The sequence below is a fragment of the Pseudidiomarina sp. PP-1MA genome, assembly GCF_041200125.1.
GTDB classification, from domain to species: domain Bacteria; phylum Pseudomonadota; class Gammaproteobacteria; order Enterobacterales; family Alteromonadaceae; genus Pseudidiomarina; species Pseudidiomarina fusca.
The window spans coordinates 574,838-690,180 of record NZ_CP165718.1 but is presented as its reverse complement, the minus strand read 5'-3'; the positions used below and the strand labels follow the sequence as shown (position 1 = coordinate 690,180).

The 115,343-nt window shown below is 48.9% G+C and carries 93 protein-coding genes, 1 tRNA gene and 2 pseudogenes (2 of these 96 running past the window's edge); 32 read left to right on the top strand and 64 right to left on the bottom strand.

Annotated features, from left to right (window positions below):
* Positions 1-459, bottom strand: the start of a protein-coding gene (gene aspS, locus AB8S08_RS03150; protein ID WP_369743556.1) for an aspartate--tRNA ligase. Its footprint begins 1,305 nt before the window's first position; 459 of the gene's 1,764 nt are visible here — the first part of the coding sequence; the start codon lies at positions 457-459; the stop codon falls past the left edge of the window.
* Between the two features lie 159 nt (positions 460-618).
* Between aspS and cmoA the strand changes: the two genes are divergently transcribed.
* The 7 genes from cmoA (at position 619) to AB8S08_RS03115 (ending at position 9,074) form a co-directional block, all read left to right on the top strand.
* Positions 619-1,350: a carboxy-S-adenosyl-L-methionine synthase CmoA gene (gene cmoA, locus AB8S08_RS03145; RefSeq protein WP_369743555.1), complete on the top strand. Its 732-nt coding sequence runs from the start codon at positions 619-621 to the stop codon at positions 1,348-1,350.
* Positions 1,351-1,383: 33 nt separating this feature from the next.
* Positions 1,384-2,355 (top strand): tRNA 5-methoxyuridine(34)/uridine 5-oxyacetic acid(34) synthase CmoB, encoded by a 972-nt coding sequence (cmoB, locus tag AB8S08_RS03140; RefSeq protein ID WP_369743553.1) that lies wholly within the window; start codon positions 1,384-1,386, stop codon positions 2,353-2,355.
* A gap of 24 nt (positions 2,356-2,379) precedes the next feature.
* Positions 2,380-3,264 (top strand): LysR family transcriptional regulator, encoded by an 885-nt coding sequence (locus AB8S08_RS03135; protein WP_369743551.1) that lies wholly within the window; start codon positions 2,380-2,382, stop codon positions 3,262-3,264.
* Between the two features lie 116 nt (positions 3,265-3,380).
* A complete protein-coding gene (locus AB8S08_RS03130) occupies positions 3,381-4,619 on the top strand; it encodes a hypothetical protein (protein WP_369743549.1) in 1,239 nt (412 codons plus the stop codon).
* Positions 4,616-5,707 (top strand): hypothetical protein, encoded by a 1,092-nt coding sequence (locus AB8S08_RS03125; RefSeq protein ID WP_369743548.1) that lies wholly within the window; start codon positions 4,616-4,618, stop codon positions 5,705-5,707. The genes AB8S08_RS03130 and AB8S08_RS03125 overlap by 4 nt, the downstream gene beginning before the upstream one ends.
* Positions 5,708-5,710: 3 nt before the next feature.
* Positions 5,711-8,773 carry an efflux RND transporter permease subunit gene (locus AB8S08_RS03120; protein ID WP_369743546.1) on the top strand — a complete coding sequence of 1,021 codons (3,063 nt, stop codon included), beginning with the start codon at positions 5,711-5,713 and terminating at the stop codon, positions 8,771-8,773.
* Positions 8,760-9,074 carry a DUF3240 family protein gene (locus AB8S08_RS03115; RefSeq protein WP_110074925.1) on the top strand — a complete coding sequence of 105 codons (315 nt, stop codon included), beginning with the start codon at positions 8,760-8,762 and terminating at the stop codon, positions 9,072-9,074. Before AB8S08_RS03120 ends, AB8S08_RS03115 begins: the two co-directional genes overlap by 14 nt.
* 40 nt (positions 9,075-9,114) lie before the next feature.
* Here AB8S08_RS03115 and galU read toward each other — a convergent pair whose 3' ends face one another.
* From galU to AB8S08_RS03035, 16 genes are all read right to left on the bottom strand, one after another.
* Positions 9,115-9,999: a UTP--glucose-1-phosphate uridylyltransferase GalU gene (gene galU / locus AB8S08_RS03110; protein ID WP_110074926.1), complete on the bottom strand. Its 885-nt coding sequence runs from the start codon at positions 9,997-9,999 to the stop codon at positions 9,115-9,117.
* 12 nt (positions 10,000-10,011) lie between these two features.
* Positions 10,012-11,511, bottom strand: coding sequence for a peptide MFS transporter (locus AB8S08_RS03105; RefSeq protein ID WP_369743544.1), 1,500 nt, complete (start codon positions 11,509-11,511; stop codon positions 10,012-10,014).
* Positions 11,512-11,619: 108 nt separating this feature from the next.
* Complete coding sequence (locus AB8S08_RS03100) at positions 11,620-12,348, bottom strand: VacJ family lipoprotein (RefSeq protein WP_369743542.1); 729 nt, start codon at positions 12,346-12,348, stop codon at positions 11,620-11,622.
* A 27-nt stretch (positions 12,349-12,375) separates the two neighbouring features.
* Positions 12,376-13,596, bottom strand: a complete 1,221-nt coding sequence (gene ccmI, locus AB8S08_RS03095) for a c-type cytochrome biogenesis protein CcmI (protein ID WP_369743540.1) — start codon at positions 13,594-13,596, stop codon at positions 12,376-12,378.
* Positions 13,593-14,120, bottom strand: a complete 528-nt coding sequence (locus AB8S08_RS03090) for a cytochrome c-type biogenesis protein (RefSeq protein WP_369743539.1) — start codon at positions 14,118-14,120, stop codon at positions 13,593-13,595. The genes ccmI and AB8S08_RS03090 overlap by 4 nt, the downstream gene beginning before the upstream one ends.
* Positions 14,117-14,722 (bottom strand): DsbE family thiol:disulfide interchange protein, encoded by a 606-nt coding sequence (locus tag AB8S08_RS03085; RefSeq protein ID WP_153825922.1) that lies wholly within the window; start codon positions 14,720-14,722, stop codon positions 14,117-14,119. The genes AB8S08_RS03090 and AB8S08_RS03085 overlap by 4 nt, the downstream gene beginning before the upstream one ends.
* Positions 14,715-16,691 carry a heme lyase CcmF/NrfE family subunit gene (locus AB8S08_RS03080; protein ID WP_369743537.1) on the bottom strand — a complete coding sequence of 659 codons (1,977 nt, stop codon included), beginning with the start codon at positions 16,689-16,691 and terminating at the stop codon, positions 14,715-14,717. The genes AB8S08_RS03085 and AB8S08_RS03080 overlap by 8 nt, the downstream gene beginning before the upstream one ends.
* A 2-nt stretch (positions 16,692-16,693) precedes the next feature.
* Positions 16,694-17,203 carry a cytochrome c maturation protein CcmE gene (gene ccmE, locus AB8S08_RS03075; RefSeq protein ID WP_110074932.1) on the bottom strand — a complete coding sequence of 170 codons (510 nt, stop codon included), beginning with the start codon at positions 17,201-17,203 and terminating at the stop codon, positions 16,694-16,696.
* The gene (gene ccmD / locus AB8S08_RS03070) at positions 17,200-17,409 is read right to left on the bottom strand and encodes a heme exporter protein CcmD (RefSeq protein ID WP_110074933.1); all 210 of its coding nucleotides are present in this window, start codon (positions 17,407-17,409) and stop codon (positions 17,200-17,202) included. Before ccmD ends, ccmE begins: the two co-directional genes overlap by 4 nt.
* A 1-nt stretch (position 17,410) precedes the next feature.
* Complete coding sequence (locus AB8S08_RS03065) at positions 17,411-18,160, bottom strand: heme ABC transporter permease (protein ID WP_110074934.1); 750 nt, start codon at positions 18,158-18,160, stop codon at positions 17,411-17,413.
* A 2-nt stretch (positions 18,161-18,162) separates the two neighbouring features.
* A complete protein-coding gene (gene ccmB, locus AB8S08_RS03060) occupies positions 18,163-18,807 on the bottom strand; it encodes a heme exporter protein CcmB (RefSeq protein ID WP_228759452.1) in 645 nt (214 codons plus the stop codon).
* A gap of 55 nt (positions 18,808-18,862) precedes the next feature.
* On the bottom strand, positions 18,863-19,513 hold the full coding sequence (gene ccmA, locus AB8S08_RS03055) for a cytochrome c biogenesis heme-transporting ATPase CcmA (protein WP_153825927.1): 651 nt from the start codon (positions 19,511-19,513) through the stop codon (positions 18,863-18,865).
* 68 nt (positions 19,514-19,581) lie between these two features.
* Positions 19,582-21,543, bottom strand: a complete 1,962-nt coding sequence (locus AB8S08_RS03050) for a prepilin-type N-terminal cleavage/methylation domain-containing protein (RefSeq protein ID WP_369743536.1) — start codon at positions 21,541-21,543, stop codon at positions 19,582-19,584.
* A complete protein-coding gene (locus tag AB8S08_RS03045) occupies positions 21,533-22,666 on the bottom strand; it encodes a pilus assembly PilX N-terminal domain-containing protein (RefSeq protein ID WP_369743534.1) in 1,134 nt (377 codons plus the stop codon). The genes AB8S08_RS03050 and AB8S08_RS03045 overlap by 11 nt, the downstream gene beginning before the upstream one ends.
* Positions 22,656-23,267 carry a prepilin-type N-terminal cleavage/methylation domain-containing protein gene (locus AB8S08_RS03040; RefSeq protein ID WP_369743533.1) on the bottom strand — a complete coding sequence of 204 codons (612 nt, stop codon included), beginning with the start codon at positions 23,265-23,267 and terminating at the stop codon, positions 22,656-22,658. The genes AB8S08_RS03045 and AB8S08_RS03040 overlap by 11 nt, the downstream gene beginning before the upstream one ends.
* Positions 23,261-23,788 carry a GspH/FimT family pseudopilin gene (locus AB8S08_RS03035; protein WP_369743531.1) on the bottom strand — a complete coding sequence of 176 codons (528 nt, stop codon included), beginning with the start codon at positions 23,786-23,788 and terminating at the stop codon, positions 23,261-23,263. The genes AB8S08_RS03040 and AB8S08_RS03035 overlap by 7 nt, the downstream gene beginning before the upstream one ends.
* A gap of 68 nt (positions 23,789-23,856) precedes the next feature.
* On the opposite strand from AB8S08_RS03035, the gene AB8S08_RS03030 reads away from it, so the two are divergent.
* Positions 23,857-24,240, top strand: coding sequence for a type IV pilin protein (locus AB8S08_RS03030; protein WP_369743529.1), 384 nt, complete (start codon positions 23,857-23,859; stop codon positions 24,238-24,240).
* Between the two features lie 471 nt (positions 24,241-24,711).
* Here the strand turns inward: AB8S08_RS03030 and AB8S08_RS03025 are convergent, their stop codons facing one another.
* The 5 genes from AB8S08_RS03025 to AB8S08_RS03005 are packed head-to-tail and all read right to left on the bottom strand — an operon-like array spanning position 24,712 to position 29,343.
* Positions 24,712-26,091: an ATP-binding protein gene (locus tag AB8S08_RS03025; RefSeq protein WP_369743527.1), complete on the bottom strand. Its 1,380-nt coding sequence runs from the start codon at positions 26,089-26,091 to the stop codon at positions 24,712-24,714.
* Positions 26,088-26,753, bottom strand: a complete 666-nt coding sequence (locus AB8S08_RS03020) for a response regulator (RefSeq protein ID WP_369743525.1) — start codon at positions 26,751-26,753, stop codon at positions 26,088-26,090. The genes AB8S08_RS03025 and AB8S08_RS03020 overlap by 4 nt, the downstream gene beginning before the upstream one ends.
* Complete coding sequence (locus AB8S08_RS03015; protein ID WP_369743524.1) at positions 26,728-28,317, bottom strand: phosphoethanolamine transferase; 1,590 nt, start codon at positions 28,315-28,317, stop codon at positions 26,728-26,730. Before AB8S08_RS03015 ends, AB8S08_RS03020 begins: the two co-directional genes overlap by 26 nt.
* Complete coding sequence (locus AB8S08_RS03010; RefSeq protein ID WP_369743522.1) at positions 28,298-28,993, bottom strand: phosphatase PAP2 family protein; 696 nt, start codon at positions 28,991-28,993, stop codon at positions 28,298-28,300. Before AB8S08_RS03010 ends, AB8S08_RS03015 begins: the two co-directional genes overlap by 20 nt.
* Positions 28,981-29,343, bottom strand: coding sequence for a diacylglycerol kinase (locus tag AB8S08_RS03005; RefSeq protein WP_369743520.1), 363 nt, complete (start codon positions 29,341-29,343; stop codon positions 28,981-28,983). Before AB8S08_RS03005 ends, AB8S08_RS03010 begins: the two co-directional genes overlap by 13 nt.
* 109 nt (positions 29,344-29,452) lie before the next feature.
* On the opposite strand from AB8S08_RS03005, the gene AB8S08_RS03000 reads away from it, so the two are divergent.
* The 5 genes from AB8S08_RS03000 to AB8S08_RS02980 all read left to right on the top strand — a co-directional run bounded on the left by AB8S08_RS03000 (position 29,453) and on the right by AB8S08_RS02980 (position 39,050).
* Entirely contained in the window at positions 29,453-31,447 is a 1,995-nt protein-coding gene (locus AB8S08_RS03000) for an LTA synthase family protein (RefSeq protein WP_369743518.1), read from the top strand.
* A gap of 506 nt (positions 31,448-31,953) precedes the next feature.
* On the top strand, positions 31,954-33,510 hold the full coding sequence (locus tag AB8S08_RS02995) for a type I restriction-modification system subunit M (RefSeq protein WP_110076094.1): 1,557 nt from the start codon (positions 31,954-31,956) through the stop codon (positions 33,508-33,510).
* Positions 33,507-34,709, top strand: coding sequence for a restriction endonuclease subunit S (locus tag AB8S08_RS02990; protein ID WP_369743516.1), 1,203 nt, complete (start codon positions 33,507-33,509; stop codon positions 34,707-34,709). Before AB8S08_RS02995 ends, AB8S08_RS02990 begins: the two co-directional genes overlap by 4 nt.
* A 164-nt stretch (positions 34,710-34,873) precedes the next feature.
* Positions 34,874-35,863, top strand: a complete 990-nt coding sequence (rhuM, locus tag AB8S08_RS02985) for a RhuM family protein (protein ID WP_110076092.1) — start codon at positions 34,874-34,876, stop codon at positions 35,861-35,863.
* Between the two features lie 88 nt (positions 35,864-35,951).
* Entirely contained in the window at positions 35,952-39,050 is a 3,099-nt protein-coding gene (locus AB8S08_RS02980) for a type I restriction endonuclease subunit R (protein ID WP_369743514.1), read from the top strand.
* A 95-nt stretch (positions 39,051-39,145) separates the two neighbouring features.
* Here the strand turns inward: AB8S08_RS02980 and ispH are convergent, their stop codons facing one another.
* The 8 genes from ispH to AB8S08_RS02940 all read right to left on the bottom strand — a co-directional run bounded on the left by ispH (position 39,146) and on the right by AB8S08_RS02940 (position 48,429).
* Complete coding sequence (gene ispH / locus AB8S08_RS02975) at positions 39,146-40,090, bottom strand: 4-hydroxy-3-methylbut-2-enyl diphosphate reductase (protein ID WP_110076090.1); 945 nt, start codon at positions 40,088-40,090, stop codon at positions 39,146-39,148.
* A gap of 24 nt (positions 40,091-40,114) precedes the next feature.
* Positions 40,115-40,555 carry an FKBP-type peptidyl-prolyl cis-trans isomerase gene (fkpB, locus tag AB8S08_RS02970; protein WP_153825940.1) on the bottom strand — a complete coding sequence of 147 codons (441 nt, stop codon included), beginning with the start codon at positions 40,553-40,555 and terminating at the stop codon, positions 40,115-40,117.
* Positions 40,555-41,064 carry a signal peptidase II gene (gene lspA / locus AB8S08_RS02965; RefSeq protein ID WP_110076100.1) on the bottom strand — a complete coding sequence of 170 codons (510 nt, stop codon included), beginning with the start codon at positions 41,062-41,064 and terminating at the stop codon, positions 40,555-40,557. Before lspA ends, fkpB begins: the two co-directional genes overlap by 1 nt.
* A 7-nt stretch (positions 41,065-41,071) precedes the next feature.
* Positions 41,072-43,924 carry an isoleucine--tRNA ligase gene (gene ileS / locus AB8S08_RS02960; RefSeq protein ID WP_369743512.1) on the bottom strand — a complete coding sequence of 951 codons (2,853 nt, stop codon included), beginning with the start codon at positions 43,922-43,924 and terminating at the stop codon, positions 41,072-41,074.
* A 251-nt stretch (positions 43,925-44,175) separates the two neighbouring features.
* The gene (gene ribF, locus AB8S08_RS02955) at positions 44,176-45,099 is read right to left on the bottom strand and encodes a bifunctional riboflavin kinase/FAD synthetase (RefSeq protein WP_313932529.1); all 924 of its coding nucleotides are present in this window, start codon (positions 45,097-45,099) and stop codon (positions 44,176-44,178) included.
* Positions 45,100-45,284: 185 nt separating this feature from the next.
* Positions 45,285-46,346, bottom strand: coding sequence for an alpha/beta fold hydrolase (locus tag AB8S08_RS02950; protein WP_369743510.1), 1,062 nt, complete (start codon positions 46,344-46,346; stop codon positions 45,285-45,287).
* A gap of 85 nt (positions 46,347-46,431) precedes the next feature.
* Complete coding sequence (gene murJ / locus AB8S08_RS02945) at positions 46,432-47,997, bottom strand: murein biosynthesis integral membrane protein MurJ (RefSeq protein WP_369743508.1); 1,566 nt, start codon at positions 47,995-47,997, stop codon at positions 46,432-46,434.
* 33 nt (positions 47,998-48,030) lie between these two features.
* Positions 48,031-48,429 carry a four helix bundle protein gene (locus tag AB8S08_RS02940; RefSeq protein ID WP_369743507.1) on the bottom strand — a complete coding sequence of 133 codons (399 nt, stop codon included), beginning with the start codon at positions 48,427-48,429 and terminating at the stop codon, positions 48,031-48,033.
* A 131-nt stretch (positions 48,430-48,560) separates the two neighbouring features.
* On the opposite strand from AB8S08_RS02940, the gene rpsT reads away from it, so the two are divergent.
* Both rpsT and AB8S08_RS02930 read left to right on the top strand, forming a co-directional pair.
* The gene (gene rpsT / locus AB8S08_RS02935) at positions 48,561-48,821 is read left to right on the top strand and encodes a 30S ribosomal protein S20 (protein WP_110076084.1); all 261 of its coding nucleotides are present in this window, start codon (positions 48,561-48,563) and stop codon (positions 48,819-48,821) included.
* Between the two features lie 74 nt (positions 48,822-48,895).
* Positions 48,896-48,972, top strand: a tRNA-Arg gene (locus AB8S08_RS02930).
* A 33-nt stretch (positions 48,973-49,005) separates the two neighbouring features.
* On the opposite strand, the gene AB8S08_RS02925 is transcribed toward AB8S08_RS02930, so the two are convergent.
* The 10 genes from AB8S08_RS02925 to AB8S08_RS02880 all read right to left on the bottom strand — a co-directional run bounded on the left by AB8S08_RS02925 (position 49,006) and on the right by AB8S08_RS02880 (position 66,098).
* Positions 49,006-50,190 (bottom strand): aspartyl/asparaginyl beta-hydroxylase domain-containing protein, encoded by a 1,185-nt coding sequence (locus AB8S08_RS02925; protein ID WP_369743505.1) that lies wholly within the window; start codon positions 50,188-50,190, stop codon positions 49,006-49,008.
* A gap of 21 nt (positions 50,191-50,211) precedes the next feature.
* The gene (locus AB8S08_RS02920; protein WP_153825948.1) at positions 50,212-50,967 is read right to left on the bottom strand and encodes an SAM-dependent methyltransferase; all 756 of its coding nucleotides are present in this window, start codon (positions 50,965-50,967) and stop codon (positions 50,212-50,214) included.
* A gap of 8 nt (positions 50,968-50,975) precedes the next feature.
* Complete coding sequence (locus tag AB8S08_RS02915; RefSeq protein WP_369743503.1) at positions 50,976-52,679, bottom strand: tetratricopeptide repeat protein; 1,704 nt, start codon at positions 52,677-52,679, stop codon at positions 50,976-50,978.
* 86 nt (positions 52,680-52,765) lie between these two features.
* Positions 52,766-55,507, bottom strand: a complete 2,742-nt coding sequence (locus AB8S08_RS02910) for a TonB-dependent receptor plug domain-containing protein (RefSeq protein ID WP_369743501.1) — start codon at positions 55,505-55,507, stop codon at positions 52,766-52,768.
* 377 nt (positions 55,508-55,884) lie between these two features.
* Positions 55,885-57,852, bottom strand: coding sequence for a prolyl oligopeptidase family serine peptidase (locus tag AB8S08_RS02905; protein ID WP_369743500.1), 1,968 nt, complete (start codon positions 57,850-57,852; stop codon positions 55,885-55,887).
* Positions 57,853-57,998: 146 nt separating this feature from the next.
* Positions 57,999-61,004 (bottom strand): TonB-dependent receptor plug domain-containing protein, encoded by a 3,006-nt coding sequence (locus tag AB8S08_RS02900; protein WP_369743498.1) that lies wholly within the window; start codon positions 61,002-61,004, stop codon positions 57,999-58,001.
* A 300-nt stretch (positions 61,005-61,304) separates the two neighbouring features.
* The gene (locus AB8S08_RS02895) at positions 61,305-61,946 is read right to left on the bottom strand and encodes an exonuclease domain-containing protein (RefSeq protein ID WP_369743496.1); all 642 of its coding nucleotides are present in this window, start codon (positions 61,944-61,946) and stop codon (positions 61,305-61,307) included.
* Positions 61,946-64,042 carry a DUF294 nucleotidyltransferase-like domain-containing protein gene (locus AB8S08_RS02890; protein WP_369743494.1) on the bottom strand — a complete coding sequence of 699 codons (2,097 nt, stop codon included), beginning with the start codon at positions 64,040-64,042 and terminating at the stop codon, positions 61,946-61,948. The genes AB8S08_RS02895 and AB8S08_RS02890 overlap by 1 nt, the downstream gene beginning before the upstream one ends.
* A 62-nt stretch (positions 64,043-64,104) precedes the next feature.
* A complete protein-coding gene (locus AB8S08_RS02885) occupies positions 64,105-65,820 on the bottom strand; it encodes a sodium:solute symporter family protein (RefSeq protein ID WP_110076074.1) in 1,716 nt (571 codons plus the stop codon).
* 11 nt (positions 65,821-65,831) lie between these two features.
* Positions 65,832-66,098 (bottom strand): DUF4212 domain-containing protein, encoded by a 267-nt coding sequence (locus tag AB8S08_RS02880; protein WP_110076073.1) that lies wholly within the window; start codon positions 66,096-66,098, stop codon positions 65,832-65,834.
* A 261-nt stretch (positions 66,099-66,359) separates the two neighbouring features.
* Here AB8S08_RS02880 and AB8S08_RS02875 point away from each other — a divergent pair, with 261 nt between their 5' ends.
* Positions 66,360-69,812, top strand: a complete 3,453-nt coding sequence (locus AB8S08_RS02875; protein WP_369744177.1) for a PAS-domain containing protein — start codon at positions 66,360-66,362, stop codon at positions 69,810-69,812.
* A gap of 34 nt (positions 69,813-69,846) precedes the next feature.
* Here the strand turns inward: AB8S08_RS02875 and AB8S08_RS02870 are convergent, their stop codons facing one another.
* The 5 genes from AB8S08_RS02870 to acs all read right to left on the bottom strand — a co-directional run bounded on the left by AB8S08_RS02870 (position 69,847) and on the right by acs (position 81,564).
* Positions 69,847-70,299 (bottom strand): hypothetical protein, encoded by a 453-nt coding sequence (locus AB8S08_RS02870; RefSeq protein ID WP_369743492.1) that lies wholly within the window; start codon positions 70,297-70,299, stop codon positions 69,847-69,849.
* A gap of 101 nt (positions 70,300-70,400) precedes the next feature.
* Positions 70,401-74,348: a S8 family serine peptidase gene (locus AB8S08_RS02865; protein ID WP_369743491.1), complete on the bottom strand. Its 3,948-nt coding sequence runs from the start codon at positions 74,346-74,348 to the stop codon at positions 70,401-70,403.
* Positions 74,349-74,587: 239 nt separating this feature from the next.
* Positions 74,588-78,520: a S8 family serine peptidase gene (locus AB8S08_RS02860; protein ID WP_369743489.1), complete on the bottom strand. Its 3,933-nt coding sequence runs from the start codon at positions 78,518-78,520 to the stop codon at positions 74,588-74,590.
* A 363-nt stretch (positions 78,521-78,883) separates the two neighbouring features.
* Positions 78,884-79,528, bottom strand: a complete 645-nt coding sequence (locus tag AB8S08_RS02855) for a response regulator transcription factor (protein ID WP_110076068.1) — start codon at positions 79,526-79,528, stop codon at positions 78,884-78,886.
* A gap of 92 nt (positions 79,529-79,620) precedes the next feature.
* Positions 79,621-81,564, bottom strand: a complete 1,944-nt coding sequence (gene acs, locus AB8S08_RS02850) for an acetate--CoA ligase (protein ID WP_369743487.1) — start codon at positions 81,562-81,564, stop codon at positions 79,621-79,623.
* A gap of 339 nt (positions 81,565-81,903) precedes the next feature.
* On the opposite strand from acs, the gene AB8S08_RS02845 reads away from it, so the two are divergent.
* Positions 81,904-83,082: a DcaP family trimeric outer membrane transporter gene (locus AB8S08_RS02845; protein WP_110076066.1), complete on the top strand. Its 1,179-nt coding sequence runs from the start codon at positions 81,904-81,906 to the stop codon at positions 83,080-83,082.
* Between the two features lie 78 nt (positions 83,083-83,160).
* On the opposite strand, the gene AB8S08_RS02840 is transcribed toward AB8S08_RS02845, so the two are convergent.
* From AB8S08_RS02840 to AB8S08_RS02800, 9 genes are read right to left on the bottom strand one after another with little or no spacing between them, the layout of a single operon-like run.
* Entirely contained in the window at positions 83,161-83,748 is a 588-nt protein-coding gene (locus AB8S08_RS02840) for a hypothetical protein (RefSeq protein WP_110076063.1), read from the bottom strand.
* A complete protein-coding gene (locus tag AB8S08_RS02835) occupies positions 83,745-84,956 on the bottom strand; it encodes a transglycosylase SLT domain-containing protein (protein WP_162014454.1) in 1,212 nt (403 codons plus the stop codon). The genes AB8S08_RS02840 and AB8S08_RS02835 overlap by 4 nt, the downstream gene beginning before the upstream one ends.
* Positions 84,910-85,638 carry a hypothetical protein gene (locus AB8S08_RS02830; RefSeq protein WP_369743484.1) on the bottom strand — a complete coding sequence of 243 codons (729 nt, stop codon included), beginning with the start codon at positions 85,636-85,638 and terminating at the stop codon, positions 84,910-84,912. Before AB8S08_RS02830 ends, AB8S08_RS02835 begins: the two co-directional genes overlap by 47 nt.
* Positions 85,638-86,909: a hypothetical protein gene (locus tag AB8S08_RS02825; RefSeq protein ID WP_369743482.1), complete on the bottom strand. Its 1,272-nt coding sequence runs from the start codon at positions 86,907-86,909 to the stop codon at positions 85,638-85,640. Before AB8S08_RS02825 ends, AB8S08_RS02830 begins: the two co-directional genes overlap by 1 nt.
* Before the next feature lie 24 nt (positions 86,910-86,933).
* Complete coding sequence (locus tag AB8S08_RS02820) at positions 86,934-88,373, bottom strand: hypothetical protein (protein WP_369743481.1); 1,440 nt, start codon at positions 88,371-88,373, stop codon at positions 86,934-86,936.
* Positions 88,370-89,494 (bottom strand): hypothetical protein, encoded by a 1,125-nt coding sequence (locus AB8S08_RS02815; RefSeq protein ID WP_369743479.1) that lies wholly within the window; start codon positions 89,492-89,494, stop codon positions 88,370-88,372. Before AB8S08_RS02815 ends, AB8S08_RS02820 begins: the two co-directional genes overlap by 4 nt.
* 15 nt (positions 89,495-89,509) lie before the next feature.
* A complete protein-coding gene (locus AB8S08_RS02810; RefSeq protein ID WP_369743478.1) occupies positions 89,510-90,529 on the bottom strand; it encodes a hypothetical protein in 1,020 nt (339 codons plus the stop codon).
* Positions 90,529-91,782 (bottom strand): hypothetical protein, encoded by a 1,254-nt coding sequence (locus AB8S08_RS02805; RefSeq protein WP_369743477.1) that lies wholly within the window; start codon positions 91,780-91,782, stop codon positions 90,529-90,531. The genes AB8S08_RS02810 and AB8S08_RS02805 overlap by 1 nt, the downstream gene beginning before the upstream one ends.
* Before the next feature lie 59 nt (positions 91,783-91,841).
* On the bottom strand, positions 91,842-92,534 hold the full coding sequence (locus tag AB8S08_RS02800) for a hypothetical protein (RefSeq protein ID WP_369743475.1): 693 nt from the start codon (positions 92,532-92,534) through the stop codon (positions 91,842-91,844).
* A gap of 301 nt (positions 92,535-92,835) precedes the next feature.
* Between AB8S08_RS02800 and AB8S08_RS02795 the strand changes: the two genes are divergently transcribed.
* From AB8S08_RS02795 to AB8S08_RS02785, 3 genes are all read left to right on the top strand, one after another.
* On the top strand, positions 92,836-93,552 hold the full coding sequence (locus AB8S08_RS02795; protein WP_369743474.1) for a hypothetical protein: 717 nt from the start codon (positions 92,836-92,838) through the stop codon (positions 93,550-93,552).
* 120 nt (positions 93,553-93,672) lie between these two features.
* Complete coding sequence (locus AB8S08_RS02790; protein ID WP_369743472.1) at positions 93,673-94,665, top strand: hypothetical protein; 993 nt, start codon at positions 93,673-93,675, stop codon at positions 94,663-94,665.
* A 38-nt stretch (positions 94,666-94,703) separates the two neighbouring features.
* Complete coding sequence (locus AB8S08_RS02785) at positions 94,704-95,885, top strand: hypothetical protein (RefSeq protein WP_369743470.1); 1,182 nt, start codon at positions 94,704-94,706, stop codon at positions 95,883-95,885.
* On the opposite strand, the gene AB8S08_RS02780 is transcribed toward AB8S08_RS02785, so the two are convergent.
* The 3 genes from AB8S08_RS02780 to AB8S08_RS02770 all read right to left on the bottom strand — a co-directional run bounded on the left by AB8S08_RS02780 (position 95,854) and on the right by AB8S08_RS02770 (position 99,767).
* Positions 95,854-96,486, bottom strand: a complete 633-nt coding sequence (locus AB8S08_RS02780; protein WP_369743468.1) for a hypothetical protein — start codon at positions 96,484-96,486, stop codon at positions 95,854-95,856. The two genes, AB8S08_RS02785 and AB8S08_RS02780, sit on opposite strands and share 32 nt — an antisense overlap.
* Before the next feature lie 26 nt (positions 96,487-96,512).
* Complete coding sequence (locus AB8S08_RS02775) at positions 96,513-99,233, bottom strand: putative bifunctional diguanylate cyclase/phosphodiesterase (RefSeq protein ID WP_369743467.1); 2,721 nt, start codon at positions 99,231-99,233, stop codon at positions 96,513-96,515.
* A 279-nt stretch (positions 99,234-99,512) separates the two neighbouring features.
* Positions 99,513-99,767: a hypothetical protein gene (locus tag AB8S08_RS02770; RefSeq protein ID WP_369743465.1), complete on the bottom strand. Its 255-nt coding sequence runs from the start codon at positions 99,765-99,767 to the stop codon at positions 99,513-99,515.
* Positions 99,768-100,242: 475 nt separating this feature from the next.
* Here AB8S08_RS02770 and AB8S08_RS02765 point away from each other — a divergent pair, with 475 nt between their 5' ends.
* From AB8S08_RS02765 to sugE, 4 genes are all read left to right on the top strand, one after another.
* Positions 100,243-101,742, top strand: coding sequence for an MBL fold metallo-hydrolase RNA specificity domain-containing protein (locus tag AB8S08_RS02765; protein ID WP_369743464.1), 1,500 nt, complete (start codon positions 100,243-100,245; stop codon positions 101,740-101,742).
* A 120-nt stretch (positions 101,743-101,862) separates the two neighbouring features.
* Positions 101,863-102,054, top strand: a complete 192-nt coding sequence (locus AB8S08_RS02760) for a hypothetical protein (protein WP_369743462.1) — start codon at positions 101,863-101,865, stop codon at positions 102,052-102,054.
* 2 nt (positions 102,055-102,056) lie between these two features.
* Entirely contained in the window at positions 102,057-103,400 is a 1,344-nt protein-coding gene (mgtE, locus tag AB8S08_RS02755) for a magnesium transporter (RefSeq protein WP_114450947.1), read from the top strand.
* A gap of 176 nt (positions 103,401-103,576) precedes the next feature.
* Entirely contained in the window at positions 103,577-103,894 is a 318-nt protein-coding gene (gene sugE, locus AB8S08_RS02750) for a quaternary ammonium compound efflux SMR transporter SugE (RefSeq protein WP_313933484.1), read from the top strand.
* Positions 103,895-103,986: 92 nt separating this feature from the next.
* Here the strand turns inward: sugE and AB8S08_RS02745 are convergent, their stop codons facing one another.
* From AB8S08_RS02745 to AB8S08_RS02725, 5 genes are all read right to left on the bottom strand, one after another.
* Complete coding sequence (locus AB8S08_RS02745; RefSeq protein ID WP_369743460.1) at positions 103,987-104,412, bottom strand: hypothetical protein; 426 nt, start codon at positions 104,410-104,412, stop codon at positions 103,987-103,989.
* Positions 104,413-104,442: 30 nt separating this feature from the next.
* Complete coding sequence (locus tag AB8S08_RS02740; protein ID WP_369743459.1) at positions 104,443-104,922, bottom strand: YbjN domain-containing protein; 480 nt, start codon at positions 104,920-104,922, stop codon at positions 104,443-104,445.
* A gap of 132 nt (positions 104,923-105,054) precedes the next feature.
* The gene (locus AB8S08_RS02735) at positions 105,055-105,567 is read right to left on the bottom strand and encodes a hypothetical protein (RefSeq protein WP_369743457.1); all 513 of its coding nucleotides are present in this window, start codon (positions 105,565-105,567) and stop codon (positions 105,055-105,057) included.
* Positions 105,568-105,648: 81 nt separating this feature from the next.
* On the bottom strand, positions 105,649-106,869 hold the full coding sequence (locus AB8S08_RS02730; RefSeq protein WP_369743456.1) for a pyridoxal phosphate-dependent aminotransferase: 1,221 nt from the start codon (positions 106,867-106,869) through the stop codon (positions 105,649-105,651).
* A gap of 105 nt (positions 106,870-106,974) precedes the next feature.
* Positions 106,975-108,870 carry a polysaccharide biosynthesis protein gene (locus tag AB8S08_RS02725; RefSeq protein WP_369743454.1) on the bottom strand — a complete coding sequence of 632 codons (1,896 nt, stop codon included), beginning with the start codon at positions 108,868-108,870 and terminating at the stop codon, positions 106,975-106,977.
* A 590-nt stretch (positions 108,871-109,460) separates the two neighbouring features.
* On the opposite strand from AB8S08_RS02725, the gene AB8S08_RS02720 reads away from it, so the two are divergent.
* The 7 genes and pseudogenes from AB8S08_RS02720 to AB8S08_RS02690 form a co-directional block, all read left to right on the top strand.
* Positions 109,461-109,817, top strand: a complete 357-nt coding sequence (locus tag AB8S08_RS02720) for a hypothetical protein (protein WP_369743453.1) — start codon at positions 109,461-109,463, stop codon at positions 109,815-109,817.
* 141 nt (positions 109,818-109,958) lie between these two features.
* On the top strand, positions 109,959-110,120 hold the full coding sequence (locus AB8S08_RS02715) for a hypothetical protein (protein ID WP_369743451.1): 162 nt from the start codon (positions 109,959-109,961) through the stop codon (positions 110,118-110,120).
* A gap of 206 nt (positions 110,121-110,326) precedes the next feature.
* Positions 110,327-110,683, top strand: coding sequence for a hypothetical protein (locus AB8S08_RS02710; RefSeq protein ID WP_369743449.1), 357 nt, complete (start codon positions 110,327-110,329; stop codon positions 110,681-110,683).
* A 141-nt stretch (positions 110,684-110,824) separates the two neighbouring features.
* Complete coding sequence (locus AB8S08_RS02705) at positions 110,825-110,986, top strand: hypothetical protein (protein WP_369743448.1); 162 nt, start codon at positions 110,825-110,827, stop codon at positions 110,984-110,986.
* A 91-nt stretch (positions 110,987-111,077) separates the two neighbouring features.
* On the top strand, positions 111,078-111,755 hold the full coding sequence (locus tag AB8S08_RS02700; RefSeq protein ID WP_369743447.1) for a hypothetical protein: 678 nt from the start codon (positions 111,078-111,080) through the stop codon (positions 111,753-111,755).
* Between the two features lie 66 nt (positions 111,756-111,821).
* Positions 111,822-111,932 (top strand): annotated as a pseudogene (locus tag AB8S08_RS02695) (transposase); the annotation flags it as partial.
* A 1-nt stretch (position 111,933) separates the two neighbouring features.
* Positions 111,934-112,560 (top strand): annotated as a pseudogene (locus AB8S08_RS02690) (IS3 family transposase); the annotation flags it as partial.
* Between the two features lie 122 nt (positions 112,561-112,682).
* Here the strand turns inward: AB8S08_RS02690 and AB8S08_RS02685 are convergent.
* Positions 112,683-113,891, bottom strand: a complete 1,209-nt coding sequence (locus tag AB8S08_RS02685; RefSeq protein WP_369743446.1) for a sugar-transfer associated ATP-grasp domain-containing protein — start codon at positions 113,889-113,891, stop codon at positions 112,683-112,685.
* 59 nt (positions 113,892-113,950) lie between these two features.
* Here AB8S08_RS02685 and AB8S08_RS02680 point away from each other — a divergent pair, with 59 nt between their 5' ends.
* Positions 113,951-114,949 (top strand): nucleotidyltransferase family protein, encoded by a 999-nt coding sequence (locus AB8S08_RS02680; RefSeq protein ID WP_369743445.1) that lies wholly within the window; start codon positions 113,951-113,953, stop codon positions 114,947-114,949.
* A gap of 8 nt (positions 114,950-114,957) precedes the next feature.
* Here the strand turns inward: AB8S08_RS02680 and AB8S08_RS02675 are convergent, their stop codons facing one another.
* Positions 114,958-115,343: the 3' portion of a lasso peptide biosynthesis B2 protein gene (locus AB8S08_RS02675; RefSeq protein ID WP_369743443.1), read on the bottom strand. The gene runs 88 nt beyond the window's last position; only the last 386 of its 474 coding nucleotides appear in the window; its start codon lies beyond the right edge, outside the window; the stop codon is at positions 114,958-114,960.

Genomic DNA, 115,343 nt, shown 5'->3' with positions numbered 1-115,343 from the left:
GTCTAAAAAGCGGCGCACCGCACTGGTCACTTTAGCCCGAAATTGTAAGTTGTGGCTCATGTTCGGACGGCGTAAGTCGAGATAACGATAGCGTAAGCGCTGCTCTTCGCTTACCTGCTGGTTAAAATCAATCGGCAGTGGCTCTGCTCGGCTGATGATTTCCAGTTCAGTAGCCATCACTTCTACCGCACCCGTGGCCATTGATTTATTGATTTGGCTGTCAGGACGCGCCCGCACCGTGCCGGTTAAACGAATACAAAACTCTTGCCGAAGCTTATTCGCAGTTTCAAACAGCGCTTGTTGATCTGGGTCAAACACCACTTGCACTAAGCCCGTGCGGTCACGCATATCGATAAAAATCAAACCGCCTAAATCACGGCGTTTATTGACCCATCCACAAAGGGTTACGGGTTGGTCTACTAAGCTTGTTTCTAGCTGTCCACAATAATGGCTACGCATGGGTTTGTCCCTACCACAAATTAAGAAATTACAAAGCTGCACATTATAACGGACTGGCGCTGATTGTCAGCAACTAGCCCGCCTTTGAGAAAAAATTTAGTTTAGCACCTGCATGCGCTAAAATAGCCGCCATGTTAAACGCCAGCCCGAGTTATCAGCATGAGCAAAAAAGACGCCATCTTTGCCGAACCTTTACCGCAAGTCAGTGATTTTGTCTTCGACCAAAACGTGGTTGAAGTGTTTCCAGACATGATTAACCGTTCGGTACCTGGCTATCAAAGTATTCTGCAAGGTATTGGCCAGTTAACCAAACGTTTCGCCCAAAGCCATAGTAACCTTTACGATTTGGGCTGTTCGTTAGGTGCGGCAACCTTAGCCATGCGCCAGCACGTAAGCCATTTAGAGCAGGTGCAGATCATTGGTATTGATAACTCCAGTGCTATGGTTGAACGCTGCCAGCTGCATTTACAAGGCTATCGTAGCACGGTTCCGGTCAGTATTCGCTGCGAAGATATTCTGCATAGTGAATTGTCCGATGCCTCGGTCGTCACCATGAACTTTACCCTACAGTTCGTGCCACCAGAGCAGCGCCAGCCTTTGTTACAGCGCATCTATGACAGTCTGAAACCGGGCGGAGCGCTGTTACTCAGTGAAAAATTTCGCAGCAATAGCCCCAGCATGAACGAGCTGTTGGTAGATATTCACCATGAATTTAAACGCGCCAACGGCTACAGTGAACTCGAAATAGCACAAAAACGTGCGGCCATCGAAAATGTGATGCGCATCGACACCTTAGAAACTCACCATCAGCGATTACAGCAGGTTGGCTTTAGCCAATCGCAAGTGTGGTTTCAGTGTTACAATTTTGCCGCACTGATTGCTGTTAAATAGTCGCCGCCGCTTAACCTACGCTCAAGGGATATCATGACTTTATTTACCAAGGATTTAATCGCTGTCGCCCAATCGCCGTTGGCACATTGGTTAACGAGCCTCCCCGCGCAACTTCAACAGTGGCAGCAACAGCAACAACATGGCGAGTTACCCAAATGGTTACGCTGTGTCGCACAATTGCCACAGCTTGAAGCTACAACTGTGGCTTTAGGCGCCACTGTGAGCGTCCTGAATGACAGCATCAGCGACGGCCAACAGCAACGCATCAAAGGGCTACTGATGCAACTTACCCCATGGCGCAAGGGCCCGTTCAATTTACATGGGGTGCAGATAGATACCGAATGGCGCTCAGATTTTAAATGGCAACGAGTGGCACCCCATATCGGTGATTTAAGCGGGCAACAGGTGCTTGATGTGGGTTGTGGCAGTGGTTATCACCTCTGGCGCATGCTTGAAAGCGGCGCCGAGCAAGTCTGGGGCATCGACCCCGGCCAGCTATTTATGGCGCAGTTTATGGCGGTGCGCAGCTTTATGCCGACTGACCTACAAGCACGCGCACACTGGTTCCCGCTGGGCATAGAAGATATGCCCGAACTAAAAGCCTTTGACACCGTCTTTAGCATGGGCGTGCTTTACCATCGGCGCTCGCCCATTGATTTTCTCACCCAGCTCAAAGCCCAGCTAAAGCCAGGTGGCCAGTTAGTGTTAGAAACGCTGGTAGTGACAGGTGATGAGCAGACCGTTTTAGTACCCGGCGAAACCTATGCCAAGATGCGCAACGTCTGGTTTATTCCTAGCACCAAGGCCTTGTTACATTGGCTTGAACGCTGTGGCTTTAAAAACGCCCGCGTGGTGGATGAAAACGTCACCAGCTTAGCTGAGCAACGTGCCACCGAATGGATGCCTGGTCAGTCGTTAGTGGATTTTTTAGATCCGCACGATACCAGCAAAACCATCGAGGGCTATCCAGCCCCCCTGCGAGCCGTTATTATTGCTAACACCTAGCCGAATCATCCCGTTGGAGATTGCATGAGTACGCCCTACCGCCCCAAAACCACAATTGAACAATGGCGTATTTTACAGGCCGTAGTGGACCATGGCGGCTACGCTCATGCCGCGCAAGTCTTGAATAAAAGCCAAAGCTCGCTCAATCATGCGGTGGCAAAACTGCAAGATACGCTCGAAGTTGAACTGCTCGAAGTGGTGGGCCGTAAGGCTCAGCTCACGCCCATCGGCGAGACCATGGTGCGCCGCTCACGCCAGCTCACCAGTTTAGTAACTGAACTTGAGCAGTTAGCGGTAAACCTTAAGCAGGGCTGGGAAACTAAAATCACTTTGGCCGTAGAAATGGTCTTTGACCGCCAGCTACTGGTGCCTGTGTTGCATGAGTTTCAACAACTCAGTCGGGGCACTCGCTTAGTCATTGAAGACACGGTATTAACCGGCTCCATTGAACATATTTTAGACCAAAGCGCAGATATCGTAATCACCCACCAACTCCCCAAAGGTCATGTGGGCGAGCCCATCAGCGGCTATCGCCTAGATTTGGTGGTCAGCAAAGAGCATCCGCTGGCCCAACAGCCAGGCCCCATTAGTGCCGATGAGTTGAGTCAACATTTACAAATCGTGATTCGTGATACGGCCAAAAAGCCGATAGAAGTAGAGGGCTGGCTTAAGTCTGAACAACGCTGGACAGTGAATCACTTTAACGAATCACTACAGCTGGTGCAAAATGGCTTAGGTTTTAGTTGGTTGCCACCTCACGTTACCCGTCATGCTGACAACCTGTGCTTCTTAACCCTAGCTGGTAGCAGCAAGCGCAGCGGCTCGATGTACCTTACCTTACCCAAAGGCGATACCACCGGCCCTTGTGCCCGCATGCTTTATCAATTGCTAATAAAAGAATTGATTTAGCGCAAATTATCGCAAGCTTGGCATAATTCCCACACAAAGCTTAAGCTTTCTTAAGACTTCCTTAAGCAAACCCTCATAGAGTGTTACTGCTAGTTGCAGTAATAAGGAGCTTTATCGTGTGGATCGACAAATTTGTTCAACAACATCTCAATTTACCTGCATGGGGTAAGCGCGATTTAGCCATCAGTCTATTGCTGCTAAACCTGCTTTTGCTCAGCACAACAGCACATGCTCAAACACCGGCTAACACTAGCTTAAGTAGCTTAACCGACGCCGCTGAAGCTAGGCTGCAAACGGATCTAGTGCAACGTCCCGAAACCTGGGTATCTAGTTGGCTGGCAGCGGCACCGACGGTAAGTATAGCGGCCCTGAAAAGCCAAGCCGACCAAGGAACCGATGAACTTGAACTGGCTCTGTCATTGCCTCTTACAAGTCCGAGTGGCCACCAACTGAACCAGCAATGGCAGTCGATAGCACAGCACTATCAGCAGCAGCTGCTAAAACTACGCCGCTGGTACGCCAGTGGCCAAGTACGCAACTTAGTTTGGACCATTGCTCAGCATCAACAACAGCAGCAGCTGTTACAGCAACAACTACAAACCTATCAGGGCTTAATGGCACCATTGCAACAGCAAGCTGAAACCACCGAGGTTGATACCTATTTTCGCTACGGATTGCAGCAGGCACAAACTCAATTAGCTATGTTGCAGTTAGAGCACCAACAACATCAGCAAGCCGCTGAGCAACAGCTTATGGAACTCACTGGCACCCGCCAAATTCCAACTAACTTAGCAGATGCCAACCCCACTAAACTCGACGCTGCAGCATGGCAACAGCATCCGCAGTTGGCATTACTACAATTGCACGAGCAACAACTCTACTTACAACAGCAACAAAATCTCAGCGGTAATACCCCATGGCAGGTCACCACCCGCTTCAAACGGATAGATACTGCCGGCATCTCAGAAAATCAAATTGGCTTACAGCTCGATATTCCGCTGTCGTTGGGGGTGCAACTGAGCCAAACCGAACAAAGCAATTATCAGATAAGTCAGCAACAATGGCTACAAGACTATCAGCAAAGTCGTCAGCAGATCATCCAGCAGTATCAGCAAGCACAAGCCCAGCTAAGCCTGTTAGAGGCGCAATATCAAATGCTCCAACCACATCAACAGTTGCGCCAGCAGGCCCAATCTGCGCTGCTTCTGTTGTTGCAGCGACAAGAGATCAATCCAGATATCGCACAACAGAGGTTGCAACAGTTATTTGCCGAGCAACGCCAAGTGCAGTTACTCAAACAACAAATCCAACAAGCCTATGCCCAACTTCAACAAGCAGCAGGAGTACCCTTATGAGCCTTATCAATCGATTCAATAATCAGGGTTATCAACACCAGCAAGCTGCTTGCCTAAAACTGTGCCGCGTTGCCGTGCTGCTTCTGGCTGTCACCACCACAACTCAGGTAGCGGCAGACCAAGTTGAGCTTAGCGAACTCGGACAGCTCTCTTTAAGTTATCACCAGGTGACGCCCCAATCTCACTATACCGGCGCCGCGCTTACCGCACGAGTTACTAACTTTGTGCAAAGTGGTTATCCCGTTGCCAATATGCTCGAAGTATCACAACAGCAATGGCTAGTGCAGCAAGGGCAACAGGTAACCCATAAACAACCGGTAGTGCAATTAAGTGGCGATGCCGTCGAACATTTTCTTACTGAATACAAAGCACAACAACAGCAGCTAGAGGTGGTAGCGCAGCGCTATCAGAGCAATCAACAGCTGTTTCAAAAGCAAGCCATCAGTGCCGCCCAGTGGCAGGAGATCAGCGCGGCTTACCACAGCACGCTGTTAGCATTTGAGCACCTCGACCATTTTTACCAGCATATTGTTCAAATCAATAAGGCAAACAACAGCATCACCTTAGCGGCTCCGCAAGCGGGACACATAGACATTGTCGCCAACCAAACGATACTATTTAGTGTCAGTGCTGCGGCAACATCAAGATTACGCGGACAACTGGCCACCTTTAGTAAGCAACCAACCAGTGTCAGCTGGCAGCAATGCGAACTAGCGATCGATTATGTCGAGCAAACCAGTCAGGGGTTTACCCAAACCTGGTGGAGCATTCCGCTCACCGATTTACCCGCTCACTGTCAAGCGCCGCTAGGCAGCCAGCTTAGCGTTACGCCGCATTATCAACAGACGGTGTTTAACGTACCCGCCAGTAGTATCATCCGGCATCAACAGCAAACCTATGTGTGGCAATTAGTGCAGCAAGCATTGGTGCTAGTACCGGTCGACATTATTGGTAAGCAAGCGATGAACACGGCCAACGGTGCAGCTTACTTACAGATCACCAGTACCCAACTAGCACCTAACAGCCAAGTGTTACAGCAATCCGTAGGCGCTGTTTACGGCCACTTTATTGGGCTAGGGGGAGAGTAATAGATGGCAGCCATTCTGCGTTTTGTGCTCACTCAAAGGGTGTTTATCTTAGCTCTTACCGCCCTCGTCTTGGCGCTAGCGGTGCAGGCTTGGCAGCGCCTGCCGATTGACGCCTTCCCAGATATTTCTCCAACCCAAGCCAAGCTCATTATTCGTGCGCCGGGCATGACCGCCGCAGAAATCGAAGCGCAAATCACGCAACCTATCGAAACCGAACTGCTAGGTATTCCTAATCAGGCGATTTTGCGCTCCACCACCAAGTATGGCATCACTTCTATCACCATTGATTTCGCAGAAGGTGTGGATATCTACTGGGCTCGGCAACAAGTAAGCGAGCGCCTCAGCGGCGTCTGGGGCAGCTTACCCGAAGGCATTGATGGTGGCTTAGCCCCAATGAGCACCCCACTTAGTGAAATCTTTATGCTGAGTTACAGCAATCCCAATTTAACCTTAGCCGAACGTCGGCACCTGCTAGATTGGCAAGTACGGCCGTTGTTGCGTACCGTGTCTGGGGTAGCCGAGGTCACCACTATGGGCGGCTTTGTTACAACGCTGCAATTCACCCCTGATCTAGGTCGTCTCCAGCAAGCAGGAATATCCCTAGCGCAACTGGTTGAGTGGCTGCAACAAAATCATCTAAATGGTAGCGTGGGACGCATCGATAACGGCTCCACCAGTCTCATCCTGCGTACCGAAGGCAAACTCGCTGACCAATATGACCTGGCGCAACTGAAACTCCCCACGGCAACGGGCGAAACTATCACCTTGGCGCAATTAGGCGAGATCAGCAATGGTTACCTGCCGCGCTTTGGTGGCGTAACCCATAACGGTGAAGAAACGGCGCAAGCCATGATCATTGCCTTAAAAGATACTAATACGAACGAGGTAGTTGCTGCTGTTAAAGCCCAACTGGCTCAACTTGAGCCAACCCTGCCGCCCGGTAGCGAACTTAATGTCTTCTACGACCGTGCGGATCTTATTAGTACTGCCGTGAGCACCATCATCGAAGCACTACTTGCTGCAGTGCTACTTGTTATTTTAATTCTCTTCATCTTTTTAGCCGATGTTCGCGCCGCTTTAGTGGTCGCCTTATCCATTCCACTGGCCGTAGCCATCACCTTTTTAGCTATGGACCAAGTAGGTCTTACGGCTAACCTCATGAGTCTTGGTGGCATTGTTATTGCCATCGGTATGCTGGTAGATGCTGCTGTGGTCGTTGTTGAAAACATCGTCACACAAAGTCAGAAACAGGCCTATTTACCGCGCGCTCATCGAATCTATCGGGCCACTCTGGCCGTGGCACAGCCGGTGATTTCAGGTACCGCTATAGTGATTATCGTGTTCGCACCACTTTTGTTTCTGAGTGGTCTAGAGGGCAAGCTGTTTTCCCCCGTCGCGCAAACTATTGTCTTTGCGATGCTAGCCTCCATGCTAGTGGCGTTAACAGTTATTCCAGTGTTGGCGGTTACCTTAATCAGCGCTAAGCCTAAACCTACCCCACGCCTAATCCAATGGCTTATAGCGCATTATCAACGCCTACTTGCACGAGTTATCCAACGGCCTGCTGCATGGCTTATCAGCGCCGTAGGACTACTGGCAGTGGCAGCAGTAGCTATCAGTTTTACGGGTAAAACCTTTATGCCAGTTATGGATGAAGGCGATCTCATTGTGCAGCTAGAAAAGCATCCCAGCATTAACTTAGCTGAATCTTTGGCCTTAGATGCACAATTAGAACAAAGACTACTCGCTGACATCCCAGAAATTAAGCAAATCGTTGCTCGCATTGGTTCAGATGAATTAGGTATGGATGCGATGGGACTCAACGAAACCGATATGTTTATTCAGTTACAGCCGCGTGACACCTGGCAAGTGAGTGACAAAGCTGCATTGATTGATGCCATTCGGAAGGTACTCCTAGACTACCCAGGAATAAACTTTAATTTCACTCAACCCATTCAAATGCGGGTCGCTGAAATGCTTACCGGTAGCTCTGGAGATGTAGCTATCAAGGTGTTTGGTGACGACATTAGCACTCTTAGTAGCACGGCCCAGAAGATCGCTGAGATAACTACTGGCGTGGCCGGGAGCGTCGATGTACAAACAACCTTGATTGACGGGGGCGAATACATCAACATTCGATTACGCCCTGATGTTGCGGCGCGCTACCATCTCACTACGGCAGAACTGTCACGTCTTATTCGATTGTTTGTTGATGGTCTGCACGTGGGTGACGTTATTCATGGCCGCATTAAAACACCGTTAGTCTTTGCCGCTAGTAACAGCAGCAAGCTGAGTTACTTACAGCAATTAAAAGACTTGCCTGTCAGCTTACCTGACGGCAACTGGGCGCCGTTAAGTGCCCTCGCAACCATAAGTAGTGACGAAGGCCCGAGCCTCATTGAGCGAGAAAACAGCAGTCGCTTTGCGGTCGTCACCACCAATGTTAGCGACCGTGACGTGGTTAGTTTTGTTGAAGAACTACAGCAACAACTCGCGCGTGAGTTACAGCTACCTAGTGGGTATTATCTTAACTTTGGCGGTGAATTTGAGAATCAAGCAAGAGCTACCAATAACCTGCTGACGATTGTCCCTGTCGTTCTTTTAGTTATTGGACTCATTCTATTCGCCACCTTCCGATCTTTGGCCGTAGCCGGACTGGTCTTCGCCAATATTCCCTTCGCTCTGATGGGCGGTGTGCTGGCATTATTTATCACCGGCGAATATTTGTCGGTGCCAGCTTCGGTGGGCTTTATTGCCTTATTAGGGGTAGCAGTACTCAACGGTGTGGTCATGCTGACTCACTTTCAAGCGATAGAACATCAACATGAACAGTTAGAACAACTGGTGATCGTTGGTGCCAGTGATCGTTTACGCGCCATCCTGATGACTGCGACCACAGCGATGCTGGGTCTTTTCCCATTAGCTTTGGCCACTGGCCCTGGCGCCGAAATTCAACGCCCGCTAGCGATTGTCGTGATTGGTGGCTTGGTTACCGCAACTTTCACCACCTTATTTATTCTTCCATTAATGTACAAGCTATTGCGAGGTCGTCATGCCCGAGTATGAACTACTGCACGTGATTTTTCCGGTTAAACTGCGCGCCCATGTAGTCGATGTATTGCTAGCTGATGAGCAACTCAGTGGCTTTTCACTCGCAGAAATTGATGGCCATAGCCGCCAGAATAGTCAACTAGATAGGTTAGAACAGGTGGTTGGATATCGCCGTATGTTACGACTAGAAGTGATGGTAACTGAGCCAGAAAAACAGCGCGTGCTAACCCTGCTCAAACAATTAAAGCCGGCTAGCGCTGAATCTTTGGGGGTACGCTTTTATACGCTACCAATTAGCAGCAGCGGTCATTTATAAGAAACAGCCACAGTAATCCTCGTTACTGTGGCTGCACCATTTACACGATAGTTTTCAGCCAAGCACGCATGTCGTCGCCTAACGCCGGATGACGCAAAGCATGTTCAACAAAGGCCTGGGCATAACCTAGCTTGTTACCACAATCATGGCTGCGGCCTTTCATGTAGTACGCATTTACCGGTTGTTGCTCGAGCAGCATGGCCATGGCATCGGTTAACTGAATTTCATTGCCAGCGCCCACTGGAGTTTTCTCTAACAGACTCCACAGTGCCGCCGGGAACACGTAACGCCCCACTACAGCTAAATCAGACGGTGCTTCATCCACCGGTGGCTTTTCTACCAATTGCTTAATCGCAACCTGCTCGCCCGGCGCTAATTCCGCCCCGTTTAAATCTGCGATACCGTACTGATTGGTGAGCTCGTGCGGCACTTTTTCTACCATCACTTGAGCTGCACCCGTGGCGTTAAAGTTACGCACCATCTCGGCTAAGTTATCGCGTTTTAAATCACAGCTTTGGGCATCTACCAAAACATCCGGCAGCACCACCGCAAACGGCTGGTCATCAATTAATGGACGCGCGCACAACACCGCATGACCAAGACCTTTGGCAACACCTTGGCGGACATGCATGATGGTGACTCCTGGCGGACAAATGGCTTGCACCTCCGCCAGTAGCTGTCGTTTAACCCGTTGCTCAAGCGTTGCTTCAAGTTCAAAGCTGGTATCAAAGTGGTTCTCAATCGAATTTTTGCTCGAATGGGTCACCAAGATAATATCCGTTAAGCCTGCCGCAGCACACTCTTCTACAATAAACTGAATCAACGGTCGATCTACCAAAGGCAACATTTCTTTCGGAATGGCTTTGGTAGCTGGCAGCATGCGTGTTCCTAGCCCTGCTACCGGGATAACGACTTTTTTCACCATGGTATTGCGTCCTTATTTTTTAGATTGTTCGCCTAAACCTTCATGTTCGGCAACTGCTTGTAACTCTTGTTCAACACCTTCGGCAAGGTCAGCCGGTTCGGCTTGAGTTTTTTCGGCACCATGCATCCAGTTCACTAGCATGCCAGAAATAGCCCATAAAATAACTGCGAACACCAACAAGCCTACGGCAACCCCACCAAACACCACCAACAGGCCAGAATATTGAGCTTCTAGGCCAATAGATTGCGCTAGGTTGATCGAGAAATCGTACTTATCGGCGTTTTCACTGAAGGCACCCACCATACCCGCTAAATAACTAGCAATAGCCGGCATCAAGAACCACACCCCCATCACCAAGCTAGCTAAGCGCAGTGGGGCTAATTTAGTCATTAACGACAAGCCTACCGGTGAAATACACAGCTCACCCAAGGTATGGAATAAGTAGGCTAGTACCAACCACATCATGTTGGCTTGACCGGTGACTTGAATTTCAAACAAACCAAGAATTAAGAAAATAAAACCAATCGAGGTTAGCACCAAACCAGCAAAGATTTTGATCGGTGCATCCGGGCTCTTATCTTTTTTATGCAACCATACCCACAACACTGAGAAGACAGGTGCAAAGATCAATATAAATAACGGGTTAAGTGATTGGAAATAGCCCGCAGGGATAATGCTGTCACCAAAACTACGGTCGGTGTAGCGGTCGGCGTAAATATTCATCAAACCGCCGGCTTGCTCAAACGCTAACCAGAACACAGTCACAAACACAAACAAGAACAAAATCACGCGCAAACGGTCATGCTCTACTTTGCTCAATGGCTTTTTCACACCACCAGAGGCTTCACGGTCACGTTTAGCACCTGGTATTTTACCGATGTCACCCAAGTAGCGCTGGAAGAAGAGACTTTGAGTGATCACCGCTAAGGTCATCCCTACGCCCGCGGCAAAATAACCCCAGCGCCAGCCGTAGTCCGGGCTTTCGCCCAAAGTAGAGGTCACTAATGGCGCTATGAAAGCACCTAAGTTAATCCCCATGTAGAAAATTGAGAAAGCACTATCCCTACGCGCATCTCCTTGGCTGTACAAATCGCCAACGATGGTAGAAATATTCGGCTTGAACAGACCGTTACCGGCAATCAAGATACCCAAACCTATATAAAACAAGTCGAGGCTGTGCGGTGTGGCGGCAAACAGCGTAAATTGTGCTGCGGCCATTAAAATACCACCAAGTAAAATCGAGTTACGTTGGCCTAAGTAGTTATCGGCCAACCAACCACCAATCAAGGGGGTGAAATAAACCAGCGCCGTATAAGTACCGTACAAAGATAAAGCTTCAGCATCGCTCATGCCAAAACCAGGGTTTGCGGCTTCAGTAGCTGCGACGAGAGTTAACACTAAAAGGGCACGCATGCCGTAGTAAGAAAAACGTTCCCACATTTCGGCAGTAAAAAGCACGTACAGTCCTTTGGGGTGACCCCAAAGTTCTGACTTTGAAGGCGCCTGGCTCATACAAATTCCTCGGTTAAATATAGTTATAGTTATACAGAACGTAACTGTGACGGGCTTTTATAACGCAGAAGCCTTGCATGTTGCAAGGCTTCTGGGCTGAATGGTTGCTTAAAATTGGTCGTAAAAGTCGTCGTCCAGCTCATCCGTTTCGGTTTGTGGCGGGTTACCATCATAAACTTTATGTTGCCAATTTTGAAAATACGCCTCTTTTACAAACCCGTAAGGGTCTAACGAGTTCTCCATCAGCGCTTGTTGTTCTTGCAGGCGTAACCGCGTATCTAGTGCCTTCACCAGTAATCGCGCGACGCTGGTAGGGCCATTTAAGTTATCAATCGGAAAATACATGCCATCCACCACGTCACCGCCGCGATCGATAGGCACGGTCGGACCTAAACCTGGCAACATTACATAAGGGCCTTCCGTAACACCCCAGCTCGCTAGCGTCTCGCCAAAGCTTTCTTCTTTTGCCTCAATCCCGAGTGGCGTGGCAACATCAAAAATACCTAACACACCCACAGTACTGTTAATCGAGAAGCGCCAAAAGGTACTACCGGCATCCATCACTTTGCCTTGCAGCAGATTATTCACAAACCACGAGACTTCACCAAGGTTATCGGCAACGTTGCGTAAACCGGTTCGTACCGGCTGCGGAATTTCACCATAAGCTTTAGCGGCTGGCCACAGAATAGCTTCATCTAGCTGCTCGTTAAAATCCCACATGTCGCGGTTAAAATCTTCAAAGGGATCGCGTGGGTCGGCCCACTCGTCTTCGGGCGTACTGGCACAGCCTGCTAAGGTTAATCCCGCCAATACAATCAGTAAATACTTCTTCACCATCACCTCAATGTTGTTGGTTTTAACGAGTTAGTCGTTCACTATCTTGCTAATTTCTAGCTGCACTGACGTAGCAGAACCAGCTTCTAATACCAGCGGCTCGGCATCTAAATCACCAGGTGCAGCTTCAATCTGCTCATCGCTTGATATACGTGCCATCACCTGCCAACGGTTCAATCCGCTCATCACAAATTCCGGCAACATGGCATTGGCATCCGATAGCTCAATCGTTATCGGAAAGTTCGCCACTGGCTGACGTACTGCAGCCGCCGGCATTCTACTACCATCAGGATCGATAATGTAGACGAACAAGGTGCCACCCGCTGGCACTTGATCTTGTAACTCCGGAGCCAAGCTTACCGTGACAGTCAAACTCGCATCAGCGGCCACTAAACGTTGCTCGACATCATCTAGCGCTTGTTGAATGGCGGCAAAACGCTCATCCGCGGGGGCTATTTGGTCTTGCAACAATTGCCACGCCGTTTGTGCCTGCTGCCAATCACCGCGTTGATAAGCGATCAGGCCTAATAATGACAAAGCCTCTTGCTGCGTGGGGTCCTGTTGCAGCACTTGCACCAACAATTGTGCTGCTTGGGCTAAATATTGTTCTTCGCCAAAGTTTACTAACAGCTGAGCGTAACCTAACTGCGCCTGCTGATTGCTCGGGTTAATTGCGAGAGCTTTTTCAAAAGCATCCACCGCTTGCTCCGCTTGCCCTAACTGGGTCATCACCCGCGCATAAATCTGCCATACCATACCATTATCATCGGGCGTTTGAGCTAAGCGCTGACGTAAACCTAGTGCAAAGATTTCAAGTTCTTCACGGGTAGTTTGCGCCGACTGATCCGACATCACCTTTCGGCCTAAATCAGGCAACGCTGCTAAGGCGTCATCCGCTTGGCGCTGCAACTGCCAGCTACCAAAGGTAAAATAGAGGATCACTGCAGCCACCATCACCACCACCGCCGGTACCCACACGGCGTTGCCCATCTGGCGATCAGCCACTTGTTCTAATTCGCTGTTTTCGGTAACAAAGCGCTTGTCTAACTCATCATTAGCACGCGCAAACGCTTCCACCGTGAGTAAGCCGTCGTCGCGCTCTGCCACTAACTCTAATTTGCGCTGTTGATAGAGCTCGCGATTGACATCTAAACGGGTGCGCTGCTGCTCGCGCTGGCGCCGCCCGGTTACCATTAAAAATAAACCGCCCGCCGTCACCACGGCCAAGATCATCGCTATATGAGCAATCATTCTGATTTATCCTGCTTCTCGGTTTGCAGACGCGCCAACTGGGCTAATTCTGCTTCACTTAATTGGGTTTCTTCAGAGCCTGAACGCACTCGCCACAAGACCACAGCTGCGCCTATTAACACCACTGCCAACGGCCCTAACCAAAGCACCAAGGTACTGGTGCGCACCGGCGGCCGATAGTAGGCAAAATCACCGTATCTTGCCACCATGTAATCTACCACCTGCTGCTTAGTGGCACCGTCTTTCACCATCAAATATGTGCGGTCGCGCAAATCTTTGGCCAGCGGAGCATCTGAGTCAGCAATGGTTTGGTTCTGACATTTAGGGCAGCGCAGCTCGTTAATTAGTTCTCTAAACAAACTTTCTTGCGCCGGGTCGTCAAATTTATATTGCTCTAAACTCACCTGCGCCTGAGCTTGACTACTAAGAGCTAACACGAGCACCAAGCTGAAGCTTACGAACAGGCTACTGAACAGCTGTCGCCAAGTGCTGTGCGGTGGAATGGATAATGTGCCTGTGGTCATGATTGCTCACCTCCTCGTTCGCCCGCTGCAGCTTTGGCCTGTTGCTGTAACTGCTGGAACATCGGTGCCAACAACTGACTCCAATTGCGAGCATTAACATCGCCAACGTGGCGATACACCACCTCGCCTTCATGATTAATCAAAAAGGTTTCTGGCGCGCCATACACGCCAAAATCAATGGCGACCATGCCCCGCTCATCAAACAGGTTAACTACATAAGGGTCGCCTAAGGTATTAAGCCAATTCACTGCTTTAGCACGCGAATCGTCTTTGTAGTTTAACCCCACAATAGGAATACCCTGCGCTGCTAGCTCATTCAAAAAAGCATGTTCAGCTCTACAAGTTGGACACCAAGTAGCCCACACGTTTAACAACAAAGGCTCGCCGGTTTTTAGGACTGCCTCGGTATGCTCCGTTGAGGTATCGTAAATATCCGGCAAGCTAAAGGCCGGCACAGGTTTGCCCACCAAAGCCGAACTCAACTCGGTGGGGTCTGAAAACAAGCCCCTTAACAAAAACACGGTCAGGGCTAAAAACGCTACCAGCGGTAACGCTAACACCAACCAGCGTAGCGACGACTTAGATGTTTGAGCTTCAGCCATGAGCAACTCCTTGAGCCGGCTGTTTACGGCTGGCCCGATAACGTTTATCACTCATCGCTAAAGCACCGCCTAAGGCCATTAAAATGGCCCCTAGCCAGATCCAACGCACCATAGGTTTCACATAAATCCGTACTGCCCAAGCATCGGGGCTAGCCTCATCACCTAGTGGCTCGCCTAAGGCCACGTACAAGTCACGCAAGAAACCAGCATCGAGGCCAACTTCGGTCATGCTCATTTGCTGCACGGTGTAGAAACGTTTTTCAGTCACCAGCTCACTCACCAGCTTACCATCGCGCAAAATACTGAACTCTGCATGGTCGGTAGTGTAGTTCGGGCCCTGTTGTTCGCTTAACAAATCAAAGCGGAACGTGTATCCAGCCACCTCCACCTGATCACCCGGCGCCAACCTCACATCGCGCTCAATCTCGTATTGGCTCACTGCGGCAATCCCCACAATAGTAATGGCGAAGCCTAAGTGGCCAAGCACCATGCCCCAGTGACTGCGACCTAACTTGGTAAGACTCGCTAAGCCTTGGCCACGTTGCTGCACCCGCTGACGTAATTCAGCCACCAGGGTCAACACAATCCATAAGCTTAACACCAAACCTAAGACCGTCATGGCCATCACTTGATCAGTGACAACCCACGGAATCACATAGCCCAACGCTAATGCCAATACTAAGGCCAAGCCCAAACTACCTAACAAGGGTTGCAGCTCTTGGCGGCGCCAGCGCATCAATGGCCCTAAGCCCATAAACACCACAAAAGGCACTATCAAATAAGTGAACATCTGATTAAAGAAGGGTTCACCGATTGAAATCGAGCCTAAACCGAGCTCTTTGTGCACCAGTGGCAGTAAGGTCCCGATCAACACCACAGCGGTAGCTGCTACTAACAAGATGTTGTTGCCTAGCAGCATCACTTCACGCGAGTTAACGTCGTATTTGGTGGTGCTATTTACAGCCCCAGCACGTAAGGCAAACAGCAGCAGCGAGCCGCCAATCACTATCGCCAGTAAGCCTAAAATAAAGAGACCTCGAGCAGGGTCGGTGGCAAAAGCATGCACCGATACGATCACCCCAGAACGCACCAAGAAGGTGCCGAGCAAGCTTAAACTAAAGGCGGAAATAGCGAGTAACACGGTCCAAGACTTAAAGGCACCGCGCTTTTCTGTCACTGCCAAACTATGAATCAAGGCAGTGCCGACCAACCAAGGCATAAAACTGGCATTCTCGACCGGATCCCAGAACCACCAGCCGCCCCAACCAAGCTCGTAATAAGCCCACCAGCTGCCGATAGCAATACCCAAGGTTAAAAAACTCCAAGCGGCGGTAGCCCAAGGGCGCGACCAACGCGCCCATGAGGCATCTAATTTACCACTGATAAGTGCCGCAATGGCAAAGGCAAACGCCACCGAGAAACCAACGTAGCCCATGTACAGCAAGGGTGGATGAATAATCATCCCAGGGTCTTGCAGCAGTGGATTTAAGTCGCGTCCATCAACGGGGATTAACGGAAGCGCACGCTCGAAGGGATTCGACACGCTCATCATGAACAGGTAAAAGCCAATACTTATCAGCCCCAGAATGGCTAACACGCGCGCCATCATGGTTAACGGCATGCGCCGCGAGAACATCGCCACCGCAGCTATCCAGCCCGCTTGCATCAGCATCCACAGTAAAAATGAGCCTTCGTGCGAACCCCACACCGCGGTAATACGATACATCAGGGGCAGCGCAGTATTGGAGTTATGCGCCACATAAGCGATAGTAAAATCGTTAACCACAAAACCCCAAGTTAACGCTGCATAGGCTACCGCAGTAAACAAAAACTGCCCGTAAGCTAGGGGTCGCGCCAACAACATAGCGCCGCTATGACCTTTCCACGCGCCCCATAGCGGGTAACCCGCCAACAGCACCGAAAATGCCAAAGCTAACGCTAATGCAACTTGACCTAATTCAGCAATCATTGTTAGTAACCCTCTGGCTTTTTAGATTCGGGCTTTTCACCTGTGTAGTCAGGTGCATTCGGGTTGACATGTTTAATGCCTTTCATAGCTTCAGCCAATTCTGGTGGCATGTATTCTTCGTCGTGCTTGGCCAGCACTTCCGTTGCTTTGAGCACGCTAGGTTCGATCAAGGTGCCCTGCGCCACAATGCCCTGTCCCTCGCGGAACAGATCAGGCAAAATACCTTGGTACAACACGGTCATTTCAGGCCCGGTATCGGTGACTCGAAAGCTCACTTCTAGGGTTTTAGGATCTCGACTAACCGAACCCTCAACCACCATACCGCCTACCCGAATCCGTTGTCCTACGCTAGGCTTGGTAAGGTCTTTGCCTTTGCCTTCTAGCACTTCTGTTGGGGTATAAAACAAATCAATATTTTTTGATAGCGCAAACAAAATCAAGCTAAGCGCCGCTGCCACCCCAATGATTAAAGCCAATACCCAGGCTAAGCGTTTCTTACGTCGTGGAATCATGTGGTACCTCGTTCTTGCTGTTTACGTCGGGCTAAGCGCTGCTGCCGTTGCTGTTGCTGCACCGCTTGTTGTTGCAATTGTTTACGGGTGCGTAAGCCATGCATCACTAAGATAGTGAGCGCTAATAAGGTCACCCCATAGGCCAGCCATACATAAAACCCATAGCCACCCATATCAATAAAGTCATACCAACTGTCAAATGCCATCTTACCGCTCCTGCTCAGCCACGCCGAGTTGGGCGTGAACCCAAGGCCGATGTATTTCTTGCTTCAAAATTTCGTTGCGTAACCGCTGACAGACTAACGCCCCGGTTAAGAGCGCAAAGCCCAAAATGCTAATCAGCAATGGGATCAGCATCTCGGGGGCCATCGACGGCTTTTCAAATTTAGTGATGGTGGCCCCTTGGTGCAGGCTGTTCCACCAGTACACCGAAAAATGAATGATCGGCACGTTCACCACTCCGACTAACGCCAGCACACTTGCCGCTTTAGCCCCAGTACGCGCATCGGTAAAGGCATAGTACAGTGCCAACACCCCGATGTACAAAAACAGTAGAATCAGTTGTGAGGTTAACCGCGCATCCCATTCCCACCAAGTTCCCCACATGGGCTTACCCCAAACGGCACCGGTAAAGAGCGCAATAAACGTCAGCACGGCACCGACCGGAGCTATGGCTGCAATGGCCCATTCCGCGGTGCGAATTTGCCACACCAAAGCAATCAAAGCGGTAATCGCCATCGCCGTGTAAGCGCCCATCGAGAACATCGCTGATGGCACATGAATAAAGATGATGCGATAGCTATCGCCCTGCTGGTAATCGCTAGGTGCGAACAGCATTCCCCACACCAAGCCAACCGTTAAGGTCACCAAGGCACTGCCAGCCAACCAAGGTAACCAAGCGCCTAGCAACCGGTAGGTTGCCTCACCTTTTGCATACGGGTGTAACCATTTCCACATTGTTAGTTCACACTCACTCGGATTGCTGCTGCCACCGCAAGCGGTGCCAAAGTCAGCGTTAAAACCATAAGCCCCGCCAAGAGTAACACTTGGCCAAGCGCGGACGTACCTACTAGAGTACTTTCAACGGCGGCCGCTGCAAATATCAACAAAGGGATAAACAACGGCAGCAGTAATAAGCTCAATAATGCCCCACCGCGGCCTAAACTAACCGTCAGCGCAGCCCCTATCGCAGTCATGGCACTCAACATAGGAGTACCTAATAAGAGGGTGAGCATCAGCACGCCCCACGCCTCAAACGGTAACTTTAATAATAACGCACACAGCGGCGCTAAGATCACCAGTGGCAAGCCACTTAACAACCAATGCACCAGAATTTTGCCCAACGCCAGCACCGCCAACGGCACTGGTAGTAGCGTCATTTGTTCTAACGAGCCATCTAAATAATCGTCGCGAAATAGGCGCTCAGAGCCAAGTAAAGCCGATAACAAAGCAGCGACCCAAATCACCCCGGTGGCAATGCGAGCTAAAATATCAGGCCCAGGCCCTACCGCCAACGGAAACAGCGTCACCACGATCACCACAAACAGCAATGGGTTAATCACATCGCTACGGCGGCGCAAGGTCACCGCTAAATCACGGCGCATGATCACGCGCAATAACGCAAAGGTTGATGCTTGATTGCTAGTACGCGAGTTGGTCTCAACTAAGCTCATCGACAAACTCCTCGTCTTGGGGCTCAATCCGCAATTTTTGCAAGCGCTCGCCCGACCAAGTTAACGGCTGATGCGAGGTTAACAATAACGCGCCACCACGCTCTAAGTGTTCAGCAAAACGCTGATGGAGCATATCAATCCCGCGAGTATCTAGGGCGGTGAAGGGTTCGTCAAGGATCCATAAAGTCGCAGGGCTATACCACAGCCGCGCTAACGCAATTCGGCGTTGCTGCCCAGCCGATAGCTGTTGCGCAGGAATATCTTCTAAGCCAAGCAAACCAACGGTTTCTAACAGCTGCCAAGGGTCTATAGCGCCAGCGCCATCTAATTGCGCTTGAAAATGCAAGTTCTCCAGCGCTGTCAGCTCAGCTTTTACCGCAGGTTTGTGGCCAATAAAAAGGGTTTGTCGTTGCCATAACTCGGGATCATCACGCTGCGGTTGGCCAAACAGTCGCACTTGGCCCTCTTGCGGACGCAATAACCCAGCAATGATTCTTAATAAGGTAGATTTGCCGGCCCCATTAGGGCCTTCAATATGCAGAATATGGCCTGCATTCAATTGCAGCGAAAGCTGCGCAAACAACGTGCGCCCGGCACGCACAGAAGTCAGCTGATCAGCTTGAATCACAACAGACATGTCGGCTAGTGGCCTATCTCGTCAATTAAAATTGGCTCGATAGTACCACAGGTTAGCCGTGGATTGGATCAGTTGTTGATACGAATATCTATATCTTGCTCTGGGTCATTAGCCTGAATATTCGATACCGAAATTACCGACGGAGTAAACACCATGCCCGGATTTGACGAGCCAAACTGAATGCTTAATGAGCTACCCTGCTGAATCCCGTTACAGGAATAAATCGGGGTGGCTGATTTGCCCACAAAACTAAAAGAACAGGTCACATTTAAATCAGACGCGCTAATAGTTAAGCCGTTATAATCGTTTTTCTTACAATCTTCCCAGCTGGCCGTATTACCAGTTACTTTGTTAAATAGACAATGGAACTCACCCGAGACAGCAAAATAAGTAGTCTCGCCGCTACGCTCTTCTACGGTAATGTTCATGGCACTACTGATATCACGGCCAATATCTCGCACATGAATCGGTGGTCGCCCGATAATTCCGGTATTACCGCCTTGGCTCAGCATTGTAACCTGAGTGGTGCCACCAGCCACCGTGGTTAAGCGCCCACGACTGTAGTTTCCGTAATAATTACGATCAGGATCGACGATGGTTTCTATCTCTTCATTGGTGACTGTGGCCACCCCCGTATTGGACGAATCCCAATCACCTAACAGCGTGTTGTTAACCTCATAAAAGGGCACTTTAGTGAGCCAATCATCTTCACCGTTCTTAATCGCACTAATGACCGCCTGCAGATGGCTATCACTCATTTTATCTAGATAAATAGCGCGCCCAATCAGCTGATAAGAACCATTCATCAGCGTCGCATCACGATCATTAGGAGCCGCCGGTAGCGCCTCGCCTAACACCAAGGCACGGATCACCGCGCGCACATAATTGGCATAGGTCTCGTTACTGGCTTCATCCACTAAGTACTCAGAGGTGGAGACAGTAACAGCTTGCATCTCCCAATCGGGATACACTTCATACCAACCGTCAATACGCCGCATCCGGCATACTTCCAAATAGTTTTCATTGAGGCTGGCTTGGGCTAATCCAGTGCCCAAAATAAAACTCGATGCTCTAAAATGTCGATGGTCACCACTCGGCAAGCGGGCCGCTGCGCTTTCTTCCCGATAGACGTTTCCACTGGCTACCATTTCTTCGTTGTCATGATGGTCGCGACAGCATTCAACACACAGCTCAGGTTGATTGCTATCCGCTGGTTCCCCCACCATTTTACGTACCAACTTGCCGCCATCGGGGTCTAGCGTTAATTGGTCATCTTTTAAGATCAACCGTTGGGGAGTGCGCCCCACATCATCCTGTATGCCCACAAACTTGCACAAACACTCCACCGTGGCAAAGTCTTCGACGCGTTGGGTTTGCGTGGCTTGGTCATAGGTCACCGTATCAAAGGTCACCATACGTCGACCATCTTTGGTCAGCACCGAAGGCGTCGGCCGGGTCGTTTCTTTCACTTGAAACAAGGTCGCATTGCTATCGTCGGTTAATTTGATGGCAATAACCTCAGGCGCTGCGCCTGGGTTATAAGTCACCTTGGGTTCGCTGCGGGGGGGAGGATTAGTGACCACCAAGCCGCCATCACGCATATTAAATTTACTTAACCAGCCTTCCACACTAGCAGTGTCAGCTTCACCGCCACGACTGGTCCAACTCACCTGTACCAAAGCCGCCTTGGCATCGGGTTCACTGGGTAAGGGGTTGGGTAAGCCGACATCGCCACTGGTTTTCCAGCCATTGTGATAATATTGCGGCGTTACCGTCCACACCACTTGATAATCTTTGCCATCGCGAGCCACAGTCGCACTGCCAGAAACAATATCGGCGTATTCATTAAAGCGAAGCAGTTCCAATCGATGCTGGGCGATTTCTAAGGCGGCACTGCGCTCAGCAGCACGCACCGAACCTTGGGTAAAGGTACGTTGCAAACTCACTAAACCGGTAACGCCTACGGCAATAATCACCAGCGCTACCAGCACCTCAACAAAGGTAAAGCCGCGTTGTTGTCTAGAAATCACGCCAACTTCCTCCTATGCGAAATAACCGTCGAAACTTATCGTTGGTGACAATATTGGTCAGTACTTCTTGGCTGTATCGTACTTCCAAACTCCCGTTAGAGAGCTTAGGGTCACGATTCGCCATCACCGCCCCTTCAATCCGTGCACCACCATTGAGTTTTAAGTCGTACGTATTTAAGTCATCCGGTCGCGTAAACGCAAACAACAAGCCATGAATGACCACATTGCCGTTAATCTGCACGTCGGCACTTTCAACCACTATTGCTACCGGGTTCTCCGGGCTGCCAATAGAGCCTCCAGGGGCACAAGAGCCTGTTACCCAAATAAACCCAGTGCTGGCTGTATTTAGACTGCTGCAATTAGGCACAATCTGGCTGGCTGATGCTTTAAGTGATTGCCACTGTGACGAGGGCACGCCAAACAAATACTCCAGCAAGTCATCAGGAAAATTCGGGTCGTTATCTAAAATATCGACACCGTGGTCACCCCGCTCACTAAAGGGGTTAGAATCACAGCGTCCTTCCTCGAACTCTTGTTGGCCACAGGTGCTGCCACTACCGTTGATATCCACATCACCTGAAGTCCAAATAGATAATGGCACCCCATCACCACCGCCGTTCGGGTTCGCCGCCACTTTAAAGTTACCAGAGACGTTCATCGAGCCACGAACTGCCACTGGCGTATCAGGTGCGGAACGAATGATCGGCAATACAGCTAGTTGTTGGCGCACTGTACGCTGCCCCCGCCCATCAGCCGAACGTGCGGAAATCACCACATCAACGATATCCACCACCCCACGTAGGGTATCGTCAAAACGTTGGCTGCTTATGGTCGCGGTATAACTGGCGCCACCTAGCGTACCACTCAGCGTTCGATCCAAGTTAGTCTTGTCATCATCTAGCTCACTGATAACTCGCTCTAACGCTGCATCGGCCACCATAGTGGCCTCTTGCGCGGCTAAATGATTACGCATAATACGCTGCTCTTGTACCTTAAAACGAGCCGTGTACAAGGTCACCAAAATCAAAATCGCCAACAGCATCACCGAGATCGTCAAGGTGGCATAGCCAGCCTGGTAGCCATATCGTAACTGCTGTGGTGGCAACACTGGCTTAGAACGCATTACGTAGCACCACCTCGGTTATAAACTCGCGATCCAGCGCGGCATCACAAGGCACACTCAACCGCGCTTCAATAAACACGACCTGTTCGGTAACTTCATCCAACATGCGCTCCGTCAGCACAAACTGCAGTTGTTCAACCCGCACCAAATCAGGACTGGTTAAACCTTCCCATCCGTTTTCATCACAACCGGCACCGCCTTGACGGCGCTGAATTTGATCGTTTCGTAACCGATAGCCGAATCGCTCAACGTTACCATCATGCACACCATCGGCATCCGCATCATAATCAAACAACAAGCAGGATGCTGCTACTTCATCAGGGTGAGCGCTCACTAGCACGGATTCATTGAAAGCCGTAATAGCATTTTCGGCATCTGTCACTAACAGGTGTGCATCGCTTCGATACCCAGCGCGACGCACATCACCTACCAACAAATCCATCACCGCGGTGGTTTCTTCATGCAACTGACTTAAGCGCAAACTGTTTGAATTGGTACCAAGCGTGGCCGAGAACACACTCGCCAAGCCAGCCATCAACACCAGCCCCAGACTAATAGTAATCATCAGTTCAATCAGCGACAGGCCGCGTTGTTTTAACATGCCGGATAACTCCCCACATCGCCCACCTGACAATAGCGAATACGCCCCAACGAGCTCACCACCAATTGCACTTGTTTTTCCATCGCCCCGGTACTGTCGCTCAACTGATAAATGACCGTGCCCGCATTGCCTTCAGCCAAGCCGCGCATGCCATCAAAGGCGGTAAATTCGCCAGCCGCAAAGGTACTACTGAGCAGTTCTACTTGATTATAGTCAGCACTGGAGATTTGCCGTAGTACACCGTCAATTGCACAATCTTCTTCCAGACAATCACAGTCCGCCGTGTCGGCTACCGCCGCACACCAGGCACCGTCTTCATCGTCCCACACCACAAAACGCTGCTGCCCAGTCGCCAACGCATCCGCTCGCGCGTACTGCAGCAAGGCATAGGTATCCTGTGCCGCTCCCTGCAACCGTAGCGACCGAGCTAAATCGAGCGTAGCCGGCACCCCCATTCCCAGCACTATGCTGAGAATGGCCACAGTCACCAACAGCTCTAATAAAGTAAAACCACGCTGCATTGCGTTTCGCCTAAAAGTGTAATACTAATGATGTATCTTACCTAGCATAGTATGGACGGTTGTAATAAATGCAAGTTAAAAAAAGGTTGGCAGGCATCACCCTCATCGAACTCATGATCGTCGTTGCTATTCTCGGCATTCTCGGTAGCATCGCCTACCCCAACTACGTCGACTATGTTAGAGCAAGTCGCCGCGCCGACGCCATCACTGAACTGCTGAAATTACAGCTCGCGCAAGAAGAATATCGCTTAAGAAATAGTAGCTACGCCAGCATAGCGGATCTCGGCGCCAACCCCAGCAGCGAGTTTTACAGCTTTAGTGCCAGCAACATCGGTGCCGAAACCTATACGCTTACGGCCACAGCCACAGGTGCCCAGGCGTTGGACACCGATTGTGCTGCTATGAGTATTGATCAGAATGATGCGAAAACGCCAGCCGATTGCTGGCGCTAGCGACGCAACAATAATTAAAGTATTGATTGAAGCTCATGCAAAGCATGGCGACAAAGCCGCCGGCTCAAGTAGATGTATGCTGAGTTGAGCCTTAAGTCACAGATGCAAGAAGACATCATAAAAAAGCTTTAGCTGCTGTGGCAGAACCGAAAACCTGGGCACGCAAGTTACCGATCCACTCAATGACATAACACCATGTGAGTCACGAAATCCCGCATAAATATGCTACGAAATAGCTGTGTTATAAATGGGGTATTTACAGCCCATTCCTCTTTTAACGACAACGAGCGCTACGAAGTAATGAGCGAGTATTTAAATATCGACTTCGAGGTTGATAACATTCTGAATCTGCCAGATGAACTTGATGAAGCGGGTGGTTTGGTCTGCTTTTTGCCAAGAGCGGACGTTAGAATCTCATGAGATTAGTCGTTAGGGGGACCAACAGTAAAATACGCTCAATTATCCAAAGTGTCACTTAGGTAACTCTATATGCACTTCAAGGCCTTTGGTGCATGCATTGTTGAATGAAATTTTTCCATGGTGTAGTTGCACTATCTTATGTGTAATTGACAGGCCTAAACCAGCTCCTGATACACCACTATGCTCTTGAAGTCGATAGAAACGCTCTCCCAAGCGCTCAAGTATTTCTTCAGGGACGCCCTTGCCTTCATCAGCAACCTTGATAATAACTCTATTAGCCGCCTCGGTCGCGACTATCTGTATTTTCGAATTTTTCGGCGAAAATTTCATCGCATTGGACAACAGGTTGGTTAAAGCGCTAACGATAAGAGTTTCGTCACAAACTATTCGAATAGAGGAAACATCAATGTGCCACTGGTGATTTTCCACTTTATTAATTGGTAAGCTATTTAGCGCCAAAGAGACCAACTTACTGATTTCAACTTCCTCAAACTTTTCAGTAAAGTTTAGGCTATCAAGCCGGTTCAACAACAATAGTTGATTAACGAGGCGTGACATTCGCTCCACGGAGTAAAAAATTGACTTGCCAGAGTGCTTGGCATCGTCAAGTGAATCAGCTGAAATGACATTTTCGGCGTGTACTTGGATTGCGCTTAACGGTGTGCGCAGTTCGTGAGAAGCATCAGCGACAAACCGCTTTTCGCGTTCCGAAAACATTTTAATTTGATGCAACAACCGATTTAGTGCTTGCCGGATCGGAACCAACTCATTGGGTAACTCAGACTCAACTGGCGACAGGTTATTTAACTCCCTAGCTCTTAGGTCGGCAGCAAAACGGTTTACGGGTTTTAGGACGATATAAACGATGAGCAGTATTATTAGGCTTATTGGGACCCACATTAATAGTAGTGGATAGAGTTGCTCTGAGGCTAAATAGCCACTCAGCTCACCTCGAACATCCTGACGCTGAAAAGTATGAACCCATATGCCTTTCGATTCCTCAAAGTAGCTAAAGATAAACCACGTGTCTTTGTCACTCATTAATGTGTGGTAACCGGCTTCTAACCCCTTAAGACTCAATGATTGAGGCTGGTTTGTTGAAGCCAGCAAATTACCGTCAACACTATGAATTTGGTAGCCAATCTTAGACTCATATTTATGACCGCTGGGACCTTTTTCTTCAGTGGAGCTACCCTCACCAACATCATCATATGCGGATATCGGAATTGTTTGAGTGACTGACAGTTTATTTTTGGGCGGCGCATAAAATGTCGCGAGTGACTTTGCGGTTTGAGCCAGTTGCGCATCAAAAACCTCATCCAGCTCATGCAGAATATCTCGGTAGCTAGCCCAAGCGGTGGCGGCGAGTACAGTAACAACGGCTAAGTTGATGCCAACAACCAATGAACGACGAAGTGACCACAGGCTCATGATGACCCTTCTTGTAAGCGATAACCTAAACCTCTTATTGTTGAGATAAGGCTACCATCGATTTTCTTGCGTAAATAGTGGATGTGCACTTCCAACGAATTACTCTCATGATCGCCTTCCCACCCATAGCACGCACTCGCTAATTGATCTTTACTCACTATTTTTCCTTTATGCAGCGCTAACTGTTTCAGTAGTAGCCACTCAAGTCGAGTTAAATTAATCGTTTTGTCACGAAAACGGCATTCCTGTGATGATAGGTCAATAGTCAGCTGCCCACAGGTTATAATATCGTTTAAGTGTTGGTTTGCTTTGCGAACCTGCACTCGAATACGCGCTTCTAATTCGCGTAATTCAAAAGGCTTAACCACATAGTCGTTGGCGCCTTCGTTTAATGCCAGTACTTTAGTATCAATATCATCCCACGCTGTAAGTACGAGAATCGGGATTTCTTGGCCTGATTTCCTTAACTTTTTAATCAGTGATACGGCATTTCCGTCGGGCAGTCCGAGATCAAATATTGCAAGGTCAAATTTATCTGTCCTAAGGGCGCTCTCAGCTTGAGACAAGTTTGCCGCTAGTTCAACTAAGTATCCCATTCGGCTCAGACCCTTGATTATTCCTTCCGCCAAATGCTTATCATCTTCTAGTAGTAGCAAACGCATGTGCGTACCGTCCATCAGGTTTAGTTAAGTCAAGGTGTTCGTTGTAAACAGAGGCTTCAACATTAAAGTAGCCCAGGATCGTGTGCGAGAAATTATCATGGCTGATAGTAGCGCCCGTTTCGTGTTTACTTACATTGAATGTGTCCGACGGCCATACTATCCAGGGTATGTGGCGCTGTTCTTCTGGAGCTATCCAGTTAGGCAAGCCATGCAGATAGATACCGTTATCACCGAGTGATTCACCATGGTCAGATACATACATCATACTGCTCTCCAATTCAGTGTGGCTTTTCAATAACTTTATGACCTGACTTACAAGTTGGTCGGTTACGAGCAAACTGTTGTCATATGCATTAGTAATTTCATCCACAGAACAATTCGACAGCTCTTGGCTTTTACATTCGGGTAAAAACCGTTTCATTTCGTTAGGCGACCGTTCGTAATAGGCAGGCCCGTGACTTCCCATTTGATGAAGCACAATAATTGAGTCTTGATGCAAATTGCTTAACCAAGATTTGAGTTGTTCGAGCATATCTATATCATAGCATTGCGATTCTTCACATCGGGATTCGCTCATTTTGACGGTTTTAATTCGGTTACAGACATCTTTGCAGCCAGAATTATTTTCTATCCATGTTGCATTAATACCAGCAGTTTCTAATACATCTAATACATTACTCGAGTTTCTAGCAACATCCGAGTAATTATCAGCGGTTAAAAAACTGAACATGCACGGCACTGAAATAGCAGTTGCCGTTCCACAAGACGTAGCTTTTTTATAGCTGAATATTGGCTCTGATGTCATGAGCGCATTCAGTGAAGGCGTTGTCGGCCGAGCATAGTTATTGATTGCAAAATGATCCGCACGCGCTGTCTCACCCAAAACGATTACCATGACTCTCGGTTTTTCAGACGTACTTACCTGAACGGCATCTTGCCCTAGTCTTATAAATTGAGTTGGGGTTTCTAGTTTTCGTTTCAAAGCCGAGACGGTTGATGATATGACGTTGAAAGGAGCAACTCTATACTTCACATCTCGATGGTTGCGAAATAAAGACGCGAAGTCGTCATAACTGGTGTAAGCGATACCGACCGCTAATATTGAAAAGCAAGTCGCCGCTGCAAGACCTTGTTTTATTTTTGTTGTTGCACTGGAGGTGGGGAGTTTTATATACGCCAGCAATAGCGATGGGATAACACCAAGTGTTATGAAGGTTTCAAAAAAACTTCCCGAGAGTTGTTCACGAGCCTCAGCCGTATCGGTCTCAATTGCATTAATTATCATATCTGCATCAATGATAATGCCATATTCCGACATGTAAAAAAGTGCAGGAGCAGCAAGAACAAACAACAATATTGCGAATGGCTTAAAAGCATTAACGCATCGACTGGTGGCGAGCGCAACAGTATAGAAAAAAGCAATGAACACCATCAGTTTGACTTGCATGAGCCCATGAACCCCGTATTCACTCAACGCACTCACAAGAGGACCCGAGTATGCTAGAGCAAGCCAAGCCGCAACGAGTATTAATAGAACTGGAAAATTAAGCGTCAGTCGCTGCATATTGATCACCTGTATGAAAGACAAATAAAGAAACACTCCAACAGATGAATGCTGTTGTTATGTCATCAATAAAGAAGTGCGCGCCCCGCAGCTGTTGAACAGCTCCAAGTAAAAAGCCGGAAGAAAGTGCGAGAATTAGCGAAGCTTTCGCAAGAAGAGGCCTGTTTTTACGCCAGAAAAAGTACAGAGCAATCCAGGCAAAGCCAATACTTGAATGTCCCGAAGGAAAGCACCGACCCGAGCCAAAATGAGTGTCGTTGAACGACCACAAACTGATATATGGTTTGACTCCTCCGTATAACTGCAAATCCCAAGGACAGTCCATACCAAGCATCGCCTTGAGGTAATTCACTAAACCAAAAGACAACAAAACCGATAAGAGTAACAATACATACCGGCGCCGCTTGCTGTCCCCTTTGCTTGATAAGAACTGAGCCACAGTTAAGGCTAGGACAAGCACTACAAATGCGAGATTAAGCTTCCGTATACCGTCATGAAGAATCGTTTCAGTGATAAAGTGGTGCCTTAAAGACCACTGTCCCCCTTCAAGCTGGTATAACGCATTGGCGATTAAAAACTTAAGCTCTAAAAATTCTACGACCAGTAATATAGCGACAAAAACTGCCAAAACACTTGTCCAACGCCTCCAAACCGTTATGGACTTTAAAGCGGCCATAACACAGCTACCCAAACGGCGATGAACTGACAGATAGCAATGAATACTGCAGCCGATGCGATGTCTTTTGCTCGACCACTGAGCTCGTGAAAGTCGGGACCAATGCGGTCGACAACCGCTTCAATGGCGGAATTTAGTAGCTCTGTAATAAGTAAACCAAGCAACGACATGAACATTAGCAACCGCTCTGAAAGCTCAAGCTCTGCTATCACTAAAACTGGCAGCAACACCAACAATAAAAGTACCTCTTGTCGAAAAGCTGCTTCAAAACACCACGCCGCTCTAAGCCCTTTCATGGAATATTGCGTTGCATCGATGATTCGGGCTATGCCAGTTTTTCCTGGTTTCATAGTCACCTCTTTAGAAATAAAAACTGCATAGTAAACAGTCAATATTAAGTTCAGCTTAAGGTTCGTTCTTTAGTATCGCGTTCATTATCAGAGCTAAGTTGGGCTACTTATGAGCAATGCACCTTTATTAATAAAAGAACTGAAGTCGTCGCTATTCCTATATCGGACGCTTATAGCGGGTTTTTCGCTGGGTCTAATTATCCTGGGTGTTAGCCGCTTACTATTATTTATATGGCAGTTTGAGCGCGTAACTGGGGCAGGAGAGTTCAGTTACTTGATGTTAATGGGCCTCAGAGCAGACGTCGTTCAAATGGGTTATCTGACGCTACCATTATTGCTATTCGCGCCATTATTTTTAAATCGCTGGGGTGTGAGGGCTTGGCAAACAGTTCAAAGCGCGTGGTTGATTATTGCTATCTCCTATATCACGTTTATGGAGGTCTCAACGCCTGCCTTTGTTATGCAATACGACTTGCGACCAAACCGTCTGTTTGTTGAGTATTTAGAGTACCCGAGGGAAGTGCTAAGTACCCTTTGGGGAGGGTTTAAAATCTGGTTACTTTTGACCGCGGTGGTGTTGAGTATTTGCCTGTACGGACTCGGTAAGCTTGCTAAGCGACTGAACCAGGCGCCTTATGGTCATAAACAATACGCTGGCAGGGCGCTTATTGTTTGGCCGCTTTTGATGGTGCTTGTTTTTGCCGGCATTCGTTCAACTTTAGCGCACCGCCCGGCGAACCCAGCATTTTTTGCGGTGACATCGGATGCTTTGGTAAATAGTTTAGTTATCAGTTCAGCCTATTCGCTTGAATACGCAATTTACAGCATGAGGCACGAGGAAAATGCCTCTCGTATATACGGTGATGCCAGTATAGAGGAAATTCTTAAAACAGTTAAAAACCAGCCACACCTAGCAGGCAAGGAATTTCCATCTGACGATTACCCCACAGTGCACTTTAATAAAGCTTCCCGGACCTTCGACAAGCCCAAAAATATCGTCGTTATTTTGGAGGAAAGCCTAGGCGCGACTTTTGTTGAAGATCTCGGTGGTATTAATGTCACGCCAAACCTAAAGCGACTTAGTAAGGAAGGGTGGTGGTTTCAGCAGCTTTACGCAACTGGCACTCGGTCAGTTCGCGGTATTGAGGCGGTTATTTCAAGCTTCTTACCCACACCGGGAAGAAGTACGGTGAAACTTTCACTGTCTCAGCAAAATTTTTATACCGCTGCTGATCTGTTGTCGCGTGAGGGATATTTCACTGAGTTTATTTATGGTGGTGAAACCCACTTTGACAACATGGGAAGTTTTTTCGCAAGTAATGGTTTCCAGTCTATTCTTGGACAGAGTGACATTGATAACCCCAAGTTTGTCGGTAGCTGGGGAGCGAGCGATGAAGACCTATTTAATACCGCTCATAAAAGGTTTGAGATGCTCACTAAAAAGGAAATTCCCTTCTTTAGCTTGGTATTTACCTCATCAAACCACGAACCATTTGAGTTTCCATACAATGAAGTCGAGCTTTATTCTGCGCCTAAGAACTCGGTAGAAAACGCTGTCAAATATGCTGACTTTGCGCTGGGAAAGTTTATCAACAAAGCAAAGGCGAGTGATTATTGGGAAGATACGATTTTTTTGATTGTTGCTGATCACGATACGCGCGTCTATGGAAACGAGTTAGTTCCGATCCAAAAGTTTCGTATTCCAGGACTCATTCTGGGTGGCTCTATTCAACCCAAAGAGATTGATGAAATTACCAGTCAGATTGACTTAATGCCTACGGTTATCTCGCTTGCAGGCATTTCAGCTTGGACCCCGGCGATAGGTCAGGATATTTCGAATGATAGCGTGCCACCGGCTAATCGTGCCATGATGCAATTTGGAAATAACTACGCATGGATGACACCCAAAGGAGTAGCGATTTTAACTCCTGGAGAGGATAAAACCGGTCGCTATGACTTCGATGAGCGAAAATTTGTGGCTGATCAAAATATCAATCAACAGTTGCGTAATGAGGCACTAGCTCATGCATTATTGCCTTCTTGGCTATATCAACACCGAGCATATTTTGTCCCAGAAAGTTTAACTGAGCGTCCGAACGAATAGATCCTCGCTAGAAATTCGTAATTGAGCCAATGCACGGCTACTATTGGGGCTGTAGTTGGTCCGCTGTTCGCTCAAACCAGCCCTAAACCGCTCAAATTCTAAACTACAATGAGTATTCCAATTCTGCAAACCAAAAAGAGGAAACGATGATGGCTGTTAAACATTCACCTCCAAGCGGCAACCTCATTCTTCATCAAGAGCAAAAAGGCGGAAAAACGGGTTGCGGCATAGATACGAAGGTAAACCCTTCGCATTATTGGTCGAATACGCACGCACGACAAGATCACCTGCGATAAAAACGGCTGTAAAAACTAGCGTTACTTGAAAAAATGGTGGTCCGCGCATGCGACTACCGCATACTCTCTCTCTACTCAAATACCCCATTCAAAGCTCCCAAATCGCCATCACCTTGTGATATTCTTTTGAGCACACAACGGCAAGCATTCCAAGCCAACCAAGCGACAAAAATTGACGCTTATTTAATGGACTAGAACAGGGAAAGAATGATGACAAGTACCCAACAGCGCGCCCTACTCCAACGCCAAATTTGGCAGATTGCCAACGACGTTCGTGGCTCAGTAGACGGCTGGGATTTTAAGCAGTATGTACTCGGTACCTTGTTCTATCGCTTTATCAGCGAAAACTTCGCCAGCTACATCGAAGCCGGTGACGAAAGCATTAACTATGCATCACTTGATGACTCAGTGATTACCGACGACATCAAAGACGATGCGATTAAAACCAAAGGCTATTTCATTTACCCAAGCCAGTTATTCGTGAACGTCGCCAAAACCGCGCACAACAACGAGAGCTTGAACACTGACCTTGCCCGCATCTTCGGTGAAATTGAAAGCTCAGCCAACGGCTATGCATCGGAAGATGACATTAAAGGCTTGTTCGCAGACTTCGACACCACCAGCAACCGCTTGGGTAATACCGTCAAAGACAAAAACCTACGTTTAGCGGCGGTGTTAAAGGGTGTAGCCGGGTTAGACTTTGGCAACTTCGAAGACAACCAAATCGACCTTTTCGGCGATGCCTACGAATTTCTTATTTCAAACTATGCAGCGAATGCCGGGAAATCAGGTGGCGAGTTCTTCACCCCGCAACATGTATCGAAGCTCATTGCGTTGCTGGCTATTCATGGGCAAACCAGTATCAATAAAATCTATGACCCGGCAGCGGGTTCGGGTTCTTTGCTGATGCAGGCGAGAAAGCACATCGACGTGCATCGTATTGAGGACGGTTACTTCGGGCAGGAAATTAACCACACTACTTACAACCTTGCGCGTATGAATATGTTCCTGCACAACATCAACTACGACAAGTTCAATATCCAGTTAGGGAATACGCTTACGAATCCACATTTTTTGGATGACAAGCCGTTTGATGCCATTGTTTCTAACCCGCCGTACTCGGTGAAATGGATAGGCAGCGATGACCCCACCTTGATTAACGACGAGCGTTTTGCCCCAGCGGGTGTACTAGCCCCCAAGTCAAAAGCTGACTTTGCCTTTGTGTTGCACGCACTCAGTTACCTTTCAAGCAAAGGCCGTGCAGCCATTGTTTGTTTCCCCGGTATCTTCTATCGCGGCGGTGCCGAGCAGAAAATCCGTAAGTACCTCGTGGATAACAACTACGTTGAAACCGTGATTTCGTTAGCGCCAAACTTGTTCTTTGGTACCACGATTGCCGTCAACATTTTGGTGCTCTCCAAGCATAAGCAAGACACCACCACGCAGTTTATTGACGCGAGTAACTTGTTCAAGAAAGAAACCAATAACAACGTACTGACCGATGAGCACATCGAACAGATTATGAAAGTGTTCGAGAGCAAAGAGGATGTTGAGCACTTTGCTAAGTCGGTACCATTCGAGAAGGTAGCAGAAAGTGACTACAACCTCTCCGTCAGCAGCTATGTTGAAGCCAAAGACAATCGAGAAGTTATCGACATTACTGAACTCAACGCCGAGCTGAAAACCACCGTTGCCAAAATTGACCAGTTGCGTGCAGATATTGATGCGATTGTGGCGGAAATTGAGGGGGCGGAGGCTGAGACATGAGCGATTTGAGCTACATGGAGAAGTTGCTTGATGGGGTTGATGTCGAGTGGATACCTTTCGGAGATATTGGAAAATTTATTCGTGGTAATGGATTGCAGAAAAAGGATTTTGTCGAACAGGGGTTTCCTGCGATACATTACGGCCAAATTTATACGAAATTCGGAATGTTCGCTGATGTTCCCTTTACTTTTGTGTCGGAGCAGTTAGCACAAAAGCTGAGAAAGGCTAGCAAAGGCGACCTTTTATTGGCAACAACATCCGAAAATGATGAGGATGTCGTGAAACCATTAGCATGGCTCGGTAGTGAGGCAGCTATATCGGGCGACATGATGCTGTTTAGGCATCGGCAAAATGTGAAGTATCTAGCCTACTTCATTCAAACGGCAAACTTTCAGAGTGAAAAACGAAAATATATAACCGGCGCAAAAGTGCGTCGTGTATCCAGCTATGACTTGGCGAAAATTCTCGTCCCCATCCCATGCCCTGAAAAACCGGAAAAATCGCTACAAATCCAAGCGGAAATCGTCCGAATTTTGGACGCATTTACCTCCCTTACCGCCGAGCTTACCGCCGAGCTTACCGCACGCAAAAAACAATACAACTACTACCGCGATAAATTGCTCAGTTTTGAAGACGGCGAGGTGGAGTGGAAGCCTTTGGGTGAGCTAGCAAAAAACCTTAACTCAAAAAGAAAGCCAATCACTAGCGGGCAGCGAGTTGCTGGAAAGATTCCATATTATGGCGCCTCGGGCATTGTCGACTATGTTCAGGACTATATTTTTGATGAAGATTTATTGTTGATTTCAGAGGACGGTGCAAACTTATTAGCCCGTAACACTCCTATTGCGTTCAGTATTAGTGGCAAAACGTGGGTAAATAATCATGCTCACGTACTTAAGTTTGAAACATATGCAGAGCGCAGATATGTTGAGTATTACCTAAACAGTATCGATTTGACTCCCTTTATTTCAGGAGCAGCTCAGCCGAAGCTTAACAAGAAGAACTTGGAAACCATTCCCGTTCCAAGCCCATCTCTAGCGGTAAAAGAGAAGATCGTAGCAACACTCGATAAGTTCGATGCTCTAACCAACTCAATCACCGAGGGCCTCCCGCGCGAAATCGAGCTGCGGCAAAAGCAGTACGAGTATTACCGTGATTTGCTGCTAAGTTTTCCCAAACCAGACGAGCAGGTGGCTTGATATGTGTATGTCGCAACGTAAAGTAACCCGATTACACGTTGTTTACCGAGCGGCTGAGACAACTGTGCCTGCAGAAAATAGGTCGTTAACCGCAACTCATAAGAATTTCTTAGCAGTTCAAGTCGTTAGTCGATTGAATGGCATTCAAGGAAAAGGAATTTCCGATGACCAATAGTATTGAAATTTACCAAGCCGATGATGGCAAACTAGAACTCAAGGTTGCGCTTGAGAACGAAACGGTTTGGCTTTCGCAGGCGCAAATGGCCGAGCTTTTTGGTACAAAACGTCCAGCGATTACCAAGCATTTAAGCAACATCTACAAAGCCGCCGAATTGGTCGAGGCAGACACATGTTCCATTTTGGAACATATGGCAGATCACGGGCAAACATACAAAACCAAGCTCTACAATCTCGATGCCATTATTTCCGTCGGTTATCGTGTGAACTCAGCGCGCGCAACGCAATTCCGCATCTGGGCTACTCGCACGTTGAAGCAGCATTTGATTGATGGCTACACGCTTAACCAGCGGCGACTACAAGAGCGAGGCGTTGAGTTTGAGCAAGCGATTGCTTTGCTATCTCGCACACTGGCGAATCGGCAACTGGTAAGTGATGAAGGCGAGGCTGTACTTGCTGTCATTAATGACTATGCGCGCAGTTGGAGCCTGTTACAGGGTTATGACGAACAAAGCCTAACCTCACTAACGAACAAGCAAAATAACATGCTGGCGCTGGAGCTAGAAGATGTACTTGCCGCGATTGCCGAACTTAAAAAAACGCTTATTAAAAAAGGTGAGGCGACCGAATTATTTGGTCAACTACGCGGTGGTGGCTTGGCGTCCGCGTTGGCAACCATCGAGCAAGGCTTCGCCGACGAACTGTTTTACCCGAATGTTGCCAGCCGCGCTGCGCACCTGCTCTACTTTGTGATTAAGAACCACCCGCTTGCCGACGGTAACAAGCGTACTGGATCATTTTTATTTTTGTGGTATTTGCGAGTAAACCAGCACTTATTGGCAAAACCTGTTGAACAACTCATTAACGACAATACGCTGGTTGCGCTGGCATTATTAGTTGCTGAAAGCTTACCCGACCAAAAAGAGCTGATGATTCGTTTGGTCGAGCACTTTGTATTGCTCAAATCGGATAGTTGAAGCAACTCTTTCCAAATTGGAAACAGTTCGATAACAATAAAAATAGCTGCGAAGTGAGAAAGCTGCTGCAGAAAAAGGAAACAAAGGAATGACCACCTACAAACCCATAGCCGAGTCAAAACACTTTATCGTTTTAGATAAGTACACCAAGCAATATGAAGTTGCTGAAAGCTACCAAAGCGAGAGTGATTTAGAGCGTGAGTTGATTCAAGATTTAGTGAATCAGGGCTATGAGTATGTGCCCGGCCTGAATAACCCAATGGCGATGCTTGCCAACGTGCGCGTGCAATTACAAACGTTGAATAGCGTTGAATTTTCAGACGGCGAGTGGACGCGTTTTGTTGAAACCTACCTTGATAGACCAAGCGACAGCATCACCGATAAAACCCGAAAAATTCATGACGATTACATTGAAGACTTCGTGTTTGATGATAGTCGTATTCAAAACATCTATCTGGTCGATAAAAAGAATATTGCGCGCAACAAAGTGCAGGTGATCAAGCAGTTTGAACAAACGGGTTCGCATGCGAATCGTTACGACGTCACCATTTTGGTGAACGGCCTGCCACTCGTGCAAATTGAACTGAAAAAACGCGGTGTGGCTATTCGTGAAGCCTTTAACCAAGTGCACCGCTACAGCAAAGAAAGCTTCAATGCCGAAAGCTCATTGTTTAAGTATTTGCAGTTGTTTGTTATTTCAAACGGCACCGATACGCGCTACTTTGCCAACACCGTCAAGCGTAACAAGAACACCTTTGATTTCACCATGAACTGGGCGAAATCCGACAACGGCTTGATTAAAGATCTCAAAGACTTTACTGCGACCTTCTTTCAAAAAGAGACCTTGCTCAAAGTATTACTGCACTTCTCAGTGTTTGATGTAAGCGACACCCTGCTGGTGATGCGGCCTTATCAAATTGCCGCCACAGAGCGCATCTTGTGGAAGATTAAGAGCGCGTTTCAGGCCAAGCAATGGAGTTCAACCGATGCTGGCGGCTATATCTGGCACACCACAGGCTCGGGGAAAACATTAACCAGCTTTAAAGCAGCACGCTTAGCGACCGAACTCGATTTTATCGACAAAGTATTCTTCGTGGTGGACCGTAAAGATCTCGATTACCAGACCATGAAGGAATATCAGCGCTTCTCACCGGATAGCGTGAATGGCTCGGATAGCACCGCAGGCCTTAAGCGTAATTTGAGCTTGGACGACAACAAAATCATTGTGACCACCATTCAAAAGCTGAATAACCTGATGAAAACCGAGCGTGATTTGCCGGTTTATCGTCAGCAGGTGGTGTTTATTTTTGACGAGTGTCACCGCAGTCAGTTTGGTGAAGCGCAGAAGAACTTACAGAAGAAATTTAAGCGCTATTATCAGTTTGGTTTTACCGGCACGCCGATATTTCCACAGAATGCATTAGGCGCTGAGACTACTAGATCAGTGTTTGGCCACGAATTGCACTCGTACACCATCACTGATGCCATTCGCAACGATAAAGTGCTTAAGTTCAAAGTGGACTACAACGACGTACGCCCGCAGTTCCGGCAAATTGAAACCGAGCAGGACGAGAAAAAACTCAGTGCAGCGGAAAATAAACAGGCATTACTACACCCGGAACGTATTCGGGAAATCACCCACTACATACTGACCCACTTTCGCCAAAAAACGCACCGCATGAAGGCGGGCGGGCGAGGTTTTAATGCCATGTTCGCGGTCAGCAGCGTTGATGCCGCAAAAGCCTACTACGAGGCGTTTAAACAACTGCAGCAAGATGTCGAGCGACCTTTGCGCGTCGCGGCCATTTTCTCGTTCGCCGCGAATGAGGAGCAAGATTCCATCGGTGAGATACCGGATGAAAGCTTTGAAGTCTCCGCTATGAATAGCAGCGGTAAGGAGTTTCTGAGCGCAGCGATTGCTGATTACAACGCCATGTTTCAATCCAACTATGGTGTGGACAGCAACGGCTTTCAAAATTATTACCGCGATCTCGCCAAGCGCGTGAAGAACCAAGAAATTGATTTGCTGATTGTGGTGGGTATGTTCCTCACCGGTTTTGATGCACCGACACTGAATACCTTGTTTGTGGATAAGAACCTGCGTTACCACGGACTTATTCAAGCCTATTCGCGCACCAATCGTATTTACGATGCTACGAAGACTTTCGGCAATATCGTGACCTTCCGTGATTTGGAGAAAGCGACCATTGATGCCATCACTTTATTTGGTGATAAGAATACCAAGAACGTGGTGCTCGAAAAGAGCTACACAGAGTACATGGAGGGCTTCACGGACCTCGTGACAGGGCAAGCGCGACGTGGTTTTATGGAGGTGGTTTCCGAGCTTGAACAGCGTTTTCCGAACCCCGATGAAATTGAGCTCGAGAAAGACAAGAAAGACTTCGCCAAGTTATTTGGTGAGTATTTGCGTGTTGAAAATATCCTGCAAAACTACGATGAATTTGCCAGCTTAAAAGCGTTGCAGACCATTGATACGAGCGATGCAGAAGCTGTTGAAGCGTTCAAGATTGAGCATCACTTAAGCGACGACGATATTGCGACGTTACAAACGATTCGCATACCGCCTGAACGCAAGGTGCAGGATTATCGCTCGACCTATAACGATATTCGCGACTGGATACGCCGCGAGAAATCAGCCGAGAACCAAGCACAGTCAACGATTGACTGGGACGATATCGAGTTTGAAATCGACTTGCTAAAATCGCAGGAAATTAACCTCGACTACATTCTTGAACTGATATTCGAGCAGAACAAGAAAAACAAAAGCAAAGGTGATTTGATTGAAGAAGTTCGCCGTTTGATTCGAGCTAGCCTTGGCAACCGCGCCAAAGAAAGCTTGGTGGTTAAGTTTATTAACCAAACTGAATTAGATGCGATACCAGACAAGTCGGAAATCATTGATGATTTCTATAGGTTCGCGCAAGCGGAACGTGATCGCGAAGCCGAAGAGCTTATTCGTTCAGAGAACCTTAACGAAGACGCCGCCAAGCGCTACATAGCAGCGTCATTACGCCGCGAATACGCCAGCGAGAACGGCACCGAGCTGAATTCAACACTTCCGAAACTAAGCCCGCTGAACCCCGAGTACCGTACCAAGAAGCAAACAGTATTCCAGAAGATTTCGGCGTTTGTTGATAAATTTAAGGGCGTTGGTGGGAAGCTTTAGGTTGGTTACAATGGTCTTCTTTAAAGCCCGATCCCATCTTTGCCATCTCCTTCCAAGGAGTTTGGGCCGCTAGCACAAGGCTAGCGGCAAAGCTGTTAGTTTACTTCAACCACACGTAATTCAGGAGGGATAGAAAAAGTAATGTTCTCTTCGCGGCCACTGCGTTCTTCAACCTGATTGCCGCCCCAAGCTTGTAGCTGTTTGATCACGTCACGCACCAACACCTCGGGGGCCGAAGCGCCAGCAGTCACGCCAACCGCCTGCACGCCATCCAACCAGCTCTTATCGATACAGCTGGCATCGTCAATCAAATGCGATACTGTGCCCATTTTCTCAGCCAACTCGCGCAGGCGATTTGAGTTGGAGCTATTGCGCGCGCCCACCACCAATAACAAATCAACTTCGGCAGCCAACTCACGCACTGCATCTTGCCGGTTCTGCGTGGCATAGCAAATATCATCTTTACGCGGCCCCTGAATATCCGGAAACTTGGCCCGCAACGCATCAATCACATCAGCGGTATCGTCTACCGATAAGGTGGTTTGACTCATGTAATGGAGTTGCTGCGGATTTTTCACCTCAAGGGTTGCCACATCAGCAACAGACTCAACCAAATAAATACCGCCTTTGGCGTTATTGTATTGGCCCATGGTGCCTTCTACTTCTGGGTGCCCAGCATGACCTATCAACACACACTCATGGCCTTTACGGCTCGCCCGCGTTACTTCCATATGCACTTTGGTGACCAATGGACAAGTGGCATCAAACACCTGCAAGCCGCGGTCCTTGGCTTCTTGGCGTACCGCCTGCGAGACCCCATGCGCAGAGAAAATCACAATGCTGTTGTCTGGCACTTCATGTAATTCATCCACAAACACTGCGCCACTAGCCCGCAACGAGTCCACCACGTATTTGTTGTGCACCACTTCGTGACGCACATAAATCGGCGGCTCAAAAATTTCCAACGCGCGCTCTACAATAGTAATGGCTCGATCTACCCCAGCACAAAACCCACGCGGATTCGCCAGCACAATATTCATTTTAAAACTCCAAGTGCGTTGTTCTTAAGGATTCACTTCAATAATCTCAACCGCAAAACGTACCTGCTGGCCCGCCAACGGATGATTAAAATCAATGGTCACAAACTGGTCATTGATACTACGCACAATACCAGGCAACTCTGTGCCGTCGGGTTGCGGGAAAGTAAAAATCATTCCTACTTCGGGTCGCTCAGCGCCAAACTTAGTGGTATCCACTTGATAATAGTTGTCGCGATTAGGTTCGCCAAAGGCATCTTTGGCCTCGAGCGTAAACTCACGCTCATCGCCTGCTTTGAGCCCAACCAAACAGGCTTCAAAATTTTCAGTTAACGAACCATCGCCCATCCGAAACTTAGCCGGTTTACCGGTCATCTTGGTGCTATCGGCTACTGAGTTATCACTCAACTTAATGGTAAAGTGCATAATCACTTCACGACCGTGTTCGATCGGGAGACGACTGATCATTATTTTGACTCCTGCCCCGCGGGCTCTTGACGCTGTTCAAAAAACGCTTCTAGCAACATCAATACAGCCCCAATAGTAATGGCCATGTCGGCAATGTTAAATGCTGGCCAATGCCACTCATTCACATAAACATCGATAAAATCGATAACATAGCCATAAATGATGCGATCAATCACATTGCCAATAGCGCCCGCTAAAATCAGCGTAAAGGCGAGGTTCTGCCGCCATAACCCGACCGGATTACGGCGCAACCACACCAATAACACCAAGCTCACGGCAATAGCCAAGCCGGTGAATAACCAGCGCTGCCAACCACCTTGATCACTCAAAAAACTGAAAGCTGCACCCATGTTGCGTACGTAGGTGAAATTTAAGTACGGCATTATCTCTATGCTTTCGTACAAATCAAACACCCGGATCACCCACTGCTTAGTAAATTGATCCAGCACAATAAGTAGCAAGGTTAACCACAAAAAGCGTAAGCCACTGGCACGCTTTTGCAAATCTATCGGCTTACTAGGCAAAATGACGCTCCTCACCTGCACCTTCAACGTTAGTTACGCAGCGCGAACAAAGGGTTGGATGCGCCGCAATGGTGCCCACTTCAGGGCGGTGGTGCCAACAACGGTCACACTTCTGTGCTGCTGCTTTCGCTACTTGCACCCACACCCCTGCTAAATCAGTAGCCGCTGCACCCGCTGGGGCAGAGGTCACGGTTTCGACAGTCACCGCAGAGGTAATAAAGGCAAATCGCAACTCATCACCTAAGCTCGCTAACTGGCTGGCAATATCTGCTACCGCATAAACCGTTACTTCAGCTTGCAACGAACCACCAATCACCTCGTCGCGACGCGCTTGCTCAAGGGTACGGTTCACTTCATCACGAACCGCCAACACGGTCTGCCACAATTCGTTATCTGCCGCAGTCACTGTGATAGATTCAGCAGCCCGATACCAACTCTCGGTAAAGACATAGTGCTGACGAGCCTCGCCATCGGCTAATTGACGCGGCAAGGCATCCCAAATTTCTTGGGCAGTAAAGCTACAAATCGGTGCTAACCAGCGTACCAGCATTTCGGCAATATGATACAAGGCCGTCTGACATGAACGACGCGCTACACTGTCGCGTTTTGCCGTGTACTGACGATCTTTAATCACGTCTAAGTAGAAACTACCAAGTTCAATCGAGCAGAAGTGCATCAGCTTTTGCACCACCACATGAAATTGATAATCGTCTAACGCGGCCAATAATTCATTTTGCAAACTAACAGCACGCGCCACAATCCATTTATCAATAGCAACCATCTCAGCAGCTGCGACCGCGTGTTGGCTTGGCTCAAACTCATTGATATTAGCCAACAAGAAACGCGCCGTATTACGAATGCGTCGATAGCTATCGGCTGCACGCTTCAAGATTTCATCAGATACCGTCATTTCACCGGAATAATCCGTTGCAGCTACCCACAAGCGCAGAATGTCACCACCTAGCTTATTCATGACCTCTTGCGGCGCTACCACGTTACCGATCGACTTGGACATTTTCCGTCCTTGTCCATCTACGGTAAAACCATGGGTCAGTACTTGCTTATAAGGCGCTTGTTGATACATAGCCACGCCCGTTAACAACGACGACTGGAACCAACCACGATGCTGGTCCGAACCCTCTAGATACAAATCAGCTGGCCACTGTAAGCCCGGTGTTTTTTGCAGCACAGCTTCGTGCGTTACGCCCGAGTCAAACCATACATCCAAGGTATCGGTTACTTTGCGATAATCCGCTGCCTCGTCACCGAGTAGCTCTGCTGCATCTAAATCAAACCAAGCCTGGATACCAGTTTGTTCTACTCGCTTAGCGACTTCTTCAATCAGTTCCAGTGTACGCGGATGCAACTCATCGTTGTCACGCCGCACAAACACTGCAATCGGGTTACCCCAAGTGCGTTGGCGCGAGATACACCAATCCGGACGACCTTCCACCATACTTTCAATACGGCTTTGGCCCCACTCTGGTACCCAACGTACTTGTTTAATTTGCTCTAACGCTGTGCTGCGCAGCCCTTGCTTATCCATGCTGATAAACCACTGTGGCGTAGCACGGAAAATGATCGGGGTTTTGTGCCGCCAGCAATGCGGATACGAGTGCTGATAGGCCTCATGGTGAACTAACTTGCCGGCTTCTTTTAACGCCTCAACGATGTTGTCGTTAGCTTTCATCACGTGCTGACCAGCAAACATCGGTGTGTCATCTTTATAGACGCCGTTGTCACCCACTGGGTTATACACCTCAATGCCGTAGCGCTGACCAACAATAAAGTCATCCACACCATGGCCTGGTGCCGTGTGTACACAACCCGTACCCGATTCAGTGGTGACATGCTCACCCAAAATTAAAGGCACCTGCACGTCCGCAAATAACGGATGTTGCACCAACATATTTTCTAACGCCTGGCCCTTGGCAAAGCCAAGTTTGTGGTAATGCTCAATACCCCAACGCGCCATCGCACTGGTCACCAAATCATCAGCCAACACCAAGCGCAGCGCCGGCCGCTCTGCCGTAGCCTCAACCTGCACCAAGCTATAATCCAAACTTGGATGCAGCGAAATGGCCCGGTTGGCCGGAATAGTCCAAGGCGTGGTCGTCCAAATCACCACCTGCACTTCGCCTTCACCGGCGTGGTCTTGCGGATGATCAAAGGCCGCTACCAACTGGGCTTGGTCAACCGCTGCAAAACCTACATCGATAGCTGGTGAACGCTTATCTTGATACTCTACTTCGGCCTCCGCCAAGGCTGAACCACAGTCAGTACACCAATGCACTGGCTTAAAGCCCTGCTGTAAATGACCATTAGCAATGATCTTACCCAACGCCCGAATGCTATCCGCTTCTTGTTGCGGGTTCATGGTTAGATAAGGATTATCCCAATCACCAAACACACCCAAACGTTTAAAATCTTCACGCTGACCATCTACTTGCGTTAACGCATAGTCGCGACAATGCTGCCGAAACTCAGCAACGGTCAATTTTTTACCCGGCTTGCCATACTTTTTCTCTACTTGCAGCTCAATCGGCAAGCCATGACAATCCCAGCCAGGAACATAAGGCGCATCAAAATCGCTAAGGGTTTTCGCCTTCACGATCATATCTTTCAAAATTTTATTAACCGCATGACCAATGTGAATGCTGCCGTTCGCATACGGAGGGCCATCGTGCAAAATAAACACCGGCTTACCCGCTTTAGCGGCACGAATCTTGCCGTACAAGTCGTCGGCATACCACTGCTCTAGCATCTGCGGCTCGCGCTGCGCCAAATTCCCGCGCATCGGAAACTCTGTTTCCGGCAGATTCAGCGTGTGTTTATAGTCGGTCATTATTTCTGTTCCTTTTTCTGGGGTGTTTTGTGCCCCATGACTTATTTCAATTTTTGGGTTTGAGAAGCGTTGTTCGTGCGTTCACTTCGTTCACTGTTCGTTATTCGTCCGTGCTTCGCACTGTTCGTGATTCGTTATTCGTCCGTGCTTCGCACTGTTCGAACAGCGAAGCGGACGAAGCACGAACAGCAACGCGGACGAACAGCGAAGCGGACGAACCACGAACAGAGCGCGGACGAATCACCGCCGAATCACGGCCGAAGCTCGCGCGCAGCGCGAGCATCACGCTCTATTTGTTGCTGCAACGCAGCAAAGTCAGCGAACTTTTGTTCAGCACGGATAAAATGCCGCGGCACCACCTGCAACTGTTGCCCGTACAAGTCGCCGGTAAAATCAAACAAGTGCACCTCAAGCTGTACCCGCTCGCCATTAAGCGTTGGTCTACGCCCAATATTAGCAACGCCAGCATGCATTTTGCCATCATTGGTTTGCACCTGCACGGCAAAAACACCTCGTAACGGAGAGTGTAAACGCTTCAGTTGCAGATTAGCAGTAGGAAAGCCTATCGTCCGGCCTTTTTTTTCACCATGCACCACCCGCCCAGCAAAAGCAAAGGGGCGACCTAACATGGCCTCGGCTGCAGCAAAGTCACCTTCTGCGAGGGCTTGACGAATGGCGGTGCTGCTCACTCGCTGTTGCTGCTGCCGATAACTTTGCGTATCGACCACTGCAAAACCAAATTCGGCGCCAGCCCGCTGTAACATCGCAAAATCACCTGTGCGCCCGTGGCCAAAGCGAAAATCATCACCCACCACTAAAAATTTCACACCGAGTTTTGCCACCAACACCTGCTCAATAAAATCAGCCGCCGGCAAATTAGCAAACTTACGATTAAACTCAATCACAATATGGCGATCAATCCCTTGGGCTCGCAACGCTTGATGTTTTTCGCGCAGATTGGTCAAGCGCGCCGGTGCTTTATCCGGCTGAAACAATTCTTGCGGTTGTGGCTCAAAGGTCATCACGGTGGCTGCAACACCGCGCTCTTGCGCCTGTTGCTTAACTTGCGCCAGCACCGCTTGATGGCCTAAGTGTACCCCATCAAAATTACCAATAGTGAGCACACACCCACGGTGGATAGAGCGAATATTATGTATTCCGCGAATTAACTGCATGAGAACGTAGTGAGCCTATCGTTACTGGTGATTCGGTAAATTATTAACGTAAATGATTAACGTAAATGATTAACAAAGTGGCGATTATAACAGGCTCACCAAAGGCTAACCAGACACTAAAGACTCATTAATACCAGCTCGAGTAGCTGATCGCTCAAGCACCTCATCAAGATGTTGCGGTGTAGTTAATGCTCATCGCCGTCGGCGTTGAGTAGCTTAGTTAGAGCTTTTTCGACAACCTGTGGGTGCTGTAGTGGCACCAGATGGTCACTATCAGACAACGGAATATACTGCCCGCCAGAAATCTTGGCCTGCTCAGCACTCCAAGCACTGCCTTCGCGCTGCCACTGTTGCAGGGCTGCCACCAGCTCGGCGTCATCCGCTGCAGCTGCAATCTCCTGCTGCTCGAAATCACTGTCTATAACACTCACAGGTATCTTAGTAATCATGGCTAGCGAGGCATAACTTTCTATGTCCGCACGGTAGGCCGCTATCTCACGCGCCCGCGTCTGTTGCTGCGGTACCAGCAAGCGCAACTGCATGATCTGTTCAAAGTAGCTCCAATCCATCACACTCGAATCTTGCGCTACGAGGTCGCGCACATGTTGATGCTCAGCCTCAAGTTTTTCCTGCGTTCTCGCGGTCCAATTGCCCGCCGCCAAATGCGGTAGCAACTTATCCAGATTCGCCTCATACCAGTCAGCCGGATAGCCCTGATACAAACTCAACGAATGGGGTAAAGGAATGTCAGGGTCAATGTACAGCATGGCTTGAATGGCAAATTGCTGCTGATAGGACTGATAAAACCAACGCGCACTGATACTGGCACTGGCAAACGCCACCACGGCCAACTCGGTTTCACCTAATTGCTGCAGCACCAAGGCCAAATCATCGGCAAAGCGGCGATAGGACACCTCCTCGCTATAGCTACTCAAGGCATTACCAAGCCGGTCAACGCTATACACTCGATACTGCTGCGCCAACAACGGCTGCAAGGCTGCGAACCACGCACTATCACTGTGATAGTTATGATTTGGTCCCGCTAACAAAACCACCGCTGGGCCACTGTTCTCCAGCCCCATCGCCCGTACATGAAACTGCCCTGCAGTAGTGCTGACTAACCGCGAGTGCTCCGGCAACTGCGGCTGCTCAGCGCTTGCCACAGCATCGTCAGCAGCGCTAGCCGATATGCTAACCGCCATACTAAATAGCAGGGGTAGCAGCATAAGAAGAGAATACATTTTCATGAAAACATCCTGTTACAGCAGCAAGGGTCAAACCACACCAGCTAAACCACTTAGCGCCGGCTCCAATTATCCTACGTGAATGATGCTACCGGCCCTTCGCTAACAGCTTATGCCCTTTAGCCACGCCTAACAGCAACAATACCAATACATAAGTGCCCGCACCAGCGCCAATTAATACCGCCAACTGCCACACCCTATCCATAAATTCTACCGTCAACCACCAATCTCGCTGCGGCGCCAAGTACAACACCACCGCCACCATCGCAGCCACGGCCAGCGCCACTTTCACGAAATACGTCAAAGTACCGGGATAACGCTTCAGCACCCCATCGCGCCACAGATTATAGCCCAACAAACCCGCATTCACTGCCGCCGACAACGACGTAGCAATGGCCAAACCCACATAACCAAACGGAATCGCAAACACCAAATTGAACACCATGTTAGTCACCATGGCGATGATCCCGTACTTAACCGGACGCTTGGTATCCTGGCGCGAATAAAATCCCGTCGCCAACACCTTCACCAACATAAAACTCAACAAACCAGAACCGTAGGCAAACAAACTGTACGACGCCAACCGCGCATCCTCAGGCGTAAACTCACCGCGCATAAACAGCACCATCAGCATCGGCTCGGCCAACACGATCAGCCCCGCCATTGCCGGCAAACCCAGCAACACCACCGTCCGAATACCCCAATCCAAGGTGCGACTAAACTCCGCCGCCGATTTATCCACATGCCGCGAACTCAACGCCGGCAAAATCACAGTCGCAATCGCAATCCCAAACAACCCCAGCGGAAACTCCAACAACCGGTCCGAGTAATACAGCCAGCTAATCGACCCACTCATCAAAAACGAAGCAATGAAAGTATCCAACAGCAAATTAATCTGGCTCACTGACACCCCAAACAACGCCGGTATCATCAAGGTCCGAATTTTAGTCACCCCAGGATCACGCCAGCCCCAGCGCGGCCGCACCAACAATCCCGCACGGCGCAAAAACGGCAGCTGAAACAAAAACTGCACCGCCCCACCAACAAACACACCCCACGCCAGCGCATATTCCGGCTGCTCTAACTGCGGCCCCAACCAGATCGCGAATACAATAATCGCAATATTCAAAAATACCGGCGTAAACGCTGCCACCGCAAACTTGCCAATGGTATTTAAAATAGCCCCAGCCAGCGCCGTAAAGGTAATAAACCACAAATACGGAAAGGTAATCCGCAACAAATCCGCCGCCAACACAAACTTATGCCCCTGCGGCCCATCGTAATACCAATCAATAAACCAACCCGTACCAAACAACGCCGCTACCACCGGCGACAGCACCACCCCCACCAAAGTAACCACTGTCACCAAGGTACCCAGCGTGCCCGCTACCCGCGCAATCAACAGCCGCTGCTCATCCAGCGTCTTGCCCTGCTTATATTCTGTTAACACCGGCACAAACGCCTGCGCAAACGCCCCCTCCGCAAACAATCGCCGCAAAAAGTTCGGAATCTTGTTGGCAAAAAAGAACACATCCGCCGCCGCACCCGCGCCCATCAAGTTCGCAATCACCACATCACGCGCCAACCCCAGCACCCGCGAAATAAGGGTCATGAAGCTAACGATTAAACCAGATTTAGCAAGGGATTTAGACAATGTAACCTCAACTTCGTTATTAGCTATTAGCTATTAGATATTAGGGATATCAGTCGCCGTTGACTGCTCCAGTTCTTGCTTTTTAGTTGACCTAATCAAGCCATTAAGCAGCTTATAAACAAAGCTTGTTTCTGCCTGCATCCGCCTATCTATAAAACCAAGCCTGAAGCTTATCTCTAACTGCGTTTCAAGTTCTGCGAGTGAACCTCTAGCAATAAAATAAAAGCGCAACTGTTCACGATACGAACCTCGACCTGCTCCTTCTGCAATATTACTTGATACAGACACGGCAGCGCGACGCATTTGACTTACCAAACCAAACCGCTCTGAATCAGGAAAAACTTCAGTTATCTTATAGATAAGAACAGCCAAGTCTATGGCTACCTCATATACTTTCAAATTTTTAAACACGACAGCCTCCTTTGCAATCATAAAGGTAGCCTATGTTTACGAATATCGAATAGCTAATAGCTAATATCGCACTTGACTTTAGGTCTAAAAACAGGCATATTCCCCGCCCTATTACACCAATGCATTTTGATAACGAATTTTAGGAGTTCACCTTGGCTAACATTAAGTCTGCTAAAAAGCGTGCGGTTCAAGCAGAAAAAAACCGTCGCCACAACGCGAGCCGTCGCTCTATGATGCGTACCCAATTGAAAAAAGTAATTGCTGCTATTGAAGCGGGCGACAAAGCGGCTGCTCAGCAGGCATTTACTGGCCTTCAACCGGTATTGGATCGTTATGCGACCAAAGGTTTGATCGGTAAGAACAAAGCTGCTCGTCATAAGAGCCGTTTAAGCGCGAAAATCAACGCACTGTAAGCATCTGCTTGCATGGTGTGTGATTAACTTCGTGTTACGAAAAAGCCGGCTTCTGCCGGTTTTTTTGTGGCTGCGTTCCCGTAGCTCAGCTGGATAGAGCAGCCCCCTCCTAAGGGGCAGGTCGCAGGTTCAAATCCTGCCGGGAACGCCAATTTTCGTATTACTTGGGTACCTAGAGCGCCATTTACGCCACCGCTTTAACGGCGCGGTTAAATTCTCCTAGCTTAACCATCACGTCTGTAAGTGCAGCTCGCTCAACCTCAGTCAGGTACGGGTTCCAGATATCTGCCAGCAACACAATTCGAGTGCGGTCGCTGCGATTCCATGCTTCATGCAAATAGGTATCATCAAACGCAAAGGCTTTGCCTTCGTCCCAATGTATCTCGGTGATATCCGGTAGATGCAACGCGCAGTCCGTGGGAATATCTAAGCCCAAATGCAATACCGAGCGCAGGTTGGTGACGCCCCGATGGGGCAAAATATGAGCGCCGGGGCGTAGAATAGAAAAACAAACTTCAGGCGAGTGCAGAGGGATGCGACACAAGGGTAAGCTATCTAGCACCGAGGCCGTGGTTGGGCATTGGGCTAAGTTTTCAGTAAAGGCTTTACCATGTCGATAAAAGAAGAACGCATCCCAGCTACCGCCTTCGGTTAACTGCTCTTCGCCACCTTGATACTGAAAACGCGGGAACTCAGCTTGGGTCTCTAATACCCGATGCAGATCAGCCTGAATGCCGGCAGCGGCAGCTTCGTACTCATCAATAAAAGGCATCGCCTCGCGCGGAAATTGCGGTGCTACGGGTAAATCCGGCACGTAAAAATAGCTGGGTAACTGGCGCTTGTCATGATGTTCAACTGCGATTTCACCCGTATGCATGCGCACGGCTTTAATCACTCGCGCCAGATCTTGCTGCTCGTAGTCTCGTTGTAGCTCTCTAATCCATTGCTGGCCTTGGGCGATTCGTTGCTGCGCACTTACTTTCAACGCATGCTGCACAAACGGCCGACACCAAGGCGCAGTAGATGCATCATTGAGCCAAAAGCCAAGGCTTTGCGCCGTATTAATGGCTTGGCTGTAATGCAAAAATGCAGCTTCAGGCTGTCCTAGCATTTCAGCAAAGCGCGCCACTAGCAAGCGCGTAGTAAAAGCATAAGGCTGTTGTTCTACTAAGCCCGTTAGTTGCTGCTGCTTGGCTTCGCTATCACAATACTGGCGAAGTGCTTGCCCCAGTTGTTCATGATAACCAACTTGCTTCGGCTCCGCTTGGATCAGTCGCTCTAGCAAGCCAATCGCTTGCAGTAAATCGCCTTGTTCGCTAGCTGTTACTAGTTGTTGTTGGAGTTCTGCTGTGGTTACTGCATCTGTCATGAGGGTACCTAATTCTTAAAGTTATTTCTGCCGGCGTGCGTAAGGTTTATCCCAGGCCTCAGAATGAATCCATTTAGCGCCCATGCCAAAACTAGGTTGGGTCGCAGCTAAACTGGTAAAATTAAAATCACGATGAAGGAACACAGACGTGGTCGAGCTGTGGCATTCGCCTGGCTTAAAGCCCGTAAAATCCACTTCGATTAAGCCTTGTTCGCGTAAAAACTTGGCCGTATTAGGGTGCCAATCAGCATTATCCAAAATGATCATGCCACCTTGGTTCAGCTTACCTATGGCGGCACTAGCACAGTCATAACGGTAACCAGCGCTGTCCACAATAATCACATCAAAGCCATGCTGGTACTGCTCAATGGTCCACGGAAAATCATCCCCATCAACATGCAGCAAGGTCACATTAGCAGCGAGTTCAGGCTTTAATTTTTGCACCCACTGGGCATTATTCTCGACGCTCATCACCTGCTGCGCCCGCTGCATCCAAAACTTAGTAGAGCCGCCGGCGCCAAACTCAAACACTCGCTTCTGACGATAATCAAACTGTTGCAAGTATTCAATAGCAGGGTAAGTAAACAAAGGTAACGGCTGCCCCTTGGCATCCTGTGCTGTACCTTCGTCTACTGCTTTCACAAAGCCGTATTCGGCCCGCACTATCTGTGTGATGGCCGCTAAAAACATCTCGCCTTTGGGCATTTCAACGGCTTGCGGATGGCGTTTTAATCTGCCGCCCTGCTCCTGTTCTTTACTAAAAGCACCCCAATACATGTTTATCGTTACTCCTCTGGCACCAAATCAAAAGCCACAGTCACGCGGTATTCATCGTCAGCAAAAGGCACGGTTCCATGCCACATCATCGACGGAAACAAGACCACTACGCCAGCTTGTGGTTTAACAATATAGTCAGGTTCATCCATGTAGGTCGGATCCAACTGCGCTTGGCCAAACTTGATCCAGCCATGGCCGTCATGGTTTACCGCCTTGGGAATCGACACATAGAAGCAGCCACTGATCCAGCCTTCGCTATGATAATGATTACGATGAAAGCCTGAACAATTCAGCCGCACACTCCAGGCGCCAGTGTACTTAAATCGCCCACTTTTGCGCTTTAGAAACGGATGCTCTGGGTCATCGGGTAGCTCGGCAATATACTGTGTTACCGCGGCTGAAATCTGTTGCTTCAGCGCTTGAATATCTTCATCTTGATTAAGAAATAACTGGCCGTCGGTTTGAGTACCACTGCGTAGCGACTGCTGCAACGGATGTTGTTTTTGCGTATGCAGGCGCTCCAGTTTAGCCAGCAAGCCTTGATTAAAATCAGACAACCCGCCGTCTGCGGCGGTAGTTAACGCAAACGGGCGCACGAAACGTGCGAAATCGTACAAACGCTGATAGCCCTGCCAATCGCCACTAGCTTTCAACGCCGTAGCACGCATCGCCCACCAGCCCTGATGCCCAGGTGCTAACGTCACCAACTTTTGCGACAGCTGCAAGCACTCTACATAGTTCTGCTGCCCGAGTTGAGTCACAAACATCTCGTACAATGCTTCTTGATGCTCCGGTTGCAAGCTTAAGGCTTGCTGCAAATAATCTTCTGCACGGGCCAGTTGCCCTTGCATACGCTTTAAATGGCCTTGCAATAACCATACCGACGCTGGCACCGAGTCTAATTGCAACAAGGGCTGTAAGGTCTGCTCCGCCTGCTCAAATTGCTCAGCTTTGATTAATCGATGAGTTAACCCAAGACGTAGATCATGCCAGTCGTTATGAGCAGCTAATTGCTCGTGATAGCTACCCAGCCAATCGCTATCTTGCTGCAACCAGCGCATGTCTGAAAAAGTTTCGTGCAGCGCCAACTGACGTGGTTGCAAAGCAAGTGCAGCCCGCATATCGGCATAGGCTAAGTCGACTTCATCTAAGGCAAAAAACGCAAGCGCGCGTTGGCGTAAAAATGCCACCGATTGAGCATGAAAGCTCTTTTGCAAGAGCTCCAGCGCTTGCTGCGCCCGCCCTTGTAAGCGGTAAGCTTCTGCTGCAGCTAAGCGCGCTTGCGTATGCTGCGGTTGCTGTTTAAGCACTGTCAAAAAGGCAGCCAAGGCATCATCTAACTGCTGCTGTGCCAAAGCGGTTAAACCAAGGTTATAGCGCGCCTCAAAAAAGTTGGGCTGAGCTTGTAAAGCCAACCTAAATTGCTGCTGAGCTTGCTCATATCGTTGCTGTTGACGTAATAAATTACCGTAGTTATTCAGAATTTCGTGATGCTTAGGAGCTATCTTTAAAGCCCGCGTAAAACTTTGTGCGGCCGCGGTTAACTGTCCTAACTTACGCAGAGTTAAGGCCTGCACGTGCCATACCAACGCCTGCTCAGGCAGCTGTTGACTAAGCTGCTGCAACAAAGGTAGCGCCGCTTGATACTGCTGCTGTTGATACAGTGTCAGTGCTTGCTGCAGCACTGCTTGCGGTTGCTGGGAACGCTTCACCTGCTCTCCTTAAGCTCTCGAAAAAAGGCCACCAATAAAAAAGCCAGCAAATTCATGCTGGCTTTTTTCATCGGAACTGTCAACGCTTAGAACTTCATACCTAAACGAACGTACCAGTACGCACCTGCTAAGTCATAAGAAGTAGCAATGGTGTTCATGTCTTGGTTGTTCGTGGTATATGGAGGCTGACGGTCAAACATGTTACGGATACCGCCACTGATAGTGGTGGTTTCGTTTAACATGTAGCTTGCCTGCAAATCGTGGTAAACCGCGCTACCTGCATAGGTGCTGGTGTAAGTAGGCTCGCCACTTAAGTCATCAGTACCTTGCATGTAACGAGCTGCCCAAGATACTGACACATTGTCCATATCGTAAGTAGCGGTGAAGTTTGCACGAACTTTAGAGAATGCAGCAATGCTTGATTCCCACTGGTCAGCCGCATAGTAGCCAGCATACTGAGTAGGCTCAGCACCAGGTGAAGAAACAAAGCTGTAGTCTTTCAGGTAAGTACCGTCTAAACGTAACTTCAACAAACCTGAAGCAAGGTCAGTCGACCAGTTTGCATCAAAGTCATAACCAGAAGTTTCAAAGGTAGACAAGTTAGCTAAGCTAGCTACGATACCAGAAACGGCACCAAGGATGTCACGATTTGGAGCATTTGGGCCGTAAGCTGGACGGTCCATTTCTGCGGCACCAAGGATCAGGTCACACAATGGGCTGCTGAAATCAACACTGGTATAACAGCCATTCACGATGGTGTTGGTGTCGATTGAACCTACGCCGTTATCAATTTTGATATCGAAGTAGTCAACGGCCAAACTGAAGTTCTCAATGAACTCAGGCGTGTAAACAAAACCTACGGTTAAGCTTTCTGATTCTTCCGGCTCAAGATTTGGGTTACCACCAACCAATGACGCAGACTGGTTAGATGCTAATTCGAAGTCTTGTGGTAAGCCTTCTGACGCACAGTTGTCACGTAACGCTTGGTTGGTTTTTGTACCCCAGTCATTACATGGCTCGTTGTACGCTAAGTTAGATTCTTGCTGTGGTGAGAACAACTCGCCAATACCTGGCGCGCGGAAACCATCAGCACGAGTCGCACGAACCAACAAACCTTCAAACGGCTTGTACTCTAAACCAAATTTGGTGTTCGTGGTTGAATCCAAGAAGCTGTAGTTTGAGCTACGTACTGCTGCAGACAAGCTTAAATCTTCAACCCCTGGCATATCTGCCAATAATGGCACGTCAAGCTCAAGGTAAGCTTCAGTTACATCGTACTGACCTTCGGTTTTCTCACCAGCTACTGAGTAGATTTCACCAATCAGTGCAGCACCGTCTGGTTGATACAAGTAGTCTTCCCAACGTTTCTCAACACCGGCTGCCCAAGCGATATCGCCTGCTGGCAAACCAATACCCATCAAGTCACCAGAGATGTTAGCCAAGAACTGTTTGGTTTGGCCACGTACTACCGGAGAGTTAGGTAAGAACGCATAATCCATCATCGCTTGAGTTAAGGTGCCTTGTGCAAACGGGTTCCACACACCTGGACAAGCTGCATCATCAGCACACAAGTCTGGATCAGTTAAGTTCAAGAAACGATTTGCGTTGGCACGACCGTAGTCAACACGGGTATCAACAAAGCGGGTGTAGTTATAAGACACATCCCACGTCCAACCATTGTCTAGGTAACCTTCAAAACCAGCAACCATACGATAGTCGTTCATGTCTTGCGTGAACGCACGGCCACCAGACTCTTCTAAACGACGGTTGATGTAAAGGTCTTCACCTACTGGGTTGTACGGGTTAGTTGCTGGAACGAATTGGCCCCAGAAAGTACCCTCTGCACCCATCAACTGGTCTGATTGACGGTTAGTGAAACCACCTTCGATAAAGGCAGTGGTGCTTGGTGTTAATTCATAAGTGGCAGCACCGTTGATGCTAAATACTTCCATTGGCGTAACCATGTAGCTTACTGCAGCGTAGTTAAAGCCATCGGTAGCATTGTTAAATGGACGCAGTGCACCTGTGGTTGGGTCAACTACGTAACCTTTGTAAGAATTAGATACGGTTGTCCAAGTACCCATCGCAGTAGTACCAGAACCACCACAGTAAACACCACCTTCGCCGTCATCGAACAATGGGCATTCAGAGAAGTCACGATCGCCCTGCCAGATTTCGTTACGGTTGGTGTATTCTAACGACAATACCACGTTACCACGGTCACTTGAGGTACCTACGGTAGCAGCGATACGGGTAGTTTCACCGTCGCCTTCGCCAGTCAGGTCGTATTGAGCTACAAACTCAGCACCTTCAAAGTCACGCTTGGTGATAAAGTTGATTACCCCGGCGATCGCATCAGAACCGTATGCAGTAGATGCACCGTCACGTAGCACTTCAACGCGCTCAACGTAAGCCATTGGGATAGAGTTCATGTCGCTGAAAGCAGTACGACGACCGTTAACCAACAACAAGGTACGGCCAGAACCTAAACCACGCAATGATACCGTGGCGCTACCGTTACTACCGTTGTTTACGTTCGAGCCTTGCGCAGCACCGTTCACTGATGGCAACGAGTGTACGAATTTTTCTAGCGTAGCGTAACCTGATGCTTCAAGGTCGGCAGCAGTAAATACTGAGATAGGGCTTGCGGTTTCAAGGTCGGTACGCTTGATGCGTGAACCTGTTACAGAAATGCGTTCTTGGGCTTCAGCACCGGCTTCGTCTTCAGACGTGTCTTGTGCTGCAGCTGTGCCTGATAATGCTAATGAAGCACCACCAAACATCAGGGCTAAGCGGATAGACTTAGCAACTTTGCTATTGGTATACATAATTATTCTCCCTGGACCACTTTTAAGTGATTTTTTTGCTATAGCTCAACACGCATAGCAGCGCGCGAACCAAGTCTGACCCAGATCAGAAAAAACCCCGTAAAATCGTTGTTTTTTTGATTAGGGTCAACTTGATACTAATGAAAATAATCGATGTGAGCAAGCGTTCTATCGCAAATAACTATAACAAAAGTGATCTTATTTTCACCGCACTGTGTCTTATCACCGATATAAACATGCAGTTTATCGCCATATTCGTGTTATTTCGGCTCTCACTTAAATAATTTTGCATTCATTTAACATGGTTAAGGTCTTGCTTTTGAGCAAAAAAAAGCCTCACTGCAAAACAGTGAGGCTTCTTCTTCATGACGCATCTTTTAGTCGCCAATGTGCTCTTCGAAGAAGGCAAGCATCTTCTGCCAGCGCTCAACGTTATTTTCTGGTTTGTAGAATCCGTGGCCTTCACCTTTCTTATACAACCACTCGTACGGATGCTCACGCTCTTTCAAGGCATCACGCAAGCGGAAGGCATGCTCTTCTGGCACCCGGATGTCGGCACCACCTTGAATAATGAACACTGGCGCTTTGAGCTTATCCACGTTATCAATCGGTGATTGCTCAGTACGGCCTTCGCTATCACTAGGTAGTACTTGATCTAAATAGTTACGGCCCGCTTGAGCTTCAGAAATATCGCCTTGTTCGTACATCAGGTTTAAGTCGTACACCCCAACAAAGCCAACAATACACTTATACAGATCTGGCTCACGAATACCACTTTGTACCGCCGCATAACCACCATAAGAGGCGCCATACACGCACACACGATCAGGGTCAGCTATTTTCTCTTTCACTAAGTGCATCACCCCATCGGTCATGTCGTTAATCATGGTGGTGCCCCAGTTTTTATAACCAAGTTCCATAAATTTCCGACCGAAACCACCTGAGCCACGGAAGTTAGGCTGCAATACCGCATAGCCATGTTCTGCTAACACTTTGGCATCAGAGTCCATACTGCCCATGCTGTCGCGAATACCATGCGGGCCGCCATGTGGTAATAAGATCAACGGCAAATCTTTGGCTTCTTTTCCGTTAGGCAAGGTTAGTAGAGCATGAATATCTAATCCGTCACGGCTTTTATAGACAATAGTTTGCGTCGTTGGAATCGTATGTCCATCCAACCAAGGTTTAGCCGCAGCAATCGGCGTCAGCGCACGCTTATCGCGGTCGAACAAATAAAACTTTGCAGGAGCATTCACTGACTCTACCCGCACAATCAATTTACGATTATCACGGGTTGACGAGTTAATGCCCACCGACTGACCTGGGAAAGTAGCGATCAAGCTTTGCACCAGGCGGGCGTAATCCTTATCTTCAACATCATCAAAAAAGAAAGTATCAATACCATTGTATTCAAAGGCAGCACCAATCACTTCGTTGGCACGACCATTCTTCACACTCATGATCGGCATCAAATCGGTATTTGGATGCTCAGCCATCACGGTTTCTTGTTTGGTGCTTAAATCCAACACACTCAACGAGCGAGTATCCGATTGGCTATCACTCAGACCTAACACTTGGTCGGTACCTGGCAACATCAGTAAGGGCATAAAACCGCCATCGGTTTCGTAATAACTGTCAACTTCGTACCAGTCTTTGTTGGCGCCGTCACGCCCTAGGATCACCGTCTTGTTTTTCTCGTTCGGGTCGATCCCTAACACCATCCGCGACACCCCATCGCTATCTAGTACTACCTGCACGTTAGTGCTCGCATAGGCACGCAGCGGGATGCGCCCTTCTGAACGCTTACGCCCAGAAGTAACCTTCATGGTATAAAGATCTAAATAGGGTTCTTTGGAGAAAAACGAGCGGGTGTAGATCATGATGGCTTCAGGATCTTCCGGTAAATAATCTACCACTTGTGCAAACTCGTAGTTGCCATCGCTTGAACGTGGGCCAGTTAGAATCACTTGGTTCGAGCCATCAGCATTCATGGCAAAGATTTCACCCGTAGGTACCGGTGCATCCAAAGAGCCAATCTCGCGCGCCATGGTCATGATTAGACGCTCGTTATTCGCCCACTGAAACGAAGATACTGATTCACGCCCATTGCCTTGGGTGATAGATAGAATCTTGCTCTCGTTAATATCTAAGACAGTTAGTAATACCGAGCCTTCTTCATTGCGCGATGTTGCTGCTAAATAGTCACCGCGGGGGGAGATTTTTACATCCAAGTATTGCGAATGCTTCGCATAGTTTTCTAGCAGCTCGGTTTTCACCTCAGCGCCATTCGTTAACATGGGTACAGCTAATGCTGCTAACCCCATCACCAATGAAGAATACTTCATATTTGCCTCGTGTTCTGTAGAGAGTGTCTGTCTTTATAATTGTTAATAATACTATCGTTAATTGTAAAACAAAGTAAATAAAAAAGCCCCACCTAAGTGGGGCTTTTATCATTCATCTTGCTTGTTCGTTTCAACGAACCTACCAATTAGAACTGGTAAGAGATGTTGAAGAACGCGCGACGACCTAAGTAGTCCATTTGCGATGCGAACAATGGAGTGTTACCTACCACTGCAGCTGCTGCTGGGCTCACTGAAGGCGGTTGCTTGTCGAACAAGTTACCGATACCGAAAGTTACGTCAATGTTGTCATTGAACGTAGTGTTCGCAGAGATTGAGTGCAACACATACGTTGGGATGTGTGCTACGAAGCGAACGTCTTCACCACGTAGAGTGGTAGAGTCGGTGCCGTAGTATGAATAGTCTTCAGTACGGTCATAGTAAGCCATGTTCCAGTTGAAGCTCCACTCATCACGAGTCAAGGTAGTGTTTAACGTACCGATAGACTTCGGATTACCGATCCAACCTAGTGAATCTTCTGGAGTATCAGTTACGAACTGCTGGAATGAACGCTCAACTTGGTGCGTATGGTCTAACTTCACGCGTAAGTCACCAAAATCAAATGAATCTTGATAAGTTACTACGAAGTCGAAACCACGAACCGTTTGTTGTGCAGTGTTCAAGTAACCACCACGAACTTCTTGAATTGACCAGTCGCCATCAGCAGTACCGTCTTTACGGTCGATCTGATTACAGAATGGCTCGTTAGCGAAGTCAGTAGAGGTGTAACACTGGTTCAATACTGCTGCACCTGAAACGCTTGAGATCTGGTTGCTGATTACTACGTCGTAGTAGTCAACAGACGCTGCGAAAGTACCTTCAGCGCTTTCGTAAACTAAACCAATACCTTCAGACACTGAAGTTTCAGCTTGTAGTACGCCTGCACCACCACCAGTTATGGTAGTAAATGACGAGCTACCAGTACCTACGGTGTCAGTATAACTTTCTGGGATACCTGCTGCCGCACAGTTCTCACGAACTAATGGGTTGGTTGCGTTTACGTAGTCCAAACATGGATCGTTGGTTTGCCCCAAGAAGCCTGTTTGACCTTCTAAGTACAATTCAAACAATGCTGGTGCACGGAATGAAGTACCACGTGAAGCACGTACACGGAAACCTTCACCGATAGACCAGTTAGCGCTTAGTTTATAAGTAGTGTCATCACCGTACGCATCAACGTCAGTCCAACGACCAGAAGCCGTTAAATCTAAGCTCTCAACGAATGGTAAGTCACGTAATACTGGTACTTGGAACTCAGCATAAACAGCTTTGGTAGTTGCTTTACCAGCAGTGATACCAGCGCTTGATAAGCCCCATGAGTTACCGTTACGAGTGTTCTCACCAGGTACGTCGTTGATTTCGTCACGCTGCCAGTAGATACCCGCTGCAGTTGACAAAGCACCTGCTGGTAAATCGAACAAGTCACCAGTGATGTAAGCATCAAGAGTGTCTTGCTTGTAGGTAGTCTTACCTTTGTCGTAACCAAATAGGAAGTCACGAGCTGCTTGGCTTGGGTTACCGTACATGTTTTGTGGATCGAACCAGTCGTAGTCGTGACAAGCTTTACCAGAAATTGGAGTTACTTCGCCGTTACAAGTTGCACCGGTGAACAACAATTCTTGTGACAACAACATAGAGTCACGCAAGATGATATCTTGTGCGTAAGTACCGCTGTTGTGTGAACGCTGATAAGAAACATCCCAGTTCCAGAAGCCGATAGCGCCTTCTAAACCTACTACTGCACGAGAGTAGTCGATGGTTGTTTTGTTACCGTAGTGATTAGTGTAATGCACTGGCATCACGAAACCATCACCGTCAAAGCCGTCAACAGCATTGATTGAGATGTAACCGTAGTCTGCAGTCCAGAACTGACGAGCACTTTCAGACTTGGTAGTACGACGGCTGTGCAATAATTCACCATAAGCTGAGATGGTGTCAGTTAGGTCGTAGTCACCTTGTAAGAATACTGAAGAAACGGTAGTTTCAGGAACCATCGTTTGTTGTAAACGGAACGGGTGACCGCCACCGTCCAACAAGCCGTCAGATTCAGCATCGTAACCAGCCCAGTACCAACCGTCTGGCGCAGCACGCAAGAACGGGTTAACGCCTTCAACACCGATGCTACGTGGATCAGCAGGGTTGTAGTATGGGTTAATGGTAGTCGGATCAGCTACATCGTAGCCACCGTAGTTGTACTGGAAGCGACCAGCACTAGTGTTTGCTGGCAAGCCAACACCTGAATAGGCGTGGAATAAACCAAAGCCTGATTCGTTACAGTGGTATTCACCAGTACGCGGATCGATTGGGTCAGCGCGCTCACCAGTTACGATGTTCGAGAACAAGTAACGAGTTGAACAGTCGAAGTAATCACGATCTGCACGAATCAAACCAGTGTTTACGTTGTGGTCAGCAACCACACGCCATGAACCACGGTCAAAAGAGTCACCGTAAGTAGCGTTTAAACGATAAGTTTCGCCGCCACCTTCAAAAGGAGCTAAGCCAGAGAAGTTAACTTCGCCGCCTTCACCTTTTTTGGTGATGATGTTGATTACACCAGCAACCGCGTCAGAACCATACAAAGATGATGCGCCATCTTTCAAGATTTCAACACGCTCGATGATGCTGATTGGTAATGCGTTCATATCAAACGCAGATACGGTACCACGAGTACCCGCAGGTCCTGCACGGCGGCCGTTCAATAGTACCAAGGTACGGCTAGCACCTAAACCACGCATTGAGATTGACTCAGCACCTGAACCACCGTTAGTTACATAACCAACAGAGTATGCAGAGATCAACTGGTCAGAACCAGAGGCAACCGTTGACGTACGCAACAATTCACCTAGGGTGTTCAAACCTTGATCGGTAGCAATTTCAGTAGTGATGATCTCAACCGGAGTTGGGCTATCCAAACCGTCAGTACGGATACGAGAACCGGTTACTTGAATTTTTTCGGCAGCTTTCGCTTGTTCGCCGTCTTCGCTTTCATTGCTTTGGTCTTGCGCCATAGCCGGTGCGCCAGCTAATAGTGCAGAACCAAACCCTGCCATCATGATGGCGCGGATAGAATTTGACAAAAATGACTGCTTAGCCATGTAAGTCTCCCTGATTTTTTTATTGTTGATTTGGCTGATACGGAACTTTTGTAAAAGTTATTAGTCGTAAGCCTTAATAGTGGCTTCCAGTGAGAGATGCATCTGCGCATGTCTCCTGAGTTCCGTTGCTAATACAACCACAGTTAGATGCTTTTTACAATAGTTTTGCAACAAGGTTTTTACCTGTTTTTTTGCACAGACTTGTAAACTTTTCGATAATTTGTTTTTAAGATAAATCTGAAATTCACAGCTGAGAGGTCTACTCGGTTGCGCTGAAGAGCGTCCAACGGCCCTACAAAATCAACTGCGCGGTAACCTAACTGCTTGAGCGCCAGCGTATTTATACAGCTGGGCCAGCATCAATTCACCACAAGCAATGGCGTCGCTGAGCGCATGATGGGCATCGTATTGCGGTAAGCCATAACGGCTGCGACAAGCACTCAAGGTTAAGCTACCTCGCTGAATATGATGTTGAGAATTCTTTAATCTTTGGCCCTCAAAGGTCAAGGTATCAAATCGTAGCAATGGTTTAAACCGCACTTGATGCGCTTTCCCCGCTTGTTTTAAAAAAGCCCAATCCAGTTGCACATGATGGCAGACCAAAACCGCGCCATCGAGCACCTGTTGTAGCTCGTGGAGCACCTCAGCCAAGGGCGTTACTTGTTGTAAGTCGCGGCTCACTAAACCATGTACCACCGGCGACTGATTCAGCTCGGTTTGTGCCGTTGCCACGGTGTAATAACGGGCACTTTGGTAATCAAGCAAAGGTGGCGTGAGCTCCACCCAAGCCACCGCAATAATGTTATCGTGGCGCGCATCTAAACCACTGGTTTCGAGATCTAGCGCCACATAGCGCTGCGCTGTCCACGGCTGAGCTAAAGCCTGCCGCCGCTGCCACCAAGCCGCGATACGGTTACGCCAACCTGAAGAATGAGCCGCCATCAACCAATCCGTCCAAACTTCAAGCCGACCCCTTGCTGGCACTCTTTAATAATTCGAAAGGCGGTCTTTAATTGGCGTCGCGTTAAGGTACTGAGCTCATCAGGGTCTAACGCGTTTTTAGGCTGGTCACTGCCCCACGTCTGCAATTGGTGCTGTAGCCGTAATTCAGTTAAAAATTGCCAAGCTTCGGCCAACGACTGGTTATCTTTATTATTGAGCAATTTACTACCTTTCAACGCCTCTAATCGGGCCAAGGTTTGCGGCACCATAATTCCCGCTTGCAAGGAATAAATGCGCACAATATCGTTAATCAAAGCGATGCCGTAGCGCTTGATATTGATCAGATCCGAGTCTTTACCACTCTCCGTACCACGAAACCTATTAAACAAGCCTAACGGTACCTGCACACTCACTTGTAAACGTGCCAAATTACCTAAGAAAAAGTCCTTTTGGGCCAGCCGTGCAACTTGCTCACGATAGCGTTGATATAGCCGTTTATTGCCGTAAACTAGCCGCGAATCGAAGAAGATTTGGCAATACATCAACGCCTTCGGCGTCGGGCTTTCCGTCCAGCTTTTAAAGCGCTCCAGCCAGCCATCCAAGGTGCGTCGACAATCCACATTCGAGGCCATAATATCGCCCGGACACAGCGGAATACCGCATTCATGCAAACCGCCACTCACGTATTCGCCCAACCCTTTAAACCAATCCAACTGATTGTCGTTAAGCCCGTTACCCAGCAATAAACCATTATCTTGATCCGAACTCAGCACCTGGTCTTCACGCCCTTGCGAGCCAAACGCTATCCAGCAATAGGGCCCCGGCGCAACCCCATGTTCTTGTTCATACAAACTGATTAATTTACGCGTCATACTATCGGTTAACGACGCCAGCAGCCGTCCCACCATGGTGGTGTCATGCACGCGCGCAGCAAACGTCTGCATGTAGGCCGGAATATGCGCCGCCTCCGCCACTAGCTGCGCTTTACTCGCCGCTTTGTTCAGCGCACTGATCAGCATGATAGGTTCACTGCGCTGCTGCCGCATCAAATCGGTATTGGTAATCATCCCAATCGGCTGGTCAGCGTCATTAAGTACCGGCAAATGGTGGATATTTTCTTGCGTCATAATCGCCAACGCATCCATCAGGGTCTGGCGCCCATACACAGTCGCTGGGGCTTGGGTCATCACCGCATTCACCTGTAAATCATAGGCCAATCCTTGCGCTACCACCCGATTGCGCAAATCACGGTCGGTCAAAATTCCGCACAACTTCACCGCCGCAGCTTCGCTATCTGCAGGGCTATTCACCGCAGTTGCGTTTACCACAGTGTCGTTTACCACAGTCCCCTTTACCACAGCCCCCTCTGCCGCCGCATTTTCTGCCACAGGTCCTTCTACTACCAATACCGAGGAGACTTTTTCGTCGCGCATGCGCTCGGCCGCTTCTTTAATGGTGGTATGGATAGATAACATCACCGGCGCTCGCACTATCACTTCGGCCACGGGCAATTGCAACGCATCATAACTGGCCACCGGCTCCTGCTTGGGCCCACTTGCAGCCAGCCCCAGCTCAGTCACACCAGCCGCGCCAGTATCTACCGCGCTCCCTTGACGGCTGCCGTTACTGTTAGCTGTACCTGTCAGGTTGCCGCGCCGCGTGACATCGCCTTCACGCCGCGCTGTTTCTGAGAGCAAGCGCTGCTCATGCGCCCGGATAAAATATTGCTCGAACGCCCGCACATGCTGGCGTAGCTGGTCAAACACTGCGGCGGTAATAATGTAAATAATGCCGTCTTCAATCACCTGCAGCTTGTTCACCACCGCCCGCCCACTTAGCAAGCTCGGAAAACCAAACAAATCATGGGACTCAAGTCGCTCAATCAAATGCCCATCTGGCGCCAGCAAATCAAAACCGCCTGAACGTACAATATAAAGCGCTGGGCTATGTTGTTTAAACAGCCCATCCACATTATGTTCGTTCACATAAGCAGCTTTAATTTGCCCCGCCACCCACTGGCGCTGGTCACCATTGAGTTCATCAAAAGGCGGACAATCCAGTAAAAATCGTTGTACTTCTAACAGCTCCGGTTGCATAAGAACCTCACTTTCCAATCAGAAAAAAGCCCGGCAGTGCCGGGCTTTGCAGTAGCTCATCATTAATGACTAGAGGCAGCGCCCGAGCCTTTCGGATACCGAATCGACTCAACCAAGTCTTGGGTATCCTGCGGCGCATCGCCGGTCAGCTTGTGCACCACGTACGACACAATAAAGTTCAGTATCATACCGATAGTACCAATGCCTTCTGGCGAAATGCCGAACAACCAGTTGTCTGCAGTATTGGCAGCCGGGTTTACAAACTTGAAGTAAATAATATACGCCAAGGTAAAGACCACACCCACTAACATACCAGCAATAGCACCTGTGCTGTTCATGCGCTTATAGAAAATACCTAAAATAATGGCCGGGAAGAAACTCGCTGCGGCTAAGCCGAACGCGAAGGCGACCACCTGCGCCACAAAGCCGGGCGGATTAATCCCGAACCAAGTAGACAGAGCAATAGCTACAGCGGCAGCAATCCGCGCCCACAGTAACTCTTGCTTATCGGTAATATTCGGCGTTAGCGTACGTTTCAACAAATCGTGCGACACCGACGTAGAGATAACCAACAACAAACCGGCTGAGGTTGATAACGCAGCCGCAACACCACCGGCTGCAACCAACGCCACTACCCAAGCTGGTAAATCAGCAATCTCAGGGTTTGCCAATACCATGATATCGCGGTCAACGGTCATTTCGTTGCGCTCATCACCAGCATAGAACATTTTGCCGTCGTTGTTTTTATCTTCCCACTTAATCAAACCGGTTTGTTCCCAGTTTTTCACCCAATCTGGAGCCGCATCATATTCCACGCCAGCCATATCCGGACCGTTAACGGTGTTGATCAAGTTCACTTTGGCAAAACCAGCAATCGATGGTGCAGTTAAATAAACAACAGAGATAAAGACCAATGCCCAGCCCGCTGAACGACGCGCATCACGTACTTTAGGTACGGTGAAGAAACGTACAATTACGTGTGGTAAACCAGCAGTACCTACCATCAAGGCACAGGTAATCGCAAACACGTCGATCTTAGACTTCAAGCCAGAGGTGTAAGCTGCTAAGCCCAGCTCTTCTGACAAGCCATCCAAGCGCGCTAACAAGTATTGCCCCTCACCTGATACACCATCAGCAATAGTCGCACCAAAACCGGTTTGCGGCAAAATGTGCCCCGTCATTTGGAACGAGATAAAGATAGCTGGCACCAAGTATGCAAAGGCTAATACGCAGTATTGCGCTACCTGAGTATAAGTAATACCTTTCATGCCACCTAACACGGTGTAGAAGAATACAATCACTGCGCCGATGTAAACACCGGTAGCAATTTCAACCTCTAAGAAGCGCGAGAACACCACGCCTACACCACGCATTTGTCCGGCAATGTATGTAAAGCTGATTAAGATTGCACAAATAACCGCAATAGTACGCGCTGTTTGCGAGTAATAACGGTCACCAATGAAATCTGGCACAGTAAACTTACCAAACTTACGCAGATAAGGTGCCAAACACAGTGCTAATAACACATAGCCACCGGTCCAACCCATCAAGTACACGCTGCCATCATAACCAGCAAACGCGATAATACCTGCCATTGAAATAAATGACGCCGCCGACATCCAATCCGCAGCAGTTGCCATACCATTCATCACTGGATGGACGCCACCGCTCGCAACATAGAAATCAGAGGTAGAACCGGCACGAGACCAAATCGCAATCGCGATATATAAAGCAAAGGTCGCACCAACGATAATAAACGTGAGAGTTTGAATATCCATGGATGGGCCCCTTAGTCTTCGTGAACTTCGTATTTGTTATCAAGGGCCGCCATTCGTTTTACGTAAATAAAAATCAGAATGACGAAAGAAATAATCGACCCTTGCTGAGCAAACCAAAAGCCCAGTTTAAAGCCGAAAAAGGTAAATTGATTAAGCCAATCCACCAGGATAATGCCAAAGCCATAGGAAACGATAAACCAGACCGCCAGTAGCTTAAGCACCAGACTGATATTATCGCGCCAGTAGGCTTTTGCGAGTTCTTCGCTTTTGAAAGCCATACGTCCTCCAGGTTGTTCTAGTTGTGTTTGTTATTGTGATTTGTTCACTATGCAATCTAGACGCCTAATGGCAATGTAGGAAATACGACATTGGTCGTAAGGTTGAAAAAGCAAAGACGCTGTTGGCTATTAGATATTGGCCAACGGCGCCCTTGCCCCCCAATATCCAATATCCAATAGCTAATTGCGCCCTTGCCTTTCCACACCACAGTACCTAATATCGAGCAACAGGAAATCTACAACGACAAAAATAAAACAGCCATGACCCTACTGCTGATACTTGCCTCACTAGCTTATATTGCCTTACTTTTTGCGGTGGCCCATTGGGGCGACAAATCCAACTCGTTGGCCAACCGCATCAGTTATAAGCCCATCATTTACAGTATGAGCTTGGCCATCTACTGCACCAGTTGGACCTATTACGGTGCGGTGGGTAACGCCGCGACCGACGGGTGGGCCTATATTCCGATTTTGCTGGGGCCGTTTTTACTCTTTATTTTTGCCTTGCCGTTGCTGCAAAAACTGGTCAGTGTTTCCAAACAACAGAACATCACCTCGATTGCTGACTTTATTGCGAGCCGCTACGGCAAACGGCAACGATTGGCGCTGTTCGTGACACTTATCGCCGCGTTAGCGACCATTCCGTACATTGCCTTGCAGCTCAAAGCGGTCGGTTTAACCTTTGTGGTGCTTACTGAAAACACCTCAGCCTTTACTGAATTTTCCATCAACGAGTTGATTGCCGCGGCGATTATGGCAGTGTTTGCCATGCTATTTGGTACTCGCCATATTGAGGTCACTGAATATCGTAACGGCATGATTTTAGCCATTGCCTTTGAGTCTGCGGTAAAGCTATTAGCGCTGTTGGCGGCGGCAGTATTTGCCTACGTTTTATTTAACGACGCCTCGCCCGTTAGCATGTGGCAACAGCTGGCCAATCCCAGTAGCAAAGCCTGGAGTTGGGAAGCTCTAACAGAATTCGACTTTATCGTGCAGACTTTTATGGCGGCAGGGGTCATTCTCTGTTTGCCGCGCCAGTTTCATGTGGCAGTGGTTGATAACGTGGATGTAAACCATCTAAAAACCGCGCGCTGGGGTTTTCCGTTGTACTTGGTGCTGATTGCGCTTGCCATTGTGCCCATTGCCCTTGGCGGCCAATTATTCTTCGGTACCGGCGTGGACGGTGATACCTACGCCTTACGCTTACCGCTCCTACATGATCAAACCTGGCTCGCGGTATTTATCTTTATCGGTGGCTTTTCAGCCGCTACAGCGATGGTGATTATTGCCTCGGTAACCCTCAGCACCATGGTCACCAACGATGTTATCATGCCGATTATTCTGCAGCGCCAACAGCGCTTCCCTACCGGCTTTCAAAACCGCCTGCTGTTTATTCGCCGCGTTGCTATTGCCATTATCTTGCTACTCAGCTACCTCTGTTATGCCTTCTGGGCCGCCAACACCGGCCTAGTGAGTATCGGCTTGTTAGCTTTCTCGGTGGTCTTACAGTTATTGCCAGCGGTGCTTGGCGGCCTCTACTGGCGTCGTGGCCACGCCCGCGGCGTCTATGTTGGCTTAGGTGCGGGCTTGCTAGCTTGGCTGTTTGCCGTGGCACTGCCCATGTACCTGCCTCACGACGGCAGTGATACCAGCATCATCACTCACGGCACCGTCATCAGTATGGCCATCAATACCCTTTGCTACGTGGTGTTCTCCATGCTGGCCCGGGCGCGCTTGGTGGATCGTATTCAAGCGACCGCCTTTGTGAAGCCGCGTAGTCATTTACAAGAACACACCATAGGTCGTCATCACCAAGCCACTAACGCCGATATGGTGTTGTTGCTGACCACCTTTGTGGGCGAAGATCGCTGTCATCAATTGCTGACGTTCTTTGCTGAAAGTAAAGGCGGCGTTGCCATGACTGCGGCCAACCGCGATGATGTGGCCTCGCGTGAGCTAATTGATTACGTTGAGCGGGCGCTAACTGGGGTACTCGGTGCCGCAACCGCGCGTTCACTGGTAGAAGCGGCCCTGCGCGACCGCCGCTTGCACTTAGAAGAGGTGGTGCACTTTTTTGACGACACCACCCAAGCCCTTCAAACCCAACAGTCTATTCTCTTCAGTAGCTTAGAGAATTTAGCTCAAGGCATTTCGGTAGTCGATGCCGAGCTGCGTTTAGTGGCTTGGAACAAGCGTTATCTTGATTTGTTTGAATACCCCGAGGGCATGGTCAAGCCCGGCCAGCCTATCGCCACGCTGATTCGTTACAACGCCGAGCGCGGCGAATGTGGACCGGGTGAAATCGATGAGTTGGTCACCAAACGCCTGAACTACATGCAAATGGGCTCGCCGCATCGATTTATTCGACGCCGCGGTGATGGCCGAGTGATTGAGATGGTTGGCAACCCGCTACCTAACGGTGGCTTTGTAACTTCGTTTACCGACATCACTGAACACGTCGAAACAGCTCAAGCACTCGAAGAAGCTAATATCGATTTAGAGCAGCGCATTAACGTGCGCCAGCGAAAAATTCGGGAAATCAACAATGAGCTCACCGAAGAAATCGAACGCCGTCGTAAAGTTGAAGTCGAGCTAAAACAGGCCAAACAGGACGCCGAAGAAGCCAACGCCTCAAAAACCCGCTTCTTGGCGCTCGCCAGCCATGACATTTTACAGCCGCTGAACGCCGCCCGCTTGTATCTAAGTGCCATGGATGAGCACAGTATGAATGCTAACAATCGGCAGCTGGCAGGTAAGCTGGATACCGCGCTTGCCTCTACGGAACACCTGCTCAGCACCTTATTACAAATAGCTAAAATGGACCAAGGCGCATTACAACCGCAGTTCAGACATTGCGCCCTGCAAGATATTTTGGCGCCGCTGATTAACGAATATGCGGTATTAGCCGAACAACGCGGTATTAAACTTCGTAGCCGTCTACAAGATGCGGTGGTTTACACAGACCCCACTTACTTGCGTCGTATCGTCCAAAACTTTTTATCCAACGCGGTTAAATACAACCGCGATAACGGCCGCGTGCTGTTAGGCGTGCGTAAGCGCGGTGAGCACCTAGTTATTGCCGTATGGGATACCGGGCTGGGCATCACCGCCCAGCAGCGCCATCGTATCTTTGATGCTTTTTATCGGGGCTCCAACACCCGCGTTGAAGGCGTGGGTTTGGGCTTAAGTGTCGCCAAGCGCATGAGTGAGCAATTACGCTGCGAACTCACCTTGGTTACCCACGAAGGCAAAGGCAGTTGTTTCTCGGTGACCGTACCTATGGGCAGTGCTGCCCAAGTCTACGAACGCCCGATGGTCGCCAGCGCTGATACGCCCAACTCCAATTTGCTGCTGATATGCGTAGACGACGACCAAGAAAACCTCTCGGCCATGCGTGCGCTGCTAGAAAAATGGGGGTGTACCGTAGAAACCTTTAACAGTAGTGCCACGGTCATGGAGTACGCGGCTACCCATCCACGCCCTGATGGTTTGTTACTTGATTATCAGCTGGGAGATGATGACTATGATGGCTTACGTCTGGCGAAGGCTTTACGGCAGCACTGGGGCGACAATGTAGCCGCGGCATTAGTTACCGCCATGGGCGATGACAGCGTGCGCAAACAAGCCCGTGAGAGTGGCTTACATTTCTTAGCGAAGCCCGTTAAACCTGCGGCACTGAAAGCACTGCTCAAACACATCGAACGCCATCGGTAACAAAATAAGGGCGGCCCAGGCCGCCCTTAGCTGTTTAGCGGTCTACCGATTGAACCACCTTACAAATACCACCCTCAAGCATCACGCCTGGCTTAGGCAGCATCTCACAGGTACTCATCTCGCCCGTTTGCGCAATCTGTTGTACTCGTAACTCCGTGTACTCATTGGCGAGTGCTTGCAGCTTAGCCCCATCAGAACTCGCGGTTGAATACACCATATAGAATTCTGGACCACCGCAGGCACGCTTACCCACCGCCAATAACTGGCACTGATCAAAACGCTCTGCACGCGCTATCCCAACTTCTTCACGAATGGCTCTATCTAGCGTGGTTAAACGCTCACTCAAGCTCTGCTCTTGCACACTAGCTGGCTCACCAGCCGCATCCGGCATCGCACTATCCAGTTGCACCGTGTCATCGGCACAACCCACCAGCGTCAGGCTAGCAGCTACTAGCATTGCAATTACACTTAAACGTGACATTCCCATGATGTTATTCTCCTGAGTATAAGCAACATTAGCTTAACCTCTACTCTAAAAAAAACGGCGATAGAAAGCTATCGCCGTTTCAATCTTTACACTCGAGTCACTTAGCTAGTGCGACGACGAGCCCATACCAAAGGTAATGCTAACAGGGTTAGCCACCAGCCAAAGGCACTGCTGCTCTTCGGTGGTACAATTTTAACCGAGGTAGGACGTACTACCGAGCCTGCACCGTCACTCACAGTTACTTGCAATTGCAAGGTTTGCTCAGTTTCTACGTACGGCGCAGTAAAGGTGACTGAACTACCGGTTGCGCTACCTAAGGTTACCGCAGGGCCGCTAATCACTTCCCATTGATAAGTCAGGCTATCGCCATCCGCATCAGATGCAGAGACCGACAAGGTGATCTCATCACCTTCCGCTTTCGGGTCAGTTACCCCAGTCACAGTAGCTGTTGGGTTGGTGTTAGTCACCGCAACGGTCACAGTTCCTGCATCAGATACCGCACCAGACTCGTCCACTGCACGATAAGTAAAGCTATCGTCGCCAACAAAGCCTGCCGCTGGGGTGTAGGTTGCGGTCATGCCGTCTAGCTCAACCGTACCATTCGCTGGCTGGTCAACAATTTCAACTGTTAACGCGCCATCTGGGCTGATAGTTACAGGAACCATGTCTGTTACTTCGCCTTCGTCGGTGCTCGCAGCAAGCATAGCTACGACCTCACGGCTTGGCGTACCTACCGCTTCGGTTAAGTCAACAGTGATAGCACGGCTGTGCAGACCACTAGCTTCGCCAGCGCCAACTGCACCAAAGTTAGACACGCTGAAGTCAAAGCTTGCGCTTACTTCTGCGGCTTCACCCGGTACTAGATTAGCTTGTACTAACCAACCGTCTTGCGGCATGCTGCCAGCTAAATCACCGCCAATATCCGTACCACCGACATAGATAAAGCCACCACCGGTGCCATCCATGGTTTCAACACCACCTGCTAACGCAGCAGCTGGAGCCTGAGCATTCACGTCCACGTAGTTAAACATCACGTCGGCTGAATCATCTAACGCTACCCAAGCACTAAAGGTATAGGTTGAACCAGGTTCGTCATATTCAGACACGTTCACCCATTCCATCACCAAATAAGGTGCACCCGCATTAACCACAGCGATACGCATTTCACCGCCGACGTTAACATTTTGATTCACCACCATATCCGCCCAGAATGGTGCTAAGACACCGTTTGGAGCAGTTGGATCAGGAATAAACGACAACTGATAAGTAGAATCAACGCGAGACTCACCAATTTCAATGATACCGTTCGACCACATCACGATGTTGTTATACTCAACGCCATCGAATACGTAGCTAAAGTCGCCTAACGGAATATTGACGCGAGTTTCATCACAGCCAGGCGCTTCGTTACAGAAGGTTTGATAACTTGTAACACCTAATTGATCCAAGGTTGCACCGGCAATACCGCCGCCTAACAAGGCCAGATCTAACTCAGCAGGAGCATTGGTTTGTACCCCAGTCCACGTATAGGTATTAGTCTCAGTATTTAAGCCTTTTTCGCTAGCTACTGAACCTACTTCCGTTTCTACCAACGTAGCTTCATCAATGGTCACGCCTTCTACTGGCAACTGCGCCGACAAAGTCACATTAGCCCCTTCAAGGGTACCTAAACGACCGGTCATGCTGAAGTTCAGTGGCGTATTGGTGGTTCCGGTATCAGCGTCACCGATAGAGCCACCGATTGAACCTACCGGTGCCATTTCTTCAGCAAACACCGCGATTGGCACATTTACTGGAGCATAGTCACCGGCATTGTGAGTTAGCGTTAAAGTACCGAACTGCCAGCCACCAGCACTTGCTGAAATATCGATTTCTACGCCTAATTCAGCAGCACCGCCGCCAGCAATAGTCACAGTTTCAGGGAAAGTTGCAGTCACTGCGCTGTCGTTGAAGCTAGCGCTTACATTCCACACAGTTTCTTCGCCCACCAAACTGGTGATTTGGCGAGTGAACGAACACACATCTTCACAGAAGTTATTGGCAATACTCGCTGTATCTAGCGCTACTGCTACACGAGTGGCATTCAGTACATCAATACGACCACCACCAATATCAAACGGATCCGCTGCAGTTTGCGTGTCTTCTTTGGTCACCGCACGAACACCTGACGTCATCAGTACCGATTTTACCTGCGCCGGCGTTAGCTCTGGATTATTAGCTAACAACAAGGCCGCAGCACCAGCCACGTGTGGGCTCGCCATTGAAGTACCGCTCAGCAGGTTAAACTCGCCACCTGGCAATGATGACAGGATGCTTGAACCTGGTGCTGCCAAATCAGGCTTCAACACGTTCGAGTCACCGTTCGGACCACGGCTACTAAAGCCTGATACCGCATCTACGTTAGCTGGCACAACCCAAGCTTCAAACGGATTCAAGCTCACCGTTAAGCCCGGCTCGTACAAAGTCTCTAACTGCTCACCAATAGCTTGAGTGATAGACACGGCCGGCAAGGTGGCATCAGCCATATTCATCGAAATGGTACCGGCAGCATTGTTATACACAATCATACCTACTGCACCTGCGGCTTGTACGCTCGCGGCTTTCTCAGCAAAGCTACACTCGCCTCGCGGTACCATGGCAATCGCACCTTCAAGCGAACCTGCTTCATAAGGTGCACAAGCCAACAAGTTGGTTTCGCTGATTTGCGATACTGGTAACCATTCACCGGTTACGGGCTCATCTAAGGTATACTCATTATCGTAGTTACCTGGTAACGCTGTGATCGGATAAAAACCTTCCAATTCAATGTTGTTACCAAACTGACGGCCATGCTGGGTGCTAGCTACGCTGATGGTATCTTCCACACAACCTGGGCAACCAATAGTGTTCGGGCCAGGGCCATCATTACCAGCAGCAGTAACGGTAACTACGCCCATTTCTTGCAGGCTAGTCATGATAGTGCGATACGCACTGTTGGCAGGGTTGCCACCAGCACCACCACCCCATGAGTTATTGATAACATCAGCGCCATCGGCTGCAGCATCTTCAAGGGCTGCGGCAAGGCTTAATGACGAACCAGAACCCACGCCATCTAACGTGGTAAACAAGGCTTTGTAAGCCATGATGTTAGCGCCCGGCGCTATACCGGTGACGTTTACCGCTAAGCCATTCAGGTTAATACTTAACGGGTTACCAGCAGCAGTACCGGCAACGTGGCTACCGTGGCCATCGGTATCTTGCGGTGAATCTAAGATTTCATCTTCGCTGATATCTTCTGGATCAAAGGGATCATAAACCCGCGCCAAAACAACTTTGTCGTTACAGAAAGTAGGATCGGTTACTGCACAATAATCGTCAGTAGGTAGACCTTCTGGACGACTATGCCCGTTATCGGCAAAAATCGGATGCGAACTATCAATACCGCTATCAATAATTGCAATATTGATACCTTCACCGGCGCGGTCCTGGCCACCTAACATGCCCCACACATCATCCGCATTAATCAATGCTGGTGATACGTCAGTTTTTAAGCGCATCTCAGTATCACGATGCACAGCTTTCACGCCCGGCATGCCACGTAACTGGGCCGCTAAATCGCCACCAGCATAATCTACGATCATACCGTTTAAGGTAACGGTCAGGTTTTTCTTCGCTTTCAGCCCTGGCGCGCGAGCACTCATTTGGCTTAGCATTTGGTTTTGACGCTGCACCAAATAGCTTTGATAATCTTGTACTGGCTTGGTCTTCATGCTCAGTGTAGCAGCGCCGGTTGCCACTGCTGAAGTTGCTGCAAAGCCAGCAACGCCGCCTTTATAGGTCGCTACTGGAGCATCTTCAAACTCAATCAAATAACGCGTGCTAGCGCGTTTGTTCTGGCTGGAAATAATGCTTGTTTGGCGTGCACGTTTTTCAACTTTCAGCGCTTCTTCGTGCGGCTGAAGGTCGACTGCTAACGATTGCACGTCCTGTGCGGTCGCCACGCCCAAGCCCGTTGCTGTTGCTACTGCTAACGCAATTGCAGACCAGCGGGTATGGAGAGTTCTGCTCATGTTATCTACCTTGTTTTTGTAATAAGAAAGCGGACTTTATTGAAAAAGTCACAAGATAGAAATTAACACAATTAATTCACATTTGAACAAATATAAATTTGTAATTGTAAGTATTTGTAACCGTACTGACACATGTCATAGCCACACTCTTGTACGAGCTGCTGCTAACTTATTCAGTTTGCATAAAAAAACGGCACCCGCTAAGGAGTGCCGCTTACACAACAAATAAAGTTTACATGTTACTTACGGCGACGTAACCATACCAATGGCAACGCCAGTAAGCTTAACCACCAAGCAAACGAGCTGCTTGATTTAGGTTCGGCTTTCAGTTCCATAGTTACGGTTTCTTCGCTGCTGGCCATGCCATCAGATACAGTGACTGTGAAGCTCACGTTAGTATCTTCTTCAAGGCCCGGCACCACAAAGCTAGCAATCGCTTGGCTGGCGTTAGTTAAGCTAACACTTGGGCCACTGGTCTGGCTCCAGCTGTAGCTCAAAGTATCACCATCAGCGTCCGAAGAGCCTGAGGCATCTAGCTGTACGGTAGCTTCAAATTCAGCTGACGCAGGTGCCGTGGCTGCCGCTACTGGGGCTGTATTGGTTAAAGTGACAGTCACAGTATTACTCGCCGACGTTGCACCAGCTTCATCCACCATATGGAAGCTAAAGCTATCAGTTCCAGCAAAGCCACCCTCTGGCGTGTAAGTAGCTACCATGCCATCAAAGCTGACGCTACCATGCTCTGGTTCTGCAGTAACTGCAGGTGCTAAGGTGCCTTCAGGTTTGATTTTAATTGGCAAGACCGCTTCTGCCGCACGATCACCACTGGTCACGCTGAGCAAGGTTGCAAAATCGCGCTCCATTTCACCTACGGCTTCGCTTAAGTCAACCGTAACAGCGGTGTTATGACCGGTTTCAGTAGCCATTGCAGCCACCTCACCAAAGTCACTTACGCTCACCTCAACATCTACTTGCAACTGCGCTGGAGTACCTGCTAACAAGCTCATTTCAAGGGCAGAACCATTAGCTGGTAAATCTGCAGTGGCGATGTAGTTAGAACCACCGGCGGTACCGTCGATATTCTCCAAACCTATCACCGCCCCACCGTCTGGCGCTGCGCCTTGGTTCACATCAATAAAGTTCACGTACACTTTATCGGTGTTCAGCTCAAACCAAGCGTTAAAGGTATAAGATGGGCCGGTTGGATCGTTCCAGTTACGCACGTTGTACCACTCTAAAATCAAGTAGCGGGTACCATCGGTGCTGTTAATTAAGCTGTAACGTAACTCACCGTCCTCAGCAAACACCTCGTAGTCAGCCCAGAATGGTGCAACGATACCGTTCGGTGAACTTGGGTTCGGCAAATCTTGATTCATGAAAGTGAATATCGCGCGGTTTTCACCCATCTCCACGATACCGTTTTCCCACATCACCATGCCTGAGTAGTTCACCCCATCTAACGTCCAATAGGTTTCGTCTTCAAGCACACTGAGGTCAAATTGGATCATCGCCTCATCACAACCTTCAACGCAGAGCTTCTCGTGGGCAATGTCGGCCAGAGCTTGTAAGTCATCTAAGCTCAGACCAGCAAATGGGAAGCTTTCTCCTGCTGCTGCAATGGTGGTAACGGCTGGATCATCAGTTTGGTCGCCGGTCCAGGTAAAGGTACGAGTTTCTGTATTGAAATCCCATTCGCTCGCCGTGGTACCGACTTCAGTTACTGCCAAAGATTCAGCATCAATCACAAAGCTTTCATCTTGCGGGAACTGCGCCACCATGGTGACTGGTTCAGCACTATCACCCATGCGTGCTAGCATGGTTGCAGTCATCGCTTGGCCTGCAGCAATCTCACCGGCGGTAATACCAGAGGTTAATACGCTCGAATCCGTAGATAACTCAGCATAAACCGCTACTGGTAAGCGCGCATCAGCAAAGGTGCCACTCGCGTCGGTTAAGGTGATGGTACCGAACTGCCAACCTGGCTCAGCCAAGCTACCGTTAAAGGTCACATCAAAGTCGAGGGTTTCGCCGGCAGCCAACGTCACTGTTGCTGGTAGCTCAACACTCATGCCAGCGTCAGCAAACTCTGCGCTAACGTTCCACACGGTTTCAGCATCAGCTAAGCTGGTGATGGTGCGGTCAAACTGACACTCATTCACACACATAGGATGCGCAAAACTGGCCACATCAAAGGTCACGCCAGTTTCCATGGCGGTTGCTAAATCTAACCGACCAGCACCCACATCAAACGGGTCTGCCAGCGTCACTGTGTCTTCTTTGCGCACGCCTGCAGCACTTGAAGTCATCAGAATCGATTTAATTTGTTGCGGTGCTAACTCAGGGTAGTTAGCCATCACTAGCGCCGCAGCACCTGCCACATGAGGACCAGCCATTGAGGTACCGCTCATCATGGCAAAGCCTTGACCCGGTGCCGCAGATAAAATATCTGAACCCGGTGCAGCAATTTCTGGTTTCAGCATGGTTGGGTCGCCATTCGGACCGCGCGAACTGAAGTCAGATAAAGCATCCACATTGGCATCAATCACTTGCACTGTATTTGGATTGATAGTGGCTTCCATACCCACGTCATAGGCCGCTAAAATCGCTTGCCCCGCAGCTTGGGTAATAGAAATACTAGGCAAGGTTGCCGCGCCCATGCCCATTAAAATGGTACCTTCGGCGTTGTTGTAAACAATCATACCTACTGCACCAGCAGCCTGTACCGTATTGGCTTTTTGCTCAAACGAACAAGTACCACGGCTCACCATCGCAATCTTGCCGGCAAAAGCATTTTCTGCAAAAGGTTCACAAGCTTCAAAGGCTGCTTCGTCTACTTCAATCGCCGGTAACAGTTCAGCTGTAATCGGCTCAACCACACTAAACGCACCGTTACCTAATTGCGCTGAAATAGGGTCAAAGCCAGTCACGTTCACTTGGTTAGCAAAAATCCGCCCCGTTTGGGTACTAGCTACCGTGATGGTTTCTTCAATACAACCCGGACAACCCACGGTAGTTGGGCCAGGGCCCGAGTTACCAGCAGAAGTCACGGTCACCACGCCCATTTCATCGAGCGACTGCATGATAGGCGTGTAATAACTGCTTGCAGGATGCCCGCCAGCGCCACCGCCCCATGAGTTGTTGATAACATCAGCACCATCAGCCGCTGCGGCTTCGAGCGCTTCAGCCAAACTGATGGTCAAACCTGAACCACGGCCATCCGAGGTATTCCAAAGCGCTTTATAAACTAATAAGTTTGCGCCTGGTGCCACACCAGAAAAGTTTAAACCCACGCCATCGATGGTGGCGCTTACTGGGTTACCAGCCGCAGTACCAGCAACGTGCGAACCGTGGCCGTTCATATCCTGCGGCGAATCCATGAATTCTTCAGGGTGAACACTGCTTGGCGCATCAAAAAAGCGCGCTACGGCAATCTTGTCATTACAGATTTCAACGTTGGTGGCACAGTAGTCATCACCTGGGCTAACCGCGATCGGATCATGACCATTGTCGGCAAACATCGGATGCGCAAAATCAATCCCGGTATCGATAATAGCAACGTTCACGCCTTTACCTGCGGCCTCTTGACCACCCAATAAGGCCCAAGCACTCTCGCTGTTGATTAATGAATTAGAAGAGTCCATATGCACTTCTACTTCATAATCTTTATGCACTGCTTTCACGCCAGGAATGTCACGCAACTGCCGGCTTAAATCGCCCGCACCTTGGTGCTCTACCACAATCCCGTTAAAAGTTAGCGTTAACTGCGATTGCGCTTGTAATCCAGGTACCCGCTGCATAGCAGCAGCCAACACCTGTTGCTGCTGTGTACGCAAGTAATTCGTATAAGCACGCGCAGCACCGCTGTTAGCGTTCAATTGCTCGGCACCGGTCACTTTCGCTGAAGTAGCAGCATAACCTGCGATACCACCTTTGTAGGTCGCAACTGGGGCTTGTTCTAATTCAATCAGGTAACGGCTGGATTGTTTGGCGGCCTGTTTAGCCGCGGCTTTTTTCAGTAACGCTTTGTTAGCAATCGGCTTGGCACTTTGCTCGGTTACTTTAGGTTGGCTTGGTGAAGAATAAAGGTCTTGTGCAGCAAGCGTTGATACTCCCGTAGCGGCAGCAACAGCCAGTGCAATACTCGACCAGCGAATACGTCTTGTGGTTGTCATTTAACTTCCCTTTTATTGTTGTTAGAGAAGTATCAAACTGTAACAGCTTATTAATCATTTTATAACGCAGTCGTTTGTTATATGAGCAGAGTATAATTCGCTATCGTTCGAAATAAATAACCAGGTAAATCATAGAGGTATGACCACCTCTGCATTCCTTACAAATAAAGGAAGCTTACATTTTAAGCAGTATCTGAGCAGAAAACAGCCAGCCTGAATGCACCAACAAGGTGCATTTTATTGAAAACGAGGTTTAAAAAATGTTATTGAACGCGTCAATGCCATAGCGACATAATGTCGCAGGCTAGCTAACAGCGGGCAGTGACAAAGAAGTACTCAGCCGAGCAACTCGTTTAACGATAATTAATGATTAGGTTCTAACTGCAACCGCTCTGCTAGCAACACCGCTTGCGTACGGCTATACACACCTAGCTTACGAAAAATCGCGGTAATATGCGCTTTCACAGTAGCTTCGGTAATATTCAGCTGATATGCAATTTGCTTGTTGAGTAAGCCTTCGTGTAGCAAAAACAGCACACGATATTGCTGGGGAGTTAAGTCAGCCACTTTCTTAGCTAACTCTTGATCTTCATCGGTAATAGAATCAAGACGACCGCGTACCTCGTTCGGTACCCAAGTATCGCCTTGTAAAATGGCATCAATGGCTTCCGCAATCTGCGCCGAGGGCAACGATTTCGGAATAAATCCAAGCGCACCAAAACCAATGCATTTAGCAATCACAGCAGCGTCTTCAGAGCCTGAAATGATCGCCACCGGTAACAACGGAAAGTCTTCTCGAATACGAATCAATCCATACAAGTCTCCGCTACCTGGCATGTGTAAATCCAGTAACAGCAGATCTAAGTCATCATCTTGTTGCAGCGCCGCTAAGGTCGCGTCTAAATCGCCGGCCTCACGCAACTGTAACTCTGGGTAATGATTGGCTAATGCCCCTTGTAATGCCTCCCGAAACAACGGGTGATCGTCCGCAATCAAAAATTTGGCCATACTAGCTTCCCGCGGCAATGCTAAACCACCTAGCTACGGGAGCTAGGTGGTACATTGCATCGTTATTCGTTCATCCGGTACCGCTATAATTATTATTTATTCAAGCGGTTTTGAATTAACGAATCTACCACGCTCGGGTCAGCAAGGGTAGAGGTATCCCCCAAGTTTTCAAACTCATTGGCAGCAATCTTACGCAAAATACGCCGCATGATCTTACCTGAACGGGTCTTAGGTAAGTCTGCTGTCCAATGAATAAAGTCTGGCGTTGCAATTGGGCTCAGTTCTTTACGCACCCAATCGCGCACCTCTTTGGTCAGCTCATCCGTTACCTCAGTACCAGCCATGGCCGACACATACACATAGATGCCTTGACCTTTCACGTCGTGCGGATAACCCACCACGGCAGCTTCAGAAATCTTCGGATGCTCAACCAACACCGACTCAATTTCCGCGGTACCTAAACGGTGCCCGGATACGTTCAAGACGTCATCAACCCGACCGGTGATCCAGAAGTAACCGTCTTCGTCACGACGCGCGCCGTCACCGGTAAAGTACATGTTCTTATAAGCTGAGAAATAAGTCTGCTCAAAGCGCTCATGGTCACCCCACAAGGTACGGGCTTGGCCCGGCCATGAATCAAGAATAACCAAGTTACCATCAACTGCGCCCTCTAGCACCTTACCATCGGCATCCACCAGGGATGGCTTCACGCCAAAGAACGGCCGTGTTGCTGAACCTGGCTTCAAATCAGTCGCACCCGGTAATGGCGTGATCATGATGCCACCTGTTTCAGTCTGCCACCAAGTATCAACAATCGGGCAACGGCTATCGCCAATCACTTTATAATACCATTCCCAGGCTTCTGGGTTAATGGGCTCACCCACCGAGCCCATGGTGCGCAACGATTTACGGGTTGAGGTTTCAGCCGCAGCAGTGCCCTTCGCCATCAACGCACGGATCGCAGTAGGCGCGGTATATAAGATAGTCACGCCATGCTTATCAATCACTTCGCCAATACGACCCACGCCTGGGTAAGTTGGCAATCCTTCAAAGATCAAGGTGGTAGCACCGTTGGCTAAGGGTCCATAAACAATGTAGCTATGGCCCGTGATCCAGCCCACATCGGCGGCACACCAGTAGACATCATCTTCATGATAGTCAAACACATACTGATGTGTCATCGACGCATATACCATGTAGCCACCGGTGGTGTGCAACACCCCTTTGGGCTTACCCGTTGAGCCTGAGGTATAAAGAATAAACAGCGGATCTTCGGCATTCATCACTTCTGGTTGGCACTCAGCCGGCACATCTTTCACCAGCTGGTCCCACGCCACATCGCGATCTTCGTGCCAATCCACCTCACCATGGGTGACCTTAGCCACGACCACATGCTCTACCGTCGGGCATTTGCCGTTATGCAACGCCTCATCAACGTTGGCTTTTAGTGGTGTCGCTTTGCCACCACGACGACCTTCGTCAGCAGTAACAATCACTTTCACGCCACAGTCGTTCACGCGGTCCGCAATCGCATTTGGCGAGAAGCCACCAAAAATAACCGTATGCACTGCACCAATACGGGCACACGCCAACATCGCATAGGCCGCTTCAGGCACCATCGGCATATAGATAGCTACCCGATCGCCTTTCGCCACACCTAATTTTTTCAAGCCATTGGCAAACCGAGAGACCTCCGCATGTAACTGCTTGTAGCTGATTTCATTACTAACGGACGGGTCATCGCCTTCCCAAATGATTGCGGTTTTGTCACCGCGCTCAGCTAAGTGGCGGTCGACACAGTTGTAACAGGCGTTCAAAGTACCATCTTCAAACCATTTGATGCTGACATCGCCCGGTGCAAAACTGGTGTTTTTAACTTTGCTGTAAGGGCTAAACCAACTGATTCGTTGCCCCTGCTCACGCCAAAAACCCTCTGCATCATCAACACTTTGCTGATACATAGCGAGGTATTGGTCGTTATCAATCAGCGCCCGCGCTTTGGCATCCGCCGGCACTTTATATAAGTCATGTTGCATAAAACCTCCTTTCAACTGCGACATCGTCATTAGCTATTGGCTATTTGATATTGGTCCACGGTGGGCGCCCTCTAATAGCTAATATCTAATAGCTAACAGCGCTCTTGTTATTATGTTTTTCAATGCCCCTACCTTCATTTATTCGGGGCTGCGAAGCCATTAGACCATAGTCTAGATTGATAAATCACCCATCCTGCTATTGACTATAACCTAAGAGTGCCAGCGTTAAAGATTGCTGATATTAGCTTGATGTAACACAACAAATTAAAAGTGTAGCTGATATCTAATAGCCGACATCTCAATACGAACTTGATTTTAAAAACAACAAGGAGCACAGCAATGCTGCATAAAACTCTAACCAAATCGCTGATTGCCGGTGCAGTACTCAGCGGATTGGCATTCAATGCCCAAGCCGCAGAGGGCCCCGAATGGTCATTCGGTGGCTACGTAAAACTTGATGCCATGATGTCTGATTATTCGGATGGTTCAGCCGGTTCTGGTAGCGACAAAAACATCGGTCGTCAGTTCTATATTCCTAGCCTAACCCCAGTAGGTGGTCAAGGTGACGATGCTGTCACCGACTTTCATGCGCGCCAATCACGCTTTTGGTTTGATGTGAAACAGGGCTTAGAGAACGGCGAAACCATCACCGGTCGTATTGAAATCGATTTTATGACGGTGCCTAGTGGTGACGAGCGTATTACTAACTCGTACGCGCCGCGCTTACGTCAGGCTTTCTTGAAGTACAAGAACTGGACCATTGGCCAAACCTGGTCCAACTTCCAAGATCTGAGTATCTTGCCTGAATCCGTAGACTTTATCGGGGCTACCGACGGCATGGTGTTTATGCGCCAGCCACAAGTCCGCTATACCCAAGGTAACCTAAGCTTCTCCTTAGAAAACCCAGAAACCACAGTTAGCCTTGTTTCTGGCACCGGAGCAGTATCACGCTTGGCCACCTCTGAAGGCATCATGCCGGATATCACCATGAAGTACACCGGTAAAAGCGATAACTTCAGCTACAGCGTTGCTGGTTTAGTGCGTCAATTAGCACATGACATTGACGGTGACGGCGATGATGAAACCGTAGCTGGTTACGGTGTCACTTTTGGTGCTAAATACAGCCTCGGCAATGGTAACGACATTCGTGCCTCCTTTACTGCCGGCTCTGGCGTTGGTCGTTACATGGGTCTAAACACCTTCAACGGTGCTTACATTGCCAGCGATGGCAGCCTAGAGGCACTGGATGTAATGGGCGTAACCTTGGCCTATCGCCACAACTGGAACGAGAAAACCCGCTCTAACTTCGTCTTCAGCCGCGGCTGGGCCGATAATACCGATAATCTCGAAACCTCAAGTGCCACCGATTACACCCAACGTTTTGGCGTCAACGTCATGCACTCTGTAGACAAAAAACTCACCTTTGGTGCCGAAATCTCACGCGCTACTCGTGAAACAGCCAACAACCTTGATGGCGACCTAACCCGTCTCCAATTCATGGCCATGTATTCGTTCTAACAGCCCTTTAGAACTTCAAATCAAAAAAGGCAACGCATTATCGCGTTGCCTTTTTATTTGTATCAACAAATATGTGAATTACTTCAGCATCTCTTCTAATTCAGCTTTGGTTTTCTCAATCATAAATTGTTCAAACAAAGCCTGCTCAGAGGTTGGGTCTAATTGCATGCCGCTCATGCCCACCATCTGGTTAAAGACTTCTTCTGGCTGTTCTAACGCAACCAATGCACACAGCTGTTTTTGGCCATCGATTTGCGCCAAAGTCACTTCTTTCGGAATCGCCCCCTCAAGTACTTCAGAGCTTAATTGGGTGCTAGCTTGCGCAAAACTGCTGCTCACCATGGCGCTTACGCCTTCAATGGTTTTAGCGCTGACAGATTTATCTAACACCGCCGCGCGAGTACGAATCTGTTGCGCCAAATCAGCACGTGCGGCCGCAATCACTTGGGCCCGGTCGACTTGCATCTGGCCACTCCACTGCACGCACTGAGAGCTCGCGAGAGCTCCTTCTACTTCCGGCAAAAACACCCAGCTAGGCGCATTATCCGTTTCGTTTTTAGTAACCTCGCGCATGGTTTGCGCGCCATCATTAGAACTACAAGCCGCTAAGGTGGCAGCTACAGCACCGGCTAACGCCAATTGTAAAACTTTAGAGTGTTTATTCATGATTGTAATTCCTCTTTATAAAACTGCTGTCGCTGCACAACTTTGCGCAGATAATTCTTGGTTTCAGTAGCCGGCAAATGTTGCATCAAATGCTCATACACGGCTGCTGCGCTCATACCATTAGCTCGCTGCGCCGCATCGCTCAGCGATTTCGTTTGGGCCATCGCCAAACTCACGTTACCAGGCCCCGTATTGTAGGCCGCAATCGCCAAATACATCCGGCTAACGGGATCTTCCACCTGCTTAAAGTACCTGTTACCAAGCAGATGCAAATACACGGTACCAGCCTGCACATTTTGCTCAGGATCATACAAATATTCCGCTGATAACACCCGTTGCTGGCCGGTTAAGAACTCAGTCACATCCCGGCCCGCCGAGGTAGGCACAATTTGCATCAATCCAAAAGCAGGAATCGGCGACCGCGCTAACGGATTAAAACTCGACTCAGTGTGCATAATCGCCATCACCAATTCAACCGGCAAACCGCGTTGCATGGCATATTTTTCAGCAATCGGAAACATACGTTGCGCCCGTTCACTGCTCACTTTCGTGGGCAATTGAATGGTCACTGAGGTGGTCTTGCCTTGGCGCTTTACTTGCGCTGGTTGCTGCGTCACCTCAGCTGCCGACACCCCGCCTAACAACGAACTTTGCTGCATCTGCTGCGAATTTTTTAATTGCGCAAGATTCACCCCAGCATTCACATGAATAGGATCTTGGGCCACAGCTTCTGCTAACGAGGTTCCGGTCGCTTTGGCTAACACTTGTTCAGCCTCAGCCCGCACTGCTGCCTCAGATTTACCGGCCGTCTCAGAGGCTAAAAACTCCACCGTCACCGTGTCATTTTCATAATCGATGATGGTACGCTGGCTTTGGTCATCGGAGTAGCTCACCCACTTGGTTTTACCCGACACCATGCCATCGTTCCAGCGCTCTTTAAGCTGCTCTACGTAGTTCTTTTCGGCATCTTGCCAGCGTTTCACAAAAGCTCGAAATTCAGCTTCGCGCTGCTCCGAAAACTTCTCAAACTGGGCCTTATTTTGCTGCTTAAAGCGTTCAAAATCCGCTTGCTGGGCATGACCGTGCAACACCGCACCTGGCATCGCCACGGCCAACAACAAGGCCACCGCACTCATGCGCAAAGCACCAGCTTGCTTCATACTAGTTGCCAAAGTAGCTGTTGAGGTCCATCGCTTGTTTCGCTTCATACGCGCGTAACTCCTGTTTGATTTGCGGCAGCAATTTTCTGCAGGCCACGCTACCACAGCTGTTAGCCAGCATCATGGCCGTTGCGATCTCGCCGCCTTGTAGCATTAACTCGGCCACCGCTAAGCGCGCATCATCCAATTGCAGCGCCGCTAAGTCTACGTTGGCTTTGGCATACGCCAACCCCTGATGCGCAGGCGCCAATTTAGCAATCAGAGCAGCTCCATCAGCAGCAGTCGCACCATGGCTTAAGGCAACCTGTAACAACTGTTTTAACTGCTCTGGGGTTAACTCAGGGTATTGCGCCCAAGCAGCACGTACCGCTGTGGCGGCAATGCTCAGCGGCATATCGGTAATACTCACCATGCCCGTACAAACATGCGCATCGGCATTGCTACTCAGCTTAAAGTTAGTCACCTCAGCTTCAACGTAACCCACCTGCTCGTCTATCGCAAAACCGACCTGCTCGGCTAAGCGCGCCCGAACCCGCGCCATATCTTCAGCTTGCATGGCGGTGGTACAGGCATTGCGCAGCATGCCATCGGGCATATTCTTACTTTTTAGGATCTCACCTTGGCGTTGCTGCGCCGGCTCGTTCATACCAGCCGCCATCGCCGTAAAGCTAGCTAGGCTAAGCCCAGCTAGCAGCGCTAACACACCAACTTTATGAGCTGCGGCTAGCATTACAAGTTATCTTCATCGCTAACTTTGCCAGACGCGCCTTGCGAGTTCTTGGCACGCTCGTTCAATCCGCCACGGGCATTAGACTTGCCTTGCCCTGGTGCATTAGTGGCGTTCTGCCGCGCCGTAGCTTCTAATGATGGTGCATACACAGCCACCGTGTACTGCCAAAAGCCATCTTCAGAGACAAACGAACGCAAACCTACTCCCGGCGGCAACTGGCCTTTGGTCAAAGTACCGTAGTCATCGCTTTGCCGCATTTGGTTTAAGAAAGTCACTTTATCTTGCTCTAAGCGGGTAACATTCTCAGGATCAGCCAATACCGGATCATCGTAAGTAAATTGCTCAGTGCTCTCTACTTGGCTTTCATCAAAGCTACCACGCCAGTAAACTTCTTCGCCTTGCATGGTGCTTAACAAGGCAGCGCGCGCCCGCGTTTGCGACTGACGCAAGGCCGCATCGGCTAAACGCGAAGCCAACCGTGGGTTGCTATTCTGGCGAATAATTGACGAACCAAAGCCCATCACAATCACTTCGCCGGTATTGGCATTAGTTAATACCTTAGCGCCCATCGGGGGCATCACCCCATCTTGAATGTCGCTTACCACTTGCTTGAACACTTCGTTCGGGTCGGTCACTACATTCAACGCACCCACGTTGTCACGAATAATCGAACGGGTTTTTGGAGTTGAAATCACACTCACCCGTACCCGCTTGGTGTCCACATCATCAAACACATCGTAAGTAACGTAACCTGCCACCGAGCCGTTCACCGACTCGCTACAAGCTTCTTCTGAACTCACAGATTCGTTACCCATACCATCGGTACCGCTGTCAATAAAGTCCATGCTCATGCTCACGAGGTTACTACAAACCACGTTCACACCTTTCTGGTGCTCTACTAAGCCTTTTTTAGCCACCAAAAACGCTTGGTTGTAGGCGGCACGTTTGCTCAACAAACTGGCATTCGGGTTATCAAACAATTGATAACTTGCCGAACCTGTAGATAACACCCCAATCCCACTACCTACCGCGATGGTCATCACCCCATCTTGGGTATTTTCCATCAGATTTTGGTGCGCCACGGTCACCGCTGTGGCTTCATCGTTGGCTACCACCACATTATCTTTGACTTCATAATCACCGCTGGTTGGCGCTGCTTGGCCTGGTCGCGCTGGCATCATGTCGGTTAAATCAAAATCTTGTGCCATGGTAGCTGCTGAGCTCAAACCCATCACACTGCTAATAACCACCGCAATCAACGAATGTTTCATAATTTGTCCTTAACTTACTTAAACTTATAGAAATTTAATTTTATAGGCGTTATCAATTCGCGCCTGCGGTAACGGTGCTGCTAATAACGGTGGCAGTACTTGGCTCAATACCGACGCCAACTCCGCTGCGCTGCCGTTATAGCGCAACTGCGCCGTAACTAACTGCTCATTGCCAGCTACCTGCACATCGCGCACACCACCGATGGTCTGCAACACACCAGGCAACTCTGCGGTACTACTCAAATAGCGTCGAGCAATGGCGATTTCATGAATCAGTCCGCCCTGCGCTACCATCTGGGTAAAAGCCTCATGCAACGCGTTGGCTAAGGCCGCGCGCTGTTGCTCATGGCTTAAATGAACATCCAATAAATCGCGATGAATACCGGTTTTGTTAGGCAGCGCCAATAAGGCCGGGTTATTGTTCCACTGGCCATAAAGATTACCGGCGGCATCTTCTACCTGCACGCCTAAATGCAGCCGTGCACTATTGCCACTGACACGCACATCGGCATTGGCATTCACCAATAAACTGGCATTCTCACTCACTTCAATACCTTGCTGATTCAGCCACAAGCGCAAATGATCAGCTAGCGGTTGCGGTGCCATCACCCGTACCCGTGGCGAGCCAATCGCAGTCAAAATATCTTGCGCCGCTTGCGCTAGCTCTTGCTTTTCAACCACAGCTTCTAGGGTTAACTTAACGCCGCCATCACTCAGCATCTGGGTATCCAATAACTGCCAACGTTTTACCAAGCCATTGCTGCGAGTGTGCAACTGTTGCGCCACCACATCCTTAAGGCTTTCGTTCACTTCGTCATTGGTTTGTTCAATCGACGAGTTAGAGTACTGGCTGTAGTTTTGCTGCAACCACACCCCAACCACTTGCGATACCGCCCGACGCAAGCCATCAACTTCCGCCACTTGTTGCGCGCTTAAGCCCTTGGCTTTATTCGGCCAACCTTCGCCGTTCACCACCACCGCAACTTCACGGCTGGCATCATCCCATACGATATCGCCATCCAAGGCATCAGCGCCACCGACATCCGTACCTCGCACCAGCGTCATGCTGACGCAAGTATCTGAACCTTGCAGCCAGGGTTGGCCACTTTGCACAAATAAATTAGCGACCGTGATGCCACTTTGGCTGGCCTCTTGCAAACTCTGTACCCACTGCGTCGCTTCAGCGGCACTGGTGGTAGTTAGCGAGTCAGCTACCTCATTCAATTGGAGCAGCGCAGGCCCTTTCACAAAAGCCGCTAATTCTGCCGCCGCCTGCGCTTCAGCTTGAGCAATGGCTGCTGCACCGCGCCCATAGGCACAAGCCTGCACGGTAATATCGGCATTACTATTAAAACTAATCGAGCTGGCGTGTGCTGCCGGGGCCGCCCCAAACGCAAGCGCTACCAGCCCCGAAAGCATCGCCACTGCTGGTAATTTAGCAGTATGGTTGCGTGCTTTTATCATGTTCTATTCTCCAAGAACCCCGCTGGAGTTCCGACACTGATGGCGAAAATCTTAACGCCATTGCTTGGACGATAAATACCATTGCTGGCTGAACGTTCAATCTGATCGGCCAAGCGCGAATTTTTCCAACGCACGATAGTACCGTTGGCGCTATTAATCGACGGCTGCACTCGAGCAACCCCAATCGGCTCCACAAACCCTGCTTCGTATTGAAACACAATCATGGTTTCGTTAGGTAACACACCGGCATTCTGGCCCCGATCTAAACTAATTTGGTCGCCTTTAATGCCTAACACCTGTGCCGAAGCTGGCATTTCTGACAGCATCCGCGTCAGCAAAATATCAATACCGCGAGACGCCATATCATTGATCACTGCGTTTACATGAGCGCTGTCGTTATAGCGGAAGCCCGAAACGTAACGGTTATTGGCCATGATAAACTTCAGCTCGCTACGGTCGCGCACTTCTTCTGATTTCACCCGCACTTTACCTAGGTTGGGATACGACATGATCTCACGGGTACGCGGATTGATGGTAGCCGCAGTAAGCTCCAAGGTGTAATCCATCCAGCCGGTAATCGAACCTTCGTTCTTAACCGTGCGTAAAGTATCAATTTTTACCACGTAATCAGGCAGTAACGGGCCTGAACCACTAAAGTATTCCGCCGCTTTTGCTGCGCCCTGCTGCTCTAACACAGTGGCGCTTTCAGCATCAATCACCGCATCATCACGGGTTACAATCCGGTAGCGGTTAATACCACTGAATTGGTTTTCTAGCATAAACAGCAACTGGGTATCGTCGTAGGCCCGCAGAGCATCAACGCCTTGGCCTTCGCCACCCACGTCAGTGCCCGAAAAGTACATGCGTACAATCGGCTTTTTCAAAGGACACGCAGGATGTTCGTTATCCACATCAAAGGTACAGTTCTCTAGCCCTTGTGTGTTAAAAAATGCCGGTACCGAAATATCGCTATCATTGAATTGTTCAGGTGCCTTGGCAACATTTACTCCAGATGACCGATTCGACACCTTGGTGCTTTGCGTTTGGCTAGGTGCGGTAGATTGACACGCCACCAACACACTCAAAGCGATAGCTGATACGGCTAATTTGGCAAACTTCATATTTGTTGTCCTTTACTATAAAAATAACCATGCCCGCAGGGGCTGTTCTAATTGTTGTTGCATGCTGCGCAGCGCAGCTTGCTCAGCGGCACTGGCGCTAGCTCCTTCACCGATACTACGCAACTGTTGTTGCTGATACACGGTAAAAGGCGCGGTAGGGCTGGTTAACTGCACCTGTACCACACGCTGTTCTAAAAACTTACCTTGTTTTTGGCCGCGCTTACGCTGTTCCGTTAACCGTAACCAGAGTACGCTGTCGGTAGCTGCTGGCAATTGCGTCGATAAGGCGCCTACCAAGGGCTGCAATTCATAATTGGCAACCACCCGTACGCCCATATTCTGCCACACTTGCTGTACCTCGCGCTGCAATTGTTCTAAATGCATCCGCGCCATCGGTTGGCCACCGCCTAACGCTGCCATGGCGCGCTCTAGGCGCAAGCCATCGTCGATACTCTGCCGATACTGTAAACTCCACAATAACTGTTGTGCTCGCCCTTGCTCGCTGGCGTCATCCATAAACGGAAAATTCAACGCCTCTAAGGGCCGCAAACGGTCATGCAAACCCGCAACAATCGCGGCCTTAGGCACCGCCAACAACACCGCAACCTGACTACCATCAGCATTTTCTAACAGGGCACTCTGCTGTTCTTCTACTTGCTCTAATTGCAAACCCAGCGCCTCTAACAGCGTCACTTGGCTAAAATCATCCTGAATTTCAGTAGCACCTGCGCTACGTTTACGCGCCAACACACTGCGCTGTAAGGTATTCACATCAGCCGATACTTGCAGGCTAATTTCAGCCAGCGCATGCTGCCGCGCCATCGCCTTAGAAACGCCAAAACCCACTGCATATAAGTGGGTTGATGGATAATCCGAGACCGGCGCAAACACCCAATCTGGCCAATCGGCCTCCGTTGGGGTAGCCGGCTGCGTTGCAGATTGCGCTGGCGACTGTTGCGCCTCCGCGCTGGGCAGCGCTAGTAGCAGCCCCAACAGCATCGCCATCTTACCTGTGTGCATCCAAAATGTGTGCATCAATTCAGTTCCGTTCCTAAATGATAAAACTCATGATCTTTACTCAACGCATCGTGCAATTGCCCAACCACTCTGGCATTGATTGCTTGCACCCAAGCTAACTGGTCACGCGTAAAGCTAAGCGCAACGTACAGGTTGTGCTCGGCTTGTAACCTAGAGTCATCCGACCCCATCACAAAATCCACTTGCCACAGTGCTCGGTGCTGCTTAAGCTGCTGCTGATGAGCTTGTTCAAATGCTTGTAATCGTTGCGATTGCTCGCGCCAGCGCCCGTACAATTGTTGATTATCGTCCAGCCGCCGCACAAGTTGAGCTGCACCTTGAGGCTTTGTTATCGCGAGCTCTAATTGCTGTATCAGTAACTCAGGCACCGCCGCTAGTTGCTGCAAAGAGTGCGGCGAAAACTGCTCCCAATCGGCAAAGCGATACTCGGCTTGATACCCATCAGCAGCACGCACCAATCCTATACCTGCTAAAATGTCATCACGAAACAAGCCTGACCAATCATCTTGGCTAGAAACTGCTGCAAGCGCGGGCGACGGCTCACTTTGCTGCCGCATCAACAGCGCCCCTTCTAATCCATCTAACAGCTGTAGCTGTGAATCAGCGTCGCTTAAAAGCCCACCAGTAAGGTCATAAATATCGATCAAATACATGAATCCCACATACAGATTATTTTCGGGGGTCTGGGGTACTGGGTCCGGGTAAGCTATAACACCCATGGATTTTGCTATCTCTGTCCCCAGCTCCACCAACACCTCCTGAGCCTCAGCCCCTAAGGCTTCATAACTTTCATAAACCAGTCGATGATCTGCACGAAGCTGAGCCAGGCGCGCTGTGAAGCTCGACTGTGCCTTTAACTCCGTCACCAACGCATCCACTTCAGCCGGGCTTAATGCCTCCAACCGCTGTTGCAGCGATGCCTCGGTTTCATCGAGCTGCTGCCACTCATGCAGCAACAAATAAAGCTGCGGATATTGCAATAACCATTGGCGATACTGGCTTAGCCAGAGCTCGGTTTGCTCAACTACAACCACCATCGATTTATTGAGCTCACCTAATTTGCCGTCTTGGGCTAAGGGCACCGCCCGCTGAGCTGCCAACTCTTGCTGCAGCTCAACCATAGAATCTTCGCCACTCGCTATCAGCCATTCTGCGCGCTGCTGCGGTGTCGGAGATAACGTACAACCTGCCAGGGCTACAGCCACAACAATGAGCAGGATTGATCTTGATTTTTTTAGCATGAATGCCATAAAGGTCTCAGCTGCAACAGTAGGCACTGGCCTTATCAGCCAGTGCCTTACTTAATAGCTTATTTAGCTTCTAATTCAGCTTGCAAAGCATCAATCGCCAACATGGTATCTTGGTCAATCGAAATAAGGTCGCTTGCTTGAGTCGCCAAATCGATTTGATCCATAGCCCGAGTCATAGCCAGGTAAATGTTATTATTCACGGTTTGCTCTTCACCGCCACCTAGCATCAGCCTTTGTGCTTGATAAATTGCGGTAGCTTTGGCAATTTCAGTACCGTATTGAGTCAGTAGGTAAGTACCTTGAGCACTTTGAATTAGAATCTCTTCAAATAATTCTTGGTTAGCTGCAGAAACTTCTGCGATCGCGCCACGATAAGCATCGATCTTCGGACCAATTTTTTCTGCTTCAGTGGTTGCGCCTAAATCAAATTCCATGATGGCGGCTTTCAACTGCTCTGGCGTTGCTTCACGCTGCGCATACAAGAACGCCTGCACATCAGCATGGTTCTCTGCTTGAGTGCGATATAGGCCCATCACTTTCTTCTGACGCTCAGTGATATCTACCACGATATTTAAGAAGTCTTGAATACCAGGAAACGCAGTGATGCGCTCGTAGCCCAGCTCATCCATTTGTTCAGTTAATTCGGCAATCGCAAGATTACGATCTAACTTGGCTGCATCGCTGGTAGTAGCGCCACAACCGGCAAGCGTTAACATTGAAGCCAACAAAGCAGGAATGATTAATTTTTTCATAATAAGAGTCTCTCCGTAAGCTCCAACGAGCTTTCCATACGTTCCCCCAACCTAGCCTGTATACCAATAACTAACTAAGCTGAGAGAGGTCCAAGGCAAATTGTTATATAATTGTATACTTTGCCACTAGCGTTAAGGTAAATAATTTGTAAACGCATTGCAACAAAAAAATCTGAAATAGCTAAAAAAGTAATTAGCTGCTATTGAATGGTGCTTCTATTACAGGCATAGTAGCCCATAGCTACGCAATCTTTACGAAAGATTAACAGAGTAATAGCCGTTTTACAGGACGAAACTGCTGATGAAATATGTCAAAAAGCTAACAAAAATCGCACTTGGTAGCCTAACCTTAAGCGCAATAGGCCTCTGGTCTAGCGTGAGTTTAGCTGCCCCCGTTCAAGAATTACGTCTGGCGCAAGAAGCCTTCACTGAGTCGTACGCCTCCAACGTACCAGTAAGTGGCCGCATCTTAGTTGGGGTGGTGTATGCTTCTCCCAACCTTAGTGGAAACCTTGCCGTACGAGTGCCACAAGTTGATTTAGATCAACCTATTTGTTTGAAAGTGCATTCGCGCGATGGTAGCTACAGCTCAGAAAATGAATACCGCATGGCCGCAGCCGCAGAGGCTGAGTTATATTCTGTGGAATATCCCAGTAAGCATACTGATGTGTTAAATAAGCTCTCAGCTGACGAGATGGCTATGGTCGCCGTACCCGGCTCTTGTGAGCAGAGTAACAGCATTCAACAAGTGTATTTAAGTTATCGCGGCGAAGAGCCAGGCGGCAAAGTATACGTGTTCGCTAACTCGGGGCGTAGCGATGTGTTCATGCAACTGCAACTCGACTCTGGCAACCAAAATCACCGTTGCCAAGCTATCAAGCAAGGCGTCCGCACCGGCTACGATACCCTGTGTGAAATCGACCCAGCATTACTGCGCGATGGCAGCAACGCCATCACCCTCGTCCGTCGCCAAGCCGGCCGCATGCTGCCACCCGTTAAATTCGAATTAGTGTATTGATAACGGCAAAGGCGCCGTTAGCTATTAAATATTAGATATTCGAGCCGATGCTCCGCAATCAACTAATATTTAATATCTAATAGCTAATAACGTCTTCGCATTTAATAAGAAGAAATACTTATGTCCGTATTGAAAAATAGCGCGATGCGCATGTTTATGGTAACGCGGGTGAAGAACCTGCGCGGTCGCGGCTGGACTCGTAAAAGCGTGATTTTTTTGATTTTGTCGGGGATGGTAGCAGCGCTTGCGTACGTGCTTTTTGCCGACCGGGTCAACATTTACACGGTAAGCGCTAGAACGGACGTGATGAGCATTGTGACCGCCGAAAGCACCATCAATCAGTGGCGTATCCCAAATGATGCGACTGTACTTAGCGGTATCACCGGCGAGGCACTGATGGACCCCGAGCAAAATCCAGCAGAACAAATGGAGCTGGTTGACTACAAAACTGGCGAGAATTTTATCATTGTTAATCCAGGTATTCAGGTTACCTTTTTTGTTAATCATGCTAATAGCGAGTTTGTCATTACCCTCGAACATCCAGACTTTGCTAACGGTTCAGTCGGCTACTTAGAACGTGACCTTGGCCGCCAAGAATTGGGCTCGTACGTGGATGTGATCATGGATCAATCACGCCAACTGCTCTTTCCTTTCATGGGAGAAGTGGTGATAGGTGACGACGTGAGTACTTCGGTAGCAGCGACGTTACTCAGTGGCAATATTCGTATCATCGAGCAGGAACTGTTTGGCGACGTACGTTACGTATCGGGCGAGTTTGAGTTAGACCAAGGCGACCGCGTGACGCTACACAACGATATTGAGCGCAACACCAACGCCGTGCTGCGTGGTTTTGTGCGCTATGAACCCGATGACAGCATGTATATCACCACCCATGGTGAGACCACGGTCGCACGGGTAGAGCGCCTTGGCAGCGCCGGCTACGATGCTAAAACCTCGCTCTGGAAGCGCTTCGGTAACGATCCTGTGGTGATGGCGCTGACCAGTTTGTACGCGATTATCTTCTTAATGCTTGAGTTTACCGTGATGTTAAGGAGCTTATTTGCTCCGAAAAAAGAACAAATCAAAGCAGAAGAAGTGGTGGTTGAGCGCTAACAGCTGCTCGTATAAAAACAATAGGTGATATCCGAATCATGGCTAAGTTACGACCTACAGCGGCAATCAAGCCGCTGCTAGCCGCCTCGGTGGGGCTAAGCATCGCCACCGCAGCTATTGCCCAACCAGCAGGGGCACAAAACACGCCCATTACCCCGGTATTTGTTGAGGCCGGTGAGATCGGGCAAGGCTTTTTGCTCAAACGCCTAGACAGCTGTTACCTGATCACCCCCGAACACGTCGTCAAAGACAACTTTTTTGCCAACCTCACCGCCGCCAACGCTGCGCGCAGCAAAGGTGAAGCCGTTGCTATTCAAAACTTCGGTTACGACCTATCGATTATGGGCGTGAGTGGCCCTGCTGCTGAGGGCTGTGGCGCTAGTTTTAACGAGCTCACCAGTACCAGTGCTGATGTCCTCAAACAATTGCAAAGTGCTAGCCAACTCAGTGTTAGCACCGTTAGCGCCGATGGCGCTCGCACCTTAACCCCAGTAAGCATCAGCAGCGTTGATTTGTTGCGCCTTTACGTACAACCCATCGATGCTATCAACACGCCTTTGTATCAAGGCATGAGCGGCAGTACCGTTTATGTCGGCCAAACGCCTGTGGGGATGTTGCAATCAGTGGATGCAGATAGCGGCCAAGGCTTGGTGTTGCGCATCGACCGTTTACTAGAAACTATCGGCCCTTTTTTCAATGATGGCTTGGTCGCAGATCTTGCCAATAATACCGGTCTGAATGCTCTACAACAAAGCGTGACGCTAAGTGCTTGGAGCCATGTGCCCAGCGCCGGTAGCAATAGCCATCTACTCACCGACGGTGATACCGGCACCCATTGGAGCTATCAGCCGCAACAAGGGCCGAACTATAACAAGCTCGGTAACTATCAAGCACACAATCCTGTGCGGCTGACGTTTAGCCTAGGTGATAACTTACAACAGCTTAATAGCATTACCTTGGCTAACCATAGCAAGCAGCGTAGCAGCTTTATCCGTGATTTTGAAATTCTTGCCAACCGCTCCCAGCGCAGCGCGCAAGGCTGGGTGCCTGTGTATAGCGGCACTTGGATGCTCGGCCAAGAGCAAAAGGAGATCGATCTAAGCAAGGCCAACGTCGCAGCTCGCCAATTTATGCTGGTGGTGCATTCTCATTGGCAAGCCGACGCGGAACAGATCGTGATTTCAGAGATTAAAACAAGTCAATCGTTGCTGGCAGAGTAACTCCTGCACAAGTCACACTGCCACTTAACTCACTCACGTCGTTAAGCTCAAATTTAGCGCTGCAGGCGTTTTGTGATAGGCTAACCTGCAGCCCAGCTACTTCACCATAACCATTGTGGCTACCGCCGAAGTTACGCACCTCAAAGCGGCCATTCACCTCGTTATAACTGCGCACGGTTACGTTCATCACGCCACCTAAACTGCGCCGCAATTGCTCGGCCTTACCGCCATCACCTTCGTTCAAGGTGATCTGCAACGTCTGTACTTCGTTAAATCTATGGCTCAAAGTAATAGCGCGCGCCACGTCGTCGGCACTGCCAAACCCGACCGCATAGGCCATTTCACGCAGCGCCGTATTCTCCGATTGCAGCAACTTATTCAGTGCACTACTACGTACGTTGGCATCGGCATGACTCAATAGCTGCCGCGCTTGGGCTAACTGATTGGCATCAGCCTGAATTTGCTGCACGTTAAGCTGGTTTGCCGCCACGGGTGCCGCGCTAGCAGCGGTCGTTCCTGCCGCCAACAAGAGCATAGCCGTAGCCATGTGGGTGATACCACGCGCCGACCCAGCCACCAACCTTTTATCATCCTGTAACATGCTTACGTCCTTCATTTCTACAACCTTTAACTTTCAAACAAATCGTCTAGGGGCACTGGCCGGCCAAAATAAAAGCCCTGCATATAATCACAACCTAGCTCAGTAACAAACTCAGCTTGTTGCGGGGTCTCCACCCCTTCTGCCACCACTTTAAAATTCAAACTTTGCGCAATTTTAATCACCGAGCCAATCAACACTCGGTCACTGCGATGGGTTTTGATCCCAGCCACAAAACTCCGATCAATTTTTACTTTATCCACCGGCAAACGGCGCAGATAACTCAAGCTGGAGAAGCCGGTACCAAAATCATCTAACGAGATGCTGATCTGCTTATCACGCAAGCTTTGCAAGATATCCACCGCATAGTCGGTGTTCTCCATCAAGATGCTTTCGGTGAGTTCTAACTCTAACCACTGCGGCTGACACCCGGTTTCTTCTAACGTACGCTCTAAAAAGCCTTTAAATTCGCTGCGGTTAAAGTGCAAGGTACTTAAGTTAACCGCTACCTTACATGGCCCATATTGCTGCAATTGCACCGCCGCCTCACAGGCCCGTCTAAACACCCACTCACTTAACGGAATGATCTGGCCGGTCATTTCGGCTAAAGGAATAAACTCCGACGGCGGAATAAAGCGCCCAGGTTCACGCTCCCAGCGCAACAAGGCTTCGTAGCCCACCGTCGCGGTATCGCTACAGCGCACAATCGGCTGATAATGCAAGGTTAACTGATTGCGTTCAATCGCCTCCTGCAAGCTCGAGCGCATCGCCGCCGATGATTTAAACTGCAAGCTCATACTTTCTTGGTACACTTGCACGTGATTATGGCCTTGGCGTTTGGCTTGGTGCATGGCCATATCGGCCCGCTGCACCAACTCCAATGGCGCATATTGGTCGTCCGTTTGATGCGCCACGCCAATGCTGGCAGTTAAGTATATTTTATGGTGCATGATCCGATACGGCTGTGCGACGGCCGCTAATAACTTATCCGTCAACTCTTTGACCGCCCGTTCATTGTCATGCACTTTGTCGGTAATGATTAAAAACTCATCACCACCAAACCGGCCTAAGATAGCCTGCTTACCAACCACAGCTTCTAACCGCTGCGCCAGCACTTGGAGTAAGCGGTCACCCACTTGCAAGCCCAAGCTATCGTTGATGTAGGTAAAGCCATCCAAGTCGATAAACAACACTGTTTGCTGCTTATTTTTATGAAACCTATCCGCTAACACCTGCTCACTGGTGGTGCGGTTAAACAGCCCGGTCAGGGCATCATGCTCGGCCTGAAACTTCAGTTGCCGGCCCTGCAACACCAACTCGCGGTTACGCTCTACCGTCAGCGCCATCATCAGCACCAGCAAAATCCCCGCAAACACCACCAACACCTCAAGATTAGCTCGCTCTTGCAAATCGCTTAGGTCTACTAGGTAGGTTTGAATCGGGTTACCTGAGGTGTTGTAGTCTGTTACTAACGCACTGTCATACAAAAACAATGCCTTACTGGCGAGGTAGGCTCTTTGCTCATCGCTGATCCAATACCCCGCATAGTCAATCAACACGCCTCGGCCAAGCATGGTGTACGCGGTAATAGGCGATTCCATAATGCGAGTTTGCGGAGCTAGCATCAGCGGCACGTCAAACACCGCCAATAACGAAAAGTGTCGCTCCGGCTGTTCTTGGTGCGGAGGATGCGATTCAGTAAATTCCACCGGCAAACGCACAAACAACAAGGTTCCATCAGGCGAGTTATCCCGAGAGGCAACCAACATTTCAATCCGGGTTAAACTCGCAGCTGCACTCACGCGCAAATAGGGGTCGATGTTCCACAGATGGGTGTAATGGCTGTCGCCGTTTTTATTCTGCTCCCAAACCACATCTGTCCCTTCAAGCAGCATCATACTTTCAAGGAAATCAATATCTTCCAAGTAGGCTTTAACATCTGCGTCCATCAATTGATCATGATGGCTGGCAGGATAGTCACTCCAGCGCTCGGCCATCCGCTCGAACGTCCGCAAATGCTGCGAACCTAGTGAACGCCTACTCTCATTTAAATTCTGGGCAACCTCACGACCTTGCTCACGCAAGTTATTCATCTGGTTATGAAAGGTGAGTAAACCAAAGCTGGTTGCGGCGGCTAAACCTAACAAGACCATCCCGGTAGTCAAAGTACTGACAGGAGGCAGGTACTCATGCCCAGCACGGCTGGCATTCCACACCGCCAATGCCGCCAGCAACACCAGCGTACAACTAATCAAACTGCCAATCGGATGCCGCGCCAGCAACGGCTGCTGATAATAAAAATGCAGCACTATCATGGTTAACATGCCCAGCGCAATCGGGGCCGCCAGCAACGCTTGCACGCGCATCGCCACCCGCCCACGTAACCGCAGCGCTAACCACAGCGACAATAGCCCCATCAAGCCGTGCGTAATCGGATGCACCTGCGAATCGTAAGGATCAATCACGGAGCCAAACAAGCCGTTGGCAGCTACCACCACCCCAATAACGGCAAACGCCCGCGACAACCAAGGCTGCCACGAGCGTTTTGAATGCAAATCAAAGGTAAGGAGACTCAAGCCATTAAACACCGCACCTAATAACAACGATGAGCTCATGGTGTGGTACAGCGGCAACTGGGTCGGTTCCCAGTAGCGATAGCCCAGGATAAAAATCCCAGCTAATAGCAGTGAAAGCGACAACACCAAATGCGTCACTGCGCGTGCTTGTTGGTCTACCTGAATTATACGCATTCGGTAATCCTGCTAGTCTAATTATTCTTATTATTATGGGTAGCGCCGTCAGCTCATCACATCAGCATTTACGACATAAGCTTATATAACCATAAGAAGATAACCATGACTAGTCGGATTAGCGAGTTTGCCAACAAAAACCAAAAGAATCCTGATGAAGATTGAGATAACTAGCTTAAAAGTAATAGAGCAGATTTTAGATGTGTAACTACCGTGGGCATACCTTGCGGATAGCCTCATGAAGTCGCCTTAATGCAATAACTAACGCGAAAACTAGCTTTAATGCGCTAGAATACTGATATGGAGCCGCTTAAAGATCGAAGCTGAGCGTGGTAACACCCAAAGCTTACCATTGCGATCCCGAAACACCGCGTGGGTCAGAATCGGTGACCGTTCCATTTCCATCATGGCCCGACGCAAGGCTTGACCATTCGATTCACTGCTTGGCACTCCAATATCAGATAATTTTTCGTCACCGTTATATAACGATATCTTGCGGTGCCTCTTATAATGACTACTCTCACCAGCTGTCACTGCTTGTTCCCCCATGTCCGTACAGAAAATAGTGCTTATAATTGTAGGTAGTATGTAAAGATTACGCTATAAATCATTTTCGATATAGTAGGCTCAAAATCGTAACGATTTGTTGCACCTTGGTTAATTTTTAAAGAATAAGGCACGAAAGGGTTAAAAAACAATCGGGTTTTATACGAAATCGTTGTCAGATTGGGGATGATTTGAGCGTCCGTTATTTTAACAGTGTAAAGGTTTTGGTGAGGGCTTGTTTATTTGGAACTTAGCGGGGGCTTAATCGGAGCTTGTTCGGAGTTTGCGCTAGCGCATAAAAAGAATTAGAAGAGGCAGCAGTGCGACCAAAGTATGGATTACGGAGTTCGAACAAGGTGCTGCCTCTCCTAATACAAATAGGCTACCTGAGAGATCGGCTATTGTCAGTAATTTTTTTCTGGTCTAGGCTGATTTTTCGCTTATAACTCAAGGAGAAATGTAAATGGATATTACACATCATGGTGCTCATGAAGGGGTCACGGGTTCTTGCCATCAACTTCACCTCGATATCAAAGGTAGCTCCAATCCATGTTCCGTGTTGATCGACTGCGGTATGTTTCAAGGGATGGATGCTAAACGCCATCAACTTAATCAACAAATGCTAGCGGTCGCCGAACAAGAGGGCACGCTGGGTTACAGCGACGTTGGTGGCGGCGTTGGCGGAGCTGCTGGAGCTGGTGGTGGCGTTCGCGGTGCTAGCAGCATGAGCAGCCGAGATAGCAGCGGGCTTGGCTTTAGCATCGATACCATTGAAGCTTTGGTGCTCACTCATTGCCACATCGACCACGTTGGGCGCGTGCCACAGCTGATCACCGCCGGCTTCAGCGGCCCTATTTACTGCACACCAGCCACCGCTAGTTTGCTGCCGATCGTCTTGAGCGATGCATTAAAATTGCAGCTCGGCCACAGCAACCAGCAAGACGACATGATTGACCACCTGGTGCGCCGCATCCAGCGCCAAGTCATGCCTATCGCTTACGATCAATGGTTCACCCTGCCCTTTAGCCGCGATCAAATCCGCTTACGACTGCGCAACGCCGGCCACATCTTAGGCTCTGCCTACGCCGAGTTTGAGCGAATCGAAGACGGCTTTCGGGTGGTCTTTTCAGGCGACCTCGGCTGCAAAAATACGCCCTTGCTACCCGATCCGACCCCACTCGAATACGCCGATATCTTAGTACTAGAAAGTACCTACGGCGACCGCCTGCACGAACCGCGCGAACATCGTCAAGCACAGCTCAAACAAGTCATCGAGCGGGCCCTTGAAGATAAAGGGACGGTACTTATTCCGGCGTTTAGTATCGGCCGCACCCAAGAGCTGCTGTACGAACTTGAAGATCTGATCCACAGCAACGCCGATTGGGCCAAGATGACAGTGATTTTAGATTCGCCGCTAGCATCGCAATACACCGCTATGTATCGACGCCTGCGCCAGCAATGGGATGACGAAGCCAAGCAACGTCTGGCCGACGACCGCCATCCGCTTAATTTTGAACGGCTGCACATCGTTGAAAGCCACGAACAGCACGAACAACTGGTGGAACTCTTGCGTGATAGCGGCACCCCAGCGATTGTCATAGCCGCCAGCGGCATGTGCAGCGGTGGCCGCATCGTCAACTACCTGAAAGAGCTGCTGCCCGATGCCCGCACCGATCTGATTTTTGTCGGCTACCAAGCCGAAGGCACCCCCGGCCGCGACATCCAACGCTACGCCGAACAGGGTCTCGGCTCCGGCAGTTCCGGCTACGTGGTACTAGACCACCAACGCATCGCCATCAACGCCCGTATCCATACCCTTGGCGGCTACTCAGCCCACGCCGATCAGCGCGAACTGGTCGAATTCGTACAAAGTGCCCAGCGCCCTATCCCCGATATCCGCCTCGTACACGGCGAACCCGCCGCCAAACGCGCCCTGCGCGCCGTTCTAGACAGCTTCGATTGAGCCGAAGAAGGACTTGCGGCCCCAGCTACGGAGCTGGGGCCGCAAGTCCCTCCAAGTCTCTCCCGATGCTCGCAAACTTCTGCTATCCTACCCACCACCACCCCGCAGCGAGCACTATCCATGGCCAAATACATCACACTGAACATTAATCTTGAAGACGCCCCTTACCAAGTGTCGCGCCAGCTGTTGGTGCCAGCTAAAATCGATTTATACCGGCTGCATTACTACATTCAGCTAGCCATGGGGTGGACCAATTCCCATCTGCATATGTTCAAGACCGCAGCCTGCTGGCGCCATGATGTGAGAGAATAGACATGAAGCTCCCAATCATTATTGATCATCTACGCCACGCGCTAGAAACTCATCAATTCGATGCGTTAGCTAAGACACTAGATGACGTGCACCCAGCTGATTTTGCCAGTGCCCTAGAGCACTTTATCCTCAGTGACCTGTGGTTGCTGATGGGTACTCTACCCACGGCAACGCAAGCTAAGATTTTCGCGTACTTAAGTGAAGAAACACAGCAACAGCTTGCTCTGCAAATCGGTCGCAAGCACTTGGCTAGTATTTTTAAGCAAATGTCAGCTGACGAACGAGCAGACTTATTTAACCGCCTCCAACAAGAACAACGGGATGTTTTGCTACCTGCATTGTTTCATGCTGAACGAGAAGACTTATTGCGACTATCGGCCTACCAAGAAGGAACAGCCGGTGCCATTATGACGTCTGATTATGCAACACTTCCTGACCATGTCACGGTCCAACAGGCACTCGACATATTGCGTCGCGAGGCGCCAGATAAAGAGACCATCTACACCGCGTATGTGGTGAACACCCAGCGAAAGCTCATTGGTGTTATTACCCTACGTGAACTTATCTTAGCACCGGTAGGGGCTCTGATTTCTGAACTGATGAACCATGACCCGATCTTCGCCAGCGTTCATACATCACAAGAAGAAATCGCCGCACTCATTGCTCGTTACGATCTGATGGCACTGCCTATCGTCAATGACGACCAACACATGATTGGTATCGTTACCTATGACGACGCCATGGATGTTGTTGAACAAGAAGCCACGGAAGACTTTCACAAAACCGCCACCATTGGCAAACTCGAGAGTAGTGTGAAACAAGCCAGTGTCACGTTACTCTATCGAAAGCGAGTGTTTTGGCTGGTTGTCCTAGTATTTGGCAATATTTTTTCAGGCGCGGGTATCGCCTACTTTGAAGAGACCATTTCAAGTTACTTGGCTTTACTGTTCTTTCTCCCTTTACTCATCGCTAGCAGTGGTAATGCCGGAGCTCAATCTGGCACCCTAATGGTCCGTGCATTAGCTACCGGTGATGTCAGTTTAAAAGATTGGAGTTACCTCCTCGGCAAAGAGTGCTTGGTGGCATCGCTACTAGGGTTAACCATGGCTGCCGCCGTATTTGGTTTAGGTATCTGGCGTGGCGGCGCCGACATAGCCGTGGTAGTGACCTTAACCATGGTACTTGTAGTACTAGTAGGAAGCCTGATTGGGCTATCGTTGCCCTTCTTGCTGAGCCGATTCAACCTCGACCCTGCCACCGCAAGCGGTCCGTTGATCACCTCCATTGCCGACGTTACCGGCGTGATCTTGTACTTCTCTATCGCCGCGTGGTACCTCAATCTCTAACTTGAAGGCTGGTGCCGGTGGCGGCGCGGACGGTGGCGTGGCACAATCAAACCTTAACGCCCCAACTGGTTAATTTTTGGGTGGTGCCAACTATACTGCCAAAGGGAGGACGACCTCCCCCACTTTAGGAATAAATGACTAGGACGACCTAGCACCTTTATATTTCGGAGGGCTCAATGCCTTGGATCTATCTTCTCATTGCCGGTGTACTTGAGATTGTGTGGGCTTACACAATGAAGCAGTCTCATGGCTTTAGTAGGCTCATGCCATCAGTCATTACGATTGTTGCAATGGTGGCCAGCTTCGGGCTGCTAGCCGTTGCCATGCGAACCATTCCACTTGGAACGGCCTACACGATTTGGACAGGGATAGGGGCTGTAGGAGCTTTTCTTGTCGGTATTGCCTTTTTGGGCGAACCCGTCAACGCAACGAGAATCATTGCGGCAATCCTCATTGTTTCAGGGCTGATATTAATGAAGCTATCTAGCACCTGACAATTAACAGCAGGAAGTGGCGCTTGAGGAACTTGCAGACCCACCTCCGGCCCCGGCTCCGTAGCTGGGGCCGCAAGTGGCTCACCCGCAAATCAACCTCCTTTGCCACAAGGAGAAGAAACTAATGATAGCTTAGGTTTGACCTCTTTCTCTGGGTCATCGGTCTTAATACTGTGTAAATGAACGGAGATGGATATGCTGCAGGCGGTCGTCACTACAAAGGTTGTAGAAGTCCCTGCAGACAAACTGTTGTATAGAAACACCGACTTTTTGTCCTTGGATATTTCTAAGTCAAAGCTATTAATATTTTCCTCAGCTTCAATAAAAGTGTCACCGCCACTTAATCCAACAACGCCAACACTACCGTAAGGTAAATAGAGATGAACCACAGAACTTTGGGCTTGGGCTGTCGTGATTTCGTAAGGACCAACCAACTTCACAATATCGGGGATCCTTTCAACGGTTTGTGCGAAAGCAAAGCCGGGCGTCAAAAATAATAAGGGAATAAGCTTTTTCATTTTGGTTCCTTGTTTTATCGATAGTTTTTACTATTTAATGAGATCGTCAGAGTCCCGTATGGCAGTCCCTCTCACCACCAATTCAAACAAATTAAAGGAGTTCATAAATGCATGGGGAATGAGTCCGCCCTCATAAGGCATTTGGTAATCAACAATTAACTTTCCCTTCATGAGCTGATAGCGCGCAAGTATCAAATCGCTATTTAGCTTGTTGAAAAACTTCAGTTGGTCGTATTCGGATGCTCCTTCACTCAATCCAAACATACTAATGAAGGTGATAATTTTCTTGTCCTCATTTACCTGCACATATATTTTCACAGCGCCGCGATCAACTAGGATGTCTCCATCCTCATCAATCTTTGGCTTCATAAAAGCCGCTTCAAAAATTTCGCTCAGTCGTTTCGCCGTCACTTCGTTTTCATCAAGCACGGATTGAGCCATACTGTTATGACTAAACAAAGCAACGGCAGCAGTAATAAAAACAGTTGCAAATAACTTGGGTAAATTCATCAGATCTTCCTTAATCAATTAAAATTAATTAAAATTAATTACCACATAAATTTTTTACATTATTTAAACAAAATAGTATAGAACTTATCCTGATGCAACAACTAATCTTATTTTTTAAGGAATAAAAAGAATTTAGATAAGAGACACTTGCCAACATGACTGAAAATAGCCACCGGCATTTTGCAACGTGGTATGGGCGAAGCTATTTGGCATAGCTAAGAGCACCTCAGCTACAGCTTTGGCACCAAGAAAGCTCAAATCATCAGCAACCTGCTCCGCGTAAGATTGCAGTGCACTGCCTTCCAACGCTACCCCTTCGTGCAACGCCCGACAAAATGCTGCTGCATCTGCATCCGCAATGGGCGATTCGTCCACCCAGCTAGCAGGATTCGTAAGCCAGTCATCAATCATTAACCAAGATTGTGTCGCGGCTTGCTCACAACAAGCCAAACGCTCTTGAACCGTTGCTAAGCTCGTAGCCTTCAATAAGTTTTTGTACAGTCGATTATTGGTAACTAACCGCTCTTTATCCTGCGGCTGAATCGAACCATCAAATAACACCTGCGATGACATTGCCAGCGATTCGATAACGTCTACTGCTGTAAGGTGATGGCTTGGGTCAAAACTCAGCTCCAGAAACGACAAAAGCGGTATCCGATTAAGATACCGCTTTTGCTGATGAAGCGCTAGCGCTTGAGGAACTTGCAGACCCAGCTCCGGCCCCAGCTACGTAGCTGGGGCCGCAAGTCTTTCTTTCAAAAACCGGGCAATCCTGCTGATTGCTTCATGTAGGTCATCAATTTTGGGTAAGAACACCATGCGGAAGTATTGGTTGCTGGCAAGGTTAAAGCCGCTACCTGGTACGACCAAGACTTTTTCTTGTTGCAGTAATTGCATGGCAAAGTCTTGATCGTTTTCTATAGGATAAAGTTCAGGATCTAAATGTACGAATAAGTACATGGCTCCTTGAGGGCTATTTACCGAGACTCCAGGAATCGCATTAAGATGCTCGACCGCAAAATTGCGTTGTTCATATAATCGCCCTTCTGGTGCACATAAAGCTTCTATCGACTGGCTACCGCCCAAAGCTGTTTGAACGGCAAGCTGCGCTGGAACATTGGCACACAGCCGCATACTTGAAAGCGTCTCTAACGCATTAAAAATATCACCGGCTTGATCTACCGCACCACTGATGATTAACCATCCAGACCGAAACCCGGCTGCTCGATAAGCTTTTGATAAGCCGTTAAAGGTAAAACAAAGCACTCGCGGGTTAAGTGCAGCTATCGAAACGTGCTCAGTTTCGTCAAATAATACTTTATCGTAAATTTCATCAGAGAACAGAAGTAACTGATGAGTTTCAGCAATGTCTGCGATGGCTGTTAGTAGAGCTTTACTGTAAACAGCACCCGTTGGGTTATTCGGGTTAATCACCAAAATAGCACGTGTCTTTGCCGTAACCTTGCTAGCAATGTCTTTAACGTTTGGGGCCCATTGATTTGCAGGGTCGCATTGATAGTAGACCGGCTTGCCACCAGCTAAGGTTACTGCCGCAGACCAGAGCGGATAGTCTGGCGATGGAATGAGCACTTCATCATCTGGATTCACAATAGCTTGAGTCACCAAACTTATAAGTTCAGAAACGCCATTCCCCATAAAGATATGCTCATGGGTCACCCCTTCAATGCCCTTACGTTGGGCTTCTTGCATGACCGCTTTACGAGCCTGAAATAAGCCTTTGGAATGGCTGTATCCCTGCGCATGAAATAGATTTTCTGCAATATCGCTAACAATTTCTTGGGGGGCGTATAGCTCGTATGGCGCCAGGTTACCAATGTTGAGACGAATAATCGGATGTCCTGCTTTTTCCAAACGTTCAGCTTCTTGCTGCACAGCTCCTCGAATATCGTAACGAATATTCTGCATTCTCGTTGCTGGAGTAACCATGTATCTATCCTTGTTCAGAGTAAAGTGAGGAACTTGCAGACCCACCTCCGGCCCCTGCTACGTAGCTGGGGCCGCAAGTCTTTCAACTGAGTTTTTCAACTCAAACTAACGATGTAGCCACAACAAATCATTCACCTCACTTTCAGTAGGTGCGTACCCGCAAGGGGCGCTGAGTAACAGCGCGCGTAGTTCATCAATTTTGAAGTTCTGACAGGCGTCGTCCAGGGCATCCAGCAACGCAGACATTTCATCCCAGGGTAAATAGGCTTCTTGGGCTTGGCAGATACGTGGGTGGGCGCAGTCGATGACATTATCGCCGATCAGCAGTTCTTCGTAGAGCTTCTCGCCAGGGCGCAGGCCGCTAAAGGCTATCTCGATATCGCCATGGGGGTTACTCGAATCACGCACTTCAAGGCCGGATAAATGAATCATTTTACGAGCTAAATCGACTATTTTCACAGGATCGCCCATATCCAACACAAACACCGAACCGGACGTTCCCATGGTACCAGCTTGGATCACTAGCTGAGCGGCTTCAGGGATGGTCATAAAGTAACGAGTGATCTCTGGATGGGTGACGGTAACAGGGCCACCCTCGGCTATTTGCCGTTTAAATAGAGGTACTACGGAGCCAGAAGAACCTAACACGTTACCAAAGCGTACCATGCAGAAGCGAGTCGCTACGTCAGAGCGTGACGCGAGGCCCTGCAAGACTAACTCTGACAAGCGTTTGGTGGTGCCCATCACATTGGTGGGGCGCACCGCTTTATCTGTAGAAATCAGCACAAACTGTTCAACGCCTGAGGCAATCGCTGCTTCCGCAGTATGCCAGGTGCCGAACACGTTATTACGCACGCCTTCTACCATGTTAAATTCAACCAGCGGCACATGTTTATAGGCCGCAGCATGGTAAACCGTTTGCACTTTAAAAGCGCGCATCACGGCTTCAACCCGGTTGCGGCGCTGTACCGTGCCTATCATCGGATAAATCGGTACTGATAAGCCCAAACGCGCAGACATCGCACGGAGTTCGTTATCGATGCTGTAAAGGCCGTACTCGCTAAGTTCGTAGAGTACTAATGCGGCTGGCTTTTGTTGCAAGATCTGACGACACAGCTCAGAACCAATCGAACCACCGGCTCCCGTAACTAAAACCACTTTGCCACGAATATGCTGCTGCATCAGCGCTGGCTCTGGGTCTACCGGGTCGCGGCCCAATAAATCTTCGATGTGAACATCTTGCAAGGCATCGATGGCTAAATCGCCATTCACCATATCGGCCATACCAGGTACCGTTTGTACCAGTACGTTAAGCGATTCTAATGATTCTAGAATTTGTTTACGCACCGAACGTGGTGCAGACGGCAGCGCCAGTAGAATGCGTTGTATGTGTGAGCAGCGCACTGCTTCAGGCACTCGAGTCGGGTCGATAACAGGGATACCCAGAATCGTTGAGCGCTGCAGGGTTTTGTCATCATCGACAAACACTACCGGATGAAACTGCTCGCCATTGATCAATGCCTGTGCCAACTGGCGTCCGGCCGAGCCAGCACCATAAATCATCACACGCGTTTTACGACGGCTCACCATGCGATGATACATTTCGCGCATGGCCAACCGGCTACCACCTATCAACAGTAAACTCACCAAGCCAAAATTAACGATGGCCTCGAAAGGTAAACTGACACCAAACAAATGTACCAAGGTATACAACCAGATGGTTGCTACCAGCACCCCGGCAAAAACCAAACCCAGAGCTCGGATACTGACATAGCGCACCACCGCACGATACAACCCTAACCTAGTAAAGACCGCCAACGAGCCAACCGCTAAGCCTACGTATACCCCGGCCCACTGCCATAAATGGCCCGGCATATTCAGGCTAAACGACAAACAGTAAGCAATCACTAACGCCAGCAGTAGCGCCGCAGAATCGACAACTAAGCTAATCACTCGTTTCACCGAGCGTGGAAGTTGCAAAAGTTGACTAAGCAGGTTCACGTGCAATACATCCTAATTGTGCAGAAAGGTAGCTCCAACACCATAGGCAATCCGCTGCCTTGGTAGGTAAAACATTGGCGCAAGTATAGCTTTGTTAACGGGGTGTTACAAGGATTTGCAAAGTAAGAAAGGAGTTTGGGGCGCATAGGAGTAACTAGCACCAATGACCTTGGCCAGTTTAAACGAGCAACATAGCTTGTCATGGCTAGTTGTTCGATGCAATTTCTTCGATCAAAGTTCGACTACTCTTCAATGAGTCGGTATTAAGTTCAATTCGATTACTATTGTTGACGAGTTACATACTGCAATGATCATCGGGGACCTTTGATTCGTTGGGCAAATAGACTTTAACAAGCCCCCAAAGGTTTTGCTGGACCGTCTTAAGTAAACAATAGATAACACATTAACATTCTGCTCTGAATGGATGTTTTAAACGAGACTAGCCACCGTGTTTTCTGCGGCGAAGAAGAAGGGCGTGCGGTTCTTAGGTGTAGGAGTTCTATACCTCCCGACTTTTTACGTTTTATAGCCTCTCACTTGAGGAAGGCTCCCGTGGCTGTGTCTTATTCCCAAACCTAAAACATGTGCACATGGTTGCACGTGGTTTAGGTTTTTCCGAATCGGAGCATTCGTTTGCTCGGTTTCTGAGACCAGGCTTAGCAGCCTCCTTTATTCGGCCCTTGTTACCGCGATACTTTGAGAAAGCGGAAGCCGTGTTTGCTGACGTGGTAGCTCAGATAGCCCAAGGTCACGCCGTCGATTTACTGGACAGCCTTGTTGCACCGCTCACCACTAAACCGTTCGTTATCGGGCGTAAAGCCCAGCTGTTCTTAAAGTCACGCGGCGGTGCACAAGCGAGCGCAATACGCTATAGTGTGGTCGAAACCGCCAAAGCCAAAGGCCTGATGCCGTTGAATTACGTCACTTTAGTAAAAGGGCGAATTTAATTGTTGGCAAGTAAGTTATTCTGACTTAAATTAAGCGTATAGACAACACAAGTTACTTAAGGTAACCATTTTTTGACTCTATAACCGACACATCAGTAGGGTGTTGGTTTTCAATTTTTATACAAACAAGAGAGCACGAGAATGAAAAATCTTTGCAACGAGTTCAATGCGAAAGTTAGTGCCGAAGCTACTGACAAGAAAATATGGCAAACGCCAGAGGTGATCGATTTTTCTGTAGATATGACCGAATCGAAACCAATTATCGACACCATCGAAATTGACCCTGATTTTGGAGCGTCTTAAGTAAACAATAGATAACACATTAACATTCTGCTCTGAATGGATGTTTTAAACGAGACTAGCCATCGTGTTTTCTGCAGCGAGATAGAAGGGCGTGCAGTTCTCAGGTGTAGGAATTCTATACCTCCGGACTTTTTGCGTTTTATAGCCTCTCACTTGAGGAAGGCTCCCGTGGCTGTGTCTCATTCCCAAACCTAAAACATGTGCACATGGTTGCACGTGGTTTAGGTTTTTCCGAATCGGAGCATTCGTTTGCTCGGTTTCTGAGACCAGGCTTAGCAGCCCCCTTTATTCGGCCCTTGTTACCGCGATACTTTGAGAAAGCGGAAGCCGTGTTTGCTGACGTGGAAGCTCAGATAGCCCAAGGTCACGCCGTCGATTTACTGGACAGCCTTGTTGCGCCACTCACCACTAAACCGTTCGTTATCGGGCGTAAAGCCCGGCTGTTCTTAAAGTCACGCGGCGGTGAACAAGCGAGCGCAATACGCTATAGTGTGGTCGAAACCGCCAAAGCCAAAGGCCTAATGCCGTTGAATTACGTCACTTTAGTAAAAGGGCGAATTTAATTGTTGGCAAGTAAGTGATTCTGACTTAAATTAAACGTATAGACAACACAAGTTACTTAAGGTAACCATTTTTTGACTCTATAACCGACACATCAGTAGGGTGTTGGTTTTCAATTTTTATACAAACAAGAGAGCACGAGAATGAAAAATCTTTGCAACGAGTTCAATGCGAAAGTTAGTGCCGAAGCTACTGACAAGAAAATATGGGAAACGCCAGAGGTGATCGATTTTGCTGTAGATATGACCGAATCGAAAACATTGACCGCCCCCACGGAACATTCTATTTTTGGACCACCGTCTTAAGTAAACAATAGATAACACATTAACATTCTGCTCTGAATGGATGTTTTAAACGAGACTAGCCATCGTGTTTTCTGCAGCGAGATAGAAGGGCGTGCAGTTCTCAGGTGTAGGTTTTTCCGAATCGGAGCATTCGTTTGCTCGGTTTCTGAGACCAGGCTTAGCAGCCCCCTTTATTCGGCCCTTGTTACCGCGATACTTTGAGAAAGCGGAAGCCGTGTTTGCTGACGTGGAAGCTCAGATAGCCCAAGGTCACGCCGTCGATTTACTGGACAGCCTTGTTGCACCGCTCGCACAGTTGATCGGTTCTGATATTCTGGGATTGCATTTGCCTACGCGGGATAAATATGACTTTTTAAGTGAAATCCACCGCACCGAGCAAATGATTGAACACCTGGCACCAATTCGAAAGTTAAAACAGGCCGATGTTAGTGCAGGCAAGTTGCTCGAGATTATTAATCAGTCGCTTAAAACTAATGGGGCGATTACGCCCTTTATTGACAAATTCAAACGTTTAGCTGAGCAAAACGGCAAGAGCGTTGATGAATTACAAGCAAGTATATTTTTTCTTGCACTAGGGTCGACGACACCTGCGGAGCTTGTGGGGCGTTTTATCGCCACGCTGGGGTGTGAATTTAAAAGTAAAGAAATTCAAGCTTTTATAAATTTAGACACCGACAGCAAAGTAGTTGCGAATCTAGTTCGGATTTTCGGCAATACGCAACGTCTTGTTCGATACAGTACCACTGAACGATGCTACAAGGCGGTGTAATCCCCCCGAAAAATCGGAGCAGTTATAAGTAGAAAATTCCGTTAAACTAAAACGAAGGAGTTTTCTATGCGCAAATCACGATACACAGACAGTCAGATCTTAGCGATTCTGAAGCAAAACGAGAATGGTGTCCCCGTTCCAGAGCTTTGGCGTGAACACGGTATGAGCCATGACACCCGACATCAAAACTATTCGCAATAGTATGATACGCCAGGGCCTTGTACCTAAGGCTGCACGTGAATTTAAGGTCACCACGGACAGTAAGCACAATCAGCCTGTGGCGCCAAACTTGCTGGAGCAAGATTTTACGGCAAGTGCTCCGAATCAAAAGTGGGTTGGCGATATCACGTATTTATTCACTAGTGAGGGCTGGCTGTACCTAGCGGTAATCATCGATTTATATTCACGCTCGGTTGTTGGTTGGTCGATGAGTAACCGAATGACCGCAACGTTGGTGTGTGATGCTCTGAAAATGGCTTCATTTCGCAGAGCCTTTCCCGAAGGGATCATTGTTCACAGCGACCGAGGTAGTCAATATTGTTCAAACGATTATCGAGATTTAATTAAAAAACATAGACTTACTCAGAGTATGAGCCGAAAAGGAAATTGTTGGGATAATGCCTGTGCCGAAAGCTTCTTTCACTCATTAAAGGTCGAAGCCTTGCAGGACGAGCCCATCATGGATCGAGAAAATATGCGCCGAGCAGTCTTTGAGTACATCGAAGTTGATTACAACAAGACAAGAAGGCATAGTGCTATTGGCTATCTCAGCCCAGAGAACTTTGAATTAAAAAATAGTGCTTAGCAAAGTGTCCACTTTTAGTGGTACGGATCAGAATGGCAAGGTCCTAGCTAACCCCACAAGCGATTGCTGCTCAACGTGGCAACCTGTGAACAACGGGTGAGACATGACACATGGAGGCGGGGCTAAACGCTTGGGCTACGTTGGGGTAGCCCCGCGCAACTCACCATATCCAAGTAGTCACCGTCAACTAGACCACCGCGGCCTTGCGTTTGTAGAGCGCTCGTCCCCCAATTTAAATTACCCTCAATTAATATCGGGCCCTGAGGAGTCAAAGCAACATCCCAACCAACTGACTTTAAATCAGCAACTACTGCATGAGCCCGAATCGCTAAAACAACAAGATCAGCCCAACACGGTAACGTAAAATTGTCTAACTCCCCAACACGACCATCAGTAACGTCAATTGCATAAGGCTTCACAAATACTTGATTCAGAACCGGAAGTTCGAGATTAGCTCGCCACGCCCTAAAACCTTTGGTGGTTCGCAACGTTACAATGCGAATCACCACTAAGTCATGATTGTCGTAGAATGGCGTTAAATCTGGGTGACTCACGAGTTTCGGTTGCTTTAAATAAGAGGTCGAACACAAAGCCTCATTCAAATAGCTCCGTATTGCCGTTAAGCCCTTGCGTTGAGTTTTACCATCTTTACTTCGCAAATGCGCTTCGCCACATTCTGTCCACTCGATTATAAGACAGCCTTTTGCTTGTGATGATATTTCCGGCTTAAAGAACAGCGCTGGTCCCGCTGCCAACTTCACAAGAGTATCAGACGTCACTTTCTCAGTCGGTATCACGGCAAGACCGGCCTGCGCCATTGCCTGCGCTAACTCCAGCTTACTTGATATTATTGCCGACGAACGCTTGCTATACCCCTCCTGCAATACCATATGCCAATGCGGTAGCACTTGGTTTGGTACATATGCCCACCAATCATTACGCGCTAGCTCTGCAAAATTTAACGAAGAAAACGAAACCGGAGCCAAGCCGCGCAAATAGGCAAAGAATGATTGCTTCATATAATGAAGAAATGTTAAGCCTGTTAAAGGCTGGTCGACTGATTTTGAACATCGCCTTTTAATCAAATGCCGAGTGTAAAACCATGGCCCCCAAATGAAATACCAGACCAACAAACTATAGATAACACCGAATACATATAACCATCGAGGAATTTGCGGCCACGCTTGAAGAAAAACTTTTTTGTGCAATTTATAAGCACTCATGTTTAAATCAGCCCAACCCATTGGAACGAAAAAGCGCCAGCTTATCAATGTATGCGGTATTGTTCTTTTTATAATACGTTGGTAAAAGAAATTTAGAAATTTACTCAAGGCAGTCAATCCACTTAAAATGGGTTAAATACAATAAAAATCGCTAAAGGCACTCCAACTTGGTCAATTTTGTATCACAACTATCTCACCGCTTAACACACTCAGGATCTCATGAAGCAGCCAATCCGATAGATCCTGACTTTATTACTGCGTTAAAATACCACCAGCTAGTGTCGGCGGTACAAGAAGTATTACCGCTTCCACAGCTCAAAGAATGGCAATTTCACAACCTTAAGCGCACCAAAATACAACTATTAGCCAAGCAATACCTGAGTGATTTTTTTAACCAAAACGCCGTTAAATTTAAATGGTTAAAGGGCCAGGGTTTAGCCGAAAAGTTATACCCAACGCAGGCATCTCGCTACGCAAGCGATTTAGATGTGCTCATCCAAAGCAGAGACGCGGTTCTTACCTGTGCCGTAAAACTTATTGCTGAGGGCTGGACGTATTCCAATAATGCCAATAAAAACACCCCCAACCACCTTCAGCAGCATCTTAAATTATACAAGGATATTCCATTATCACACCCTACGTTTGGCACACTCGAGCTGCACTATCGCGTTACTGCAATACCCACGCCGTTGGGTACAGCCTACGAAGCATGGATCTGGCAAAATAATCAACAGAACTTAAGTGCCGAAGAATTCTTGTATTTATGCTATCACGGTACAACAACTGCGTATCATCGGTTAAAGTGGCTCTACGATATTCATCTTTACATTACTGCATGGTCAAACGAAATCGATATCAATGATCTGTTAGCTAAAGCACATAACTTAGACTGCGAGCGCCCCTTATTACTTAGTTGGTATTTGGCCCACCAAATATTTCAAACCTCGTTACCAGAAGTTGTCCAAATTAAAATTCAACAATCACCGTTAATTCGCTTTGCGGCAAAACGCGTTATTACCCATGCGAATCAATGCAGCGGTCGAAAACCCCATACTGCATATCGGCTTGAACGCCGATTGTTCTGGTATTTCGCTCATAAGACGCATCAACATCGCTACCAAATAGGCCGTCATTTGGCTATATTGGCCTGGCAGCGATTCAAATAGTTTCACACTTATATGGGCTTAGCCAAGGAATGCACAAAAGTTGAAACAATCGTAAACGAACGGTGCCCTTCTCTGCCTGTAATCACTGCCTTTCCCGTACAAAGCCATGCATGCGCTTTCATGGCCCCGGTCTCGTCTTTGCGCACACCTAAATGCACCACATACGGAATACCATATAATCGACACCAGCAAGCTCCAACTAAAGCTTGCACCAAACACTTGGATTCCCATGGCGTAAACCGAGCAGCAAGTTCAACCGCTCTGCCAATTTGCCAAGCGCGCTGCAACTGCCGATCACTAGTCAAAACACACAACTCCGTATTCCCCCAATGCTGCCCAAGCACACCACGATACCAATGAAACGGCAACACCAACACCGCCGCCCGAAATAGGC

What these genes read in the sequence shown, in the direction of transcription:
- AB8S08_RS03015 (WP_369743524.1), bottom strand. Translation starts at nt 28,317, where the DNA reads ATGCAGCGACTGACGCTTAATTTTCCAGTTCTATTAATACTCGTTGCG.
- AB8S08_RS02825 (WP_369743482.1), bottom strand. Translation starts at nt 86,909, where the DNA reads ATGAAACATTCGTTGATTGCGGTGGTTATTAGCAGTGTGATGGGTTTG.
- AB8S08_RS02815 (WP_369743479.1), bottom strand. Translation starts at nt 89,494, where the DNA reads ATGAAGTTTGCCAAATTAGCCGTATCAGCTATCGCTTTGAGTGTGTTG.
- AB8S08_RS02910 (WP_369743501.1), bottom strand. Translation starts at nt 55,507, where the DNA reads ATGTATACCAATAGCAAAGTTGCTAAGTCTATCCGCTTAGCCCTGATG.
- AB8S08_RS03065 (WP_110074934.1), bottom strand. Translation starts at nt 18,160, where the DNA reads ATGTGGAAATGGTTACACCCGTATGCAAAAGGTGAGGCAACCTACCGG.
- fkpB (WP_153825940.1), bottom strand. Translation starts at nt 40,555, where the DNA reads ATGATCAGTCGTCTCCCGATCGAACACGGTCGTGAAGTGATTATGCAC.
- AB8S08_RS02890 (WP_369743494.1), bottom strand. Translation starts at nt 64,042, where the DNA reads ATGCAACCGGAGCTGTTAGAAGTACAACGATTTTTACTGGATTGTCCG.
- acs (WP_369743487.1), bottom strand. Translation starts at nt 81,564, where the DNA reads ATGCAACATGACTTATATAAAGTGCCGGCGGATGCCAAAGCGCGGGCG.
- AB8S08_RS02940 (WP_369743507.1), bottom strand. Translation starts at nt 48,429, where the DNA reads ATGATTGCAAAGGAGGCTGTCGTGTTTAAAAATTTGAAAGTATATGAG.
- AB8S08_RS02800 (WP_369743475.1), bottom strand. Translation starts at nt 92,534, where the DNA reads ATGAAAAAATTAATCATTCCTGCTTTGTTGGCTTCAATGTTAACGCTT.
- AB8S08_RS03005 (WP_369743520.1), bottom strand. Translation starts at nt 29,343, where the DNA reads ATGAAACCAGGAAAAACTGGCATAGCCCGAATCATCGATGCAACGCAA.
- rhuM (WP_110076092.1), top strand. Translation starts at nt 34,874, where the DNA reads ATGACCAATAGTATTGAAATTTACCAAGCCGATGATGGCAAACTAGAA.
- AB8S08_RS03100 (WP_369743542.1), bottom strand. Translation starts at nt 12,348, where the DNA reads ATGGTGAAGAAGTATTTACTGATTGTATTGGCGGGATTAACCTTAGCA.
- AB8S08_RS02840 (WP_110076063.1), bottom strand. Translation starts at nt 83,748, where the DNA reads ATGAATAAACACTCTAAAGTTTTACAATTGGCGTTAGCCGGTGCTGTA.
- AB8S08_RS02795 (WP_369743474.1), top strand. Translation starts at nt 92,836, where the DNA reads ATGAAATATGTCAAAAAGCTAACAAAAATCGCACTTGGTAGCCTAACC.
- AB8S08_RS02925 (WP_369743505.1), bottom strand. Translation starts at nt 50,190, where the DNA reads ATGACAGATGCAGTAACCACAGCAGAACTCCAACAACAACTAGTAACA.
- AB8S08_RS02895 (WP_369743496.1), bottom strand. Translation starts at nt 61,946, where the DNA reads ATGGCGGCTCATTCTTCAGGTTGGCGTAACCGTATCGCGGCTTGGTGG.
- AB8S08_RS02870 (WP_369743492.1), bottom strand. Translation starts at nt 70,299, where the DNA reads ATGGGAATGTCACGTTTAAGTGTAATTGCAATGCTAGTAGCTGCTAGC.
- ccmA (WP_153825927.1), bottom strand. Translation starts at nt 19,513, where the DNA reads ATGTCTGTTGTGATTCAAGCTGATCAGCTGACTTCTGTGCGTGCCGGG.
- AB8S08_RS02835 (WP_162014454.1), bottom strand. Translation starts at nt 84,956, where the DNA reads ATGAAGCGAAACAAGCGATGGACCTCAACAGCTACTTTGGCAACTAGT.
- AB8S08_RS02855 (WP_110076068.1), bottom strand. Translation starts at nt 79,528, where the DNA reads ATGGCCAAATTTTTGATTGCGGACGATCACCCGTTGTTTCGGGAGGCA.
- AB8S08_RS02880 (WP_110076073.1), bottom strand. Translation starts at nt 66,098, where the DNA reads ATGGCTTTCAAAAGCGAAGAACTCGCAAAAGCCTACTGGCGCGATAAT.
- AB8S08_RS02875 (WP_369744177.1), top strand. Translation starts at nt 66,360, where the DNA reads ATGACCCTACTGCTGATACTTGCCTCACTAGCTTATATTGCCTTACTT.
- AB8S08_RS02710 (WP_369743449.1), top strand. Translation starts at nt 110,327, where the DNA reads ATGGTTGCACGTGGTTTAGGTTTTTCCGAATCGGAGCATTCGTTTGCT.
- AB8S08_RS02720 (WP_369743453.1), top strand. Translation starts at nt 109,461, where the DNA reads ATGGTTGCACGTGGTTTAGGTTTTTCCGAATCGGAGCATTCGTTTGCT.
- AB8S08_RS02805 (WP_369743477.1), bottom strand. Translation starts at nt 91,782, where the DNA reads ATGGCATTCATGCTAAAAAAATCAAGATCAATCCTGCTCATTGTTGTG.
- AB8S08_RS03120 (WP_369743546.1), top strand. Translation starts at nt 5,711, where the DNA reads ATGGCAGCCATTCTGCGTTTTGTGCTCACTCAAAGGGTGTTTATCTTA.
- AB8S08_RS02845 (WP_110076066.1), top strand. Translation starts at nt 81,904, where the DNA reads ATGCTGCATAAAACTCTAACCAAATCGCTGATTGCCGGTGCAGTACTC.
- AB8S08_RS03025 (WP_369743527.1), bottom strand. Translation starts at nt 26,091, where the DNA reads ATGAGCCTGTGGTCACTTCGTCGTTCATTGGTTGTTGGCATCAACTTA.
- AB8S08_RS02820 (WP_369743481.1), bottom strand. Translation starts at nt 88,373, where the DNA reads ATGATAAAAGCACGCAACCATACTGCTAAATTACCAGCAGTGGCGATG.
- AB8S08_RS02790 (WP_369743472.1), top strand. Translation starts at nt 93,673, where the DNA reads ATGTCCGTATTGAAAAATAGCGCGATGCGCATGTTTATGGTAACGCGG.
- cmoB (WP_369743553.1), top strand. Translation starts at nt 1,384, where the DNA reads ATGACTTTATTTACCAAGGATTTAATCGCTGTCGCCCAATCGCCGTTG.
- AB8S08_RS02990 (WP_369743516.1), top strand. Translation starts at nt 33,507, where the DNA reads ATGAGCGATTTGAGCTACATGGAGAAGTTGCTTGATGGGGTTGATGTC.
- AB8S08_RS02865 (WP_369743491.1), bottom strand. Translation starts at nt 74,348, where the DNA reads ATGAGCAGAACTCTCCATACCCGCTGGTCTGCAATTGCGTTAGCAGTA.
- AB8S08_RS03010 (WP_369743522.1), bottom strand. Translation starts at nt 28,993, where the DNA reads ATGGCCGCTTTAAAGTCCATAACGGTTTGGAGGCGTTGGACAAGTGTT.
- sugE (WP_313933484.1), top strand. Translation starts at nt 103,577, where the DNA reads ATGCCTTGGATCTATCTTCTCATTGCCGGTGTACTTGAGATTGTGTGG.
- AB8S08_RS02780 (WP_369743468.1), bottom strand. Translation starts at nt 96,486, where the DNA reads ATGTTACAGGATGATAAAAGGTTGGTGGCTGGGTCGGCGCGTGGTATC.
- AB8S08_RS02810 (WP_369743478.1), bottom strand. Translation starts at nt 90,529, where the DNA reads ATGCACACATTTTGGATGCACACAGGTAAGATGGCGATGCTGTTGGGG.
- AB8S08_RS02775 (WP_369743467.1), bottom strand. Translation starts at nt 99,233, where the DNA reads ATGCGTATAATTCAGGTAGACCAACAAGCACGCGCAGTGACGCATTTG.
- ispH (WP_110076090.1), bottom strand. Translation starts at nt 40,090, where the DNA reads ATGAATATTGTGCTGGCGAATCCGCGTGGGTTTTGTGCTGGGGTAGAT.
- AB8S08_RS02785 (WP_369743470.1), top strand. Translation starts at nt 94,704, where the DNA reads ATGGCTAAGTTACGACCTACAGCGGCAATCAAGCCGCTGCTAGCCGCC.
- AB8S08_RS03090 (WP_369743539.1), bottom strand. Translation starts at nt 14,120, where the DNA reads ATGACCACAGGCACATTATCCATTCCACCGCACAGCACTTGGCGACAG.
- AB8S08_RS02900 (WP_369743498.1), bottom strand. Translation starts at nt 61,004, where the DNA reads ATGGCTAAGCAGTCATTTTTGTCAAATTCTATCCGCGCCATCATGATG.
- AB8S08_RS02980 (WP_369743514.1), top strand. Translation starts at nt 35,952, where the DNA reads ATGACCACCTACAAACCCATAGCCGAGTCAAAACACTTTATCGTTTTA.
- AB8S08_RS03080 (WP_369743537.1), bottom strand. Translation starts at nt 16,691, where the DNA reads ATGATTGCTGAATTAGGTCAAGTTGCATTAGCGTTAGCTTTGGCATTT.
- AB8S08_RS02830 (WP_369743484.1), bottom strand. Translation starts at nt 85,638, where the DNA reads ATGCTAGCCGCAGCTCATAAAGTTGGTGTGTTAGCGCTGCTAGCTGGG.
- galU (WP_110074926.1), bottom strand. Translation starts at nt 9,999, where the DNA reads ATGGTGAAAAAAGTCGTTATCCCGGTAGCAGGGCTAGGAACACGCATG.
- AB8S08_RS03000 (WP_369743518.1), top strand. Translation starts at nt 29,453, where the DNA reads ATGAGCAATGCACCTTTATTAATAAAAGAACTGAAGTCGTCGCTATTC.
- AB8S08_RS02730 (WP_369743456.1), bottom strand. Translation starts at nt 106,869, where the DNA reads ATGGTTACTCCAGCAACGAGAATGCAGAATATTCGTTACGATATTCGA.
- ileS (WP_369743512.1), bottom strand. Translation starts at nt 43,924, where the DNA reads ATGACCGACTATAAACACACGCTGAATCTGCCGGAAACAGAGTTTCCG.
- ccmD (WP_110074933.1), bottom strand. Translation starts at nt 17,409, where the DNA reads ATGGCATTTGACAGTTGGTATGACTTTATTGATATGGGTGGCTATGGG.
- AB8S08_RS02745 (WP_369743460.1), bottom strand. Translation starts at nt 104,412, where the DNA reads ATGAAAAAGCTTATTCCCTTATTATTTTTGACGCCCGGCTTTGCTTTC.
- AB8S08_RS03020 (WP_369743525.1), bottom strand. Translation starts at nt 26,753, where the DNA reads ATGCGTTTGCTACTACTAGAAGATGATAAGCATTTGGCGGAAGGAATA.
- AB8S08_RS03035 (WP_369743531.1), bottom strand. Translation starts at nt 23,788, where the DNA reads ATGCAGCGTGGTTTTACTTTATTAGAGCTGTTGGTGACTGTGGCCATT.
- ccmI (WP_369743540.1), bottom strand. Translation starts at nt 13,596, where the DNA reads ATGATTGCTCATATAGCGATGATCTTGGCCGTGGTGACGGCGGGCGGT.
- AB8S08_RS02760 (WP_369743462.1), top strand. Translation starts at nt 101,863, where the DNA reads ATGGCCAAATACATCACACTGAACATTAATCTTGAAGACGCCCCTTAC.
- ccmE (WP_110074932.1), bottom strand. Translation starts at nt 17,203, where the DNA reads ATGATTCCACGACGTAAGAAACGCTTAGCCTGGGTATTGGCTTTAATC.
- AB8S08_RS02860 (WP_369743489.1), bottom strand. Translation starts at nt 78,520, where the DNA reads ATGACAACCACAAGACGTATTCGCTGGTCGAGTATTGCACTGGCTGTT.
- cmoA (WP_369743555.1), top strand. Translation starts at nt 619, where the DNA reads ATGAGCAAAAAAGACGCCATCTTTGCCGAACCTTTACCGCAAGTCAGT.
- AB8S08_RS03040 (WP_369743533.1), bottom strand. Translation starts at nt 23,267, where the DNA reads ATGTTAAAACAACGCGGCCTGTCGCTGATTGAACTGATGATTACTATT.
- AB8S08_RS02705 (WP_369743448.1), top strand. Translation starts at nt 110,825, where the DNA reads ATGAAAAATCTTTGCAACGAGTTCAATGCGAAAGTTAGTGCCGAAGCT.
- ribF (WP_313932529.1), bottom strand. Translation starts at nt 45,099, where the DNA reads ATGCAGTTAATTCGCGGAATACATAATATTCGCTCTATCCACCGTGGG.
- mgtE (WP_114450947.1), top strand. Translation starts at nt 102,057, where the DNA reads ATGAAGCTCCCAATCATTATTGATCATCTACGCCACGCGCTAGAAACT.
- AB8S08_RS03125 (WP_369743548.1), top strand. Translation starts at nt 4,616, where the DNA reads ATGAGCCTTATCAATCGATTCAATAATCAGGGTTATCAACACCAGCAA.
- AB8S08_RS03115 (WP_110074925.1), top strand. Translation starts at nt 8,760, where the DNA reads ATGCCCGAGTATGAACTACTGCACGTGATTTTTCCGGTTAAACTGCGC.
- AB8S08_RS02765 (WP_369743464.1), top strand. Translation starts at nt 100,243, where the DNA reads ATGGATATTACACATCATGGTGCTCATGAAGGGGTCACGGGTTCTTGC.
- AB8S08_RS03135 (WP_369743551.1), top strand. Translation starts at nt 2,380, where the DNA reads ATGAGTACGCCCTACCGCCCCAAAACCACAATTGAACAATGGCGTATT.
- AB8S08_RS03030 (WP_369743529.1), top strand. Translation starts at nt 23,857, where the DNA reads ATGCAAGTTAAAAAAAGGTTGGCAGGCATCACCCTCATCGAACTCATG.
- AB8S08_RS03085 (WP_153825922.1), bottom strand. Translation starts at nt 14,722, where the DNA reads ATGGCTGAAGCTCAAACATCTAAGTCGTCGCTACGCTGGTTGGTGTTA.
- AB8S08_RS02905 (WP_369743500.1), bottom strand. Translation starts at nt 57,852, where the DNA reads ATGAAGTATTCTTCATTGGTGATGGGGTTAGCAGCATTAGCTGTACCC.
- ccmB (WP_228759452.1), bottom strand. Translation starts at nt 18,807, where the DNA reads ATGCGCCGTGATTTAGCGGTGACCTTGCGCCGCCGTAGCGATGTGATT.
- AB8S08_RS02950 (WP_369743510.1), bottom strand. Translation starts at nt 46,346, where the DNA reads ATGAAAATGTATTCTCTTCTTATGCTGCTACCCCTGCTATTTAGTATG.
- AB8S08_RS02885 (WP_110076074.1), bottom strand. Translation starts at nt 65,820, where the DNA reads ATGGATATTCAAACTCTCACGTTTATTATCGTTGGTGCGACCTTTGCT.
- AB8S08_RS03045 (WP_369743534.1), bottom strand. Translation starts at nt 22,666, where the DNA reads ATGCGTTCTAAGCCAGTGTTGCCACCACAGCAGTTACGATATGGCTAC.
- AB8S08_RS02715 (WP_369743451.1), top strand. Translation starts at nt 109,959, where the DNA reads ATGAAAAATCTTTGCAACGAGTTCAATGCGAAAGTTAGTGCCGAAGCT.
- AB8S08_RS02740 (WP_369743459.1), bottom strand. Translation starts at nt 104,922, where the DNA reads ATGAATTTACCCAAGTTATTTGCAACTGTTTTTATTACTGCTGCCGTT.
- AB8S08_RS02920 (WP_153825948.1), bottom strand. Translation starts at nt 50,967, where the DNA reads ATGTATTGGGGTGCTTTTAGTAAAGAACAGGAGCAGGGCGGCAGATTA.
- AB8S08_RS02995 (WP_110076094.1), top strand. Translation starts at nt 31,954, where the DNA reads ATGACAAGTACCCAACAGCGCGCCCTACTCCAACGCCAAATTTGGCAG.
- AB8S08_RS03105 (WP_369743544.1), bottom strand. Translation starts at nt 11,511, where the DNA reads ATGAGCCAGGCGCCTTCAAAGTCAGAACTTTGGGGTCACCCCAAAGGA.